Genomic DNA, 107,158 nt, shown 5'->3' with positions numbered 1-107,158 from the left:
TATTATTGTTATAGGAGCGTGGTGAGAATGAGCATTAAGTATTCAAACAAAATCAATAAAATCCGGACCTTTGCATTAAGTTTAGTATTTATCGGCCTCTTCATTGCATACTTAGGAGTCTTTTTCCGTGAGAACATTATTATTATGACAACATTTATGATGGTTGGCTTTTTAGCTGTTATCGCTAGTACAGTCGTTTATTTTTGGATTGGTATGTTATCTACTAAAACTGTACAAATTATTTGTCCAAGCTGCGATAAACCTACAAAAATGCTCGGTCGTGTCGACGCATGTATGCATTGCAACCAACCTTTAACAATGGATCGAAATCTAGAAGGAAAAGAATTTGATGAAAAATATAATAAGAAGAGCTATAAATCATAGGCACATATGAGTACAGTAAGGAAAATGTATCCTTACTGAGCTAAACATTAAAAGGTGATTTCTTGGTTAAGAAATCACCTTTTGTATTTATTCTTAATTAAATTAGATCTCCACTGAACATTTTAACTCCTTCTGAACCTAACGTAATTCCCATATATAATAAAGAAAGAGGTTGACGTAAAGCCGTCAGCCTCTTTCTTTATTATATATTACGCCTTATGACACTCTGGACAAACGCCATAAATTTCTAAGCGATGACTATTAATAACGAAGCCTGTTGTTTTTGCAGCTTCCTCTTCAAGTTGTTCCAAACCTCCATAAGGAAAATCAACAATTTTACCACATTTTTCACAAATCACATGATAATGTTGACTTGTAACATAATCAAATCTACTTGAAGCGTCTCCATAAGTTAATTCCTTTACAAGCCCAACCTCTTTAAATACACGTAAGTTATTATAGACAGTTGCAACACTCATATTTGGAAACTTACCTTCTAATGCTTTATAAATATCATCCGCTGTTGGGTGCGTCATTGATTCCACAAGGTACTCTAAAATAGCATGACGCTGTGGAGTAATGCGTACACCCGTATTTTTCAGCATTTCTAGCGCTTCTTTTAATTCTTCTTTGACCACCGTCATGCACCCCGATTCTATACGGATTATTATTTTATAATTCTTATAAAGAGTGTACTCCTTTTCTTATAAATCGTCAATATTTCTACTATAAGTATGTGGTTTATTTTTGTATATAGCCTTATTCTTATGTATCTTTCCCTATTTTTTATGCATTTACAATAGAAAAAAAGTGCGACATAATCGCACTTGGAATACTATCATCTGAGGAGGTATGCCCTACACTTCACTTTATGTAAGACAATAAAATATGTATAGACACTCGCCTTACTTCTGTATATTTTATCTCCACAATGGATTTACTTTATATAAGAAAGAACATCTTCAATATGTCCCTTCACTTTCACTTTACGCCACTCTTTTACAAGCTCACCGGCTTTATTAATCAGGAATGTAGAGCGCTCAATTCCCATGTACTCTTTCCCAAAGTTCTTTTTCAATTTCCAAACATCGTATAATTCTGCTACTTTATGATCCTCATCTACTAAAAGTGTAAATGGAAGTTCATGCTTCTCAATAAATTTCAAATGTCTATTTGCCGAATCCGGACTCACTCCAAGAATAACCGTGTCCTTCTCTTGAAATAATCCATAAGAATCACGGAAATCACACGCTTCAGTTGTACACCCTGGAGTCATATCTTTCGGATAAAAATATAGAACTACATTTTTACCACGAAAATCAGCTAAGCGAACTTGTTCCCCGTTACTTCCCTCTAATGTAAATTCTGGAGCCATTTCTCCTACTGTGATCATTGTTATCACTCCTACTCTTTTCTTTTACTATAACAAATGCTTCCTTATTTTTCATTGTCTATTACAGACCTCATCACGAAAGCAAACGGTAATGTATATCCAATTAGCGCTTCTCCAATTGCAATCCACCGCCCAATTCCAATTGGAGATATATCACCATATCCAACAGACAATAAAGTAACTGCGCTAAAATATAAACAAATTTCAACGAGTTGAAAAGAGTGAGCGTTTAAGCTTTCTCCATCCTCTTTCAAAACTGCAAAACCCATTTCTTCTAATACAACATAACTTAATCCAAACGCAATTAGTACAGTTGTATAAATCAAAAATAATGTGGCTAGATTATACAGCGAAAAAAAACGCGTTGAATCTGAATAGGAACTCCATAACAATTGGACACTTCTCAAAATAGCAATTGCTACAATTAATAGAATAAATCCCCATAACATGTCCTCCACCTCATTTTATATGTATGAGACAGCCATTGGATTTATCCCTTAGAAACAAACAAGCTTTTATAATTAATTCCCTGCACCACGGTACCTTTTTACCCCTTGATTCCAAAGAGTAATTGCAATCGTAAAACAGATAACACCAACGAGCGGTGTTGCAAATGCATAGCTATTCCACTCTGTTTTTCTTAAAAAGTACGCTGCTGGATACACTCCGACAAACGCAAATGGTAAGACAAACGTTAAAATGAAGCGAATCACACGGTTATAAATATTAACAGGATAGCGGCCATAATTCCCTATGTTATACATTAGCGGCATAATCGAACTTTTCGCGTCCGACCAAAAACCAAGACTTGCAAGCGTAACAAATATTCCTCCGTATACAAGTGCGCCCCCTCCTACCATCAACAAGAATAAGAAGATATCGTACCAGTAAAAAGATAATTGCAACTCCACTGCTGCGTAGCCCATTACAATCATTCCCGTAATTGCTCCAATTAAAGATTCAAGCTCCATTCTTTCTAAAATAATTTGAAATAAACTATGAATCGGTCTCGTTAATATGCGATCCATTTCTCCTTTAATAATGTAACGATCATTAAAGTCCCATATGTTAAAGAAAGCTGAGAAAATGGCAAACGGCACTAAAAAGAAACCATAAATAAAGATGACTTCTTCTCTACTCCAACCTTTTAATGCTTGCGTATGTCCAAACACAACAAGAATAAAGATTAAATTAACAGCCTGTAGTGATAAATCAGAAAGTAATCCAACGATAAAATCGCCCCGATACTCCAATTTTGTTTTTATATATTGACTTGCATATTGCAAAAATAGTTTTATATATATCATCTCATCATCCCCCTTGTACAATTAGACGTTTTCTCGCCGTTCTCCACATGAGTACAATCGGAATAATAAGTACAATGGCCCAAATTACTTGGAATAATAATGCCTCATACAATTTACTTCCTTGTATACCTTCTGAGAAAATCATACTCGGAATATAACTAATAGCCTGAAACGGTAAAAACATCATTGCCTTTTGGGCCCATAACGGATAAAAACTAATTGGTAATAATAGACCTGAAAACAAATCAATAACAACACGTTTTGCATACATAATTCCACTATTATTAAATAAGAAGAATGTGAGCATTCCCGTCATTAAATTAATTTGTGTATTAATAATAAAACTAAATATTAAAGATAAGAAGAAATATAACCACGTTTGAAAGTTCGTTGTAATTTGCAATGAAAATAATAAGGTAACGATGACCATACCCGGAATGGAAAAGAAGGCAAAGCGAAATATTCCTTCACCAAGACCTTGCATCACTTTCATCCCTAAATAGTTATATGGACGTATCAGTTCTACCGCTACACGTCCTTCTTGAATCTCCATCGCAATTTCCCTGTCTATATTATTAAAATAAAAAGCACGTGCCATCCACGCAATTGCGATATACGTAGTCATTTGCGAAATAGATAAACTTTCAATATTCTCTTTTCCGCTATAAATTGCTTGCCATAAAAAATAATACGCACCGATATTAATCGTATAAATTAAAATCCCGCTATAATAATTTGTGCGATACGCAAGCATCATTAAAAAGCGAATTCGAATCATTTCAATGTACTTACCCATGTTTAATACCTTCTTCATAAATGTTACGAATAATTTCCTCTGTAGACACTTCGTTAATTTTTAAATCTTTAATTTGAAAGGCTTGTACCACTTTAGAAATAAGCATTGAAATAATAACTTCTTCATTCGGTATTTTGGCAATCCACGCGTTTTCCTCTTTCGCTTTCGACCAAACGACATGACTATCTGGCATAACCATTGATAAAGCCTGATAGGAAACTGGTGCGACAAACTGAAAATGTATTTCCTTCTCTGCTCCCCACTGCGTACGAAGATTATGTAAAGAACCGTCATACATAATATTTCCTTCATCCAGCATGATAACGCGCTCACATAATGCTTCAATATCAGTAATATCATGGGTTGTTAATAAAATTGTTGTTTTATAACGTTCATTCATTTCTTTTAAAAATTCACGTATTTTCAATTTCACAAGTACATCTAGCCCAATTGTTGGTTCATCTAAAAATAATAACGGTGGATTATGAATTAATGCCGCCGCTAATTCACAACGCATTCTTTGACCTAAAGATAACTTTCGAACTGGCTTGTCTAACAAAGGACCAATATCTAACGTTTCGATTACGTGCTCCATATGTTCCTTATACTGAGCGTCTGATACACCGTACACTTTTTTTAATAAACGAAACGATTCTTGCACGGCAATATCCCACCAAAGCTGCGAGCGTTGACCGAAAACAACACCAATTGTTCTTACAAATTCTTCCCTCTGCTTATGTGGGTTCATCCCATTTACTAAAATGTCTCCTGATGTCGGAGTCAAAATTCCCGTAAGCATTTTAATTGTCGTTGATTTACCGGCACCGTTCTCACCGATATATCCAACCATTTCACCTTGTTTCACAGTAAAAGATACATCATTTACTGCTGGTACTATTTTATAATTACGATTTAATAAATCGCGAAATGCACCCTTTAAACCTGGACGACTTGAATAGGCTGTAAATTCTTTACGTAACCCTTGTACCTCAATTACCGATTTCATAACCGGACCCCCTTCCTAAATGTCACAACGAATAGTTTACCCAACTGCCTTCTCTATCACAAACAATACGTCTTTTCGAAAAACATGTTAGAATAATACATAGATTTTTGTAAGGAGATGAATGGTAGTGAAATTCACAAAATCAGAAGCATTACATAAAGAAGCTTTAGAACATATCGTTGGCGGTGTTAATAGTCCTTCTCGTTCTTTTAAAGCAGTTGGTGGTGGCGCTCCTGTTGCTATGGAACGTGGAAAAGGTGCTTATTTCTGGGATGTAGACGGAAATAAATATATCGATTATTTAGCAGCATACGGTCCTATTATTACTGGACATGCTCACCCGCACATTACAAAAGCAATTACAACAGCTGCTGAAAATGGTGTACTTTACGGAACTCCAACAGCGCTAGAAGTAAAATTTGCAAAAATGTTAAAAGAAGCAATGCCTGCATTAGATAAAGTTCGCTTCGTAAACTCTGGTACTGAAGCTGTAATGACAACAATTCGTGTCGCTCGCGCTTACACAGGCCGCACAAAAATTATGAAATTCGCTGGTTGTTACCACGGTCATTCTGATTTAGTACTTGTAGCAGCTGGATCTGGCCCTTCTACACTAGGAACTCCTGACTCAGCAGGTGTACCACAAAGTATCGCTCAAGAAGTTATTACCGTTCCATTTAATAATGTAGAAACTTTAAAAGAAGCATTAGATAAATGGGGACATGAAGTAGCAGCTATTCTTGTAGAACCAATCGTTGGAAACTTCGGTATTGTAGAGCCAAAACCTGGCTTCCTTGAGAAAGTGAATGAACTTGTTCACGAAGCTGGTGCACTAGTAATTTATGATGAAGTTATTACTGCTTTCCGCTTCATGTACGGTGGTGCTCAAGACTTACTTGGCGTAACACCAGACTTAACAGCGCTTGGTAAAGTTATTGGCGGCGGACTTCCAATCGGTGCTTACGGTGGTAAGAAAGAAATTATGGAACAAGTTGCCCCTCTTGGACCTGCATATCAAGCTGGTACAATGGCAGGAAATCCTGCTTCTATGGCATCTGGTATTGCTTGTCTAGAAGTTCTTCAACAAGAAGGGCTTTATGAAAAATTAGATGAACTTGGTGCAATGCTTGAAAAAGGAATTTTAGAGCAGGCTGAAAAACATAATATCGATATTACATTAAACCGCCTAAAAGGCGCTTTAACTGTATACTTCACAACAAATACAATTGAAGATTACGATGCAGCACAAGATACAGACGGAGAAATGTTCGGTAAATTCTTCAAGCTTATGCTGCAAGAAGGAATTAACTTAGCACCTTCTAAATACGAGGCATGGTTCTTAACGACAGAACATACAAAAGAAGATATTGAATATACAATTGAAGCTGTAGGTAGAGCATTTGCTGCTTTAGCAAACAATAAATAATCCCGCCATTAAAAGGAAAAAAGAAAGCACACCTTTCTTTTTTCCTTTTTTCTATTTCATAAATCCCTCATTAATAGTATAATTATTCATAATTATCTGTTTAATTTTATTTTATATCCTTACTATCTTTGTATACAAGGCTGCTCACGCCTCAAATAGTAAGATTATTCAAACTTTCATAAGAGGGGGGATTGACGGATGCTCAATAAAACAAACACATGGACACCGTCTTTATTTCGAGATTACAAAAATGCGGAACACGATGCGTGTGGAATCGTTTCCGTTATGGAGAAACGAAAAATTCCTACAAAAGAAAATATTGACCTTTGCATACAATCGCTCGTCAAAATGAATCATAGAGCTGGTTTCATTAATGGCGAAGGCGATGGAATCGGTATTCACATTGATGTACCAAAATCACTTTGGAATGAAAAATTAAAAAGTAGCGGATATAATCCAACGATCGTGGATCATCCCCACTTTATCGTTGGACATTTTTTTCTAAACAAAAACGAAAATATAGTTAATTTAAAAAATCATATTCGTACACAACTAAACAACGAAAACTTTGCAATTCTTTTCGAAAGTGATGATGTAATAAACTCCGATGCACTCGGTCCACTTGGTAAACAAGAAGAACCTTTATTTTGGCAAGTTGCTCTTATCGCAGAAAATGAAGTTGCAAATATTGAGCAAACATTATTTACAGTAACGATAAAAATAGAAGAAAATGAAGCGATTCATGTTGCTTCCTTAAGTCGTGATCACGTTGTATATAAAGTTCTCGGTGCTGGGGATACACTTGTTGCCTATTACAATGATTTACAACACCCACTTATTGCCTCAACTATGACACTAGGACATAATCGCTATTCTACTAATACATTATCTAACTTCTTTCGTGTACAACCATTTAGTATCCTCGGACATAATGGTGAAATTAACACAATTGCAAAATTACGCGATCAAGCTGAAATGATTCACGTTCCACTTACTGCTGGGGGCAGTGACTCCCAAGATTTAAACCGCACCTTAGAAACTCTACTTGTTCAATACAACTACAGTTTATTTGAAGCAATGGATATACTATTCCCGCCAATTATTAATGAAATTAAACTTTATGAACCACATTTACAAGATTTATATACGTATATACGTGAAGCATGGGGCCATTTTGCACAAGGTCCAGCTGGCATTATTTCACGTTATAAAGATGAAGCTGTTTTCAGCGTGGATTCCCTCGGGCTACGACCAGTATGGAAAGTAGAGACAGAAAGCTCTTATATTTTCTCTTCTGAACCTGGAGTTGTATCCCCAACTGAATATGTAGCAGAACCAAAACCACTCGCTCCAGGGGAAAAAGTCGGACTAAAGTGGAATGAACAAGATGAGCTTGTTCTTTATGAATATGACAAATACCAAGCTCGAGTATATGACCGTTTTAAAAAACGAGTGGATACTAAAGATTATCATTTAAACTTATCTACCCCTGAAACGAAAGAAATCCAAGGATTATGTGATTCTATGCAAGTTGACACAAAACAATACGTTGCTTTCGGATGGGATCGTGAACATATTCAGCTTCTTGAACAGATGGCAACAAAAGGTGTTGAACCAATTCGCTCACTTGGGCATGACTCACCACTCGCTGCACTTGATACTGATAGACGAAATATCGCTGACTTCATTAAGGAAAGTGTAGCTGTTGTTACAAATCCAGCAATCGATCGCGATCGAGAAGTTGAACACTTCTCCACACGAACGATACTTGGCAAACGTCCAAGTTTATTGGCTGATGCTAAACAGCCATTTGTAGTTGAGATGCTTTCCCCAATCATTTTAGAAGGAAGTGTAGCACAATCTATTGTAGAAGAATTACACACAATTACGTACGAGCAACTTATACAACTATTCAATACTCATAGCTCTATCGCTACAATCTCTGCTACATTCAGTCAGGCAGAAACTTTACAATGTGCCTTAAGTCGAATTAGTTCTGAAGCGATAACAGCCGTGAACGATGGAGCTTCCCTATTATTAATAGACGATGCTGACGCTCACCTAAATGGACGATTATGGATTGATCCGCATTTAGTTACCGCGAAAGTACATCAAGTATTAAGCGAAAATAAGTTACGCCGAAACTGCTCTCTCGTTATACGTTCTGGTGCCCTTCGCTCCTTACACGATATCGTCACACTGTATGGATTAGGAGCAGATAGTATCAATCCATATTTACTATTTGCAACCGTAAATGATGGGACAAAAACACCAATTACGAATTTATATCATGCACTTAATAAAGGACTGGAAAAAGTCATTTCAACAATTGGAATTCATGAATTGCGTGGTTACGGTCGCCTCTATTCTTCTATCGGGTTACATGAAGAAATCGCAAATATATTGCAAATTACAAATTTCTTAGGTTCAAATGATTTAGCTTTTTCTCTTGAATCACTTGCTGAAGATGCACAAATGCGAGCGAACGATTATAACAATCCTAAAGTTAGAATGCGAAAATCTTTTCATATATTCCCGCGAATTTGGAAAGCAATCGGCGATGTTGCAAAGGGAAACTCTTATGATGATTACCGTGAAAAATTAAGTGAATTAGAAGAAAATAACCCAATCGCAATTAGACATCTTGTTCAAACGAAAGAAACAAAACATGTCGTTCCGGCTGAAGAAGTGTCCATCAGTATTCAAAATCATGATTTACCATTTATTATTAGTTCCATGTCATTCGGTTCTCAAAATGAAATTGCCTTTCGTGCATATGCAGAAGCAGCCGATCAACTAAATATGATTAGTTTGAACGGTGAAGGCGGCGAAATTAAAGATATGATTGGAAAATATCCACATACACGTGGACAACAAATCGCGTCCGGACGATTTGGCGTAAACGCCGAACTACTCAATTCATCAAACTTAATTGAAATAAAAATTGGGCAAGGTGCCAAGCCTGGTGAAGGTGGACATTTGCCAGGTTCAAAAGTAACAGCCAAAATCGCTGAAGCGCGTAATGCTACAATTGGCTCTGATTTAATTTCACCTTCTAACAACCATGATATTTATTCGATTGAAGATTTGGCTCAAATGATTACAGAAATTAAAACGGCTAATCAGCTTGCAAAAGTAGCTGTAAAAGTTCCTGTCGTCCCTAACATTGGAACAATTGCTGTCGGTATCGCTAAAGCTGGTGCTGATTTTATTAACATTAGCGGATTTGATGGTGGTACAGGTGCCGCACGTATTCACGCATTGCAACATGTAGGGCTTCCTGTAGAAATTGGTGTGAAAGCCGCTCACAATGCTTTATTAGAAGCAAATATGAGACATAAAGTAGAAATTTGGGCTGATGGTGGTATTCGAAGTGTGAATGATGCCTTGAAAATTATGCTCCTTGGAGCAAACCGCATTGGATTTGGTACATTATCCATGATTGCAATTGGCTGTACAACTTGCCGCGGATGTCATCTAGATACTTGCCACGTTGGAATCGCAACACAGATTGAATCTGAAGCTCAAGCGAAAGAACACGGATTACGCCGCTTCGTCCCGCGTGAATTAGAAAGCGCCGTGGCTGGATTATTACATTTATTCACTACTTTTGGCGAAGAACTAAAACGATTAACAGGAAATCTCGGCTATACAAATTTACAAGAAATTGTCGGGCGTTCCGATTTATTAGAACAAGTTCGAGGCAAAAATTTATTAAACTTATGTAATTTACTACAAACGATAGAACATCCATCTGGTACAAAAACAGAACACGTACTAGAAAAACAATTTGAAACAATTCATTCTCCTCATTCAAAAGAATTAGTAGGCGTTGGCGTAGAGCAACGCGTTATGGGTGGTCTAGAATCTTGTTATCGCGTTCGTAGTAAATTATATGAAGACACGAAGCTTCAACCACTTACATTAAAGTATACGAATGGCTCGATTCCTGGAAATGGATTAGGTGCTTACAATAGTGAGAACTTATTTATACACGTAAACGGCGGCGCACAAGATGGTATTGGTAAAACCTCCTTTGGTGGTGGTATTTATATAACAAAAGCAAAAGGAAAAGACGGTCTATATTATAACGGTTCTGTCGGAAAAGGTTTTGGATACGGTGCACAAAAAGGGGCGCTATACGTTCAAGGTAACGCTGATGCTCGCGCTGGCATTCGCCTCTCTGGAGCAGACATGATAATTGGCGGACGCATGATAAAGCCACTCCGCGAAAAAGAACAAGGGAATATAGGAGCATACTCTAATATTAAAGGTTTCGCTTTTGAATATATGACAAATGGGCGTGCGCTTGTTTTAGGAGATCCTGGTCCATGGATTTGTGCTGGTATGACTGGCGGTGTTGTTTATTTACGCCATGATTCAAGCTTAGGTTTAACAGAACAGGCCTTAAAAAGAAGAATCGCAAAAGGAGCAAATGTTACATTACAACCACTTAGTAAAAATGGTGTGCAAGATGTGACCGAGTTATTACTAGATTATATCCGTGTATTAAATGAACATGAGCAATACGAGGAAGTTGCTTTATTGACACCGTTATTGGATGATATGCAGCAACAGTTTTTTGAAATCATCCCGAAAAAAGAGCAGGCTGATCCATCTATCTCAACAGAGTGATATGCCTAATTTTCATCTTCAAGAAAAAAATTGACGAAGTACACTTCTCATAGTAATCTATAGTAACAATTTGAAACCTGCTGAAATTCAGCAGGTTTTTTTACTAAAAATTGATGTTTAAAAAGAATTAGGAAAAAGTATAAAATGAATCTTAATTTCTTATTAACGTCACTAAAATATCACTTGCTAACATATTGTAATGAATGTATAGTATCATGTTGTACATTCATTATGACAAGAGAAAGGATCTTATTAAGGGTATGAAACTTGGTGCTCGCATTTTAAAAACGGGTATTGCCATCACATTAGCTTTATTTGCTTGTATTTTACTTAACTTACCGAGTCCAGTATTTGCGGGAATCTCAGCTATCTTCGCTGTTCAACCGTCTGTATACCGTTCGTATTTAACTGCACTTGAACAAATTCAAGCAAACGTCATTGGTGCGGTATTCGCTATCGCATTCGCTACTGCTTTTGGACATAATCCTTTTATTATTGGATTAACATGTATATTAGTAATTGCTCTTACATTGCAATTACGATTAGAAAACACAATATCAATTGCTTTAGTAACAGTTATCGCTATTATGGAGTATCAAGGTGAAGATTTCTTTAGTTTTGCCTTACTTCGATTTGCGACGATTATGGTTGGAATTATTGCGGCTTCACTTGTAAATTTAGTGTTTATGCCGCCAAAATACGAAACAAAGTTATATCATCGCATCGTTGATAATACCGAAGAAATTGTAAAATGGATTCGAATGAATAGCAGGCAAGCTTCTGATTTTACAACATTAAAAACTGATATTGATCGTATGAAAGAAAAAATGATCAAACTAAACCATTACTATTTGCTGTATAAAGAAGAAAGAAGCTATACGAAAAAAGTAAAGTTCGCAAAAATTCGTAAGCTTGTTTTATTCAGACAAATGTTAGCGACGACAAGTCGTGCTTTAAGTACGTTAAAATCATTACATCGTACTGAAAACGAACTGCGCTATATGCCAGAAGAATTCCAGGAATCTATTCAGAACGAACTTGATTCATTAACACATTATCATGAACAAGTTTTATTAAAATTTATTGGTAAAGCAAAAAAACAACAATCTGTTGAAATGCTTGATGAAGTTGAAACAGGTAAACAGGAATTAATTGATATCTTTATGGAATATCAAAACAAGGATGATGAAGAGGCATATAAAACATGGCTACATCTCTTCCCTCTTATTTCTGCTATTATTAACTATAGTGAAGAAGTAGAGCATTTAGATTTACTTGTGGATAGCTTCTACACATACCATAAACCAGAAGCAGAACTCAAAATCGATGATAAAAAAGAAGACGAATAAAAAACAGCTCCTTTTACGCTAAAGGAGCTGTTTCTGTTATATGTTGAAGTTGATATAAATTGTGGTAATATCCTCTTTTTTTCATTAATTCTTCATGAGATCCTGTTTCTTTAATTTCACCATCTTCAATGTAAATAATCGTATCCACATGCGTAATCGTCGCCAATCGATGTGCAATTATGATCGTCGTTCGATCAGCAGCTAACGTTTGAAGCGCCTCTTGAATATATCGTTCATTTTCTAGATCCAAAGCGGAAGTCGCTTCATCTAATATAAGTAACGATGGATTCTTTAAAAACACGCGTGCAATCGCTACACGTTGCCTTTGCCCACCAGATAACTTCACACCGCGTTCCCCGACGACAGTATCATAACCATCAGGTAACTCAATAATAAAATCATGAATTTGCGCAGCTTTGGCAGCTGCAATTACTTCTTCCTCTGTAGCTTTCGGATTCCCATATAAAATATTTGCCCCGATTGTATCGCTAAATAACAAATTATCTTGCAGTACAATTCCAATATGACTACGTAAATTTCTCATATCATACTTTCTAACATCTATCCCATCTACATAAACTGTGCCTGAAGAGACATCATAGAAACGCGGGATTAAACTAGCAAGAGATGACTTCCCTCCCCCACTCGCTCCTACAAGTGCTACCTTCTCTCCTGGCAATATAGTTAACGAAAGGTTATGTAATACCTCTTTTTCATCCGAGTTGTAACGAAAAGATATATTATCAAATATCACTTCACCATTTAATTTTTTCGTTTGTACCGCACCTTGTACATTCACAATATCGTATTTTTCGTCTAACAGTTCAAACACCCGATCCATCGATGCGAAAGACTGTGTTAATGTCGTAGAGGAATTGACAAGGCGGCGAAGTGGACTATACAAACTATCCATATATCCAACAAAGGCAACCATAGTTCCTAAGGTTAACTGCCCCTGAATCACTTCATACGCCGCAAAACCGATCACGAGTAACGGCCCTAAATCTGTTAACGTATTTACTGCCGAAAATGTTCTCGCCGTCCAACTCGTATGTGTTAACGCTTTCGTCAAAAATTCATTATTTCTTTTTTCAAATTGCTTCCCTTCATACTCTTCTAATGCAAAGCTACGTGTCACTTGCATCCCTTGAATACGTTCATGTAAATACCCTTGCATCGTTGCTAACGCTTGTGAACGCTCTTTCGTCAATTTTCGAAGACGCCCGAAAAAATATTTCACTGCCACTACATAAATAGGTAAAATTAATAGCGCAACAAATGTCAATTTTATATTCATAGAAAACATAACAATGATAGCGATAGCAATTGTTGCCGTGTCTAACCAAACATTCATCAAACCAGTAATTACAAAATCCTTCGTTTGTTCTACATCATGAATGACACGCGAAATAATCTCCCCTGTTTTTGTATTCGAATAATAACGTAAACTCAACTTTTGTAAATGACCAAAAATATGTTTTCGCAAATCATATAGTATTGTATTTGCGATACGCTGCGCAAAATATTGACGATAATATTCAATCGGTGGTCTTAACACTGCAAAAATAAAAAAGGCAATCCCAATCGCTGTTACTAGTTGGGACGTCTTATCTTGAAGTGACCCTCCGCCCTGAATGACATCATCAATAATATACTTTAATAACCACGGCATAATGAGCGGGATGCCGAATTTAACTAGACCAATCATAATCGTAATAGCAATAAGCCATCGATATGGTTTAACAAATTGCAAATATCTTTTTATACCTTGCACATAATCCCCCCTCTAATAGGACAAACCTGCGGGGAAATCCCCTGCAGGTTTGTTTTAATTTCTGTACATTAAATATCTCTCATACCACATATCTACAAAGTCTGGTGCGAATGGCCCTTTTCTTTGATGAATCCATTGTGTTAGTTGTGCTACATTTCGTTTTAAAATCGTATCAATTACAGGTGGATATTGCATAATTTGACTATGTTTTTCATATTCATCTTCATCTAAAAGTGTATATGTCATATCTGGATACACTTTAATATCTAAATCATAATCAATATACTTTAACGCTTCAGAATCATATGCAAAAGGTGAGCTTAAATTACAATAATAATATACGCCCTCTTCCCTTAACATTCCAATCACATTAAACCAGTAGTTTGCATGAAAATAACAAATTGCTGGTTCACGAGTAATCCATGTTCGGCCATCTGATTCTGTCACTACTGTACGATCATTTGCTCCGATCACAAGACTTTGTGTCCCTTTTAAAATCGTTGTCTCTTCCCACATTCTATGAATGGAGCCATTATGTTTATAACTATGTATTTGTACTTTTTCTCCTTCTTTGGGAAATCCCATATATGCTCCCTTCCTTCAACTGCAAATGCCCTTTGAACTGCATTCACTTTTTTTCTATTATAACTTTTTTGTCGAAATTTTAAAACTAAAGCGATAAGACTCTATATTTTACACTGAATACGATATCCTTAATCCTATTAAGAAACAAAGATCTTCGCTTAACATTTTATAAAGGAAGAAATGAGAATAAAAAAAGTCCTTCCTCATTTCCATGTACAGAAGGACCTTTCACCTAAAGGCAACAATATATCTTATCCTAAATTTGAAATCATTTTTTCAGTTTCAAAAGATTGAATCACACTATTTGTTTGCTCTTCAAATTTCTCATGTAATAGCTTGAGCGCTAATTCTGTTCTATATATTTCTTGGCGGATAAAATGTAATTCCTTTTTATCGCACGTATCCTTTTCGCTCATTTCAATTTGCTGATACTTCTCTAGGTGAGCTTGTAACTTCAACAACTCATCCATCGTTTCCAATTGCTCTCCTACCAACTTATCAAAATCGTTCATTACTTACCCCCTTTTGGACTTATTTATCATTTATTATTCCTCATTACATATTTCTAATCTTTAACTTCCTTCTCCTTTGACTACATTTGTTGACTTATTAGAAGTTATGTCGTTCGTTTTATTTTCATTCCCATGACCAAAGCACAAAGAAAACACTTCTCTCGAATTAGAGAAGTGTTTTTCTTTCATTACTGATTTGAACTAGAAGATTGTGATTGTTTTGCAGCTGATTGTGCATTTTGTTTTTTCACAGCATGCACGTCTGTTTCAGTTGCAAATTCAGTACCATAACTAGCGTTTGCACTTTGTGCACCAGAAGCTTGTGCTTTCTTCGCTTCTGATTGTGCGTTTGCTTGTTTTACTGCTTGCACATCTGTTTCAGTTGAAAACTCTGTACCATAACTAGCATTTGTACTTTGAATGCTAGCACCAGAAGTTGCCTTGTTATAACCTTGTTGTTTTTTACTCATCTTTCTCACCTCCACAATCAATAATGTAACCAATTCAACTAGAAGCTATCCGTAATTTTCTTTTGAAAAAATTCCGCATATATCTCTTGTTACTCATTCAAACTATAGAAAATGGAGGTGGGAATATGTATGTAGGACGCGATATGACTGAACTAACGATGGTTTCAAAAAGTGAGTGGAAAGAAGATGAATTGGCTTATTTTCATCATTCATTACAACAGATTTTGCCGTATTTAAATGCAGAAGGTCAAAGTATCTACAAAGAAATTGTAATAGAAATTGAATCAAGAGGCGGCTTACAAGAAGGTGATGCTAGTTGGACTCATGGGACAAAAATTTCTTACGATTAAAAAAGTGTTCCCAACCTGGGAACACTTTTTTTGTTTATCCCGCTTTAATGGGCAGTAAGACCCCCACCTCAAAATGCAGCGAAAGCAAAGAAGTGAGGTGGGGGTCGGGCTGCCCATAAAAGTCCGATTGGTGAGGGCTGATAATCAGTGGGGGATGAAGAAAACCCCCACTGATTAAAGTTTCACTTTATTGCATTGTAATTTTCTCAACACAATTCTCATAAATCGTACGATGTGATTTAGAGAAAGGTAACTGCTCAAATGCTTCTTTCGATACAAATTTCAATGTATCTGTTTCAACGATATCACCAGTTACTTTTCCGTAAAATACGAATATATCCCATGTGCGATGTGTAAATGTATGTTGTACATTCATTGCGTATTCATCAATAGAAATCGAGAGCTCAAATTTTTCTTTCATATAATCTGTAAGCTGTTCTTTCTGACTTCGAATCCCTTCGCCAAGTTCAATATTCGGAAACTCCCACATGTTAGCTAATAAACCGGTACTTGGACGTTTATTAATGACGTAACGACCATCTTCAGTTTGAAGTACTCCTGCAACGATCGGTACCATCGTAGGGGCTTTCGCTTTACTTTTTACTGGTAATTCCTTTTGAACACCTTCAGCATATCCCCTGCAATGCTCACGTACAGGACAAAGTAAGCATGCTGGATTTTTAGGAATACAAATCAATGCTCCTAATTCCATCAAACCTTGATTAAAATAAGATGGATTTTCAGCCGAAATAATTTCACGCACAATCTCTTCAAACACTTTTCTCGTTTTTGGTTTTGCAATGTCATCCCATACTGATAAAATGCGAGATAATACACGCATAACATTTCCGTCAACTGCCGGCTCTGGTATACCATATGCGATACTTAAAATAGCACCTTTTGTATAGGGACCGACTCCCTTTAATTTCTCAATCTTCTTTACATCACTTGGTACAATCCCGCCATATACTTCTTTTACTTCTTTTACGGCTGCATGTAAATTTCGCGCTCTAGAATAATAGCCTAAACCTTCCCATGCTTTTAACACTTCTTCATCATCAGCATTTGCCAAAGCTTCTAGAGTAGGAAACTTCCCCATGAAATTTGCGTAATATGGTTTTACAGCTTCTACCCTAGTTTGCTGCAACATAATTTCCGAAACCCAAACACGGTATGGATCTTTATTTTTACGCCACGGTAAGTCGCGTTGCTCTTTTTCAAACCAACCAATTAAATCATTTTGAAACTGCTCTATGTTAAAATTATTTAATATTTCAAGTGTCAAACTTGGTCCCCCTCATTTTTTTGCATATAAGTACTATTATAAAGATTTTAGGAAAAAATTTAAGTAAGATGACATAGGAAATAGAAGGCAAAGGACTTGAGGTATCGAATAAAAAGAGTTACATTAATAAAAAACGGAGGTGGATTTCTATGGACACAGCCACTCACCTTGTTATGGGCGTTACTCTAGGCAGTTTGGCCACGTTAGATCCAGCCATAGCACAAAGTGATATTGGGCCACAAGCAGTTATGCTTGCTACAATTGCCGGCTCCAATATTCCTGACATCGATACAGTTTTAAAATTGCGTAATAACGCTAAATATATAAGAAATCATCGTGGGATTACTCATTCCATTCCTGCAGTGATTCTTTGGTCTTTCCTTATAAGTGGCATCTCTTTCGCCTTCTTTTCAGACGCTCCATATTTGCATCTACTACTTTGGTCCTTTATTGCCGTCTTTCTTCATGTCTTTGTAGATATTTTTAATGCCTACGGTACACAAGCATTACGGCCCTTCACAAAAAAATGGGTAGCGCTCGGCATCATTAATACATTTGATACCGTCATTTTCTTTATCCATATACTCGCAATTGCTTGTATGCTCGTAGGTTCCCATAAAGGATATACTGCCTTAGCAGCGTATATATTAATGATTGTTTACTACATCGGACGGATTATGATGCATAGAAATATAAGAAGTGTTGTACAAAAACGTTTCAAAAATGTTGAGAAGATAATCATTTCTCCTTCTTATCGATTTTATCATTATCATTTAGCAGTCGTTACAACCGATTATTACTACGTTGCTAGATGGCATCGTGGTAACATTATGATCTATGATAAGTTCGATCGGGTACCGTTCCCAGATAATGCTATTATGCGCGCAGCTAAACAAGATGAAAACATCTCAGCATTTTTATCTTTCTCCCCTGTATATCGCTGGGACATTTTCGATTATGATCATTATTATGAAGTTCGATTCATTGATTTGCGATATCGTAGTAAAGACTATTATCCATTCGTTGCGATCGTTCAACTCGATCATAATTTAAATATTATTAGTTCCTATACAGGATGGATTTTTAGTGAAGAAAAACTTCGAAAAAAACTGGAGTTACTTCCACATTAAAAAAAGCGACTTCAGTCGCTTTTTTTAATGTTTCAAATGATCTTCTTGATTGATTAGATGGCTATATTTCGGATTATTTGTACGCATTTCATGAAGGCGTCCTCCATGATTATTAATCCATGATCGCACAACTTGTTCAGTCATTTCTTCTCCTTGATAACGACCTGATTTCGCATAAGTCGTTTGAAAATCTTCCCACAGTAATTCAACCCAAGCACGCGCTTGTGCATAAGAAAGCTTGTCATTTTTGTCTAATAGTTCTTTCGTTAATGCTTCATAAATATCATTCATGTTCTAATCTCCTTTACCTAATTATCCCTTCATTTCTAAAGGATAGTTTCTTCTATTTTGCACATTCTATAATTGATACTTCTTCAAGAGGTATCAACTGATGATGAGGAGGGCGTTCGCAATGGGTAAACAAGCCGAATTTTGGTCTGAGTCAAAAAACAACAGCAAAATCGACGGTCAACCGAAAGCGAAATCACGCTTCGCTTCGAAGCGACCTAACGGCACAATTAACACGCACCCACAAGAACGTATGCGTGCTGCAAATCAGCAGGAAGAGTAGTAACAAAGTAACTTAACTTCCTACACGAGGTGATAAAGATGAGCTACCGTGATCGCTTAGATAGTCGTTCTGAATTATTTAACCATACGTGGACTCGTCCGAAACATGCAAAAGCGCAAGTTAACGGACAGACGCAACAAACCCAGTCTCTCATTATCTTGGCGAATGAATGTAAAAAACGCCAATTTTAGAATCTCCTATCTCCTGTAACGCCTACCAAAGATGAAAACCAGAGAGATATTCGCTCTCTGGTTTTTATTTTTCTTGTAATAAAGAAATCGGTATTCCTATCTCTTCATTATCATTTTGCTTATGTCCCCAAGCAAATACCCCATTGAAATACGTAATTTCAAATAATATACCAGGTTCTTCTACTAATTCATACGTTTCACCAATATGGAATTTGTTTATGTCAGTCATATAAGCGCGAGCCATTGCTATCTTTCGCATTAATACATCGAACTCATTTACAATTCCAAGTTGCTCAGCTTTTATTGCTTGCTCTTTCAAAACCCCAATTTCTTCCCTTAGCTCATATGGTGTCATTTCACTGTAGCGTTTTGGCATATTCATTTTATTCCCTCATCCCTCTTCACGTTTCATTTGCAAAAATATCTCTATCTCATCAATAGAGAATCCTTTACGATATAACGCTTGTTTCATCTTATTTTCAAACGTCCATCCATCATACTTCTTATATTTCTCATAGTATTTGTTCCCATGATAGTGTAACGCTTCTTGTTGCTTTTCGTCATCTTTTTCGTCTTTCAATTCTTCTAAACAAATTTGAATCACATCTCTAGAATATCCTTTACGAACAAGCATTTCGTCTAATTTTAGCTTCATTTGTAAAAACGAATGCTTTTGATAAGACTTTTTCTTCTTTTCTATAAGAATTAAAGCATTCTCAATTTGCTTTTCCTTCGGATATTCTTGTAAACTATGCGTAATAATTAGATCCTGAACACCTTTATTTAACAACTCTCTTTTAATAACCGTTGGACCTTTTCGATTCACATTACTTTGCGTTCTCGTATATAAAATAGCATACTCTTTATCATTAATATATCGGTCATGTAATAATTTCGAAACGACTTCAGAGATGATGGCTTGTCCCACTTCTTTTTTTCGTAAAAAATCTTCTATTTCTAGTTTCGTTCTCATTTGATAGGATAAATAGGAGATTGCTTGTAAATATGCTTTCTGTACCTCTTCATTGTACAAAATATTTCCTAACGCTATTTCATCAATTTCTAAGCCCTTTTGTAATCCGTGTTTTATTAAGATTACTTCATTCACACTAAATCCGTATTCTTCACCTTGACCTTTATCGATATAAATATTAAACCGTTCTTTCGATCGTTTTTGTACTTCTATTTTTGTAATGACAGCCATACTCTCACCTCTCTATTATTTTAACATAGTCGAGGAACGTTTTTGCTTTTCAAGAATATATATAATGAGGAGGAAATAATTGTGAAAATCGCAATTTCTGGTGGTACCGGCTTTATAGGTAAATACCTTTCTACCTTTTTTATTCAAAAAGGATATACTGTTTATATTCTCTCACGAAAAAAAACTGCTGAAACTTCCGATCCTAACCTTCAGTATGTACAATGGACACCAGATTTACAAACCTTCCCCCTCTCTTCTATTGATATAGTTATTAATCTAGCTGGAGAGTCTATTAATAGTAGATGGACAAAGAAACAAAAGAAAGTCATTTTAAACAGTAGAATTCAAACAACAAAAGGACTCATTAAACAATTGCAGGCACTCCCTACAAAACCACACACATTTATTAACGCAAGTGCAATTGGATACTATGGAACATCTGAAACCGAGTCTTTTACAGAACAGCATGTGACTCCTGGAAATGACTTTTTAGCAAATACAGTATATTCATGGGAACAAGAAGCATCTAAAGCACGTGCTCTCGGAATACGGACAATCTACGCAAGATTCGGAGTCGTATTAGGTCTAGACGGAGGAGCCCTTCCAAAAATGCTACTTCCCTATCAATTCTATATCGGAGGTACAGTTGGATCTGGAAATCAATGGTTATCATGGATTCATATAGACGATGTTGCTTCCATGATTGATTTCATCATACACAAAGAAGAAATTGATGGACCTCTTAACATTACAGCTCCTGATCCTATAAGAATGAAGGAATTTGGAGAAATCATTGCAACTATAATAAAAAAACCTCATTGGTTACCTGTCCCTTCATTTATGCTTCATGCTTTATTAGGCGAGATGAGCATACTTGTACTAGAAGGGCAACATGTATTACCTAGTAAAGCAATTGAGTATGGGTATCAATACACATTTCCGTCAATAGACCATGCATTACAAAATATACTTTCGCATACAATGTAGTACTTCTAAAACACAGTTTTACAGAGGGCCCTTTCAAAACTTTTATTTTCTAGCATCCGGAGCATTATTACACAAATAATCTTTCAGTTACTTTCCCTTACATTCCATTAACATTATAAAGTAACAGAAATGAGGTACCTATGAAAATATTGCTCAAACAAGCCATTGTCTATCCTATTACATCCCAAAAATTTCAAGGGGATGTACTCGTTATAGGAGAAAAAATTGCTGAGGTCAAGCCTTCCATTCAACCTACTCAAGATATGACAGTTATAGACGCACGTGCTCTTCATCTCTTACCTGGATTTATTGATGTCCATACCCATCTTGGTCTCTATGATGAAGGTACTGGTTGGGCTGGCAATGATGCAAATGAAACGTCTGAAGTTTCAACACCCCATATCCGTTCTTTAGACGGAATCCACCCTTTGGATATTGCATTTAAAGATGCGGTACAAAATGGAATTACAACTGTTCACGTTATGCCAGGAAGTCAAAACATTATCGGTGGTACGACTTGTGTAATAAAAACAGCCGGAACTTGTATTGATCATATGATCATTCAAGAACCTGCTGGCTTAAAGATTGCCTTTGGCGAAAATCCTAAAAAAGTCCATAGTAATGGAACAAAAGAGTCCATTACGCGTATGGGAATTATGGGATTACTTCGGGAATCATTTTATGAAGCACAGCACTACGGGCATGAAGCAGATTTTCGAATGCTTCCTATTTTAAAAGCATTACGCCGTGAAATACCCGTACGTATCCACGCTCACCGAGCAGATGATATTAGTTCCGCTCTACGCTTTGCAACAGAGTTCAATCTTGATTTACGTATTGAACATTGTACAGAAGGACACTTTATTGTTGAAGAACTTTCAAAACACAATTTGAAGGTTTCAGTTGGCCCCACGCTTACACGCCGTTCTAAAATCGAACTAAAAAATAAAACATGGGATACTTACCATATATTATCAAAAAATGGAGTGGAAGTTTCCATCACAACAGATCACCCCTATACACCCATTCAATATTTAAATGTTTGTGCTGCTGTCGCAGTAAGGGAAGGATTAGACGAAAAAACTGCACTAGAAGGAATCACTATATTTCCAGCGCGAAATTTACGTTTAGAGGATAGAATTGGAAGCATTGAGGCTGGAAAAGACGCTGATCTTGTGCTCTGGACCCATCATCCTTTCCATTATTTAGCCAAGCCTGTACTAACTATGATTGATGGAAAAATAATTTACAAAAAAAATAAAAAAAACTAGTTTATTTTTTTGACTAGATAAAGTATTATACGATTATAAACTGAATGAAACCATAATCAATTTGTGTCGTGATTATCATTTTCAAATTGATGAATGGGGAAGGCAAATGGTGCGCCACCAGCGTTAGAAACTGGTTCTAGTGGGTTCGATTCCCACCCCGAAATTTTTTAAAGATTGATATAAAAATTTCGAGGGTGGGGTGTTTTTTCGTCATGCTACCCTCGTGTGAGGAGGAGTTAGTATGTTGAAAAAACGCGACTTACACGACAGCCACGTTCTATACGAGTTAATGGTGGATCCAGCTGTCTTCCCTTTTGTGCGTCAAAAGGCTTATTCTTATGAGGAATATTTATTTTTAACGAAACAAACGATTGAAGCTGAAGAGCGTGGGGAATTAATTTCACGCACAATTTTAGATGAATGGGGTAACCCTATCGGAACAATTACTTTATTTGATGTGCAAGAAAAAGCCGGATTCCTTGGAACATGGCTTGGCAAACCTTATCACGGAAAAGGCTACAATAAATTGGCAAAAGATTCATTTTTTAGCGAACTTTTCTACGAGTTAGATATTGAAACGATCTTTATGCGTATTCGCAAAATAAATATTCGTTCTATTAAAGCTGCAGAAAAATTACAATATGTAAACCTAGCAAACGAAACAAGAAAAGCCGTTTATGATGAAATTAACGCAAATGAAGAAGTATATAACTTATATGAAATTCCAAAAGATCAATATACACTTGCTACAATGCGAGATACAACGTTCCAAGATTCTCATCACTTAAAAGAAGCATAATCTAAATTTTCAGAAATAATAATTAACCATTAACATTTTGATATATACGTATATCACCCCATGTCTTTGGAAACGATAAATAGTGACTTTAGGACACGAGGTGATTTGTAATGGATAAAAAGAAACGTGATAAAGCAAAAAACGCATTATCTAGTACACAAGAAGTTCTCTACCAACGAGAATTTCGTAAAGCAGATCGCGCAGCGGGTTATCGCTCGAAAAGTATTTAAAGTGAGAATGAATAATTAGAAGTTCTCCCCCCCTAATTATTCATTCTCATTACATATTTTTTCTACGTGATAGAGTAGGAAAAAGGTTCCTTATAAATAAGGAACCTTTTTTATGTGGATAACGTTATCCACATAATTTATAGAATTGTGAATAAATTAGGCAAACCTTTCACCAGTTTATATATCGTAACGCACATCAAATGTTAGAATTGTGGATATTTTTCTAAAAATTGTGGATAATGTGGATATAGTTGTTAATATTCCGACTTTACTGTTTAATGAAAGCGCACTCTTTATGTGGATAAGTCTTTATCTTCGAAAATAATAAAGAACCCTCTTTAAACATACAAAAGAGGGTTTCATATTAAGTAAATGATTGTGCAAGAGCAGGTGATTTAATAGGTATATGATTCGGTTCTACATGGTTTTCTGCCAAAATTGTATCCACAATATGATCAGCTGGCTCTGGACGATAAATGCTTTTCATCGCTTCTTTCATTTGAAGAAGCCTCATATCATCTTGTAATAACGCCTCTGTTTTTGCAAAAACCTCACTATCATCACGAATGACAACTGCAGCCCCTTTTCTTTCAAAGTACATCGCATTTTCATTTTCTTGTCCTGGAACAGGCTTATATAAAATGACAGGTACTTGCAATGCTGCCGCTTCACTTAACGTAATACCGCCTGGCTTTGTAATCATACAAGAAGTAACACGGAATAGTTCATCAATATTTTCTACATAACCAAATACTTTTAATGCATCAGGATTTTTTTCCTGTAACCCTAACAAATCCTGTTTTAACGCTTCATTTTTCCCACAAACAACAACTACTTGTAAATCAGGTACTGACATAAATGATTGGCATAGTTCTTTTACACTTCCTAATACTCCATGAGCACCTGCTACAATTAGTAAAATCTTTTTATTCTTACATAACTGATATTTATTATATATAATATCTGAATTGATCTTTAACTCAAAACTACTACGAATCGGAATTCCAGTTTCAACAATTTGCTCCGCAGGCACACCAATATCAACCATAACTTCTTTTACGTGATCAGTTGCTACAAAATAACGATCTACTTCCCGATGAATCCATATTTTGTGTACACAGAAATCCGTTAATACGTTATACACAGGAATTGAAATACCTGTTTGCTTTTTTAATTCTGGTACAGCTATAATCGGAAACGTATTAATAACAATATCCGGTTTCTCCGCTTGTAAAAGTAATTTCAAACGTTTTCTTCCAAAATTAGCATACCAAGATGCTATTTTTTTATCATAAATTTTTTCCACGCCATAATAAAACAAGCGGTACAATTCTTTTCCTATTGTATAACTTTTTAAATATAAATATTTTGTAATATCGGTTATAACCGGATGTGATTCTCCGAACAAATCGCATACAATTACATCTTTAATTCCTTTTTGGCGAAATGTTTGTTCTAATGTTTTCGCTACTTGCACATGACCGTTTCCGTAATGTGCAGTTAATATTAAAACCTTGGGGTTTTTTATCAAACAAATCCACTCCTAGCTTATTGTTTCTCCATATTGCATATACGACAATAGGAAAAACATTTTCCTTAAAAATTACATAAACAGACTCTAATATTTCTCTTTCAGCTATGTACCTGTCGTGGATATGCAAAGCATATAAGATTGACCCCTTAATCCTATCTGTGCTCATATCTTTACATTATACTTTCCTATAAGAGCTTTCGCAATAACTTACAAATGTTCTCTATTCCATGATACTCACTCTTTTACTTCTTAATTCTTTTTACTATTTTGATTTCCCTTTACAATTATGTAAATTTCTCCACTTATTCCTTACAAAAATATGGATATTCTATTTTCAGTATACTCTTTTCTCCATATATACTCTAGGTTTTATTGTAAAGAAAGCAAAAAGCCTAACCCAACATTTGGATTAGACTGCTTGTAAAATATGTCTTGCTTCTTCTACATTTTTTTCAGTAGGCGGTTCTACATTTGCGAGTGGATACTTATGCCCAAGTGCCTCCCATTTATATACACCAAGCTTATGGTATGGTAGCACTTCAACTTTCTGAACATTAGACAGACTTTGAATAAAACTAGATAGTTTTTGTAGATCCTCCTCATTATCAGTAATGCCAGGAACTAATACGTGTCGTACCCAAATCGGTTTATTTTTATCCGATAAATAACGAGCAAATTGTAAAATATGTTCATTTGGTTTTCCTGTTAATTTACGATGTTTCTTTGAATCAATATGTTTCAAATCCAATAAAACTAAATCTGTGTACTCCATTAAAATATCTAGCTTATTTTGGAATTCTGGTTCTTCAGAATAACAACCACCCGAAGAGTCAATTGTTGTATGAATTCCAATTTCCTTACATTTCTTAAATAATTCAATTAAGAAATCTAGTTGTAATAATGGTTCCCCACCACTAACTGTTATACCGCCTCCGGAAGCTTCAATAAAAGGAAGGTAACATGTCACATCCTGCATTACTTCTTCGACTGTTATTTCTTTTCCTTTACCGATCTCCCACGTATCAGCATTATGACAATATTGACAACGTAATAAACACCCTTGTGTAAATATGACATAACGAATTCCTGGGCCATCAACAGTACCACAAGACTCTACAGAATGAATTCTTCCTTTTACCATGTTACTTCCTCCTTTATTGAAACAGCCTCCCTCTGCTATTTATAAAATGCAGAGGGACACTTTTTTCATTTACATGCTTTCATGCATTGTACGGTTAATTACATCGATTTGTTGTTCACGAGTTAATTTAATAAAGTTTACAGCGTAACCAGATACGCGAATTGTTAATTGTGGATATTTCTCAGGATGTTCCATTGCATCCATTAATGTTTCACGGTTAAATACGTTAATATTTAAGTGATGTCCTTCTTTTACTGCATAACCATCAAGCATTGATACTAAGTTACGTACTTGTACTTCATCCTCTTTACCAAGTGCTTTTGGAATAATAGAGAATGTATTAGAAATGCCATCTTGTGCATCTTCATATGGTAATTTAGCTACAGATAATAATGAAGCTAACGCACCTTTTGTATCACGTCCATGCATCGGGTTCGCACCTGGTGCAAATGGTTCTCCAGTACGGCGACCATCTGGAGTGTTACCAGTTTTCTTACCGTATACAACGTTAGATGTGATTGTTAAGATTGACATTGTATGAACAGAGTTTCTATATGTTTTATGTTTACGAAGTTTATTCATAAATGTTTTCACAAGATTTACAGCAATTTCATCTACACGGTCATCATTGTTACCGTATTTAGGGAAATCTCCTTCAATTTCAAAGTCAACTGCAATTCCGTTTTCATCGCGAATTGGTTTTACTTTTGCGTATTTAATTGCACTTAAAGAGTCTGCTACTACAGATAGACCCGCGATACCTGTTGCCATTGTACGAAGAACATTTGTATCGTGAAGTGCCATTTCAATACGTTCATAGCTATATTTATCGTGCATGTAGTGAATAACATTTAATGTGTTTAAATATAGACCCGCTAACCATTCCATTGTCATATCAAACTTATGCATAACTTCTTCATAATCTAATACTTCAGAAGTAATCGGTGCGTACTCAGGACCAACTTGTGCTTTAGATTTTTCATCTTTACCACCGTTAATCGCATATAGCAATGCTTTTGCTAAGTTTGCACGTGCACCGAAGAATTGCATTTGTTTACCGATTCTCATTGCAGATACACAACAAGCAATCCCGTAGTCATCGCCGTAGTCAGCACGCATAATGTCATCATTTTCATATTGAATTGCTGATGTTTTAATAGACATTTTCGCACAGTAGTTTTTAAAGTTCTGTGGTAATTGTTTAGACCAAAGAACTGTTAAGTTTGGTTCTGGAGCTGGTCCTAAATTATCTAGTGTATGCAAGAAACGGAATGAGTTCTTTGTTACTAATGGACGGCCATCTAATGCCATACCGCCGATAGACTCAGTTACCCAAGTTGGGTCACCAGAGAATAATTCATTATAATCAGGTGTTCTTGCAAATTTCACAAGACGTAATTTCATAATGAAGTGATCCACAATTTCTTGTACGTCTTCTTCTGTTAAAGTACCATTTGCTAAATCTCTTTCAATATAAATATCTAAGAATGTAGAAGTACGTCCAAGACTCATTGCAGCTCCGTTTTGCTCTTTAATTGCTGCAAGATATGCGAAGTATAACCATTGGAATGCTTCTTGAGCAGTTGTTGCTGGCTTAGAAATATCAAAGCCATGAGAAGCAGCCATTTGTTTTAACTCTTGAAGTGCACGTATTTGTTCAGATAACTCTTCGCGTAAACGCATTGTATCTTCACTCATTACACCGCCAGTTAAATTTAAATCTGCTTTCTTCGCTTCAATTAAATGATCTACTCCATATAATGCTACGCGGCGGTAGTCACCGATAATACGTCCACGTCCGTATGCATCTGGAAGACCCGTAATAACACCTGATTTACGAGCAGCTCTCATTTCTGGTGTATAAGCATCAAATACACCTTGGTTATGAGTTTTTCTCCAATCTCTAAAAATACGACTAAGCTCTTTATCCATTTCGTATCCATAAGATTCACAAGCTTGTTCCGCCATACGAATACCACCATACGGTTGTAAAGAACGTTTAAATGGTTTATCAGTTTGGAAACCGACTACTTTTTCAGTCTCTTTATTTAAATATCCTGGTTCATGTGATGTAATAGAAGAAACAATTTTTGTATCCATATCAAGAACGCCACCGTTTTCACGTTCTTTCGTTGTTAAATCCATTACTTGATCCCAAAGTTGTTTCGTTGCTTCAGTTGCTCCCGCTAAGAAAGATTCATCTCCCTCGTAAACGTTTACATTATTTAAAATGAAATCGCGAACATCAATCTCTGCTTTCCATTTTTCACCTTTAAAGTTTTCCCATGCATTTTTAACATTTTCTAATACTTGAGTCATCCTAATCTCCTCCATTTTTGATTAGTACAGGACTAAGATTTTTTATATAACAGCTTACACACTTAGAATACTACTTTTTTACGAAAGTGAACGAAATAGTTGTGACATGTTTGTGAAATGTTGAGCAAACTACTATATACATAGTGTTAACTTCATTTTAAAGTCTTTAAAATTAACCCTTTCCTTAATTGTATTTTTTTGGTATTCTTATATGCGAGTCCTATTTTGTAATATAAAAACAATACCCATTGTAGAGCTGTAATACTCTTATCTCCTAATCTGTTATAGTTTTTATAACAGAACAAAAAAGTGTACATATGTTGTACACTTTTTTGTTACCTATAAAATATCTCTTTTTCTATTTCCATCATGGAATCCACCACGACTGCCTGTTAATGCAATTAATTGCTCTAACCCTTCTATATGATCACCAATAATTCGAAGTACAGCTGGTGGATGACCTATTTTAGCAAAATGTTCACTGGGTCGAATACGGTTCATCTTATCGACTTCAACACGACTTACACATGCAACTTCAAATCCTGAAAGAATAGCTTTCACTTGAGCTACACACGGTGCCAGTAAAGAACTATATCCAATTTCTTCCAAACACTTACGACTAAATGCATTCGGTACAGCAATAAGAGAGCCTACGCCTAGATCTTTTCTATCACAAGCTAAATTTAATGCATATTTAAATGCAGTTACAAGATGAAGCGGTACTCTTAAATCTAAATAATGATTTAGATCATTTAATGCAACATCTGTTCCATCTGCAATAGCTTTTGCAAAAGGATATAACTCACTCGCTGGAATAACAAAATCGCCGTCTATAAATAATACAATTTCTCCTTTTGCGAAATACGTTCCAAGTGAGCGCCCCACATCATTTCCGAGTGCTTCTTTATATACGATTGTCGTTGCTCCCTTTTCTTTTGCAATCGTTGCTGTTTTATCAGACGAACCATTTACAACAACGATAATTTCAAAAGGTTCAATTTTGCGAAGTTCTTCTATAACGTTTCCAATTGTTTTCTCTTCATCTTGTACAGGAATAATGACCGATAATTGCTTTCCCTTATACAAATTCGATGTAACGCCCCATCCTTGATAAAAATCTTCAAAATCTAAAGTATGATAGACACTATCTCTTTTCCTATTTCCATCATAATACCCTCCGCGCTCATCGCTACCTACTATTCGCTCCGCTACAGCTTCTATATGGTCACCTATCATCCGTTTTTCAGAATGAGAAAGACCCGTGCCATACGCAGCATGCTCGGTCGGCCGAAATTTATTTGGTGTAATAACGTCAATTGCACAATGTCGACTAATTCTCCATTTGCTTTGAACAAGACGTAAATGAGCGACAATAGGATTAACAAAACATTCATACCCAATGCTTTGAACAACTTCTTTCGTCAACGCATGAGGTACAGATAATAAAGAGTCAATTTTTAACTCCTCACTCTCTAACATTGCATTTAATATTTGGCGCCACACTGTCACTGAGTGCGGTTTTTGTTTCTTTAAAAATAACGCATCCAAATTATTTAAAACGATGTCGGCCTGATCATGTAAAATTGGATTTAGGAATAATTGTAACTTTGAAGTTTGAATAACAAAATCTCCATCTATAAATAGTAATACATCACCTATCGCGTGTTTTGCGCCAACTGCACGGCCCACATCATTCCCCAGTAGCTCTGTATACTTGATTACTTTACACCCTAAATGATCAGCAACCTCTTCTGTACCATCGTTACAACCGTTTGCTACTACAATAATCTCTACTGGATTTAATCCTTTTGCCGATTGAATAACGTCTGAAATCGTATCCACTTCATTACATACAGGTATAATAATCGATAGTGACTTAGCCATTGTTTTCTTCACGAAACCATTTAATAGTTTCTTTCAACCCTTGTTCCCACGTTACTTTCGCTTGAAATTGAACAAGTTCTCTTAATTTCGTTACATCTGGTCTTCTATTTGGAATTTCTTCAAAGCCATGTGGATATACCTCTTCGAAAGGAACTTGAACAATTTTTGAAGAAGAATTCGTTAATTTTTTTATTACTGCTGCTACTTCTTTTATACTCTTTTCATTCTCAGAACCTATATTAATAATCTCACCATTTACCTTCTCATCCATTGCTCGAATCGTTGCCTCTACCGCATCACTTACATACGTAAAACAACGTGTCTGCTTTCCATCTCCATATACGAGAATGTCTTCTCCTCGCAGTGCTGCGCGGATAAATCGTGGGATTACCCCTGCATACGGACCATCTTTCGCTCTTGGACCATAAATATTAAAATAACGAACAATCGTTACAGGTAAACCTTCTAAAGCGTATCCTAAACATAATGTTTCTTCTAACGTTTTACAAATTGCATAACTCCAACGTATTTTAGAGGTTGCACCGTATAATCGATCTCCTTCTTCAGAAAAGGGCGGCTTTGCCTTACCATATACTTCTGAAGTAGACGCAAAAACTACTTTCTTCTTTCCTTTTAGCGCTGCTTGTAAAATGTTTCTCGTTCCATCAAAATTCGTTTCAATAAGCTCTATGCTCTTTTCCATTGTCGTTTTCACACCTAAAATTGCTGCTAAATGAAACACTACATCATGTTGATTTACTAATTCATAAATAGAATTTTTATCTAAAACACTTATTGGAATAACCCGAATTTCTTTCATTAACTCATCATGATATTTATTTTTCCCTTTATAGAAGTTATCAACGATAGTGACATCATAACCTCTTTTCACCAGCTCTTCAGCTAAATGCGATCCAATAAATCCTGCTCCACCTGTGATTAAACATTTCTTACTCATACACTCACCTTCTTTATAATTCCACGTGTATCTACGACTTGCTTTATCCCTTTAAAAACCTTCCAATCGATATTAGAGTGGTCTGTTAAAATTAAAATACAATCCGCTTGTTTAACGACTTGTTCATCCAAAGAAACAGATTGATACACCTTATCTCCAAATTTTGCAGAAGAAATATATGGATCGTGATACGCTATCTCATATCCTGCTTTTATTAACAATTCAATAATTGGCAACGCTGGCGATTCTCTTAAGTCATTTACATCTTTTTTATATGCAATCCCTACAATTAAAACCGTTGCAGGTGATTGCACCACACCTTTTACTTTCCGGACCACTTTCTCTGGCATTTCCTCATTAATTACATGTGCCGCCTCAATTAATTGACTAATTGCTCCATTCTTTTTTATTCTCCACTGGAAATATAAAGGATCTACCGGAATACAGTGTCCCCCTATCCCTGGTCCTGGCCAATACGGCGTAAATCCAAATGGTTTTGTAGATGCCGCTTCAAGTGCCTCATAAAAATCAATTCCTAAACTTTCACATAGTGTATTTAACTCATTTACTAATGAAATATTGACTAAGCGCTGAATATTTTCAAATAGCTTACACATTTCTGCTACTTTTGGGGAGCTAACTGGAACAACTACATCAAATATAGTGCTATACAAAGCCTGTACTTTTTGTTTACACATTTCTGTTTGTCCACTAATGACTTTTGGAATCGTTTGAACTGAATATTGACTATTAGCTGGGTCAATTCTCTCAGGAGAATACCCAATATAGAAATCTTCTCCTACCTTTTTTCCTGTTTGAGAAATAATCGGAATAATAACTTCCTCGAGCGTACCTGGATATGTGGAACTTTCGAAAATGAAGGTTTGTCCTTTTTGAAGGTTTTGTTGTATATAATGCGAAGCTGAAATGAGGGCACTTAAGTCCGGTTCTCTTTGTTCATTAATTGGAGTTGGGACAGTGACAATAACATAATCACTATTTTGAAAATCAGCAATACCTTGATCCGGTGTATTGACTATTAATTTTTTTCTAGTCAATAAACTCTGTAACAATTTAGAAGAAACATCTGGAATATAACTTTCTCCCTGTATAATTGATTCTATTTTTCTAGTATCTTTATCTAATCCAAGCACTGTATGTCCTCTCTCTGCAAAATGAACTGCCAAAGGAAGACCAACATATCCTAATCCGATAATGGCAACTGTACTACTAACATTCATCTGTATTCTCTTCTTCCTTTCTCAATTGTTGAATGATATTTCTATTCCGCTCTCCATCTGTAAAACTCCCGCGCTCGTCTGTGGATTGCAATAAATATGCAATCGCCTCAAGTTGATCACCGAAAATACGATCAAATGCTGGAATACGCCCATTTACAAATCCATGTTGCTCTGGGCGTACTCGATTTGTTTTTATGACATCTACAAAGTCTACCGCTGTAATAGAAAATCCCTCCAAAATAGCTTTCATTTGAGCGAGTGGTGGAATGATAAGAGAATCATATCCGATTTTCTCTATTACTCTTTTATGCATAGCATGTGGTACTGCCGTTAATGAGTTATTCCATAAATCTGGTCGTTTCGCTACCAAATTCACAAAATATTTTCCCATGCTAATTGGGTCTGCCGGATGAAACATATCTAATAAACACTGTAAATCATTCAATGCCACATCATTTCCATCTTCGATAGCATGTAAAAATGGAATTAGTTTTTCCCCTGGAATAACAAAATCACCATCGACAAATAAACAAATATCGGCCGTAGCATGCATAGCTCCTATCGCTCGGGCTACATTATGTCCAAGCGCTTCCTCAAATTCAATAACAATGACATTCTCTAGCTTTGCTTGTTTAACTGTCTCAACGTCCGCTCCATTCGCAACAACTATAATTTCATCTATACCTGCTTTTTTCACTTCTTGTATAACAGATCTTATAGTCGTCTTTTCTTCTGATACTGGGATAATCGCACTATATTTTGCTTTTTCTCTTTGTAATAAAATTGGTTTATACTTTCCTATAAATTCTCTATCCCTCTTTCCTTCCGAAAAGCCGCCACGCTTACCATATATTTCGATTACGTATTGCAAAGCACGTAAATGATCCCCCATAATACGGCTAGTCGCTTTCGGATAAGGAGAACCGGGTGATGTACCAGTATGAACAGGACGCACTTTATTTGTATGAATGACATCGACTGAAGCCATATCGACAATATCTACTCCTCTAGACATCGCCATCGCTTGAAATAGTGCTGGATCCGCTAAATTCCACCAACCAAACTTCTGAATAACTTCCCTACTCATTGCATGCGGAATTGCGATTAAAGATCCAACAACAAGCTCTTTTTTATTCAAATAACGATTCAACATAAATTTTCCAACTGTCGTATAATGCGGTCTCATCTTTAAATAAACGGACCATGTTAAATTATTCACAACAATTTGGTGGCCTTGCTGAATGCCTTTTATAAAACGTTGCAGCTCTCTATGATCAATGACGATATCACCATCTAAAAACAAAACAATGTCGCCTTTCGCTTCTCTTGCACCAATTGCCCGTCCAACATCATTACCAAGAGAATATTTATAATAAATGACATGGCAATGATGTTGTAAGGCTATTTCTTTTGTTCCATCTGTCGACCCATTATCTACTACGATAATTTCATATGGTTTCAATTTCTCCACTTCTACTAAGACTTGTGATAAAGTACTCGCTTCATTATGCGCCGGAATAATAACTGATACCCTCATACTTGTACCACGCTTACCCTTCCAAGCGAACATAAGAAATGATAGGAATACGTACAACTACATCTTCCGGTGGTCCATAAGAAGGAGAAGTACGAACACTTACTGCCCCGTCTGTCACAGATAACAAAATACCCGCAACAATTTCGACCGCTGTCACAACTTGCACTAGCTCACCAACATGGTTACGTAATTCTTCAGTAAATAACATATATAAGTCTCCTTTCTTACGCTTCTTTAATTGATATAATACTTGTAAATGGTAATAAAACTTCTGTTCCTATTCCTTCTTGCAGTGTTAAGAAATCATCACCAACTGCTACAATTACACCTGTTAACTGTCCAACTGTCACCGTAATTTCTACATTTTTACCTAAATACTGCTCTGCAATTTCTTTAAAAGGTGATGTATTACATTCTTTTAAAATGTTACAAATAATAGATTGAAATCTACTTGATTCAATAAATTCTTCCGTAGCTTGCTTGGAGTTTCTTTGAATAAACCTCGCGAAGTTTTGCGAAAACAAAAGTCGTTCCACAGCAGGCAATAACTTATTATCTAAAAAATAATCTAATTGTCTATTAAACAATCTCGATAACTTTTTCCAATACTTACCGAATAAACACATACACTTCTCCTCCTATTATTTTTAAATTATAAAAATATATCCATACATCTTAATGTATACAAAGCAGACTCTTTTTGTGATAGGTAAGACATACATTTTTCAACGAAACAATATGTTCTAACAATAAAAAAGATAGATGGCATTCCATCTATCTTTTTTACCTCTTAATTTTTAATTGTAACTATCGCAGAGACACTGTAATAAACCGCTCGTGGTAATTCTGCCCGTTCACTTATAGAAGCTGTAACAAGTGAACCACCGCTTGCCGAGAAATACTTAACAGCTTCTAACGGAATACCATCTTCTTTCACATCAATATGCGTTCCATCTCGCCATTCTATTTTCTGCATTGTTGCTGAAAAGTCCCCAGTCACTTTACCAAATTCCTTACCATCCGATCCTAGAAAGATCCATTCCCACTTTTTTAAACTTAGTACTTGTTTCAACTCTCCTAATTTCTCTCCATCTACATTAGAAAAAATATAAAAGTTGCGTACTCCCATCTTCTTTTGAACACGCAATAATCTTTCTCCCGATTGATTATATAAATAAAATTGTTGCTTATGTAGTCCCTTAAAAAGAAAAGAGAGTACAGCTTGCCATACACTTTGAATAACAAAATCATACTCTTCTTTTAAAAATCCTACTGTATTTCCATCTAATCCAAAGTATGTAATTACTTGAAATACTCCTACCTCTTTGCGAACGACAAATTTTTGTTGCTCCAATAATTCAGAGGTCTCTATATTATAATGTTCCTGTTTGAGCATTTTTGATCTTCGTTTTTCTATAAAGCTATATATTAATAATCCAAATGCCGGTAGTACAACACCTATTAATTTCAGATTTTCTTTCTCCGAAGTGAATAGCATCCCTTTTTTATATTCCATCACTAATCCAATTGCGACGATAATCCATACAATAACAGATAAAAAAAAGATGCGCTTTGCATTACGTTCATGATGCTTATGTATACTCATACCCCTCCCCCTTTTCCATTTATTTCATTATCTCATTGCACATACACTTCCTCAATAAAAAAAACTACCCAAAAGGATAGTCTCTTACACTTCAATATTTCGTAACATCGTATAAATGTCATTATTCACTTTACCAAAAGATTTAATGTTGTTTTGAATGTTAGATAATAAAACAACATACACACTACCATTTTTACTAAATCCATTTAAACAGTTCCAGCCTGGCATTACACCGTGATTCGAATAACTTCCCGGGTCTACGTACCATCCAAACCCGTAATCTTTTTTTCCACCTGTAAACATTTGATCGTAGCTTTCTTTTGAAATCAACTTTCCAGAGAAGAGCGCTTCATTAAATAAATATAAATCATGGGCACTTGTATATATATCACCACAACCATAAAGTTGTGACATACTTGGAATATTAGGTGTTGTCATATTGTTATTTACTATTTTATAACCTGTCGATGGAAATCTCGTTTGTTCTAGCTCTCTACCAAAACCAGAATGTTTCATACCAGCAGTAGCAAAAATATGTTGTTTAATATACTCTTCTAACGGTTGTCCGCTTACCTTCTCAGCAATATAGGCAAGTATCGAATAGTTAGAATCGGAATACTTCCATTTCTCTCCTGGACTTCCAATACGCTTTTGCTTTCCTATTCGTTTTATCAATTCTTCATGAGAGATATCCTCTGTTCCCTGCTCGTACTCTGGAATTCCTGATGTATGTGTTAGTAAATGTTTTAACTGAATGCCATTACCTTGAGGGAAATCTGGAATATACTTCGCAATCGTATCCTCTACATTTAACTTATTTTGATCTTTTAATTGCATAATAGCAGTCGCTACAAAAGCCTTTGAAATAGAACCAATATAAAAAGTTGTCTCTGAATTATTCGGTACTTGTTTCTCTTTATTCGCCATACCGTATCCTTTATTCAAAAGAACCTTTCCGTTCTTCACAATAACCGCTGTCCCGCTAAATCCTGTTTTTTGCAAATATTGATCTAATTGAGCGTTTTCATTAATTTCTTGAGGTGGTCCCTCAGCAGGCTGTTCTGCAGCTTGTGCTTGCTTCACTTGTTCTTCCTGCTCTATTTGTTTTTTTGCTTCTTGCTTCTTTTTTTCTTCTTTCTTTTTTAGCTCTTCTTGTTTCTTCATTTCTGCTGCTACTTTTAAAGTTTCTTCTTTCTTATTATGCGCAACAATTTTTGTATACATGAAATATACAAGTGAAAATAGTAAGACGAGAATGATTGTTCTTTTTATGTATACAATCGGCCGACGTGATTTCCCATTCGCATTATTTTTTTCGTGATCCATGATTACTTTTTTCCCCTTATTCACCAATAATTTAATCTCTCTACTAAAGATTTATTTTAGTAGATTATGGATAATCCATTCTATGTCATCCCTACTTTATCACGCACTGCACATATTACCAACCTATATGTATAAAAAAGAAAAAGAAAATTTACAAAAGTAAGATTCCCGTTAAATTTTTAACATAAAAAAAGAGGATATCCTCTAAAAACTGATGTTATCAATCTTTTTGGATATCCTCTTATCTAATTATTTATACGTGTTTTTTCATATCATCGGCAACAGATTCAACATTTGTACCTACGATAACTTGGACACTCGTGTTACTTAATTTCATAACACCTTTTGCACCAGCACGTTTTAATGCTGCTTCGTTTACTTGACCAGCATCTTTCACTTGTAAGCGTAGACGTGTTGCACAGTTATCAATAACTGTTAAGTTTTCTTTTCCACCTAAAGCTGCTACGTAAGTTTCACCAATTGAACCTGCAACTGGAGCTTCTTCGCCTTCAGCCATTTCCTCTTCATCTTCACGACCAGGAGTTTTTAAGTCGAACTTCTTAATTAAGAAGTAGAATACTACAAAGTAAATTGCTGCGTAAATTAAACCGATTCCTGCTAGTAACAATGGTTTTGTTGCAATACCGAAGTTTAAGACGTAATCGATTGCCCCGGCACTAAATGAGAAACCATCATGAATGCCAAGTGTTGTTGTAATGAATAGAGACAGACCTGTTAATACAGCATGAATTCCATATAGTACTGGTGATAAGAACATGAATGAGAATTCAATTGGCTCTGTAATACCAGTTAAGAATGAAGTTAATGCTAGACCACCTAACATACCTGTAACCATTTTACGTTTTTCTGGTTTAGCAGCTGCAATCATTGCGAAACATGCTGCTGGTAAACCGAACATCATAACTGGGAAGAAACCAGTCATAAACATACCTGCTGATGGATCTTTTGCAAAGAAACGTGCAATATCACCATGAACGATATCGCCTGCTGCATTTGTAAAGTCACCAAGTACGAACCAGAAGTATGTGTTCATTACGTGGTGTAAACCAATTGGAATTAATAAACGGTTTAATAATCCAAATAAACCAGCACCAATTGAACCTAAGTTCACGATACCATGTGCCACTGCATCAATACCACTTTGAATTGTTGGCCAAATTTGACCGAATACCAATCCTAAAAGTAACATTACGATTGAAGTAATGATTGGTACGAAGCGTTTTCCTGCAAAGAATCCTAACCATTCTGGTAGTTTAATCTTATGGAATTTGTTGTATAATAATCCCGCAACAACCCCTGCAATAATACCACCGAGTATGGCCATGTTTATTTTTGGCGTTAACGCCGCTGCTTTTGAAACCTTTGTCATTGTATCTGCTAATTTAGTTGGATCTACTGAACCGACTAAATCTTGAACACTTTTTAATTTATCATTTAACTCTGCTGCTGAATACGTCTTACTTAGAGCATTCGTTGTATTTTGTAAAACAAGATATCCGATTGCTCCGGCAAGTCCAGCTGCTCCACTACCGTCAACAGACAAACCGATTGCAACACCAATTGCAAAAATAAGTGCTAAATTATCAAAAATTGCTGCACCGGCCTGTGCCATAACAGGAATGTTAAATACGTCTTCTTGTCCTAAACGAAGCAATAATCCTGCTGCTGGTAGTACGGCAATTGGAAGCATTAACGCTTTACCAATACGTTGTAGAAACTGCAACATTTTAATTCCCCCTATCAAATTTATGAAATCGTTATCATTATAAGTACGCCTTAGAAAACGCTTTCTATTTACATAACCATAATAACATATAGTTGTATAGATGTGTAGTTTTTATTTTTGAATTTTTTATGGATAAATCTCCTATTTCCAAACTGTTATATAAAAGGAAATTTCTCCTTTTTCACTACAGAATATTCAAAACGAAAGACCCTCTATAGAACATGCAACTTTCGTTTTATCATTCCACTTTTTCATGTTATTATTTATTTCCGAGCATATCGGGAAAAGTAAACTTAGTTAATTCGAAATAGGAGCGTTGGTACTATGCAGTGCATTGAAACAAACAACTTACAACAGTTGTTAGAACAAGTAAAACCATATACGAAAAAAGGAAAGCTTGCTACTTATATCCCCGAACTAGGAAATGCCAATCCAGATGATTTAGGGATTGCCATTTTTCATAAAGAAACAGAATACATCCATGCTGGCAACTCACAAACACTATTCACTCTTCAAAGTATTTCAAAAGTAATTACACTTGCACTTGCCCTTTTAGATCGTGGTGAAGAATATGTATTTTCTAAAGTTGGAATGGAACCAACCGGTGATCCATTTAATTCTATTATTAAATTAGAAACGACAAGTCCTTCTAAACCACTTAATCCAATGATTAATGCAGGGGCACTAGCCATTACAAGCATGTTAGCAGGAAAAGATAATGAAGAAAAAATGGATCGCATTCTTCATTTCGTACGTGAAATAACAGATAATCCTACTATTAATTATTCTTCTAAAGTTGCCAATTCAGAATTAGAGACAGCTTACTTAAATCGTTCACTTTGTTACTATATGAAACAAAACGGAATTATTGATTGTGATATCGAAGAACTGATGGATTTATACACTCGTCAATGTGCAGTTGAGGTAAACTGTATCGATTTAGCGCGTATCGGTTTAATTTTTGCGATGGATGGATATGATCCATATAAGGAAAAACAAATTATCCCTAAGCATATTACAAAGATTTGTAAAACATTTATGGTTACATGCGGTATGTATAACGAGTCTGGTGAATTTGCGATTCGTGTTGGTATTCCCGCAAAAAGTGGTGTAGCTGGTGGCATTTTCGGCTGTGTAAAAGGAGAAATGGGCATTGGTATTTTCGGACCAGCTTTAGATGCAAACGGAAATAGTATCGCTGGCTTTAAAATTCTTGAACTTCTTTCTGCCCAAGAAGGTTGGAGCATTTTTTAATTGAGAGCTATCCTGCTATACTAGCAGGATTTTTTCATTTCATAAAAACCTTAACTGTATCAACTATCCACGCCCGTACAAAAACCGTGCTGAAAGTTTCTCTATATCATGCATATTTGCTCCCCCCTCCTGAATAATATAGTACAACCTAGCGCTATATGTGGAGGTGTGAAAGATGAAACTAATATTTCAAATGGGAAAACAACCTGTTCTTGAAAAAACAATTCTTCTTTTTATATTGAGTATTGTAGAAAGCTTGAAGTTAAAAGTCGTTTCACTCGATGAAGCTCACCGATACATATTCAATTTAGAAGTACTTGAACTATTAATGGATCGGAACATCGATGATCAAGTACTGGAACTTATTCATTTCGGAATGGGACTTGAAGACATTCATCATGTGCTTCCTGAAGAACTTGAACATACAATTGAAGAATTAAAGTGGCTTTGTATCCAAGTATTAAGTGAGTACAGTATGCATGAAGAATCGGAACAATTAATTGAAGATATACGTTAAAAAAAGCACCTATGTAGGTGCTTTTAATGTTTTTTCAAACTATTTTTATACGCTTCAATATTTACTGGTAGCTCTTCCTCTTCCAAAGTATGTTCATTTACATCTTTATGAATGAACGCACCTTTAGGTGGTTGGTGATCATGCCCTTTTTTCTTATGATCAAATGCTTTCCCGCGTCCCATACAAATCCCCCTTTCTTAAAAGAAATCCGTATTAGTATGGAGAAAAGTACGTCGATATATGCAATCCCTTGCTGTATTTCCAAGGAAATACTCGAACCTTGTTTTCTACTCTCCTTACAACAACTGATCTATCCCGATAAGAATTAATAACACGCCCGCAATAACCGTAGCCCATTTCCCTAAGTATTCTGCTAAATATCGTTTTCCTACATACGCAAAACCACTTATGCAAATAAAACTAAACACCCCAGAAATAGTTGCTGTAAGCCAAAGGTTCAAGTTTGTTACTCCAGCATCAAATCCACCTGCAATATTATTAATAGACAACGCAATCCCTAAAACAATTGCTTCTGAAAAACTAATCGTTTTAGAACCATCAAAATCTGCTTTTTCTGGATCACGTAAAATTCCCATAAGTACATTACCATCTTTAGAGCCTACGGTATTTCTTTGCCCCAAGAAAGGCTGGCACAAAATAAACACACCGATTATCCCTAAAACGATTGCTCCAATCAAGTTTGCTGTAAACTCTGAAATAAATAACGCAATCCAGTTCCCAAAAAATCCAGCTAATAAAGTAAATAAAAAACCAAAAAATGCGATGATAAAATTGTTGAACCACGAAATTCTAATTTTACGAATGCCATATGCAATCCCAACACCTGCATTATCTAAATTAGAAGCAATCCCAATTAAAAAAATTGAAAATAGACCTGCCGTACTCATAAATAGCCACCCCTTTTTCTCACTTTTCAATGCATCTTATGAAAATGTTGAGCAACTGTGCCTGTCTGTTTCATATACATGTAATAAATGCTCAACATTTTTTCAACAATAAAAGGAGTGCCTTCGCTATGCCTAAAGAAAATCCAAATGAGCGGCTTAGTAGATTAATAAAAAAACTTTTAAAAGAACGTGCCTTATCTATGCGCCAACTCGGAATGCTTACAAATATTGATCCCGCAACAATCTCAAGAATTATGAATGGTAAACAACCGCCAAAACAAAAACACCTACAAAAATTCGCAGAATGTCTGCAAGTTCCACCCCAATTGTTATTTGATGAAATGTATCCGGATTCTCCTCACATTAATAAAGAAAAGACGGATATGTACACATCTCTTGATACAATTCAGCAAACGCTGCAATCCTCTAACTTATTCGATTTCGACTACACAACAACCCGCGTAAAACAAGAACTTGAAAACTATGAACGATATGCGCAAACAACAGAAGGTGAAAAACGTATTCATGAAAGTTTTGCAAGCAAGTTAGAACAAATTGATAGTGCTGGTCCTTTCATTGAACAATTAACGGATATGTATCAACAATTTTGCAATGAAACGATTCCAAAAGAAGAGCGTGCAGTCCTTGGCGGCGCATTACTGTATTTCATTTTATCGACAGATATTATTCCCGACTATCTCTTTCCAATTGGTTATTTAGATGATGCAATTGCTGTTGAATTAGCGAAAGAGAAATTAATTGAGCTAAAACGAAAGACATAGAAAAATAAAGAACTATTTCAGTTGTTTCTATCCAACTCTGAAATAGTTCACTAAAAAATCGTACAAGTATACATACCTGTACGATTTCAACATACTAATCTATTTTTTTCGTATGACACCATTCGTATATAAATGCTGTTATTACTTTTGTAAATTCAATTAACTGTTCTATTTCTACTTTCTCATTTATTGAATGAGCTTCCTCTAATGTACCTGGTCCGTAAATAACGGCCGGAATATGAAATTCACTAAACCAACCACCATCCGTTACCGTTGCAGACATATCTAAAATTGCATTTTTAGAAAGAATTGATTCGTGTACTAAGCTAAGCGTTTTTACAGCTGCATGTTCACTATCTATTTCTAAAGAAGGGAAAATTTCGCCACGATCCACAATCATTGATTCTCCGCCCCACTTAAAATGTGGTGGATTTTCAGTTAGCCATGGATCGGCAGCTGCCACTTTCCCAATATACTCTTCAATTTCTTTTATTATTTGTTCATGTGTTTCATTCGGATAAAAGTGTACTGTTATCCATAACCGGCACTCATCCGCAATAAATGCTGCATGTCTTCCGCCTTCAATAACAGCTGGATTAATTGTTGTTGTTCCAAATGGATAGCCTTCATATGTTTTCATAACTGCCCAGTGACGCTCTAATTCTTGTAAACTTTGCACAATTTTCATCATTTTTTCAATCGCGCTCGCTCCGAATAAACGACCCCCTGCATGGATCATTTGCCTACGTGTTGCATCATGAAACGTTTGCGGGCTTTTCACAGTAATCCACCCAGTAATTACGCCGCCCTGTCCTTGCATATGTAAATCACTCGTATCTACTACGACTGCAAAATCAGCATCATACCCTCTTTTGCAGCATTGAAGTGTACCCGCTTCTCCCACTTCTTCCCCAATTACGGATTGAAAGATTAGATCTCCAGGTAATTCAATACCAGCTTCTTGTAATAGCTGAATAGCAAATAGTGCCCCAGCCAGTCCCCCTTTCATATCTGCTGCACCACGTCCAACTAACCAACCATCTTTTATAAATGGCTCAAACGGATTCGTTTCCCACGCCTCACCTGCTGATATTTCCGCTACATCCATATGCCCATTAATAATAAGACTTTTATATGTGTCACTTTCTATCCCTTTTTTCACCCCAACAACGTTCGGATCATTCGGATATACATCCCATTTATCAACACTAAAATTTCGTTTTCTTAAAAACTGTGCAACAAATTCTTGCGCCTCATTTGTGTTTCTCGCCGGCGGTGCTGGTGTTTCAAAACGAATTAAGGTTTTTGTAAGCTCTAGTAACTCATCTTTTCGTAAATCAATCTGTTCTAATAGCTGTGAAACTTCTTCATTCATCGCTAATCCCCCTTTGCATACATAGTATGTTTCCAGCTTTATTTTCACAAAAAAAGAGACTGTTTACAATTTTACAGTCTCCAAATTACTCAATATTATAAACTTTCTACTTCTGTTGTATCTGTCTTTTCAATATGTTCTACTTTATGTGCCTTATTTCTTGTCGCACGGTAAAACAGTAAGCAAACAATCATAAATGGAATTCCACAATACAATGCCATTCTTTGTTCTGGAATAAAGGCCATACCTACAATTACCGTTATATTTAATACTAACGCAAGCAGTGGAACGAATGGATACAGCGGTGTTTTAAATTTCAAGTCTTTCACATCTCCGCCCTGCTTTATATATGACCTTCTAGCTAATAAGTTAGATAGAGCAATAGATGCCCAAACTAATATCGCTCCGAACCCAGCAATAGAAAGTAGCCATAAATAAACTGTATCTTCCGCATAAATACCTGATAGTAATGAAAGGCAACCTACAATTGTACTTACAATCAATGCATAAATAGGAACACCATTTTTAGATAACTTACCAAAAATCGGACTAATCATTCCTTGATTAGACATAGACCATAGCATACGAGAAGTTGCATATAATCCTGAATTCGCAACGGATAGAACCGCTGTAATAATAACGAAATTGATAATATCGGCTGCATAAGGAATACCAATTTTATCAAATACAACTACAAATGGACTTTCTATTACTCCCGCCTGTTGCCAAGGGAATAATCCTGCAAGAATGAAAATAGATAATACAAAGAACACGAGTATACGCCAAACTGTATTATTAATTGCCTTCGGAATTGTTTTCTCTGGATTTTCACTCTCACCTGCTGCAATACCGACTAGTTCTGTTCCTTGGAAGGAAAAGTTAACAGCAATCATCGTAATTAAAATAGCGGATAATCCATTTGGAAACAATCCACCATAATCAGTAAAACTAGAGAACATTGGTGCTGGTTCATTTCCTTTCATATCTAGAAAACCAAACATCGCTGCCCCGCCCAAAATAATAAATGCAATGATTGTAATGACTTTAATACTTGCAAACCAAAATTCAACTTCTGCAAAACTTCTTGAAGATAACGCGTTAATAGCAAAAAGTAGTACCGCAAACACTACGCACCAAACCCAAGACGGTACATCAGGAAACCAGCGTTTCATTAAAATACTAACTGCAATTAGTTCAATACCTATTGTAGCCGACCAGTTTAGCCACGACATCCATCCGACTACATAACCCGCTGCAGGGGAAATATGCTTTGTCGCATACGTTTGATAAGATCCTGCGTCAGGCATCGCAACAGCTAATTCTCCGAGACAGAGCATCGTTAAATACATAACAAATCCTCCAACAAGATAAGCTACAATCGCTCCTCCAGGCCCAGCTTCATGAATTGTATACCCCGATCCTAAAAAAAGTCCGGTACCAATAACTCCTCCAAGTGCAATCATAAATATGTGTCTGCTTTTCAATTCCCTTTTTAATCCTTGGTTTTGATCCATCATACAAATCCCCCCTTTTCCCTTTGGAAACCCATTTCATGTAAGCGTTTTTATTTTTTTTATACGAAAAATAATTATTGAAAAGAGCAAAATACATAGTATTAATCACTACCTGTTATTAAAAGATCATCCCTCACTGTTATTAATAACTTTTTATCAGCGATAGCTTGTCCTTCTACTACTTCTAATGACTCGATATACCCACTGATTCCTACCTTAATTTCTACTTTCTGTTTATCTATTGTTTCAATTAACGCTAATTTCTCCCATTCGTATACGTAAGAACTTTCCGTAACAAATAACTTCTCAACTTTCCCGTAACAAGGACTATACACGCCTTCTATAACCGTCTTCACTTTATACACTCCTCCTTCTTATTAATTGGTACTGAAACGTTGCATATCCCTCCTTTAGAGATTTCAACTATTCTTTATGCAAAATGCGTACCAATCTTAAATTCCTATTTAAAATGAGGGTTCCTCACAAAAAAATCTTCATAACCGCAAATTTTTTCTACCGTGTAAAAAGTTTTAAAAGGAAAATCGCAAAAAAATTTTGCGGTTTTATAAGAATTTTAATAAAATTATAAAAAGTCAGTCTTCATAGGGTGAAATGAGGAGAAGATAATCTATGCGTACAGAAGAAATTAATTTGAAACAGATCATTGAAATGAATATGCTATATGAAACTTTGCTCAATGAACTCGATATCGGGATTCATATTATTAATGAGGAAGGTAAAACGATTATCTATAACCGTAAAATGATGGAAATTGAATCAATGGAGCGCTCAGATGTGCTATATAAAAGTCCTTTAGAAGTATTCGCATTTGAGGAAAATAAAAATAGTACTCTTATAGAAGCATTAAAATTAGGAAAAACAAACAAAAATATAAAACAAACTTATTTTAACAATAAAGGGCAAGAAATTACAACGATTAACAATACTTTCCCTATAATAGAAAATGGAAAAATTAAAGGCGCTATTGAAATTTCAAAAGAGATTAGCAATTCTAAACAAACAATGAAAACAAACCTTTCCCGAAAACAAAATAATAAGTTTACCTTTGATCACATAATTGGTGATTCTGAAGCCATTCAATCAATCATTGCGGAAGGAAAAAGGGTCATTCGTACATCCTCCTCTATACTTCTCGTAGGAGAGACAGGCACTGGGAAAGAACTATTTGCACAAAGTATCCATAATGAAAGCCAGCGTTCAGGCAAACCATTTATTTCACAAAACTGTGCCGCTATACCTGATACGTTAATGGAAAGTTTATTATTTGGTACGAACCGAGGTGCATTTACAGGAGCTATCGATAAAGCCGGTTTATTTGAAGAAGCGAACGGAGGAACTTTGTTATTAGATGAGATCAATTCGTTAAGTCCAGCACTTCAAGCGAAGTTACTGCGGGCTATACAAGAAAAAACAATACGAAGAGTCGGAGGCACACAAGAAAAAGAAATTGATGTTCGCATTATAGCAACTATTAATGAAGACCCTCTTGAAGCTATTACAAACAATCGATTACGGGAAGACTTATATTACCGATTAAGCGTCGTTACTTTATGCCTCCCGCCGTTACGCGAACGAAAAGAAGATATTCCCGCTCTTGTTCAGCACTTTATCGAAAAGTACAACATTCAATTTGAACTTAGCGTAACAGATATAGATGTACATGTAAGAGAATTCTTGTATGCATATGATTGGCCCGGAAATGTACGAGAATTGGAACATATCATTGAAGGTTCAATGAACTTGGTTGAAGATGAAAATATTATTACAGCGTTTCATCTTCCCACTCGCTTTCGCGAACGAATAAAAAAAGAATTCAATACGCAACCTTTCCTAACTAATAACGATACTGATACACCTAAAACATTAAAACACACAATAGAAGCAATGGAAAAGAACTACATCAATCAAATTCTAAAAGAATATCACGGTAATATCTCACAAGCTGCAAAGTTTTTAGGATTAAGTAGACAAAACTTACAATATCGAATTAAAAAACTGCATTTACACATATAAAATAAGACTTTAATCAGTGGCGGTTTTGTCCATCTTCGACTGATGACTAGCCCTCACCAATTAGTCTTTTATTGCCTATTAAAACGGGATCAATCTGTTTCCAAGTACAAATAAAAAATTGGTAAAATATGATATAATTAACATATAACATACTTGAAAGGAATGATATATATGAGTAGTAATACAAAGTTAAAGTTATTACAATACTTAGCCTTTTTCCCTACCATTTTATGTATGATGTTACTCATTGATATAAATGCCTATCCTTATGCAAAGCTACTAGCAACACTTAGCGGCTCTTTTGCAGCTATTATGCTTGCTGCTTTTTGGAATTTGAAGATACGTATGAAGAAAGAAAGATCTTCTTAACGCTAAAGCATAAAAAAATCGAGCCTACACAGCTCGATTTTTTTACTGATTATTAAAACTCAACATTCTCCAAATACAAACCACTTGCCTCAGCAAGGCAATTAATCTGATTACGTTGTTTCGCCTCTAAAATGTGTGGAATCGCCTCTGCATCTAATTGTCCTAATCCAACTTCAATTAATGCTCCAACAATTTTTCGTACCATGTTATGAAGGAATCCGTTACCACTTACTCTAATTTGTACAAATCCTGCCTCTTCCATCACATCAAGTGTATATACTTCTCGCACCATAGACTTTTTCTTTGATTTTGCATTTGAAAAAGCAGTAAAGTCATGTGAACCAACTAAATGTTTCGCAGCTTCTTTCATGCTTTTCACATTTAATTTTTTATTCACATGCATGCTGTATTTACGCATAAATGGGTTCGTATGCTCTTCATTCCAAATTTTATACAGATATGTTTTTGCTTTAGAATTGTAACGAGCATGGAATCGATCATGTACTTCTTCCACATTTGTAATGCTAATATCATTTGGCAAATATTGATTTAAATATTTTTTTACTTTATGTTCCACTAACTTCTCATCACTTTGAAAGTTAGCAACTTGATTCAAAGCATGTACACCAGCGTCTGTTCTACTACAACCGATAATTTCAATTTCTTTTCCGACCATTTCGGAAATGACACTTTCGATTTTTCCTTGAATCGTATTATCGTTATTACCGAGACGTTGCCATCCTTTAAAACGTGCACCATCGTACTGAATCGTTAATTTATAATTGTTCATTTTATTCTCCTTCATAGAAAATATTCCCTCATATCGTGAGGGAATATAAATACACTTTACTTTCTAACAAGCTTCACTACATTTTCTACATGAGCTGTATGCGGGAACATATCAACTGGTTGTACATATTCCACTTCATAGCTCTTCATTAACGCTTGTACATCACGTGCTAATGAAGAAGGGTTACAAGATACGTAAACAACTTGTTTCGGCTTCACTTTTAAAATTGTTTCCAGTAATTTATCATCGCAACCTGTACGAGGTGGATCGACAACAATTACATCTGGACGCCATCCTTCTTTTACCCATTTCGGTAGCCATTGTTCAGCTTTACCTGCTTCATATTTCGTATTTGTAAATCCGTGACGCTTCGCATTTTTTCTTGCGTCTGCAATTGCTTCTGGAATTACATCCATACCACGTACTTCCGCTGCATCATTTGCAAGCCAAAGTCCGATTGTACCAACACCACAATACGCATCTACAATTTTCTCATTGCCAGTTAAAGCAGCGGCTTTTTTCGCTTCATTGTATAAAACAACCGTTTGTTCTGGATTCAACTGGAAGAATGCACGTGCTGATAATTCAAATGATAAATCACCAAGTGTTTCTTGAATTACTTCTTTTCCAGCTAATTTAAATGTTTTATCACCGAAAATAACAGATGTTTTACGCCAGTTTACATTTTGCATAATTGATTTAACAGCTGGCATCTGTTTTTGTACTTCTGCAATAAATTGTTCTTTATTTGGCAACTCTTCTTTTGTTGTAATAAGTGTAACTTGTACTTCCCCTGTTTGAACTGCAGTACGTGTCACAATTGTACGTACTAAACCTTTTTGTTTTTTCTCATTGTAAATAGAAACATTTAATTTTTCTAAAATACGTCTTACAACTTTTGTCGCTTCATTCGTTGCTTTATGTTGAATCATACAATGAGCAATATCAATTAACTGATGTGAATTTTGTTTATACAGTCCTGTAATAACCTTTTCGTCTTTACGCCCCACTTGTAGTTGACTCTTATTACGATAATGCCATGGATTTTCCATGCCAAGCGTCGGACGAATTTTCTCTTCCAAACCGTTGTTCATATACTTCTGGAATGCTTGTACAACGATATCACGCTTTTGATTTAATTGTTCTTTATAGTCTAAATGTTGCAATTGGCAACCGCCACACTCTTCATATACCGGACATGGTGCTTTCACACGATGTGGTGAAGCTTTACGAACTTTTTTCACTTTCGCTTCAGCGAAGCCACGCTGAATTTTCGTTGTTTCTGCAACAACTTCTTCTCCTGGTAATGCCCCTGGAATGAAAACAACTTGTCTCTTAAAATAACCAACGCCTTCTCCGTTAATCCCAAGACGTTTAATTGTCACAGGGAACGTTTGACCAACTTCCAACTTACTCTCATGTTGCTTTTGTATCATTATTACACCTCTACTCTATACTTTTCCATAAATATAACGCTGCATAACTGCAGTATGGTTCACACTCTTGTTTCACTTTTTCTAAAAATGCATCATCAGGCTTATCATCTAATTGAAATACACCTTGTACTGCACGCTGAATCCCAATGTCCGCTTTCGGAAACATGTTTTTCCGTCCAAGCCCAAACATTAAAAAATTTTGCACTGTCCATGTACCAATCCCCCTAATTGGTAACAATTGTGCTGAAATCTCTTCTTCCGCCTTGGTTTCTATACTCGCTAAATTTAATGTACCGCTGGCAATACTTCGACCTAATCCTACTATATATTCAGCCTTTCGCTGACTAAACTTCTGCTCTCTCAATTCCTCTATTGAAATATTTGCTACTATTTCTGGAGTGGGGAAAAAGAATACACCGTTCTTTTCTGTTCCATATCGTTTCACAAACTGTTCTGTTAACACAGTAGCAAATTTATTTGTTGATGAATGATACAGCGAAGAAGACAAGCAAAATAATCAAATTCTAAAATAATTGGAGTATAAGCATATGTTTCAAATAGTGGACGTAATGATGTGTTTAAAAAATGATTTTGTATATCTTGAAACGGTTCATTCCAATGAAAAATGGCCCTCATTCGTTTCATAACTTTCTCTGGATCTCCTGTCTGACTAGAAATCCAAAACTGTGGATTTTGAACAGTACCAATCCCTTGCAGGCGAACAACAATCTGTTCCTCGTCTATACAAAGCGGGACATAAATAACTTTCTCATCTAATTGAATGACGTTAAGAGGATCAAAAGATAAACGTTTTAATACTTCTTCAAAATGATACGGATACTCTAACGTAACATGTTCGCTCCACATACGTTTCCCCATCCTTTTTACACATCATTATAGCATGAGAAAACCGCAAGCATACATGCTTACGGTTGATTGCTTTTTACTAAGTCATCTAGACTTTTAAAATGATACCCTTTCTCGCGCAAATCATCAATGATTTTCGCAAGTGCTTCTGCATTATCTTTTGATATTGCATGAAGTAATAAAATAGATCCTGGATGAATCATCGTCATAACATTATTATGAGCATATTGCCACCCTCTTTGCTCATCCACTTTCCAATCCAAAAATGCAAGTGACCAAAATACATTATAGTAGCCCATTTCTTTCGTAAGAGCTAACGTTCTTTCACTAAATACGCCGCGCGGAGGACGTACATATTTCACTTCTTTTTGCCCGGTTACTTTTTTAATTTCTTCCGTTACACTCGTTAATTCTTGACGAAGTTTCTCATCATTTACCGCTGTGAAATCAGGATGGCTCCACGAATGGTTTCCAATAATGTGTCCTTCATTCTTCATTCTTAACAATAAATCTTTTTGTGTTTTAATATAATGCCCCGTTACAAAGAAAGTTGCTGGTACTTTTTTCTCTTTTAATACGTCTAAGATTTTTCCTGTGTATCCATTCTCATATCCATTATCAAATGTTAAATAAATATCCTTTTTCTTCGTATCCCCTAAATAAAAACCACCATTTTTTTGTAGCAAATCTGTATATAACTTTCCTGCATCTGGTACTGTTTCATTTTTAGGGCGCGGGATTCCCCAGTTATGTGGAGTATTTGTATAAGCTAGTGCCGAAACTGGAACAAGTGCCATCATAATTGAAAAAATGAGACCGATATATAACCATTTATGTTTCATAAATAGTCTCCTTTCCATATATAATCGTACTCGTAGTTTCTGTTGCTACGCATTCTTTCATGCTGAACATGTTTTTCTATATATACCAAAAAAATGCATCTCGAATCGTTCGAGATGCATTTTTGTTTACTTAAATACTGGCTCTTTAAAGCTAGCTAATTTTTCAAGTGATGTTTTATCAACATCTGCATGTAAGCTATTACCGTGAGAATCCATCGTTACAACTGCTTTAAATCCATCGATACGTAAATGCCACATTGCCTCTGGAATACCAAATTGTAAGAAATCAACATCTTTCACTTCTTTAATACATTCAGCATAATATTGCGCTGCACCACCGATTGCGTTTAAATATACACCACCGTGTTCTTCTAAAGCTGCTAATGTTTTCGCACCCATGCCGCCTTTTCCAATGACAGCTCTAATACCGAATTTCTTCATAATATCACCTTGGTACGGTTCTTCACGAATACTTGTCGTTGGACCTGCCGCTTTAATTTGCCAATTGTCATTTTCATCTTTCACAACAACTGGACCACAGTGGTAAATAATTTGTCCATTTAAATCTACTGGACAATCGTTATCCATTAAATGCTTATGAATTGCGTCACGACCTGTATACATCATGCCATTAATTGTTACAACATCACCAACGCGAAGTTCACGAATTTGCTCTTCTGTAATTGGCGCTTGTAATACAATTTCACGCTGCTCCGTTTTTTCTTGTACTTCTTGCTCCAGTGTATCTTCACCTTCTTGATATAACCAATCCATAATTTCACCTGTTTCAGGATGGATTGTTACACCAAGGCGACGGTATGCCCAGCAATTATACGCCACAGATACGTAGAAACTAGCTGGCAGACGGTTATACACGCCAATTTTACAGCCAAGTAAAGTTGTTTCTCCGCCAAATCCCATCGTACCAATGCCAAGCTTATTCGCATTTTCTAATACATATTCTTCAAGTTGTTGTAATTCTGGGATTGGATTGACATCATCTAATGTACGGAATAATTGATTTTTTGCTAATTCGTAACCTGATGTGCGGTCTCCCCCGATACCAACACCAATTACACCTGCACTACATCCTTGACCTTGTGCTTGATATACCGCATGAAGAAGGCATTTACGAATCCCTTCTAAATCGCGGCCAGCTCGTCCAAGTCCTTCTAGTTCACACGGTAAGCTATACTGAATATTTTTATTCTCACAGCCACCCCCCTTTAGGATTAAACGTGCATCAATATAATCTTTTTCCCATTGTTCAAACTTAATAACCGGTGTACCTGGTCCTAAATTATTTCCACTATTGTCTCCAAAAAGAGAATCAACAGAATTTGGACGAAGTTTACCATCTTTTGTCGCCCGCTCAAGCGCATTATAGATAGCTTCCTTCAACTTTAATTGATTCACACCAACTGGTGTATAAATTTTAAACGTTGGCATCCCTGTATCTTGGCAAATTGGCGAGATGTTATCATCAGCCATTTTAATATTATTTGTAATTGTGCCAAGTGCCATCGCAGAACGAGTCCCTGCATTTTCTCGCTCTTTCGCTTGTTGAATCGCACGACGAACATCTTTCGGTAAGTTCGTTGACGTTTCAACAATTAGTTGATACATGCTTTCTTGAAGCTTTTCCATTGTTACTTCCCCCTCAATTGTGAACGCTACCAAAACGTTATGAGCTGAAATTTCCACTATTATGCTCTGCAGCTTTTTATTTGTTTCACGCTATTCAAGCATACATGAAATTTTTCACAACTTGATTATACCTCTTTTTCTATCGTCCTTCTATTATCCGCACAGAAAAAGGCTACCAAATTGGAATTGGCAGCCTTTTTAATATATTATTCGTCTTTTTTAAATTGCTCACATTTTAATTCTAATTCATCTAGCATTGCAAGAAGACGATCTACATCTTCTAATTCTACTTCTTCAGGTTCAATTGTATCAATTACTTCAATGAACATATTTAAACGTTCTTTTAAATATACTAATTGTGTATCTTTATCTTGAATTGCTTTTCCCATGAAGGCACTCTCCTTTTAATTCGAGTTGCTTTTATTATACCGCAAAAATGATTACAATGGGTATGTAATTTCATCAATTTTGTCACGGTTATTCACTATAATGTAAGCCCTCTCTCTTTTTCCTCTAAAAAGTTTCGCTTTATAAAAAGCACATATTCTTCTATTATAGAGGATGGACAAATTGTTATTTCAATAGTCAAAGGAGTATTTCATATGACGATATCACAAAAAATGAAGCCGATTACTCCTTCTTACGATCCATGGGAAGCGTATATGGACCTTGAAGAGTACGGCAAACTACTATTAACAAATGTTGAGTTTACAACAACGACGTTATGCAATATGCGCTGTGAGCATTGCGCTGTTGGTTACACGTTACAGCCGAAAGACCCGAATCCGCTTCCGATGGATCTTTTATTAAAACGATTAGATGAGATTCCTCATTTACGTTCTTTAAGTATTACTGGCGGAGAACCTATGCTTTCAAAAAAATCCGTCGACAACTATGTAACACCACTCTTAAAATACGCCCACGAACGAGGTGTTCGCACTCAAATCAACTCAAACTTAACTATAGATTTAGCACGTTACGAACAAATTATTCCCTATTTAGACGTATTGCATATATCTCATAACTGGGGAACAATTGACGACTTCGTTGAAGGCGGATTTGCAATGATGGAGCGTAAACCTACGTATGAACAGCGTGCAAAATTATTTGAACGTATGATCACAAATAGTAAAGCTCTATCAGATGCAGGTGTACTCGTATCAGCCGAAACGATGTTGAATAAACGAACTCTACCACACATTGAGCATATTCATCGTCAAATCGTTGATGAAATGGGATGTAAACGTCATGAGGTTCACCCAATGTATCCAAGTGACTTCGCGAGTAATCTAGAGATTTTAACAAAAGCTGAAATTCGTGATGCAATTGAGCATTTACTAGAAATTCGCGATGAAAATGTATGGATGTTATTTGGAACTTTACCTTTCTACGCTTGTAGCGATGATGAGCGAGACATTGCCACATTTAAAAAATTACAAAAGAGCAAAAATGTAACTGTTCGTAACGATCCAGATGGCCGTTCTCGTTTAAATGTAAATATTTTTGATGGAAATATTATTGTAACGGACTTTGGTGATGTTCCACTTCTAGGTAACATTCAAACAAATACGTTACAAGAAGCGTATGAAAAATGGAGCGCTTCAAAAACAGCAAAATCATTAAGCTGTCACTGTCCAGCAGTAAAATGTCTTGGACCGAATGTTCTTGTAAAAAACAGCTACTATCCAACCGAAGATTTCTTATCAAAAACAGCAAATATTACATTATAAAAAAACGTCAGCTTATAAGCTGACGTTTTTTATCTTATTGCGAATGAGAAGAAGAAATGAATTTAAAATATAAATGATCATGAATTGGGATAGCGGCTCCAATTCCTTGAGAAGTAATATTTTTTACAACAAGCCTTTTTTGATTTCCTTTTAATACGAGATATACTTCTCCAAATGTTACTTTTCCTTTTTCATTTACTGCTGGTGTATAAGCATATAAATATCCAAGTTGACTCGGACTAATATTATACACACGCTCATGCCCTGTACCATAACCAATAGTCGTTTTAAATGAAAGTGGCAATTGTACTTTTTCAAGTGCTTTGAGAAGCATCATTTTTTTCACATCTGCAGCATCTTTCATATCTGCTGTTAAATCACCTTCAACCGTCTTTTGTGTTTCTTGCTTATAGCGTAGTGGATATAGGCGATCTCCTCCGCGATTATCGTACACATTGCGATTTACTTGTTTATATTCCCAATTAACCGATGTATCAATCGATTCATAATGTAAAGCCCATTGCCCTAAATAAATCTTTGCTCGGTACCCTACCGCAAGCGGCGCATTCGAAATTGTTGTTTCATTAAACATTCGAATTAAGTCCGGATTTTCAATTTTAATATTTGCTGTTTTTAATAATTCTTGAGCAAACTTACTCGGCTGTAAACGCGGTAAATCTTGCGCATCATTTGGAAACGTATTGTCTTTAGAAATATTTAAAACAGATGAAGGCATTTTTGTTTCTACTGTTGTCTTTGCAAAGCCACTGTTAGGAAATAATAAAATAAACGAGACCATAGTTGAAAGACATATGCTGTATACTCGTTTCACCTGTCTGGCTCCTTCCTACATAAAGGTATATATACTACTTCGTTTATTGTTTTCTCTGAGCACAATTGTTATGCCTATTTTTCATAATAAATAAAAACCAATTCCCATAATGACATACGCAGCTAATAAAGTACCGCCTTCAAACCAGTTTGTATCTCCATCATTTGAAATCGCAATCGTTAAGAAAACAGCTGTAATCATAGAAACAAGTTCTGGTATTGTAAATACTAAAGGCATCCTTTGCGTGAAAAACATAGAAAGCAGTACTAATACAGGAGCAACAAACATGGCAATTTGTAATGTAGAACCTATCGCAATCTCAACTGCAATATTTACTTTATTTTTATACGCCATAATAATTGCAGATGCATGTTCTGCTGCATTTCCAACAATCGCAACGATAATAACACCTATAAACAATTCTGACCAACCAAATGATTTTGCAACTGTCTCAAATGTATGCACGAGCGCCTCTGACACATAAGCTACCGCAATTGTTGCTATCGCTAAAATGAGTAATGCTTTCCCTTTCGACCACTCTGGTTCTTCCTCATGAGCGACTTCATCACTTTTATGCTGATATACACCACGGTGCGTAACTAACTTAAATAGCAATGCAGCAAGGTACATAATAATCATAATAATCGAGACACCTATACTTAACTGATACGTCTTTCCAGCGTCCATCTTCATTGAAAAAATCTCTGGAATAACAAATGCTACTACTACAGCAAAGATTAATAAAGCCGAATTATGCCTTGCATCATATACATTAAAACTTTGTCTTTTATATTTAAGCCCTCCCACAAAGAAGGATAGCCCTCCTACTAATAATAAATTTCCAAGTACAGAACCTGTTAAAGAAGCTAACACAACTTCAATCAATCCTGCCTGAAGTGCAAAAATCGAAATGATTAGTTCAACAGCGTTACCGAAAGTAGCATTTAATAATCCACCTATTCTAGGACCAGATACAATTGCCAAACTTTCTGTCGCTCTCCCCATAAAACCCGCTAATGCGATAATCGTAATACAATACACAGCAAACATAATTGTTTGAGGCCAATGAAGTGTTTTCCCAAGTACAGACAGTGGTACACCTATAAGAGCCACTATAAGAAATATTTTATTAAACATGCTTTTCATCCTTCCATCGTATGTATTTCTCCTCGATATTATTATTATTATTCTTCTCCTAACTTGTCCGATTTCATCACAATTGCGTTTAAAAAATTGAATTGAAGAAAACAGTATGAAAGATGTTTAAATCATCTTGTTTAAATAAAGAAAATGTAAATTAAGAAAAGAGGTAAAAAATATGCACTTAAAAGAAAAAATCGCAACTATTATTCAAGGTCAACGTACCGGTGTATTATCTACAGTACGAAATGAGAAACCTCATAGCGCCTTTATGATGTTTTTCCACGAAGATTTTGTACTGTATGTTGCAACAGATCGACAATCAAAAAAGATAACAGATATTAAAAACAATCCAAATGTACATGTACTACTTGGTCGTGAAGGAAAAAAATTAGATGAAGATTATATCGAAGTGGAAGGCTTAGCCTCCATCGAGGAAGACTCCACATTAAAAAACAAGTTTTGGAGTAATAGCTTAAAGCGTTGGTTACTCGGTCCTGAAGACCCTAATTATGTACTAATTAAAATCAACCCCGATACAATTTATTACATCGATGGTGCGGGTACGACGGAGCCCGAGTTTTTACGACTATAAAGTGAAACAAGCCCACCTTTAGGTGGGCTTGTTTTGTCGAAAAGTTCTTCTGAAAAAAACAATAAAATAGGTGGAACTTTCTAAAGATTCTGTTATATAATAGCAGTAACTTAAATAAACTGTATTAAAACAGATTGAGAGGAGAAATAAAATTGATGAAAAGAGAAGAACGTAAAAACATGATTGAGTTTATCGAAAAGAAAAAAGGGATTGAGCGTGACGAATTATTGTTTATGACAGATGATGAAGTAGAACATATTTATAATGTAACGTACTTTTTATATGAAGAAATTGCAGAGTAGTATAATACTCCCCACCTTATGAAAAATATAAGGTGGGGATTATTTCGTTATCTATCCAGCTCTTTGCGAGGCGGTAAAATCCCATTCACTTTATACGTGAGAATGATTTTCATGTATAATAATGTACGATTGGAGGAATTTTACTATGAGTTCATGGCTCTTATTCGCACTATTATCAGCAATTACTGCTGCCCTTGTATCTATTTTCGGTAAGATTGGTTTAGATGGAATCGATGCCAATGTTGCTACGACGGTTCGTTCTATTATTATGGTATTATTTATGATAGGCGTTATTATTATACAAGGTAAATTTCAAAATATCGGCGACGTACTGCTAAATAAAAAAGCACTGCTCTTTATCACATTAAGTGGAGTTGCAGGTGCTTCGTCATGGCTATTTTATTTTCTTGCCCTTAAAACAGGAAAGGTTTCACAAGTAGCTCCTGTCGATAAATTAAGTGTCGTATTTTCTATCATTCTCGCTATGATTATACTCGGCGAAAAGTTAAACTTTATGACTGGTATTGGTGTTGTCTTTATTACAGCTGGTGTACTATTTATCGCTTTCAGCTAAAAAACCGCTACTCGCGGTTTTTCTTTTTCTTTATGTAAAACCATACGACACATGTAACAACTACTGAAATGGATAAAATCCATATTCCATAATGATGCAAACTATACTCAACGAAACGCCACTTCTCTCCTAACTTCCAGCCAAGTCCAATAAAAACACTTATCCAAATAAGTGCACCACCGTAAGCGTACAAACAAAAACGCCAAAGTGTTAAATTCGACATCCCAGCAAAATACGCTGTTAAATGACGTACTCCTGGGATAAAATAACCAACTATTAAAAGAAATGGGCCATATTTTTCAAATAAAATATGTGTTTTTTCAATGTGATGTTCTTTAATTCTAATTTTCGGTCCATATTTTTTTAAAACAGGGAGTCCAAGTTTTAAACCTAATATGTAGCTTAATGTAATGCCTAACATCGCACCAGCCATCCCACTTAAAAACGCAGCTGTTCCTGACATAACGCCTTTTGAAACGTTATAACCAACGAAGGTCAATAAAAACTCGTCTGGTATCGGTAATCCAACAATCCCGCCAGCTAAAGCTATAATAATTCCAAAATACCCATAATGTGCGATTAACTCGCCAATATGTTGTTCCATTCGGAAGACACATCCTATACACGATCGTTATTCCACATTGTGCCCTTTCTATCTTTCAGACAAACATGGTATACATATTCACTATACATTGTTTTTATAATGAACTCTACTTCTATCCATTCCTTTAGCAGGCTGAAATTGAACTATTAATCAGTGACCTCGCTCATTCTTAGTACACATCAATCACGTGCTAGACTCCCGCCTTCTTTCCTTATATCCATCTCCTCTTGAAGGACTAATCTTACTATCCACAAATACCATGATTAAAAAATAAAAATTCATATGCTTGTTTTTTTGTTACAATAAAGGAAAGTTACTTTTCGCAACGGTTTAACTCTCAGGAAAAATGATATACCTAGCAAAAACATAGTTTGGTCGATATAATGCAACTTCTACCTATTAAAAGAACATGCACCCTTTACATACAACATCATTTTTCTAAATTATACAGGGGGAACGAACATGACCATTGAAAATCAATTTATCCAAAAGGTTTACTATAAAACATTTTTAACAGAAAAAACTTCTACTCCAGTATCAGAAGTACTCGGTGAAGCATATATAAATGAATCTACAAATGAATTCTCCAATATTTCTAATATTCGCTTTGCTCAAGGTGAATTGTATTACCAAAATAAAGACTTTGAAGCAGCAATATTTAAATGGGAGAAAGTAAATAATGAGCTTGCACTTTGGGCAACCAAGAATATTGCAGATGCTTATTTTGAACTAGGATTCTTACCAAAGGCAGAAGAAATGTATCAATCTATCCAAACGGAAGATACAACTCTTACAATGGAAGTTTCCTTACAACTTCTTTCTCTTTATATCGAACAAGATCGTTTAGGTCTAGCATTTAAGACGATTAGTGAGGCTGTTGCATTTCAACCTGACTATCCAAATATTACTTCAATTGCTCGTTCATTCTATGAAAAACAAGAAGATTGGAATAACGCCATCGAACTTGCCGTTCAAGAAGGAATTCGAACAAAATCATTACACTGGTTCGATACTTTAATCAATTATGTGAATCAAGGATTTACGAAACAAATCAAACCAGAATATTTCTATGAATCTTTAAAAGCTTTATATGCAATTGATCAAGTCCAATTTAAGGAACTTGTTATTGCTCTTTGGAACAGCTATCAAAATGAAAAATCACATCTACCTTGGATTCAAACAATCAATCATTTATTCTTACATATTGAAACAGACAACAATGACGATTGGCATGAAATTGTTGAACGCTATCAAGATACGTACTTTGAATTAATTACTGGTGAACATTTCATGCATGAAATGCAAGGACTTGTACCTGACTTATTAACAAATTGGTTTAGTTTAACGAGAGCAAAAGACGCCCTATTCGTCTCTGCTGCAGTGTTAGCGTGGAATGAAGTTTCACCTACAACTTTAGAGTCATTACTCGTAAAAAGTGCGGGAGCCCTACTCTCTAATTCAACAGCTGAAACAAATGTGAAAATGGAAACTGTTTCTCATTTATTCGAAACAATTGCTGTATGGGCTGAAAAAAATGATGTAGATTTAAGTCATCAATTTACGTTACTCGTTCATGAACTATGTGATTTAAATGTTACAAAATTACTAATTTCGGGAACTAGTGACTATGATAAATTATCATTCGTCAATTCAATATTAGGAGAGAACATCTTAACTGAAACTATAACAACTCCTATTCTATTTAAAGATGATAGCCAAACTGAAATAACAGAATTCACTGCGTTAGATGTGCACAATATACCGAACTTTGATGAATTCCATCAAATAATGGCTACACCTGAACAATCAGAACTTGAGAACAAATGTATAGAAATTAAATTACCAAGTAGATTTTTGAGAAAGAATAAATTTGCATTTCTTGTTACACCATCTGTTCGAGGACAAGTGGAAAAAAACAGCTCATATTTTGAATACTTACAAGCCGCAGATAGCCTTATTTACGTATTAAATTCTGCTTCATCGTTACATGGTGAAGAACTTGATACATTACTTTATTTACGTGAACAAGTACCAAACTTACAAATTCATTTCGTATTACATACAAATAGTGCGGATACGAATGAAAAACTAATGAGTAAGATGAAAGTCCATTTCCCAAATGCGCAGTTCTTCCCATACTCTCCTTCACAAGAGGGGAGCCAACAACTTGGGGACGTGACAGAGTCTATTCTTTCTAATCTAGCAGAACGCGATATAGAACAAGAACGTATCGAAAAACTAATATGGTTTACTCAAAAGACAATCGCATACCTTGTAAATGAACGTGTGGAATTAGAAAATACATTAGTCAAATCAGTACGCTGGAATAAACATATCTCAGTAAAACTAAACGGATTTATTAACAATCTTACTGCTCTTGAAAAAGATAAAATTCGTTCTATTACAGAATCTTATCTTTTAACGAAAGAAGAAATCACAAGAGATATCCATTCTCAAATTCCTGAATTATTACAGAGCTGCTCTGACCTTGTTCAAGAAGATAGTGATTTCAAATTAGTTCATGAAGAATTAAATACTGCGATGAACGAACGAATTCAAAAACATGTACAGCAAGTGCTTCTCCCTAAATTTACTGGGTTTATTCAAGAGTGGATTGAAACAGCACATAATGAATTTATTCAAGCTCAATCTTATTTAGATGAAATGAGTGAAACGTTTAATAAATTATATAAAGAAGAACGAATGAAACTTCCTTGCGATTTCAAATTACTAGATGATTGGCATCGAGATGTTGTACGCATGACCAATAGAATTACAGTATCGAATATCAATATTTTATTACGTTTTACACCGACACAATTTTTCTTAAAGAGTGCAGGAAAACTATTTGGTAACATGCAAAAAAATCAATCTATGCTTGCAAACAAATATAAACAATATATTGAAACGGAAGACTATACGGAAATTGCTCAAACGATTTCAAAACAATTCTTCCTTCAATTTGAAGTATTTGAAGGCGCATTAGAACGAGATATCATGATGTTCTTTAAAGATCCACTTAGCATACTGAAACAAAATGTAGAAGCCGCTCAACTTGAAATACAGGAAGACGAGCAAACATTAGCAACGTTAAGAAGCAACCCAGAAACTTATCACGATCCGTTAGCATTCTTTAAACTGCAACTATTGCAACACAAATTCGTTTTAAGTACGCACAAAAACAATGAAGACGTCTATGAATTTAATGAGTCTCCTACGATTTAACATAAAGTGAAACTTTAATCAGTGGGGGGTCTTCATCCCCCACCTAACTTCCTTGCTTTCGCTGAATTTTGAGGTGGGGGTCTTACTGCCCATTAAAGCGGGATAAAAAACCAAGCAAACTGAAATTTGCTTGGTTTTTTACTTTAATTCATTATTTTCATATGTTCAAATGGATAATAAATTGCCGCTAATTCTCCTAATACATCAGCTTTATCAATGAGTCCTAAACCATTTCTACTATCTCTGCTTATTAAGCGATTATCTCCCATAACAAAAATCTTGTTTTTAGGAACTGTAATTGGTCCAAAGTCCTCCGTTAAATTCATAAGTTTTTTTTCAGCTTGTTTTTTATTACTATACAAATACGCTTCCTCTATCACTTCATGATTCACATATAATTGATCATTTCTCACCTCAATAACATCGCCAGGCAAACCAATAACCCTTTTCACATAAAAATTATCTGTCTTTACAACAATAATATCTTCTCTCCCATAACTTTCAAATTTCTTTGCCAACTTATTCACAATCACCTTATCCCCATCTTGTAACGTTGGCTTCATAGACGCCCCTTTTACAGTCGTAGGAAAAAATACGAAAATTTTCGCCAAAAACACGAGCAAACAAGCAATTGCAATTGTTCCAAAGAATTCACGCAACCGTTTTTTCTTTTGCATCATTCCACCATCTCATCATGTTTTTACTTTTATTATAAAGACTTCAACTACTTAATTTCTATAAAATTCTGAATTGTAAAATTAGAATATTAAAAACTTTAAAATAACATCCTCATAAAATCCTTATTTTTATATACCATATTTTATATGTACCTCACTATTTATAGACAGTAAAATTTGGCTGAAGCAAAATAGTAAAAAAGATACTCTCCAAATAGTCTATCTACTATTTGGAGAGTATCCTTTTATATTCCCACATATACAATACACATTTGAGCCGCTACATATGTAAACCAAATCCAAAGTGGTTCATACTTTAATTTGCGCCCTCCAATATCTGTCACGCCAATAATAAAATCAGAAATCACAAATAGTAAACCACCAAAAGCTGGTATCCACCATATTCCTGTATTCTCATAGTATAAGGCGAATGCAAAGCAAGCCATTCCTCCAACCCACAATCCGTAAATTAGCGCTCCTATCGTAAACAATTTATCTTGTTTCTCATTTCGAATAAAAAAGAACCATCCTATAATGAGAAAGAGTCCGTATGCGAGTAAACCAATCCAAAAACCATTCCATGAAATGCCTGTTTGCAAAAATGCTTTTACATAAAAACAATGCGCAAGCGCGAAAGTAATCATCCCTCCAATTAGCCTGTGACCAATTGGAATTAAACCTGCCATAAATAAATCCCCTACAGTTGATAACGTCATACCTAGTGCAACCCACGTACTATAATCTACTGATGGATCTTGTAACCATATCCAAATTGCACTTGCTGTTAAAGAAAAACTAAGAATAAGACGCACCGCTAAAGGTAACGGCATATTATTTCTTTTCTTTTTTGTCTGTCCTATTGCATAAATTACACCAATTAAAAAAAGAATGATTTGTGCAATTAACACCATGTAAAGTAGATTCATAATATGTTCTCCCCAATAAAATGCTTTTTGTATCTTTTTTCGTTACACCTAGTCTATTATCCTTTTTCTACATAAAAAAAGAAGAACAGTACTGTTCTTCTTTTTTTATCGTTTTCCTGTTATTTATGCTACTTGTTTTTCTTGCTCCATTTTCTGCTTAGCTGGCGTACGATTCACCACGATAATTCCCGCGGCTACACATGCTAAACCAAATAATACAAATGAATGAATTGCTTCTCCTAAAATCATGCTCGATAATAACACACCAAATACGGGTATGAAGAACATGTACATTGATACTTTTCCAACCTTGTTGTACTTCATAATTGTATTCCAAATGCAAAATCCTGCTGCGGATAAGAAAGATAAGTAAATCAGCATAAGTATTGCATGTACACTGAATGTAAATGGCATGACTCCAACTTGCAAAGCCCCTATACATAATAGCCCGATAGAACCAAAAATCATTTGGTATGCTGTCATATAGCCAACATCTAATGTTTTACTACCTTCTTTCGCCAATATATTCCCATACGAGTACAACATTGCTGCAATCAGAAGTAATAAACTACCAATTCCGAAATGGAATGACAAACTACCATCACTCGGTACATTTACTAAAATGACACCACAGAAGCCGATAGAAACTCCAATTACTTTTCTCACATTAAGAGCATCATCTTTATATAAAAAATGTGCGAGTAAAATTTGAAAGAATGATGAGGTTCCTGAAATGATAGCTCCTTCAATACCAGAACTATAGCTCATTCCAATATAAAAGCATATATATTGAAGAAATGTTTGAAATAAACCAATTTGTACTAACTGCTTCCCCGTTCCTTTTTTGAAATTCATATCTTTTCCTAACGCTTTAAAGAAGAATAAAAGCATAACCCCAGATAAGAAGAAACGATAACCAGCAAATAATATTTGCTCCCCAACTTCTTGTGGCTGAATTCCAAGTTCAGCATAACTTAATTTAATAAAAGGGAATGCGCTCCCCCATAAAAAAGTCGCTACTATTGCAGCAATAAACACGCCAATCGGATGGGTAAAAAATTTCTCTGTCTTCACTTGTTGTCTTCCTTTCCGATCTTTTTACGAACAATATTCATATATACCAAAGGAACTGTGAAAACACAAGTTTTCAGTTTATACGCAAACAAAAACATATCATCTAACGAAAACATATGCTATACTATAGAATAATTACAACATAATAACTGTTAAAAACAGATTCAACAGAAATGCTGCTATCCATTATGGATGGCAGCTTTCGTCGTTTTATAGGGGTTTCGATTTTGATTATTTTTCTCAATAAGAATTTGGAAGGAGCGAGTAGTAATGAACTCAGAAGTAAAAACATTACAAGTACAAAAGTCTATTTCTCATCCCTCTTTATGGGATACATTAAAGAAACATTATGAACTTATATTTGCAATCGCATCTGGTATTTTCATTTTAGCTGGTTGGTTATTCACAAAGAACGATGTAATGAATGTAGGCATTACTTGCTATATCCTTGCTTATATAGTTGGTGGATATGCAAAAGCAAAAGAAGGTATTGAAGATACAATTGAGGAGAAAGAGCTAAATGTCGAAATGCTTATGCTCTTTGCTGCTATCGGTGCTGCAATTATTGGCTACTGGGCAGAAGGCGCGATTTTAATCTTTATTTTCGCACTAAGCGGTGCAATGGAATCTTATACATTAAGTAAAAGCCAAAAAGAAATTTCAGCGCTTCTTGATCTACAACCTGAAGAAGCATTACGTATTTCAAATGGAACCGAGGAACGTGTTCCTGTTGGACGATTACAAATTAACGACATTATTTTAATTAAGCCAGGTGAGCGCGTTCCTGCTGACGGTACGATTCATAGCGGTGAAACAAATATCGATGAGGCAGCGATTACTGGTGAACCTATTCCAAATGAAAAAAAACATGGTGATGAAGTATTTGCTGGTACTGTAAACTTACGCGGTGCTATCGAAGTTAAAATTACAAAGCCGAGCGATCAAACATTATTCCAAAGGATTATCCGTCTCGTTCAAAGTGCACAAAGTGAAAAATCACCATCACAACTATTCATCGAAAAGTTTGAAGGAACATATGTAAAAGGTGTACTACTCGTTGTTGCGCTTATGATGTTCGTCCCTCATTTCTTACTAGATTGGAGCTGGAATGAAACGTTTTATCGCGCTATGATCTTACTTGTAGTCGCATCTCCTTGTGCACTCGTTGCTGCCATTACACCAGCAACGTTATCTGCTATTTCTAACGGAGCAAGAAATGGAATTCTCTTTAAAGGTGGCATACATTTAGAACGCCTCGCTTCAGTAAAAGCAATTGCTTTTGATAAAACAGGGACATTAACAGAAGGAAAACCTACCGTAACAGATGTATATGTTCGAGAAAATATGACAGAAAAAGAAGTACTTTCAATTACAGCAGCAATTGAAAGTCACTCTACACATCCTTTAGCTGAATCTATTGTGAAGTATGCACAACATGCGTATGACATTACATTAAAAAAACCAGAAAACGTTGAAGATGTAACTGGTTTTGGGCTAAAAGGAACATTCGAAAACAAAGCTTATAAAATAGGTAAAGCTGATTTTATCGGTGAAGAAACAAAGACATTTCATAATGGTATTTCTGCTTCCCTTGAAAAAGAAGGTAAAACTGTCGTTTATATTAGTGACGAAGATGGCATCCTTGGGCTTATCGCTTTAAAAGATACACTTCGCCAAGAAACGATAGCTGCTATTCGCGAATTACAAAGCATCGGTGTCGAAGCAATTATGATTACTGGTGATAATGAAGAAACAGCAAAAGCAATTGCCTCTGAAAGTAATATAAAGGAATATTACGCATCATGCTTACCAGAAACAAAAGTGGAAACGATTAAAAAGCTAAAAGAAAAATACGGGACAGTAGCAATGGTCGGAGATGGTATAAATGATGCCCCTGCACTCGCTACTGCTAGCATTGGTGTAGCGATGGGAGAAGGAACAGACGTAGCTTTAGAAACGGCAGACGTTGTACTTATGAAGAACGAGTTATCTCGACTTTCACAAGCAATTCGTTTATCAAAACGAATGAACCGTATTGTAAAGCAAAACGTAATCTTTTCACTAGCTGTAATTGCAATGCTGATTTGTTCAAACTTCATGCAATTTTTAGCTCTTCCATTCGGTGTTATCGGGCATGAGGGAAGTACGATTCTTGTTATTTTAAATGGCTTACGATTATTAAAAGGAAACAATTAAAACGGGTCCCTCATAAAGGACCCGTTTTTTCTAATGGTAGCTATTATGCCCGTTTGCACTACCGCTCGTTTTATGCTTTGGATGCGAACTACTCTTTTGTTTATTGTTATTTTTATTGTTGTGATTCTTTTTATTATTACTCATGAAATATCCCCCCTGTTCCCTATTATTATGGAACAAGAGCTCACTTTTCATTACGGGAATTATTGTCACCCGTCCTATAATGATGGAGTAAACCATTAATTTCACCGCCAAGTAAAATTACCCATCCAGTTAAGTAAAACCATAACATTAAAATAATAATACCACCGAGACCACCATATGTATTGGCGTAATTCGCAAACTTATCTACATAATAAGCAAATGAGTACGATACCACAATCCATCCTACAGTAGCAAATGTTGCTCCTGAAATGACTTCTCTTCTTTTTAATTTTCGATCTGGTGCAAATGTATATAAAAAACTAAACAATGCAAATAACACGAAGAAACTCGCTACTAAACGCGTAATACTCCACACGTAAGAAAAACTATCCGATAAACCAATTGCTTTAAATACAGCTGCCCCAATGACTTGTCCAAACACTGGAACAATTAGTGCAAACACAATCATAAAAATAATCGCTAATGTAAATACAATTGATAACGCCCTCGTTTTAATAAAAGAACGTGTTTCTGTTACATCATACGCACGGTTAAAAGCATTCATCACCGCATTTACACCATTTGAAGCAAACCATAGCATTGATAATAAACCAAATGATAATAAACCACCATTTTGCTCATTTACAACTTTATCCACGTTTACTTCAATCAAAGACATTGCATCTTCAGGTACGTACGGTTCTAATAAGTTGAGCACACTTTCTGTTTGAAGGTCAATGAATCCAAGAAGCGTAATTAAGAAAACAAGCCCAGGAAAAATCGCAAGCAAGAAGAAATAAGCGAGCTGTGCTGCCAAGCCCGCTACATCATCGCGCATCGTTCGGTCATATAAATCTTTACCAAACGAATAAGTACGATTTCTTCTCACCTTTTCTAAAATTTTTCTCATATATGGTTAAACGCTTTTCTTCTCTTCTTTATCTTGCTTCAACTCAATGTACGCTTCAGTTTTTTTTCCCTCTACATTGGAGTCTTTCATAAATAGTTCACGCGCTTCTTTCATACCGCCATCTTCAGCAACTACCGGCTCTTCTTCTTCTGCTTTCAGTTCATCTACTTTTGGAGAAACAGCTTGAATTTCAATCGTTTCTGGCTTCTCTGCTGGCTCAACCTTTTTCTTACTAAAAATTTCTTTCGTTTCTTTTAACGTCTCTACAACAGACGGCGTCAATTTTTTAATTTCTGCTACTTTTGCTTTCACTACATTTAAATCAGCAAGTTCGCGTCCTTTATCTGTAACAGTTTGCACTTTTTCTTTGATTTTTGCATTTTCACCAATTTCAATCATCTTTGTTTTTGCTTTTTCTGCAGTATTTTTTACTTTTTCACGGTTTTCTTTCTTCAACATAGATACAGCTACACCTGCAGCTACACCAATCGCAATGTTTCGAGCAATATTATTTTTCTTTGCCATATTCCTTCACCCTTTCATTTCTTATGTTAGAAAGTATTTCTTTCTAAGCTTCCTCATATTCCTTGTTCTTTTCGAATGAAAGCTAATAGCTTTGCACACCCTTCTGTTACAAGGTCATATACTTCTTGGAAATTCCCTGTATAGTAAGGGTCGGGAACGTCTGTCCAGCCACCGTCTGGAACAAAATCGGACAGCCTACCAATATAGCCTCCAGTTTTACCTAAACTTTTTAAATCTGCTATATTCTTGTTGTCCATGGCAATAATATAATCAAACTTTGTTAAGTCTTCTTTTTCTACTTGCCTTGCTTTAATTCCTTCAAAAGTAACTGCATTTTCTTTTAAAATTTTTTGTGTTCCTTTATGTGGCGGATGGCCAACATGCCAATCTCCAGTTCCTGCAGAATCAATGACAATTTTCTCTTCGAGTCCCTCTTTTACGACAAGATCTCGAAAAATCGCTTCTGCCATCGGAGAACGGCAAATGTTCCCAAGACAAACAAACAATACTTGAACCATATTTTTGTTTCTTCCTTTCTTGGTGCATTTCTTTATATATACTTATAGTATAAACAACCAATTAGTGAATATAAAGGAAATCCCTACTAATTTAATAGGATTGAAAAGATTCATTAACGAAAATGATAAAAAATGTTAAGATAGCCTTATGTTATTTTAAAGGGGGACACTTCGGTGGATTTATCCGTAAAGTCAGAAGAAAACGTTGAATATATGGTTGAAGCTATTAAAGAAAAATTACGTATGGTTAATGCTGGAGCGATGAGAGCTGCTAGCTTTAATGAAGAAATGTACGAAGACTTACGTGACATTTATGAGCATGTTATGAAACGTGAAACATTCAGCATTAGTGAAATGCAAGCTATTACAGAAGAATTAGGTACATTAATTAAAAAGTAAAGGAGCCTCGTTTATGAGGCTCTTTTTTACTTCCAACAAATTCATGACAACTCTTCTCTTTCCCTCAATCAACTGTAAAATATTGTACAATAGAAGTAGAACCTCACCTTAGATTTTTTCTCCATACATACTACTCACAAATAATAGCAACACTACCATTGCTAACTGTTTTTACTGGAGGTGCTTACTTATGAGCAATTGGTACAGTAAGACGAAAGATCAAACATTAATCGACCTAGAAACAAACGAACAACACGGTTTAACAGAAGAAATTGTAAATGGACGTTTAAAGCAATACGGTTCTAATGAATTAGCTACAAAACAAAAACGCACTTTATGGCAGCGTATTTTCGCCCAAATTAATGACGTCCTCGTATATGTCCTTATTATTGCTGCCCTTATTTCAGCCTTTGTAGGTGAATGGGCTGATGCAAGTATTATTGCGCTCGTTGTAGTTTTAAATGCTGTTATCGGTGTCGTCCAAGAATCGAAAGCAGAACAAGCTTTAGAGGCATTGAAAAAGATGGCGACACCTAAAGCTATCGTCAAGCGAGATGGTGAACTAAAAGAAATTCCATCTGAGCACGTCGTTCCAGGTGATATCGTTATGCTCGACGCCGGACGATATATCCCATGCGATTTACGCCTGATCGAAACCGCAAATTTAAAAGTTGAAGAATCTGCTCTAACTGGTGAATCTGTCCCTGTTGATAAAGATGCAATCTACCACCCTTCCATGCAAAGTGATGAACAAGTACCACTCGGTGATCAAAAGAATATGGCCTTTATGTCTACTCTTGTTACATATGGACGAGGCGTTGGTGTTGCTGTTGAAACTGGAATGAACTCACAAATTGGTAAGATTGCTACCTTGTTACATGAAGCAGACGATGATATGACACCACTTCAAAAAAGCTTAGCACAAGTCGGAAAGTATTTAGGCTTTGTTGCTGTAGCTATTTGTATCGTGATGTTTCTCATCGGCTTTTTACAAGGACGAGATACACTAGAAATGTTTATGACTGCAATTAGTTTAGCCGTTGCAGCTATTCCAGAAGGTTTGCCAGCTATCGTTTCCATCGTTCTTGCAATTGGTGTGCAGCGTATGATTAAACAAAATGTTATCATTCGGAAACTACCAGCTGTTGAAGCTCTCGGTTCTGTCACAATTATTTGTTCAGATAAAACAGGTACGTTAACACAAAATAAAATGACCGTTACTCACTTTTATAGTGATAACACATACGATCAATTAGAAAATTTAAACGTAAATAATGATGTGCAACGTCTATTGTTAGAAAATATGGTGCTATGTAATGATGCATCTTACAATAATGACTCACAAACGGGAGACCCAACTGAAATTGCTCTTCTCGTTGCCGGAACCACCTTTAATATGCAAAAAGATCATTTAGAAAAAATACATGAACGTGTAAATGAGCTACCTTTCGATTCAGATCGTAAAATGATGTCAACCGTGCATACATATGATGAAAGCTACTATAGCATGACGAAAGGTGCTATCGATAAACTCTTACCTCGATGTACCCACATATTTAAAAACGGTAAAATCGAGGTTCTAACAGATGCTGATAAAGATCAAATATTAGAAGCCGCTGGGTCAATGTCTCAAGAAGCTTTAAGAGTACTTTCATTCGCATTTAAACAATACAATTCAAACGATGTGGATATAGATCATCTCGAAGAAAATCTCATCTTTATTGGTCTTGTCGGTATGATTGATCCACCGCGAACTGAAGTAAAAGATTCAATTACAGAATGTAAAAAAGCCGGTATTCGCACAGTTATGATTACTGGTGACCATAAAGATACCGCCTTTGCAATTGCTAAAGAACTTGGCATCGCTGAAGAAATATCTGAAATTATGATTGGAACTGAATTAGACAACATTTCAGATACAGAACTAGCAAACAAAATTGATCGCTTACATGTATTCGCTAGAGTCTCTCCAGAACATAAAGTAAAGATCGTAAAAGCATTACGTGCAAAAGGCAATATCGTTTCTATGACTGGTGATGGCGTCAATGACGCTCCATCTTTAAAACAAGCAGATGTTGGCGTAGCGATGGGCATTACAGGAACAGATGTTGCAAAAGGGGCAGCGGATGTCGTATTAACAGATGATAATTTCTCATCTATCGTGAAAGCTGTTGAGGAAGGTAGAAACATTTATCGTAACATAAAAAAATCAATTCTCTTCCTACTCTCTTGTAACTTCGGAGAAATTATCACTTTATTTTTAGCCATTTTACTCGGCTGGGCAACACCACTACGACCTATTCACATTTTGTGGGTGAATTTAATTACAGATACGCTGCCTGCATTATCACTTGGGGTTGATCCTGAAGATCCTGATGTGATGAAGGAAAAACCACGACATGCGAAAGAAAGCTTATTTAGTGGTAGCGTTCCTTTCCTTATTTTCAATGGGGTTGTCATTGGCCTTTTGACGCTAATAGCCTTTATCGCCGGAGCAAAGTTCTATACTGGAGATACACATCTATTCCCTCTTTTCCCAGAGCAAATTGATGAGGATGCTTTATTACACGCTCAAACGATGGCATTTGTCGTTCTTAGTTTTTCTCAGCTCGTTCATTCATTTAACTTGCGTTCAAGAACGAAATCGATCTTTTCAATTGGGATTTTTACAAATAAATATTTAGTCTTCTCCCTTCTTATCGGTGTTCTTATGCAAGTTTGTATCATCTCCATTCCGCCCCTTGCAAATATATTCGGTGTGCATGCATTAACGATGCGAGATTGGGGATTTGTTCTCTTATTAAGTATCATTCCGCTTGTTGTGAATGAAATCATTAAATTAGTGAAGAAAAACTAAAAGGCAATGAGGACTATTTCTCATTGCCTTTTCGTTTACCCCACTGATTAAAGTTTCACTTTATCCTTGTAATTCTTTTTTAATGTTCTCTGTTAATGTAGCCATACGTTTGCGGCTTTCTTCACGCTCACGTTTATTTTGTTCTTCAATTTGTTGTGTTTCTTGCATACCTCTTGAAATAATGTTCCAAGTTTCCTCAAGTGTTTCCATCTTAATACTAGAAGAACCTGATAACCTCGCTACTTCCACACTTTGCGTCGCGATATTTTGTGCATTTTTCTTAAGTAATTCATTTGTACGGCGATCCAGTTCAGCCATAGAATCTGCAACAAGCTTTTGACGCTTCGCATTTACCGCTTGAATGATACCATTTTTAAAGATAGGGATCGTTGTAATAAATGCTGTATTGATTTTACCAATTAATTTATTATTACCACGTTGAATCATACGAATTTGTGGTGCTGTAAGTAACGCAACCATACGTGCTTTTTCTAAATCATCAATACGCTGTTCTAAAATTTCAACAGAGTTTTTAAGCGACTCTAATTCAATACCTGCTAATTGATCATTATTACGTACACGCTCTTCATACATCGGAACTAACTCTGTATTTAAACGCTCTAATAACATTTCTCCTGCTACTACGTATTTTTCTAAGTCTAAATAATATTTTAAGTTTTGCTCATATAAACCATCTAACGTACCAATTGATTTTTTCATTTCATCTTGATACTTTGTAATTTCCACATACACTTTATCAATTTCACGGCCCATCGTTTGATATTTGCTAAAGATTTGTTCAATCATTTTATCCGCTTTTTTGAACATACGTGAGAAGAAACCGCTTTTCTCTTCCGCAAAGTCTTTGCTATCGAATCGGTCCATAATTTTACCAAGCTGTTTTAATAATTCACCAGAATCTTCTATCTTTGATAATGACATTGTATGTAAAATTTGATCAGCAAAACGTGAAATTTCCATAGAAGGTTCTTTTCCAAGTTCAATTAATTCTAATTGATCTTTAATATCTACCGCATTATAAATACGTTGTACATCCGCATCTTGTCTAAGTTGCAAGCGAACATCTTGTGCTGTTTGCTCATTTAATTCTGTTTTCGAATCTAGTACGACTGGGTTATTCATATGGTATTCTCCCTTTCCTTATAAAAATGGACGAAATAGTCCTTTTATTGTTTGTGATAAATTTTTATAGGCTGATGAACCATGAAACTCAAGATCGAAATTAACTTCTTCAAGCCAATGTGAATCAAATGCCCCCGCTTCAATATATGGTTCAATATCGTTTCTTCCCGTTGGATTGAAATGGAATACATCTACTCCAATTTGATTTAAAAATAGTAATAAAACAGCATCAGAACGAGTTAACTCTCCACTCTTCTCATTATTAAATATAACAATTTTCGGTACATCTTGTGAATAATCAAATTTCTCAAGCTGTTCTAAAATATTCGGTGGTATTTGAGAAAGTTGCGCGAAAACATATAGCGCTACATCTTGTTTCGTCTCTTTTGCAATTGGTTTACACATTTCGCTTTCACACGTATGGATAATCGCTTCTGCAATACCATGTTGTAATCCTTCTGGCAATCGTTTATGTGGCCACCAATGACTGTTCATAATTAAATCTGGATGCAATTTTCCCCCGCGGTCTAATGCATCTCGATAATGGTATTGGAAATTTGCTTTTTGTTCTTTCGTAAACGGAAATGTATTAATTAATAAACTGTTATCAAATGATGTAACAGCCTTTAATCGTTGAAAATACTCTTTATCATTCTTTGAAACACCTGATATTTTCGCAAATAAAGAAGGGATATAAATGTGTTTATTTTCAACAAAGAATGTCGGGCGTACAAACGCCTTTTCTTTCGTAATTAAAAAGAGTTCATCATATGTTGTTTTTAATGTACGAGCTACAGGCGTATAGGAACGGAATTGCCACGGCTTGTACAGCAGTGAATTATCGTGGTGAAGTACTTGCTCAATTTCTTTTGAAGCTTGATACGCTACTGTTGCAACACGCTCACGGCGGCGATCTGGAAATGGTTCAAGAGCAATACGGCCTGGATGAGACATAATAAATGTCCTTCCCTCTTCATCGACATTCTCAAATCCATCTTTTCCTTCTGGGTGATAATAAAGTACATCGCAGCCGAGCATAATAAGAAAGTATAAGAAATATATACGGCTTTCCTGTGCATCACCGTACCAAACAATACGCGGCATTTGTTTCTTATAGTTAATCGTAGAGAACCACTTCGCTACGTAATTTTCGCTTAATTTAATCATGTCGATTAAGAAACGACGGAAGCCTTCTGTCTTTAAAGATTGATTATGTTGTTTCTCATATAATTTCAATACAGAAATAAATGTCGTATGTATATAATGTTGTAAATCAGGATTATCTACTTTCGGCAAAAGTTGTTTCCCAGATAAGTGTGCCACTAGCCTATTTACTGTTAGACCATTTGGTGCTTCTTGATGTAATCCGAACACTTCTTGAATATGACGAAGTTTTTCCGAATCGATTACTTTATTTAAATTTTGTTCATGTAAAACTTCAATTCCTTTCGCTTCACTATAATCAAATAGTTCATTGAAATATTCATCTACATCATTAGGAACGCCAAGGATTCGACATGCTATATAACTAAATTTCATCTCATTCTCTGTCAGCTCATATTGTGGACGTTTTTCTAAAAGCGTTTCAAATTGCTTTAAATCTGATTCATCTTTTAATGCATATGGTTGAAGTGTAAAACGTGAAAACACAACAGTTCACCTCCAAAAACATTTACTTTTTCTAAGTCTTTCTTCTATTATAAACTATTTCTGTCTATAAAAAATGGGCGCTCGTAAAACGAGCAAACCCATTTCAATTATTTATTGTCTTCTTTAGTAGCTGCAACTTCTTCTTTAGCTTGTCCAGAATTCTTCATGTAGTGAAGTATAAATGTTGCTCCAAATGCTACAACTAAAATAATGAAGAACACTGTATGGCTTATTTCAATATGAATGACAGACAATAACATTTTTGCTGCGATAATTAAGATTAAAATATATGCTGTCGTTTCAAGTTCTGGAATACGCTCTAACAATTTTAAGAATACACCAGCGATACCGCGCATCATTAAAATACCGAGCATTCCACCTAATAATAGAATCCAAACTTCATTTGATACACCAAATGCAGCAAGTACGCTATCTACAGAGAATGCGATATCCATTAATTCAACCATCGCAACTGTTCCCCAGAAGACACCAAACATTCTGAAGAGAACACTGTTTTGGTTCATACCATGAGCTTCCTCTTCTTCTGCATTACCTTTTCGTTTATCAATAAAGTATTTAACTGAAAGCCATGCTAAGTAAAGTGCACCTAACACTTTTACCCATGCTAATTTAATTAAGAACATTCCAATTCCAATTGCGATAAATCGAAATACATAAGCTCCAATAAGTCCATAGAATAATGCTTTTTTACGTTTTTCTTCCGGAAGGTGTTTTACCATTACCGCTAATACAAGTGCGTTATCAGCAGATAACAATCCTTCAAGTACAACAAGTGTACCTATTAATCCCCAAGATACTGGATCCTGCAACACTTTAATCCACATGTCCAAGTCGAAAAATTGAGCATACGTATCAAGGATTCCTTGCAAAATACTCATCTTACCTATATCCCCTATTCTTTGCTAGATTTATAGAAAGGTCAAAAAAAGGAAACGAATATCGTTTCCTTCCTATGCATCCAAGCCATACGCTCTTACAAGCGCACCTAAGCCACCTTGGAATCCACTTCCTACTGCATTAAACTTCCACTGTCCATTATGACGGTATAATTCACAAAAGACAACTGCTGTTTCGATGGAGAAATCTTCCCCTAAATCAAAACGAAGAACTTCTTCATTCGTTTCTTCATTTGCTAAACGAACGAAAGCATTTCCTACTTGTCCAAAGTTTTGACTACGGCCTTCCGCATCATAAATCGTAACTGTAATAGCAATTTTGTGCACATCTGCTGGAACTTTCTTTAAGTCCACAACAAGTTGTTCATCATCGCCTTCACCTTCACCTGTACGGTTATCACCTGTATGTAGAACAGATCCACAAGGAGACTGTAAATTATTATAGAAGATAAAATCAGTTTCCTTCGTACATTTTCCGTTCGCGTCTAATAGAAAGGCAGATGCATCTAAATCGAAATCTGATCCACCATCATAAGATTTAATATCCCAACCAAGACCAATTACTGCTTTTGTTAAGCCAGGGCTTGTTTTACCTAAATCGATTTTCTGTCCTTTTTGTAACTGAATGGCCATGTATATTCACCTCTATATTTTAATCTTTAAAAACATATCCATTAGTAAATATATACTTACTAATGGATAGTTAAATCTATTACTCTACATCTAAACCGAAATTGTTACATAGAGACGCTAATCCACCTTGGAATCCACTTCCGATTGCATTGAACTTCCAGTCACCTGCATGGCGGTATAGTTCACCTACTACAACAGCTGTTTCAATAGAGAAATCTTCTCCTAAATCGTAACGAATTAACTCTGCATTCTTTTCTTCATCTAAAATACGTACGAAAGAGTTAGAAACTTGACCAAAGTTTTGGCTACGACCTTCTCCATCGTAAATTGTAATTGTGAAACAAATACGTTCGATATGTGCAGGTACATTTTTCAAATCTACTTTGATAGATTCATCATCGCCTTCACCTTCGCCAGTTCGGTTATCTCCTAAATGTTCTACAGCACCATTCGCACCTTTTGGGTTATTATAGAAAACAAAATCTTCTGCTCCTGAAACTTTACCGTTAGCACCTACTAAAAAGATACTAACATCTAAATCAAAATCAGCTTGTCCATCATAACGATTTGTATCCCAACCAAGTCCTACAAGAACTTTTGAAAGACCTGGATTCGTTTTTGTTAAGTCTACCTTTTGTCCTTTTTTCAATGAAATTGATGCCATATACAATTCCTCCTCGGTTTATATTATTGATAACGTGATACAATCTCACTTAAGTTTTTATCTTGTGTTCCTTCTCCAACAGCTGAAAACTTCCATTCACTTCCGTGGCGATACATTTCACCTGCAATTAGAGTCGTTTTGCCAGCATAATTATCCGATAAATTATAGCGTGCGAATTCTTCGCCAGTTTGCGGGTTTTGAATACGAATATATGCATTACGAATCATCCCGAAATCTTGACGACGATTTACACAGTCATAAATATTTACAACGAATACTAAACGATTAATACGGCTCGGAACTTTATGTAATTCTACGAAAATTGTTTCGTCATCACCAGCGCCTTCGCCTGTTAAATTATCTCCTGAATGAATAATACTACCACAAGTAGAAAGCTTGTTTCCGAAGTAAACTAAATCGTTTTTGTTTAAAAAACGATCTTCTTCTAACATAACAACTGATGCATCACAATCTACATTTGGTTTACTTCCAAATAATGAAGACAGAAACCCACCTGATTGCCCAATTGGATCCCAGCCTAAGCCAACCTGTAGTTTTGCTACTTTGGGTTGTCCTTTCGTTAAATCGATCTTTTGACCTTTTTCTAAAATAATAGGCATGCAGTTTCTTCCTTTCTACAAAGCATTTTCCAATACGGAAAATATTGTATTCTCCTCTTATATTGTAGCATTATTTACCTAGTGATAAAAAGGATAAATTCTCAGTTATATGAAAACATTCATATAATTTACTTATGATGATGTAAGAAGTGGTAAATAGCACCAACCATTCCTGCACAATTACCGTTTTGTGCAAGTTCAATCTCACAATTACTATAAATCTCTTTATCTAAATATTTTTCTACCTCTTCTTTTACTTCTTTTAAGAACTGATTTCCCCTAGCAGTAATTCCGCCACCTATAACAATCACTTCTGGATTAAAAATATAAGCAAGGTTACTAATTCCAATCGCTAAATGTTTGAAGAAAACCTCAACTGCTTGGGTAACTTCCCTATCACCTTTATCATACAGTTCGAAAATCTTTTTTCCATTCCAATCGCTTTCACCTTTATATTCTCGCACAAGACGAATTAACCCTGAAACGGAAGCGACCTCTTCAAACGCTTTTCCTTCTATTAACATATTTCCCCATTCACCAGCACTAAACGAATGCCCTCTATATAACTCTCCATCTATAAAAATTGCTCCTCCAATACCAGTTCCAAGGGTGAACATAATAAAATTTCCTTTCTCTCTTCCACTACCATTCCACTTTTCTCCAAACGCTGCACAATTCACATCATTATCAATGGATACAGGAACTTTTAATACCTCTTGCAATCTATTCATAATAGGAATCATACTATAGCCCGGAATATGATCCACACCTCCCGTCACCACCCCTTTATTAACGTCAACAATTCCCGCCGTACTAATACCAATTCCCCAAACCTTATGTTCCCCCATTAATTTTTTTGATAAAAGAATGAGTTTTTGAATGATTTGTTCTCCGCCCAAATGAATTTCTGTTGGAACTGTTTTATGCTTTAGTACTGTTCCTGTTTCTGAAACAATTCCATATTTAATGTGTGTACCACCAATATCAAATGCAATATACTCTTTCATCTGCTGTCACTTCCTCTACTGTAATGTGTGTGAAATTCCCACTACTCTACTATTATAAAGAATTTACACTAACTCTTTTCTCTCTTTAGAAATACACCACCTTTTTCTATATATAGATTTTTTTGTATAAAACTCTTTTTCCTATGAAATATTACAAAGGGATGTATTTTAGATGGAATATTAATTTTTCAGGAGGAAATCAATGACGAAAATTTTTATTTTAGCATCAACTCTTTCTTTATCTTTTTTTAGTGGTTTAAATATTGGTAATGCAGCAACAGAAAACTTCTCTCCAGTAACAAATGCGATTGTACAAAATAACGATCATTTCGCAGAAGGTAACTCAAAAGATAATAATAAACCACCAGGAAACGGTGGTTCTCAGGACGATAGTGGTTCTGGTGGCAATGGTTCCGGCGGTAGCGGTTCTGATGGCAGTGGTTCTGATGGCAACGGCTCTGATGGCAATGGTTCTGGTGGCAACGGTTCTGGTGGCAATGGTTCTGGTGGCAATGGTTCTGATGGCAACGGCTCTGATGGCAATGGTTCTGGTGGCAATGGCTCTAGCGGTAGCGGTTCTGATGGCAGTGGTTCTGGTGGCAATGGTTCCGGCGGTAGCGGTTCTGATGGCAGTGGTTCTGGTGGCAACGGTTCTGGCGGCAATAGCTCTGGTGGCAATGGCTCTAGCGGTAGCGGTTCTGATGGCAGTGGTTCTGGTGGCAACGGCTCTGGTGGCAATGGTTCCGGTGGCAATGGCTCTGGTGGCAATCGTGGTAAAGGCGATAGCAGTTCTCAAGGGGGAAATGACTCTCATGGAGGTAACCGTGGTAAAGGCGATAGCAGTTCTCAAGGAGGAAATGGCCCTCAAGGTGGCAATAGTTCCAAAGGTGGTAACGTAAAAGATAACGCGAAAAAACAAGGCGATAAGTTACCGAATACTGCAACACATTATCCTGCATCTATTTTAATGGGACTTTCAACATTCCTAATTGGTATGTTACTATTCATTCGCCGTAAAAACGCAAAATAAAAACATATCCTTCCATCTTAAAAATACATGAAACAAATTGTAAAACTAAAAAGGACTTTGGATTGCATTTTATTATGCAGCCTAAAGTCCTTTTCATCCTTCCTATCCAAAAGAGCATTAATACGCTTTTCCCCAATACACCATTTGTTTCGCTTCTTTACCACAACAAATACATTCGTCAGCTAAATGCTCTTGCTCAAAAGGCATACAGCGAGAAGATACTCCGACTTCTTCTTTTAATTTCTCTTCACAAGCTAGTTCCCCGCACCACATCGCCTTAATAAATCCTTGCTTTTCATCAGCTAATTTTTTCATCTCTTCAAACTTCGTCACACTATACGTATTTTCATCACGAAATACTTTTGCTTTATTAAATAAAGAGTTATGAATTTCCTCAAGTAGTGCTGGAATGCGTTCTTCTAATTGATCCATTGATATAAACTCTTTTTCTTTCGTATCTCTTCTTACGAGTACAACTTGATTCTTTTCAATATCTTTAGGACCAACTTCTAATCGAATTGGAATACCTTTCATTTCATACTCATTAAATTTCCAACCTGGTGTTTTATTACTAGCATCTATTTTTACTCGTGCAACCTTTTGAATATGTCCTTGTAACTCTAGCGCTTTCGCCAAAACTCCTTCTTTATGCTGAGCAATCGGTACAATAACAACTTGCACTGGTGCAACTTTAGGAGGCATTACAAGCCCATTATTATCACTATGAACCATAATCAGTCCACCTATCATTCTTGTTGATACACCCCAAGATGTTTGGTGTACATATTGCCACTTACCGGTACGATCTAAAAATTTAATATCAAATGCTTCAGAGAAATTCGTTCCAAAGTTATGGGATGTTCCTGTTTGAAGTGCTTTCCCATCATGCATTAAGCTTTCAATCGTATAAGTTGCCTTTGCTCCCGCAAATTTTTCTTTTTCTGTTTTTTGTCCTTTAATTACCGGTATCGCTAAATAGTCTTCACAGAAAGAAGCATATAGATTTAAAATATTTAATGTTTCAGCTTGAGATTCTTCTGCTGTTTCATGAATTGTATGACCCTCTTGCCATAAGAATTCCGTTGTGCGAAGAAATGGCCTCGTTGTCTTTTCCCAACGAACTACTGAACACCACTGATTATATAACTTTGGCAAATCATTATAGGATTGCACAATTTTTGAAAAGTGCTCACAGAATAAAGTTTCAGATGTAGGGCGTATACAAAGTCTTTCTGCTAACTTTTCATTCCCGCCATGTGTCACCCATGCTACTTCAGGAGCAAATCCTTCTACATGATCCTTCTCTTTTTGTAATAAGCTCTCTGGGATAAACATTGGCATATACACATTTTCATGACCGGTTGCTTTTAACTTCTCATCCATAACTTTCTGCATATTTTCCCATAAGGCATAGCCGTACGGGCGTAGAATCATACATCCTTTTACACTTGAATAATCAACAAGTTCTGCTTTTTTTACAATATCTGTGTACCACTGTGCAAAGTCCTCTTCCATCTTCGTAATCGCTTGTACTTGTTCTTTTGCCATAGTCAGTCTTCCTCCTTCTAGAAAATACAAAAAAGCCCGCGTCCCTAAATAGGGACCGAGCTTTGCCGGCGTTACCACCCTGATTCATGCACAAAATTGTGCATGCTCTCTTTTTGATAACGGGAAATTCCCGCTGCATATGCAGAACGCAAAGGTAGGTTCCATGTTGTCTTTTTAAGAATCTTTCAGCCTGACGGATTCTCTCTCTGCTAAAAAGGTTGAACATATACTAGTCCTTTTTCATCGTTATAACAAAATAAATTTGTTGAATATCATAATATAAATTTCACTTCAAAACAAGAGTGAATTTTCTTATTTTTATATATTCTTTTCATTTTTTACAGTTTTATACGTAGCTTTTTCGTGATATTTTTAAAAGTTGATGTGCAATCATACCAATAAGTGTACCAAGTAGGACGAAGAAACCAATAAACCCATACCCCATTCCTTCCCATCCACCAATAACCATCATTGTAACAGGAAAGGATGCTAAACAAAGAAGTATTAGACTAAGTGCAAATATAATATCGAACTGCTTGTCTGGAAACCGTTTCTTTAGTAAATACGAAATAGCAAATACAAGGATAATCGTGATTCCGCCAATGATGTAAAATATACCAAATCCATCTAACCAGTCCATACCATTCCCTCCTTCCATAGATTCCCTTATACTTATTATATGTTCAACTTTTCTGAAAATAAATAATAAATTTTATTTAAAAACATATTTTTATTACTAGGTATTAATAGTAGTATATAGTAATAGGTTTTATATAATTAGGAGGATTACTTTATGGATAAAGCATTAACGAATCGTGTCATCATTTTATCATTCGACTGTTTATCAGCTTTAGATTTTCCTATACTACAAAAATTACCTCACTTCCAATCTCTAATCAAAAAGGGTACGGTTGTCGAAAAAGTAGAACCAATTTATCCTTCTGTAACATACCCAAGTCACTCAACAATCGTAACTGGTAATTACCCTAATAAACATGGTGTTGTTAGCAATACGTTACTTCAACCTGGACGTGAATCACCCGATTGGCATTGGTACCGAAAATCAATACAAGGAACAACGTTATATGATGAAGCACATAAAGCAAATTTAATGACAGCTGCCCTTCTATGGCCTGTTACCGGCAGAGCAAATATTGATTACAATTTACCAGAAATCTTTCCAAATAGACCGTGGCAAAATCAAGTTTTAGTTTCATTATTTAGCGGTAGCCCGCTATATCAATTAGATTTAAATCGTCGTTTCGGCCATATACGAAATGGAGTGTCACAACCTGAACTCGATGATTTCGTACTTGCTTCTGCTGTGCATACAATCCAGACGAAAAAGCCTAATGTCATGTTTGTACATTTCACCGATTTAGACACCCAAAGACACTATCACGGCTTTGAATCAAAAGAAACAATAGCCGCAATTCATAGACATGATGAGCGACTAGGGAAAATTATTCAAGCTTTAAAAGACAGTGGACTATACGAAGAGAGCACTATTATCGCTCTTGGTGATCATAGCGCTTTAAGTGAAAACAAAGCCATTCAATTAAATGTACTATTTCATCAAAAAGGGCTTATCTCTATAAATTCAAAAGGAAAATTAGTAGACTGGAATGCTTATTGCCAAAGTTGCGATGGGTCCGCCTATGTATATGTGAAAGACAAAAACGATACCGATACAATTCGAGAAGTACAACTACTCCTTGAAGAACTGCTTCAAAATAAACAAAACGGTATTGAATTTATACTTCATGATGAGGATGCGAAGGAATGCGGTGCAGATGGCAATTGTTTATTTATGTTGGAAGCACGAGAAGGGTATTATTTCACTGAAAACTATACAGGAGATTTTATAAAAGAAATTACTGAAAAAGATGTTACGCCTAGTAAAAAATATACATTTGGTACGCATGGATACTCTCCAACAAAACCTAACTATGAAACAATTTTTATAGCTGCTGGGAAAGGAATAAAAAGCGGCATTACCATACCGTATATGAGACTTATTGATGAAGGCCCAACTATCGCTAGACTACTCGGTTTACACTTAGGTGAAACAGACGGATCAATTGTAGAGGATTTACTCCAATTGTAAAGAACTGTGTATATATGTAAAAGTTATGTAAAATTCATCATTGTTTCTCTTTTTATAATTTTTATTTTTGTACACTGTTAGTAGAACAAATTTGAGGGGGAACATTATATGAAAAAAATGTCCAGACAAGAAAAAAGCTGGATATTATACGATTGGGCGAACTCCGTATATTCGCTCGTCATTACAACCGCATTATTCCCAATTTACTTTAAAGCAGCTGCAAAAGAAGCTGGGTTATCTGGTGCAACTTCAACAGCATATTGGGGATATGCAAACTCGTTCGCAACACTTTTAATTTCTATACTTGCTCCTATTCTCGGCACAGTTGCTGATTATAAAGGATTTAAAAAACGATTTTTCACATTCTTCTTTGGACTCGGTATCGTATTTACAAGTATGCTAGCAGTCGTTCCAACATCTCAGTGGTACTTATTACTAGGATGCTATATGCTCGCATTAGTCGGTTTTGCTGGAGCAAACATTTTTTATGATGCATTTTTAGTAGATGTCACTTCTGAAGATAGAATGGATCGAATTTCTACAAGAGGTTTCGCTTTAGGCTATATTGGGAGTACTATTCCATTTATCGGTTGTATTGCTCTTATCATTCTTGCTCAAAAAGGAACTATCCCTTTATCAGTCGGCATTGCTAGTCAAATTTCATTTGCGATCACAGCTCTTTGGTGGGGATTATTTACAATTCCAATGCTAAAAAACGTAGAACAAACGCACTATATTGAACGTCACCCAAGACCAATTACAATGAGCTTCAAACGCCTTGCTGATACTTTTAAAAATATTAAAGAATATAAAACGGTCTTTATGTTCTTAATTGCTTACTTTTTCTATATTGATGGGGTCGATACAATTATTACTATGTCCACCGCTTACGGAACAGACCTCGGTATTAGTGCAACAAATCTATTAATCATATTATTCGTCACACAAATTGTAGCTTGTCCATTCGCTTTATTGTACGGAAAACTATCGGAGACATTTACCGGTAAAAAAATGCTATATGTCGGTATTATTATTTACATCATTATCTGCATATATGCTTATTTCTTAAAAACGACACTCGATTTCTGGATTTTAGCAATGTTAGTTGCTACTTCTCAGGGCGGGATTCAAGCACTTAGTCGTTCCTATTTTGCAAAACTAGTACCTAAAGAATCTGCAAATGAATTTTTTGGATTTTATAATATATTTGGCAAATTTGCCGCGATTATGGGTCCAGTATTAGTCGGTGTTACAACGCAATTAACAGGAAAAACAAATGCTGGTGTTCTTAGTATTATTGTGTTGTTTATTATCGGTGGATTTTTATTAACTAAGGTCCCTGAAAATAATACATCTGTTACACCACCTAATCCGAAAACTAAAACGCTATAAGAAAAAGATCCTCTTCTTGCAAGAAGAGGATCTTTTTTATCTATAACGTCTTACAATTAAAAACTCAACAGCCGGCTTTACAACTATCGCAGCACATAACGCAAACAATAACGGTATGTTATGAAAATCAATCCATCTATTAAACCCTACCGATGCGAAAAACAAGCCAAAAATTAATACAACGAGTACATAATATGTAACATTGGCACTTGTTTTTAATACATGTTTTTCTAAATCATCTTTCTCCTCAGTATCCCCTTCGACGCTATGTGATGCCAAACTTTTAAATAGATAATGTAACGCGATGCTACAAATAAATAGTGCATACCAGTTTACTTGAAGTTCAGTTAACCAATAGTAAAGTGCATACACTAACGTACCTATAGCAACTAATATAGTAACGAAAAGGCTTATCTTTTCTTTCCCCAACAACTACTCCCCCTACTGCTTGTACAAAAATAGTTTATCAACAGTTGTTCCTAATACTTCCGCTAAACGAAAAGCTAACGCTAAGCTTGGATCATATTTATTATTCTCAATTGCATTTATCGTTTGTCTAGAAACCTTACATTTATCAGCTAATGCGCCTTGTGAAATATTATTTTCAGTGCGTAATTCATAGATTTGATTTTTCACACCATTTCTCCTAACCTGTAAAATCGTTTTTACATCATCAGTATATAATTGGCTCATATAGTTGTCAAAAGTTCGCCAAAGAAAAAGGGAGCACTTCTGCTCCCTTACAATAGTTATTTCGACGCTAACGAATTTGTTAGTTCCTCTTTATTAGTGACATCTTCTTTCTTTATTTGCATGCGTAGAACTGGCCCTATTGCTAATAAAATAAGTGCCATTGCTATACAAAACACAATAACTAGTGATGTCATTTCCTTTAATCCTCCAGCTAAAGCAGTACCAATTAGCATAGCTCCCATAAACAGCGGTAAAATCGTCCCATTTACTCTTCCAACCATATTTTCTGATACAAGTTGAATCATAAGCGTACCGACAACGATATTAACACAGGCTAAACAAATACCTGTTCCAAATCTCATGAAACTAGTAATCCAAAATGATGTAGATAGCCCTTCTACTAAAAATGACATCGCTAATATGCCCATACCGAATACGAACATTTTTTTCGGGTTCACTTTTGAAGCGAAAATCGCAGCAACAATACCACCAATTAACATACCTATTCCATCAGCTGCAGCTAAATATTGAACTGCTTCCTTTTCCATTCCAAGGCGTTCTATTACAAGAAACACTTCTAATGGCGTTGTTAATCCAACAGCTAAGCCTATAATGGTGAAAGTAATTGTAATCATACGTAAATTTTTCGTATGAAGAACGTATTTCCACCCTTCTTTTATATCATTTTTTAATGAATCTCTCGCCACTTGCTCTTGTTCAACCCATTTCGGTAAAAATGAAAGAGCGATAGCAGATAACAAAAATAAAATGATTAAGCTATATAGTGACGTAAATAAACCAAGTTGTGTATACACAAGTGATCCTACCACTGGTCCAAAAATCATAAATAATGACTGTAATGTTTGGTTAAATGCAATCGCATTCGCTACCTGTTCTTCCTTTACGTAGCGCTTAAATATACGCGAAGATGATGGCTGAGAGAACTGGCCTACAATCGCGGAAATGAGTGTTGCAAAAAATATAGCCTGCCAATAATCCAGTTTTAACAACAGGACAATTCCTATAATAGACATTACACTTAATACATCTCCAGCGACCATTGTTCTTTTCGGATTCCAGCGATCAGCTAGCGCACCACCGATAAATGAGAAAATAAAAATAGGTGCATATTCCATAACCGATAACAATGAAACGGAAACTGGATCATTATTCGTTCGCTCCATTATGAAATATAGAAGGGCCATATTTCTGATCCAAATTGCAAATTGTTGTAAAATATCAGACGCCATAACGAGCATAAATGCTCGGTTTTTAAATAAAGCGTTCATTTTCATTCCCCTTTCATAAACCGACCGTTCGGTCTAATTTATTTTATAGAAAAGCAACTGACTTATTATTCAGCTGCCATTCCTTTTAACAATACATCTATTGCCTTTTTATAAATACGTTTCAACTCTTTATAATCTAACTCGTAGTAAAGTACTCCAAGCCCTGATAATAATCCATGCACAATATACATAAGATCGCGCGTATTATCTTCACGAAACTCTCCAGACTGTATGCCTGCTTCAATTAGTTTCTCAAACATAACATATGATTCTCTAGTTAAAGTTAATAGTTCATCCAAAATCTCTTTACTTACAACTTGGCTCATAGAGAATTCCTCTATTGCATTTGAAATTGGTTGCTGTATGTCCTCTACATGATATTCCGCGAGACCATATAATTTTTCAGTATTCGTACTATACGACTTCTCTTTTTCATTCCATTTTTCAAGCCAATCATACGTATGCTGTTTTACCACAAATAAAAATAATTCTTCTTTACTTTTAAAGTGATAATAAATACTTCCTTTACTTCGTTCTGTAATTTCACAAATCTCTTCCATAGATGTAGCTGCATAGCCCTTCTGTGAAAACAGACTTTCTGCTTTATATGCAATTTCTTTCTTTATCTCTTCTGCACTTCTTCTCATATTCACACCTCTTTAAACCGACCGTTCAGTCTAATAATAACAAATTAAAAACCTCTATTACAAGAGGCTATATTCCTTATTTAAGAAAACATACTCTCAAACCACGTTCGAATCATGTGTATAATTCCAATTTTAACTCCTAATTTAACAAGAAATACGCCTCCCGCAGCTAATAAAAATAACATTACTTTCCCCTTGTTTTTCACTTTCGGCTCCCTTTTCATTTCCATTCCCCTTAGTATATTAAAAATATTTAAACAAACGTTTGTTTAACTGTTTTTATGCATATGTAAGCCAACTAATTAAACGTTTGTTTAAAAAGAAATACGCCTATATAAGGCGCATTTTCATCAATCACCGCCACCTCCGCCACCATCGCAGCTGCCTCCGCTATCTCCACCAGAAGACCCTCCACAATCATGTGAACCTCCATGCGAGCTATCATTATCAGATCCCGCAAAGAAAAACAATGGTGATGAGTTGTTAGATGAGTTATGAATGTTATTTTGTTTTGTAAGATTTACCTTCTTTTTGTTTGATCGAACTGCTGTTAAGATTGTTACAACTACAACAAATAATAGTATGAAAATAATAAATTCCATATAAAAGCCTCCCTTATTCCTCGAATAATTGAATGGTTCTCTCTAGATTTTCAAGCGAAATGAAGCGCGATTCACGAAGAATCTCTTTTCCATTATGAAATAATAAAATTGTCGGTCCAGTAAATACTGCATATCGCCCTGCAACCTCTTGCATGTCTTGCAGTAATATCTCTATTTTCTCTACGTAATCATAATTCTCTAATACGTAATTTACTTTCCTTAACATGACATCACAAACACCACAATTTTCCGTTTTAATAAACAGAAGTACTAATTGTTGTTCTTCAATATATGTTACTAATTCTTCTATTGTTTCAAAGTTTTTCATCTTATCCCTCTTAACGTAGTTTATGAAATACTTTATCTTGATACATACGAAATGCTGAACTATCTTTAATCTTTCTTTTTTCCATTACTTGCTGAAAACGTAGCGTTTTTGCCGTTAACTCTTCTTTTAATTTTTTTCTCTCTTCTTCATCATAACAGCAAGCAATTAAATCCTCTATTTTTAATATATCTTTTTGCAGTTCCATTTCTGGTGGAATCATGCCCGCGTTTTTTAAAATTTTATAACTCATTCTAAGTTCTGGAGGTACCATTGAAAGGTCTTCTAATTGTAGTGGTTTTCCTTTTCCCGGAATATGATCAAGGTCTCCATTCCGTATTGCTTGTCGAATTTTTTCTTCGGCAATATTCAAAAACACATCCACATTACTCCCTCCCTTACATATTTTTACTATTATTTTACATGAAATTTCATTATCTTGCTACGCTATTACAAATTGACCTCATACAATTCTTTCTCAAATTTAACTCCAAGAAGCCCTTTCCTCTCTAATCGATATTTTATTTTCATGTGTAATCTGTATTAGAGCCATTTCATATTGAGAAAGTCTTTTCGAATTCAATAAAGCGTTTACACCAAATCTTACATTTGCTACGATTTAATCAGCTTCAGCTCCTTGTATAGACTTCGTGATGTCTGATCATTTTTATCTAGATTCATTTTGATTTATTGGCGCATGCCTTTAAATATATCTTTTATTTTGAAAGGAGAAATGGCTATGAAATCAAAAAAATTCACACTGCTATTACTATCCCTACTACTCTTCTTACCTCTTTTTCTCACAAACTTTATTACTCCCAATGTCGCATTAGCAGATTCACAAAAGCAAGGTCAAAAAATTGTTGGGTATTTTCCTTCATGGGGCATTTACGGACGTAATTATCAAGTTGCAGATATTGATGCATCAAAGCTAACTCATTTAAACTATGCTTTCGCTGATATTTGCTGGAATGGAAAACATGGAAACCCTTCTACTCACCCCGATAATCCAAATAAACAAACGTGGAACTGTAAAGAATCTGGTGTACCACTGCAAAATAAAGAGGTCCCTAATGGTACTCTCGTACTCGGTGAACCATGGGCCGATGTCACAAAATCTTATCCTGGCTCAGGTACAACTTGGGAAGATTGTGATAAATACGCACGCTGCGGAAATTTCGGCGAACTAAAACGATTAAAAGCTAAGTATCCTCACTTAAAAACAATTATTTCTGTTGGTGGCTGGACTTGGTCTAACCGCTTTTCTGACATGGCCGCTGATGAAAAAACAAGAAAAGTATTCGCTGAATCTACAGTCGATTTCCTTCGCGAATATGGATTTGACGGCGTTGATTTAGACTGGGAATATCCGGGCGTAGAAACGATTCCTGGTGGTAGTTATCGTCCTGAAGATAAGCAAAACTTCACCCTACTCCTTCAAGAAGTTCGAAATGCATTAACGAAAGCTGGTGCAGAAGATGGTAAACAATATTTACTAACAATCGCGTCAGGTGCAAGCCAACGTTATGCTGATCATACAGAGCTAAAGAAAATCTCTCAAATACTTGATTGGATTAATATTATGACATATGACTTCCACGGTGGATGGGAAGCTACTTCTAACCATAATGCAGCTCTATACAAAGATCCAAATGACCCAGCAGCGGATACGAATTTTTACGTAGATGGTGCGATAAACATTTATACAAATGAAGGGGTTCCAGCAGATAAACTCGTATTAGGTGTACCATTTTACGGACGCGGGTGGAAAAGTTGTGGAAAAGAAAATAACGGACAATACCAACCTTGTAAACCAGGTAGTGATGGAAAGCTCGCTTCTAAAGGTACTTGGGATGACTATTCTACCGGCGATACAGGTGTGTACGATTATGGTGATTTAGCAGCTAATTATGTTAATAAAAATGGCTTTGTTCGCGGATGGAACGATGTGGCGAAAGTACCTTATTTATATAATGCAACTACAGGTACATTTATTAGCTATGATGACAACGAATCTATGAAATATAAAACAGACTATATAAAGACAAAAGGTTTAAGTGGTGCAATGTTTTGGGAGCTTAGTGGTGACTGTCGCACAAGTCCAAAATATAGTTGTAGTGGCCCAAAATTACTTGATACGTTAGTAAAAGAATTACTAGGTGGACCTATTACTCAAAAAGATATTGAGCCACCAACAAACGTAAAAAATATTGCTGTAACAAATAAAAATTCAAACTCAGTTCAATTAAACTGGACGGCATCTACTGATAACGTAGGAGTTACGGAATATGAAATTACTGCTGGAGAAGAGAAGTGGAGTACAACAACAAATAGCATTACAATTAAAAACTTAAAATCTAATACAGAATACACATTTTCAGTAATTGCCAAAGATGCTGCCGGAAATAAGTCACAGCCTACCGCTATTACAGTTAAAACAGATGATGCTAATACGACACCTCCTGGTGGAAATGGCAATGCTACCTTTTCAGTCACTTCAAATTGGGGAAGTGGTTACAATTTCTCGATTGTAATAAAAAATACCGGGACGATCCCTATTAAAAAGTGGAAATTAGAATTTGATTATAACGGCAATTTAACGCAAGTTTGGGATTCTAAAATTAGTAGTAAAATAAATAGTCATTACGTAATTACGAATGCAGGATGGAATGGTGAAATTCCTCCCGGTGGATCGGTTACAATCGGAGGGGCAGGAACAGGTAATCCCGCCGAACTTGTAAATGCATCCATTAGCGAAAACTAAAGGTAACTTCCAATAATTATTTCACTAAAGTTTGAATTTAGGTTTGATTCCTCTCTCCTAAATTCAAACTTTTAATTTTATGAAAAATCACAAATTAACATTATAATAACCTATTATAACTATATTTAGTTTACAATATGAAGTTCGTGTGAAGTTCACCTGAATTTTACATGAATTTCCTTTAAGCTCTATTGTCTTCCTATACTAATCACATTATCCTTTACATATAGGAATTATTTTCATTCCATTTCAAACTATCTATATATACATAAAGAAGGATAGTCGCCTATTAGGGAAAGGCATCTAGTATTATTATAAATATAAACATAACAAAAGAAAAAGCACGCTTATAAGCGCACCATAAGAGTGCTTCTTCATACAATTCTCATGTAAGAGTTCTCGAAAATCATGTTAATCACAAAGAAAAGGCATTAGCTTATACAAGCTAATGCCTTTTCTTTATTCATATTGTTCAGCGTTCCATTCTTCTATATTCCACACTTTTGTTATCCATGCTTCATAGAAAGAAGGCTCATGTGATACAAGTAAAACGGTTCCTTTATATCGTTGTAGCGCTTCCTGCAATGCCTTCTTTGTTTCTATATCCAAATGATTAGTTGGTTCATCTAAAATTAAAACATTACTTTTCGTTACGATCAGTTCACATAAACGTACTTTCGTTTGTTCTCCGCCGCTTAATAAACGAATAGGTTTTAATACATGTTCTTCTCGCAATCCACACTTTGCTAATGCTTGGCGCACTTCTTTCTTTGTCATATCTGGTCGCTCTGCCCAAACTTTCTCTAAGGGTGTTGTTTCTGAAGCAAACTCTTCCTGAGCAAAATACGCAGGATTTACTCGTTCTCCAACAGAAATTGAACCGCTTAGCGGCTTAATTTGACCTAATAATGTTTTTAACATCGTCGTTTTTCCAATTCCATTATGACCAATAATCGCTATCTTTTCTCCTTTTTTCACTTGTAAATTCAACTCTGGACATAAAGGATCACTATAACCTATCCTTAGTTTCTCAGCTTGCAATATACGACTCACCGGCTCCTCATAAACACTGAAATCAAAACGGGATCGAGTTACAGAATGAATCTTTTCAATCCTTTGCATTTTCTCTAATACTTTCTCTCGACTTTTAGCCTGTTTCGCTTTTCGAATTTTATTTTTTTGAATAAATATTTCTAACTGAGAGATTTCTTTTTGTTGTTTCGCATACGCCGATTGTAATTGTTTCTTTTGCACTTGGTAACTTTGCACAAACTTTTCATAGTTTCCTACGTATCGCTTCACTTTTCCTCCTTCTAGATGAAAAATAACATTTGTAATACTGTTCAAAAATAATTCGTCATGCGAAATGATTACATAAGCTTTTTCATATAGTCTCAAATATGATTGCAACCATTCTATATGAGCTGTATCTAAATAATTTGTTGGCTCATCTAGTAATAAAACATCAGCTTTTTCTAAAAGAAGCTTCCCAAGTAATAACTTTGTTCGCTGTCCCCCACTTAACTTCGATACATCCTTTTTCAAACCTATTTCAAATAAACCTAAACCGATTGCTACTTCTTCAACTTCTGTATGAATGTGATAGAAATTAGAGCTTTCCAATATAGTTTGTAATTCTCCATACTTTACTAACAGTTTTTCTACTTCTCCTGCTCCATTCATTTCTTCAGCAATTTTTAACATTTCGTATTCAATCGCATACAAATCAGCAAATGCACTTTGCAAGTATCCCTCAATTGTCATCCCTTCTTGTAAATCCATATGCTGCTGCAAGAAACCTACCTTCACATGTGGAAACCATTCAATGTTCCCATCATCATGTATAAGTTCTCCTGTTAAAATCCTTAACAATGTTGATTTTCCAATTCCATTTTGCCCTACTACCCCAACATGCTCACCCTTCAATATTCGAAAACATGCATTATATAAAATGGTTTTCTCACCATACGAATGACTTAAATTTTCTACCGTTAATATACTCATTATTTTCTCTCCTTTACTTATGATTCATAAGCTAAATAGAGAGAGCAACAGTATAAAGCCTTATTTAATTGTGCATATAAAAAATGGGTAAGGTGAATACACCTTACCCATTACATATTATCGTAAGAAAGGATTAAGGTTCTTTACCTGCTGTCTTCAATTTAGCTTAATCGATAAAAATGGGCAGACTTCTCCCATATCAAGCTAAAACCATTTGAAGAACAGTTGATAAAGTCATTTTATCCTTTCACTCCTTTAACATTTGTTATATTAAGAGTATAAACTACTCTGTTATATTCTATTCTCTACTTTTCTTTTTGTTCCTTCCCCATGTTATCGTTTTCTACATAAATTTCTTTATACATCTTTTCTAATGCATATGGACTTGTAAAGATGAGCGTTAACGATTTCCACATATAAATTCTTCTCTGTAATTCTATTCCGTATCCTTTACTCACCATACTTTTCACTTCTGAAATATGGTCTTCAGCTTGAAATTGTTGTACAGACTTCAATTCACCCGTTTTAAAATCTGTTAAAAGACCTATCACAACTCGTCCGTGTTCCTGTGATCTTTCTTCTAAATCAAACTGTATTGAATGAACAAAACCTAAAACGTGAAAAATTTGAGCATGTAAACCAACAACAGCACGCTGTTCCATTAAATTGTAGCACTCTCGTTTTAGCACCTCTACCATTTCCAAAGAATTTCTATCAACTTTCATTTTGCCGACAAACATAATTTTTACAATATGAGCGACTGCCCCCATACTTTTTAATACACTCTCTAGAATTTCTACCGCGTCTTCTACATAACCATTTGAAACTATGGAATGAATAAATTCATCTAATACCGCTTGAAACTTTTTAATTAAATGTAAATCACGTAACTCCGGAACATCTTTTCTCAATTGATCTCGACCTTGAACCCACTTTAAAATTTCTGTCATTTCTTCTTCTTTTAATTCATGATGTTCCATACCATACTTCATTAATAAAATATGATTTTTTAATACAGCTTTTCTTTCTTCAAGATTATCTGCCGTTAATTCATCCACTATTTTCTCTATAGTTTTCATCTTTCTCCCCCTATATAAAAAAAGCCTCTTAACAGTAATTATACAAAAAACTGTTAAAAGGCTTTTTCTATTTTTTCATATAAGGAGCTAATACTCTCAAAATTTCTTCCTTATCTTTCTTTAACTCAAGTGATGTTAACATATCCATCGTTCTCGGCCTAGGTAATTTCACTTGTACCTCACCAACTATTGATGCTGGTCTTTGAGATAAAATAAATACGCGATCCGAAAGCAAGATTGCCTCATCTAAGTCGTGTGTAACCATAACGATTGTTTGCTTCTCTTGGTGCCAAGAGTTTAAAAGCCAGCTATGTACTTCCATTTTTGTAAAAGCATCTAATTTACCAAAAGGCTCATCAAGTAGCATAATTGGCTTTTCACATAAATATGTGCGCAGAAAACTAATTCTTTGACGCATCCCTCCAGACAATTCATCTGGATAATGGTCTGCATATTCATCTAGTTCAAACTGCTTTAATGCTTCCATTCCTTCTGTCAGCCTTTGTTTTTTCGGCTTCCCTTCAATTTCTAACGGAAGAACGATATTTTGCAAAGCTGACCGCCACGGTAGTAATAAATCCTGTTGCGGCATATAACTTACAATATCTTGCTCTTGCATTTGCTTATCGTTATACGTTACACTTCCACTTGTTGGATTTTCAATATTTGCGATCATATTTAATAGTGTACTTTTCCCACAACCACTCGGTCCTACAAAAGAAACAAATTCTCCCTCTCGTATAGAAGCACTAATATTTGCTAATACATTCTTGCCATCGAAAGATTTCACAATATCTTTTATTTGTAATCCACTCATTTTTCACTTGGAAGGAACTCATTTGTAAAGGCATCTTTCACATCAATTTTCTTCTTAATAACTTTGTTATCATATAAGAAATTCATGTAATTCGTCCAAACTTCTTCCTTCTGTACTCCCCACGCTTTTGCATCATCTTGATACTTCGTACTTAACCATTTTTGACTTTCTTGTACTAAATCTTTATTTACATCTGGAACAGCTTTAATTAAAATATCAGCAGCTTCTTTCGGCTCTTTAATTGCAAAATTATAACCCTCTGTCGTTGCACTCATAAACTTTTTCACAAAGTCTTTATCTTGCTTCGTATGTTTTTCACTCGTAATCATAACAGGACTATAGAAATCAAGCGCTGGATCTAAGTCTTTCACCATAATCGTATTTAACTCTTTTCCTTGGCGCTTCGCTTCAATTCCATCCCAACCGTAATAAATCCATTCAAAGTCTGCATCACGACCAATTGATTTAAAGAAATCTGTTTGTCCTAAAATGATTTTTTCAACTTTATTAAAATCGGCTTGGTGCTTATCCATAATTGTCTTTAATGTCGCTTCTTCCGCTGGTCCTCCCCAGCCACCGTAACGTTTCCCTTCAAAATCTTTCGGTGACGTCATATTATCTTTCTTAAGCGATGCAAAAGCTGAAGTGTTATGCTGAATAATCGCACCTACAGATACAACAGGAATACCTTCCACACGAGCCAACGTTACATTTTCTTGTGCGCTTATTGCGAAGTCAGCTTTTCCTGAAGCTATCATTTGCTCCGCCGTCACATTATCACCAGGCTGAATGATTTCTACATCTAAGCCTTGTTTTTTATAATAATCTTTCGCTTGTGCTACATATAAGCCAGTATGATTCGTATTCGGAAACCAATCTAATACGACTTTTACTTTTTGATCTTTACTTGCACTTTCTTCTTTCTTCGCCGGATTACATCCAGCTACACCTACTGCTAATAAGGCAGCCAACATAACTTTTAAACCTTTTTTCATTTTCTGCCGTCCTTTCTATATATCCATGGTGCTGTTATTCTTGCCATAAACTCCACGATAAAATACAGACATAATGTCACCATTACAATAATTGCTGCAACACCAAAGACTCGGGCTGTTAAAAAGGATTTCGTAGCCCTTGTAAGCATAACTCCTAATCCTTCACTGGCACCGAGCCATTCTCCAATAATCGCTCCCATTACGCTATATGTAACTGCAATTTTTAAACCGGAGAAAAAGTATGGAAGCACTGCTGGAAACTTTACTTTCTGGTAAACTTGCCATTTCGTTGCCTTCATCGTTTGCAACAACTTCAACATATTTTTATCTACCGTTTGAAAACCTTCTAAAATGCTAAGCGCAATCGGGAAGAAACAAACGAGTATGACTACCATTACTTTCGGTAGCATTCCATATCCAAACCAAATAATAAATAACGGTGCAAGTACAACGATTGGAATCGTTTGCGAAATAACAAGCAACGGATTTATTAAAATACGAAATAAAGGGATAACGTCCATAAGAATTGCAATGCTTGTCCCAATTAAAATCGCAAAGAACAGTCCCATTATAACCTCTTGCAGCGTCTGCATCGTATTCGGTAATAGTAAATCTTTCATTCCAATTAATTCTTGAACAATGGCAGAAGGCTTCGGTAAAATCCACGGTTCAATTTTAAATAATGAAACAGATCCTTCCCATATCGCAATGAGAAGGATAAGCCAAATTGCTGTAATTATTTTAGATTGCTTCTGGTTTTGCATATTCATCACGGTACTTCCAAACTTTTTCATCTATCGTTACACCAGTGCTTGGACGATAATGGATTTTAATAGAAGTAATCACTTCTTCTGCTCCAGCGTCCACACAAGCTTGTTGTGCACGTTTAATGATATCAAGAAGTACATCTAATTCTCCTTCCAGCGTCGTTTCCATTGCCCCTACTTCATAACGAACTCCCGATTGTTGTACAACCTCAATCGCTTTATCAACAACAGAATACACATCTTTGTTCTTTGCTTGTGGTACTACTGAAAACGAAATTGTAACTTGTTGTGACATAATAAAATCCCCCTTATGAAATTAAATTTTAAAACAAGAAAAGGCTTTCCTACTGCGTAGGAAAGCCTTGTATGCAAGTTATTATAGAATAACATATGCTACATCACTTTAAGTAACTCCCTACGCTGGCATTATCCAGATCAGGTTGAGGGTCGATGTTTGCTCACATCCTCTCAGCCAATTGGCTCCCCGGTCCTTAATTCGTTTTCATTGTAGCATGATTTATTTTATTGAACAAACAAAAGCATGTATAATCATTTCATTTAACTTTTGAATTCCCCAATTAACTCTTGTAACTCCTGTGAGAGCCAGCTTAAAGAACTGGCTAATTCAGCAATATCCTGTACAGACATTTCCTGTTCTTTCATGATTTCTTCAACATTACTACTACTATTCGCATACTTATTTGCAATAAGTGATAGTTCATTTACAACACGAACAATATTTTGGCTATTTTGCAATATATTATTTGAATTGCTAGAAACAACTCCAACTTGATTGGTAACAGTTTGTGCTGATTTCGAAATTTTTTCAAAGAAAGCACCACTACTTTCAACAAGTTTCATTCCAGACTCTACTTCTTTTGAGGTTTTTTGCATTGAAACAACAGCTTCTTCCGTTCCTGCTTGTGTTTCCCCTATTAATTTTGCTATATCTTTTGCTGATGCTTCCGTCTGCTCTGCTAATTTACGCACTTCATCAGCAACAACGGCAAATCCCTCTCCTGTTTCCTCAGCACGTGAAGCTTCAATAGTAGCATGTAAAGCCAGCGAATTCGCTTGATTTGAAATACTTGTAATTACAGTTACAATATCACTAATTTCTTTTGATCTTACTTCCAAAGAATAAATGATAGAAGATAAATCTTGTACTGCATTTTGTATTATGTTCATTTGATTCATCGTCTGTTCAATAATACCATTTCCTTTTTCTGAATGATGCTTCGTACCTTCAGACTCTTTCGTCATTTGTTTTGCAATATTAGTTATCTCTTCCATCCTATCTTCCATTTCATATACAATATCTAAATACTTTGGTACTGACGTTTCTTGCAATTGAACGCCAGCCCTTAACTCAACTATAGAACTTACGATTCCTTGGACCGCCATGCTATTTTCTTTCGTACTCACTGACAATTCTTGTGAAGATGAGGAAACCTGTTCTGCTGTCTGCTTCACTTTATCTATAATTCCTTTAAACTTCTCGATGGTATTGTTAAAATACGCATTAATAATACCAATATCATCTGGTCTTTCCTCTAATTTAATACTTAAATCACCTTCACCAACTCTGCGTAATCCTTCACGTAAATCCCGCAATGGAGCAAGTGCGTTACGTACGATTAAGAATTGAATAACAGTTGCAATTAAAACAGAAATACAAATAAACATTAAACCTTGTATAATGAATTTTTCCTTTGTAATAGGAACAATAGAAGCATCTACATCGGCTGCAACAATTGCCACAATATTTCCGTCTCCATCTTTAATTGGCTCTAATATCGTTACCCATGATCCTAATAGATCTTCATATACTACTGTCATGTTTGCTTTTTTCGTGCTCATTACCTTATCGTATGCTTTCATCCAAAGATCTGGTTGTTTATAATATTCTCCCGGCCTTACTTCAACAACATTTGCTAAGTCTGTAGACAAGTCGACGATTAGTAACTCACCTTTTTCATTTTTTTTTGCTCCAACAATATACGTTTGTCCAACACTATTCAATTCTTCCGTTGCTTCATCTAATTTCTCTGTTAACTTCTCTCTCTTTTCTCTTTGTGCCACTGGGTCTTTTGTAACATCTCTCACTATTTCTTCGTCTAATTTATGTAATACCGTATCTCCTGTTTCAAAAGAATGCCTTTCAAATATAGACATCATGCTATTTTGAAACATGTTAAAACTTAACGCACCCATAGTACCAACAAGCGTCAAAATAACTAACACAGTTAACAATACATTCTTTTGAAGAAATGATAGCTTGTGCCAATATTTTTTCATTCACATCACCTTTCTTAATTAACTTAATATAAAGGAAAACTATTAAAATAGAAACCTTATCAACAACTGATAAGGTTTCTCATTTGTTTGCAAATAAAAAAAGACCAATGAAAAAGCATTGGTCAAGACCAACCCTATCCGTCCGGTAACTGGCTAGCGTAGCCTTTCGGCCTTAGCTCCTGTAGTTTTGCGTCCTAATGTTTCCATCAGTTTGCCTTTCTCGCTGAACGAGTTGAACGATATGGGAGTTCTATGAGAATTACATTATTCTCTATCAAAGATTACAACATAAAAATTAAAATGTCCACCTATTTAGAGATACAAATGTAAAATTTGGCTGTATTATTTTTTCAAAATAATTTAACAAAGTACGTGAATGTTACATTTCTTGTGTTATATAATAAAAAATGTATATAATACAAGGATTGTTTTGAATATTTATTTTAATTTTCTTTTAAATTAAATTATTCGAATATATCTTAACTAATGAATTTCGGAGGTAGTTTATCATGTTTTGGCTACAATTTCTTACGTTACTACTCTGCATTTTTATTGGCGCACGTCTAGGCGGAGTTGGTCTAGGAGTAATGGGTGGCGTTGGTATGGCAATACTTGTTTTCGTCTTCCACTTACAACCTACAGCTCCTCCTATTGATGTCATGCTTATGATTTTAGCAGTAATTACAGCTGCTGGTGCACTCCAAGCCGCTGGAGGAATGGACTACCTTGTTCATCTGGCCGAGAAAGCATTACGAAAAAATCCAAAACGCATTACATTCTTTGCTCCAATTGTTACTTATCTATTTACACTTTGTGCAGGAACTGGTCACGTTGCTTATTCTGTACTTCCTGTTATCGCAGAAGTCTCTCGCGAATCTGGAATTAGACCGGAACGACCAATGTCAATTGCCGTAATTGCTTCCCAACAAGCAATTACAGCTAGTCCTATATCAGCTGCAACAGTTGCACTTTTAGCAATGTTAGCTGACTATAAAATCACTTTATTAGATATTTTAAAAGTAAGTATCCCTTCTACTTTTATCGCTTGTATGGTAGCTGCATTTGTTGCTAGCAAAATGGGGAAAGAATTAAATGAAGACCCTGAATACTTAAAACGATTAAAAGAAGGAATGATTCCTAAGATTGAAGAGAAAAAAGAATTTGTTGGTGTAAAAGGCGCTAAATTATCAGTTATCCTTTTCCTAGTAGGAACTTTTCTTGTCGTACTTCTCGGTTCATTTGAAGTACTTCGTCCAGGATGGATAGTTGATGGGAAGTTAGCCCGTCTTTCCATGCCAAACACAATTGAAATGGTTATGTTAACGATTGCAGCTCTTATTATTATTTTCTGTAAACCAAATGTAGAAAGCATCGTGTCTGGTAACGTCTTTAAAGCGGGGGCAACAGCAGTTGTTGCTATTTTCGGTATCGCTTGGATGGGAGATACTTTCTTTAACGGAAACTTAAATATGATTCAAGGATCAATTCAGCATCTAGTAACAAGTGCGCCATGGCTATTTGCCATCGCATTATTCATTCTATCTATTTTACTATATAGCCAAGCCGCAACAGTACGTGCTTTAATGCCTCTTGGATTATCACTCGGTATTCCACCAGCACTACTGATCGCGATGTTCCCTGCAGTAAATGGATATTTCTTCATTCCAAACTACGGAACAATCGTTGCTGCCATTAACTTTGATCGTACTGGTACAACTGGCATTGGTAAATATGTTTTAAATCATAGCTTTATGATTCCAGGCCTAATCGCAACATTCACTTCTATAGGAATTGGAATGCTCTTAATATCAATTATGTTTTAAAGAAAAAGCACAAACCTACAAATTTACAGGGTTTGTGCTTTTTTAATCAAACGTTTGTTTAAATATTTTTAGCTGTCCATTCTTCCATTATGTTCTTTAATATTTGTGTAAAATCCGCTGGGAAAAGATGCCCCAAACCTTCTCTCACAATTAATTTACAGTCCACATTATATTCCTCAAACATAGACATTAATTGAAGTGTGTTTTCATAAAATGGATCTTTGTCTCCCGTAACAATATATCCTTCTACATTCGTTATATCATTTGATACAACTATACTTTCAATTTCCTTAACATCTCGAATAGCAGGTATAACTGCAATAAATTTTTGAGTCGCTGACATATTCTTTAACGCTAACTCTATCGCTATATTTCCCCCTTGAGAAGCTCCCGCGATGATGATGTCCTCCAAGTTATATTTATTTACAAAATCATTAAAAGTTTTCATAACGTCTTTTATAGCTATTTCATGATTATCCCAGCTATACGACTTCATTCCATGTATTTGTGAGGACCGGGGAAAACCTAATATATACTCATTTAGTATTTCTTCTTCACACCAATATGGTGCAAAATCATTTATATTTGATCCTCTCCAATGCAAAGAAAATAACCCTATCTTCGCCTCTTTATTTCCATAAGTAAATAATTTCGGTTCGGCTGTTAGCTGCTGTTTCTTAAAGATTTCTTCACACTTTTTCACTATCATTTTAAAAGCTGCATTCTCTCGTAATCCCTTTAAATCTTCATCCCCCATAAGTGTATGTGGATTCCACCAAATCCCCTTTTCTAAAGCTTCGTTTAAACTAACAATCGCTTCCTCATACTTACCTTCTGCCGAAAGTGCACACACTTCCCAGAAACTAGTTTTTTCTATTCTTTCAGGAAACTCCCTTTTTGCTTTATCTATGCATCTATAAATCGCTTCGAATTCTCTTTTTTCGAATAAACGAAACAACTCATTTTGCAACTCTATAAACTGTTTCCTTTTCAAACAACCCTCCCCCTTTTTCTAACTATCGATATCAAAACATAAAAAGCTATGTAGCGTTTTAATACTACATAGCCTTCTTCTACAAACTGTTACTCACTTCCTCTACTAGCCTCTTCGTACTTTCATACGCAGATTCAGCTAAACTAATCGCTGAAATAACTGAAACACCGTCCGCACCTGCTTCTATAACCGAAGCGGTATTTTCAATTGAAATGCCTCCAATTCCGACAATCGGTATTGTAATTCCTTGTTCTCTAAAATGAGCTAAACCTTTCGTTCCTTGCACTGCTTTCGTATCTTTTTTCGTACTCGTTGGAAAAATAGGTCCTACACCTAAATAGTCAGCCCCATTTTCAATTGCCCAGCGTGCTTCTTCAATTGTATGTGTAGATACACCAACAATCTTATCACCCATTTTTTCACGAACAGAGGTAATTCCTTCATCATCTTGCCCAACATGCACGCCATCTGCATCTAACTCGAGAGCTAGTTCCACATCATCATTTACAATGAACGGTACACCGTACTCCTTACAAATTGCTTGTAGTTCTTTTGCAAAACAAATGCGTTTCTCTTCCGTTAAAGCGCCTTCCCCCTTTTCACGAAATTGAAAAATTGTTATACCACCTTCAAGTGCATCTCTCAATACTTGCAGTGGATCCTTCGTACAATTATTACTTCCCATAATAAAATATACTGATAACAACCTAGACATTTCTGACTTTGAAATACGTGACATTTATTTTCCCTCCTTACTATATAACCTCAATTTTCCCATACTTCTCTATATCACCTGAAGTCGTATTCGCTAACTGATTCAAAAATTCAATTTGAAAACTACCAGGTCCTTTTTCCACCGTCTTGGCAGCTGCCAGTTCCGCAGCTACCCCATAAAACGTTAATGCCGCTACCGCTGCCTTTACATAATCCTTTTCTACCGCTACAAATGCTCCTATTACAGAAGTTAGTAAACAACCTGTTCCCGTAACTTTCGTTAAAATAGGATGACCGTTTCGAATGAGAACAGTTCGCTCTCCATCTGTAACAACATCTTCTTTTCCAGTAATCACCGCAACTGTATTCAATTCATCCGCTGCCTGTTTTGCAATACTTACGACATTACCATTTCCAGCACCAGCGTCTACCCCTTTAATTTCCCATCTCTCATTAATAACGTTCGCTATTTCAGCTGCATTTCCGCGAATAATCGCTAATTCAATTTCAGCCGGAATATGTCTCGCAACTTCTGTTCGATACGATGTTGCTCCTGCACCAACTGGATCAAACAGTACTGGTACATTGTTCACATTTGCTGATTTACCGGCAAGTAACATCGCTTCTACTTCTTCCGGACGAAGTGTTCCCATATTTAATACTAACGCTCCAGCAATGCTAGCCATTTCTGCCACTTCTTCTTTTGCATACGCCATTACAGGCGATGCCCCTAACGCTAACAAACCGTTAGCTGTAAAATTTGTTACAACAACATTTGTAATATTATGAACGAGCGGATTAGATTCTCTCACCAAATCCACTACTTTACTAATTTCTTTCCTATTCATCCTTCTCATCTCCTAACTATAGTTATGGGAGATACACAAAAAGGCACTTTGCGCGTACGCAAAGTGCCTGAACATGTGCTTTTACACTCTCCCTACGCTGGCATTATCCAACAGGTTCAAATGGTCAATGACGGACTAGTCATACTCTCAGTTTGTATCCACAAACTCCCATGTGTTTAGTATTCTTCTACTTCAAAGTCTACTCTTATTCTAGTAAAATAACAAGTTCTTTACTTTTCTATTTAATATAGAAGCAACTAATAAAACAATACGCATAATAACTATCTATTTCTCACAGTCTCATCATGGTGCATATTATGTTCTGTCACGATCATTCACTTTCAAACAGATGTTATCCCATTAAAAAACGTTCAAATCTGGAGCGAAACTGAATCTCAAGAAGATGTATGCTATAGTTAACGTATGGAAATTTGAAAGGATGTTTTAAATATGTCAAAAAGCGTTGTAATCGCTGAAAAGCCTTCCGTTGCACGAGATATTGCACGTGTACTGAAGTGCGATAAAAAGGGAAACGGCTACCTTGAAGGTAGTAAATATATTGTGACTTGGGCTTTAGGTCATCTCGTTACATTAGCAGATCCAGAAAGCTACGATGTGAAATATAAAAAGTGGAATTTAGAAGATTTACCGATGCTACCTGAGCGTTTGAAATTAACTGTTATTAAACAAACAGGGAAACAATTTAATGCTGTAAAAAGTCAGCTTCTTAGAAAAGATGTAAATGAAATCATTGTAGCAACAGACGCTGGACGCGAAGGAGAATTAGTCGCTCGTTGGATTATTGATAAGGTTCGAATTAACAAACCAATCAAACGTTTATGGATTTCATCTGTTACTGATAAAGCAATTAAAGATGGTTTTGCAAATTTAAAACCAGGTAAGGCATATGACAATTTATATGCTTCAGCAGTTGCACGTTCAGAAGCTGACTGGTATATCGGTCTTAACGCGACTCGAGCTTTAACGACTCGCTTTAATGCCCAGCTTAACTGTGGCCGTGTGCAAACACCTACTGTTGCTATGATCGCTAATCGTGAAGATGAAATAAAGAACTTCAAAGCTCAAACTTACTACGGCATCGAGGCTCAAACGACAAATCAGTTAAAACTAACTTGGCAAGATGCAAACGGCAATAGCCGCAGCTTCAATAAAGAAAAAATTGATGGTATTGTAAAAGGTTTAGATAAGCATAATGCTACTGTTTTAGAAATTGATAAAAAACAAAAGAAGTCATTCTCTCCTGGTCTTTACGATTTAACTGAATTGCAACGTGATGCCAATAAAAAGTTCGGTTACTCTGCGAAAGAAACATTGAATATTATGCAGAAATTGTATGAGCAGCATAAAGTGCTAACATACCCTCGTACAGATTCGCGTTACATTTCATCTGATATCGTTGGAACACTTCCAGAACGTCTAAAGGCGTGCGGCGTTGGGGAATATCGTCCTTTAGCACATAAAGTATTACAAAAGCCTATCAAGGCTAATAAATCATTTGTTGATGATAGTAAAGTAAGTGATCATCACGCAATTATTCCGACAGAAGGATACGTTAACTTCTCCGCCTTCACAGATAAAGAACGTAAAATTTATGATTTAGTTGTAAAACGTTTCTTAGCTGTTTTATTCCCAGCATTCGAATACGAACAACTAACGTTACGCACAAAAGTCGGTAATGAAACGTTCATTGCACGCGGAAAAACAATTTTACATGCAGGTTGGAAGGAAGTATATGAAAATCGCTTTGAAGATGATGATGTAACCGATGACGTAAAAGAGCAACTTTTACCTCGCATCGAAAAAGGCGATACATTAACTGTAAAGTTAATTATGCAAACATCAGGTCAAACGAAAGCACCTGCACGTTTTAATGAAGCGACTTTACTTTCAGCAATGGAAAATCCTACAAAATATATGGATACGCAAAATAAACAACTTGCTGATACGCTAAAATCAACTGGTGGATTAGGTACTGTAGCAACGCGTGCTGATATTATTGACAAGCTATTCAATTCGTTCTTAATTGAAAAACGTGGTAAAGATATTCACATTACTTCAAAAGGCCGTCAGTTACTTGATTTAGTACCAGAAGAGTTAAAATCACCTACACTAACTGGTGAGTGGGAACAAAAGCTAGAGGCGATCGCAAAGGGTAAACTGAAAAAAGAAGTATTCATTTCCGAAATGAAGAACTATACGAAAGAAATTGTTTCTGAAATTAAATCGAGTGATAAAAAATATAAACATGACAACATTTCAACGAAGTCTTGTCCAGATTGCGGTAAACCAATGCTAGAGGTAAACGGCAAAAAAGGAAAGATGCTCGTTTGCCAAGACCGTGAATGTGGTCATCGTAAAAATGTCTCTCGTACAACAAACGCTCGTTGCCCTCAGTGTAAGAAGAAGTTAGAATTACGTGGTGAAGGTGCAGGGCAAATCTTTGCATGTAAATGTGGCTATCGCGAAAAATTATCCACATTCCAAGAAAGACGTAAAAAAGAATCTGGAAACAAAGCTGATAAGCGTGACGTTCAAAAATATATGAAACAACAGAAAAAAGAAGAAGAACCATTAAATAACCCATTTGCAGAAGCATTAAAGAAATTAAAATTTGATTAAACAAAAAGGTTCCTACCTCTATCGGTAGGAACCTTTTATGTTAGTGAATGATTTTACTTCCTTTTGCGTTCTCAACGAATTTTTCGCTCGATTTGTTAATTGGTGTTTTCAATAATAACGCAGCTACAATCATAACTACTACGAAAGCACTTAATACAAGTAAATCTCGCGTTACAATATCCCACAGCATTCCGCCTACTGTTTCACGAATTGCACTAATTGCATATGTGAACGGTAAGAACGGATAAATTGCTTGGAAGAATTTCGGTGTCATTTGAATTGGGAATGTTCCGCCCGACCCTGCTACTTGCAGTACAAGTAAAATGATCGCCATCGATTTCCCAACGTTTCCAAAAATAGAAACGAGTGAGTATACGATACAAACGAAGACTCCACCAATAAATAAACTAAATAATACAAACCAGAATTTATCGACTACGTACGTACCGAGTAAGAATATATCTCCCATTGATACGATAAACGCTTGTGAAAGACCTATCGTTAAGAATGTTAATAAACGTCCGAAGTAAATTTCATGGCTCTTATAATTCGCGCCCTCTTCATGTACTTCTACTGTTAATAATGAAACCATTAATAATGCGCCTACCCATAATGCAAGCACTGTATAGAATGGTGA

General features: G+C 35.6%; 104 protein-coding genes, 1 pseudogene, 3 riboswitches and 1 other annotated feature (1 of these 109 only partly in view). Of the genes and pseudogenes, 31 read left to right on the top strand and 74 right to left on the bottom strand.

Translation table 11 applies throughout. The annotated features are described in order from the left end of the window. Positions 1–27 precede the first annotated feature (27 nt). Positions 28–384: a YgzB family protein gene (locus tag NST14_RS02770; protein ID WP_000025063.1), complete on the top strand. Its 357-nt coding sequence runs from the start codon at positions 28–30 to the stop codon at positions 382–384. A gap of 209 nt (positions 385–593) precedes the next feature. On the opposite strand, the gene perR is transcribed toward NST14_RS02770, so the two are convergent. The 6 genes from perR to NST14_RS02740 form a co-directional block, all read right to left on the bottom strand. Continuing rightward, a complete protein-coding gene (perR, locus tag NST14_RS02765; RefSeq protein WP_000237831.1) occupies positions 594–1,022 on the bottom strand; it encodes a peroxide-responsive transcriptional repressor PerR in 429 nt (142 codons plus the stop codon). Positions 1,023–1,321: 299 nt separating this feature from the next. Then, on the bottom strand, positions 1,322–1,777 hold the full coding sequence (gene bcp / locus NST14_RS02760; protein ID WP_000633725.1) for a thioredoxin-dependent thiol peroxidase: 456 nt from the start codon (positions 1,775–1,777) through the stop codon (positions 1,322–1,324). 44 nt (positions 1,778–1,821) lie between these two features. Further along, a complete protein-coding gene (locus tag NST14_RS02755; protein ID WP_000964357.1) occupies positions 1,822–2,226 on the bottom strand; it encodes a potassium channel family protein in 405 nt (134 codons plus the stop codon). Between the two features lie 72 nt (positions 2,227–2,298). Beyond that, positions 2,299–3,084: an ABC transporter permease gene (locus NST14_RS02750; RefSeq protein ID WP_000639354.1), complete on the bottom strand. Its 786-nt coding sequence runs from the start codon at positions 3,082–3,084 to the stop codon at positions 2,299–2,301. 4 nt (positions 3,085–3,088) lie between these two features. Then, positions 3,089–3,880 (bottom strand): ABC transporter permease, encoded by a 792-nt coding sequence (locus NST14_RS02745; RefSeq protein ID WP_000521517.1) that lies wholly within the window; start codon positions 3,878–3,880, stop codon positions 3,089–3,091. Beyond that, positions 3,873–4,886 carry an ABC transporter ATP-binding protein gene (locus tag NST14_RS02740; protein ID WP_000843642.1) on the bottom strand — a complete coding sequence of 338 codons (1,014 nt, stop codon included), beginning with the start codon at positions 4,884–4,886 and terminating at the stop codon, positions 3,873–3,875. Before NST14_RS02740 ends, NST14_RS02745 begins: the two co-directional genes overlap by 8 nt. Before the next feature lie 121 nt (positions 4,887–5,007). Between NST14_RS02740 and hemL the strand changes: the two genes are divergently transcribed. From hemL to NST14_RS02725, 3 genes are all read left to right on the top strand, one after another. Next, on the top strand, positions 5,008–6,312 hold the full coding sequence (gene hemL, locus NST14_RS02735; RefSeq protein ID WP_000260535.1) for a glutamate-1-semialdehyde-2,1-aminomutase: 1,305 nt from the start codon (positions 5,008–5,010) through the stop codon (positions 6,310–6,312). A 198-nt stretch (positions 6,313–6,510) separates the two neighbouring features. After that, on the top strand, positions 6,511–10,947 hold the full coding sequence (locus NST14_RS02730; protein WP_229143100.1) for a glutamate synthase-related protein: 4,437 nt from the start codon (positions 6,511–6,513) through the stop codon (positions 10,945–10,947). A 260-nt stretch (positions 10,948–11,207) separates the two neighbouring features. Then, entirely contained in the window at positions 11,208–12,296 is a 1,089-nt protein-coding gene (locus NST14_RS02725; protein WP_000765784.1) for an aromatic acid exporter family protein, read from the top strand. 13 nt (positions 12,297–12,309) lie between these two features. On the opposite strand, the gene NST14_RS02720 is transcribed toward NST14_RS02725, so the two are convergent. The 4 genes from NST14_RS02720 to NST14_RS02705 form a co-directional block, all read right to left on the bottom strand. After that, positions 12,310–14,070, bottom strand: a complete 1,761-nt coding sequence (locus NST14_RS02720; protein ID WP_016716390.1) for an ABC transporter ATP-binding protein — start codon at positions 14,068–14,070, stop codon at positions 12,310–12,312. Between the two features lie 54 nt (positions 14,071–14,124). Then, on the bottom strand, positions 14,125–14,655 hold the full coding sequence (gene ntdP, locus NST14_RS02715) for a nucleoside tri-diphosphate phosphatase (protein ID WP_000506628.1): 531 nt from the start codon (positions 14,653–14,655) through the stop codon (positions 14,125–14,127). Positions 14,656–14,906: 251 nt separating this feature from the next. Further along, positions 14,907–15,167: a YgaB family protein gene (locus NST14_RS02710; protein WP_000997582.1), complete on the bottom strand. Its 261-nt coding sequence runs from the start codon at positions 15,165–15,167 to the stop codon at positions 14,907–14,909. A gap of 188 nt (positions 15,168–15,355) precedes the next feature. Next, the gene (locus tag NST14_RS02705) at positions 15,356–15,637 is read right to left on the bottom strand and encodes a gamma-type small acid-soluble spore protein (protein ID WP_000039045.1); all 282 of its coding nucleotides are present in this window, start codon (positions 15,635–15,637) and stop codon (positions 15,356–15,358) included. Between the two features lie 125 nt (positions 15,638–15,762). On the opposite strand from NST14_RS02705, the gene NST14_RS02700 reads away from it, so the two are divergent. Beyond that, positions 15,763–15,987, top strand: coding sequence for a hypothetical protein (locus NST14_RS02700; protein WP_000289263.1), 225 nt, complete (start codon positions 15,763–15,765; stop codon positions 15,985–15,987). 187 nt (positions 15,988–16,174) lie between these two features. Here the strand turns inward: NST14_RS02700 and mutY are convergent, their stop codons facing one another. Continuing rightward, positions 16,175–17,272 (bottom strand): A/G-specific adenine glycosylase, encoded by a 1,098-nt coding sequence (mutY, locus tag NST14_RS02695; RefSeq protein ID WP_000171405.1) that lies wholly within the window; start codon positions 17,270–17,272, stop codon positions 16,175–16,177. Positions 17,273–17,421: 149 nt separating this feature from the next. Here mutY and NST14_RS02690 point away from each other — a divergent pair, with 149 nt between their 5' ends. Next, the gene (locus NST14_RS02690; RefSeq protein ID WP_000379131.1) at positions 17,422–18,402 is read left to right on the top strand and encodes a metal-dependent hydrolase; all 981 of its coding nucleotides are present in this window, start codon (positions 17,422–17,424) and stop codon (positions 18,400–18,402) included. A 24-nt stretch (positions 18,403–18,426) separates the two neighbouring features. On the opposite strand, the gene NST14_RS02685 is transcribed toward NST14_RS02690, so the two are convergent. Then, positions 18,427–18,693 (bottom strand): YfhJ family protein, encoded by a 267-nt coding sequence (locus tag NST14_RS02685; protein WP_000998157.1) that lies wholly within the window; start codon positions 18,691–18,693, stop codon positions 18,427–18,429. A 121-nt stretch (positions 18,694–18,814) separates the two neighbouring features. Between NST14_RS02685 and NST14_RS02680 the strand changes: the two genes are divergently transcribed. Together NST14_RS02680 and NST14_RS02675 are read left to right on the top strand one after the other, a co-directional pair. Next, positions 18,815–18,973, top strand: coding sequence for a small, acid-soluble spore protein K (locus NST14_RS02680; protein WP_000517891.1), 159 nt, complete (start codon positions 18,815–18,817; stop codon positions 18,971–18,973). 38 nt (positions 18,974–19,011) lie between these two features. Then, positions 19,012–19,164, top strand: coding sequence for a YpzG family protein (locus NST14_RS02675; protein WP_000122093.1), 153 nt, complete (start codon positions 19,012–19,014; stop codon positions 19,162–19,164). 64 nt (positions 19,165–19,228) lie between these two features. Here NST14_RS02675 and NST14_RS02670 read toward each other — a convergent pair whose 3' ends face one another. Beyond that, positions 19,229–19,546, bottom strand: a complete 318-nt coding sequence (locus NST14_RS02670) for a YfhH family protein (RefSeq protein WP_001057035.1) — start codon at positions 19,544–19,546, stop codon at positions 19,229–19,231. Between the two features lie 9 nt (positions 19,547–19,555). After that, entirely contained in the window at positions 19,556–20,368 is an 813-nt protein-coding gene (recX, locus tag NST14_RS02665) for a recombination regulator RecX (protein ID WP_000268520.1), read from the bottom strand. A gap of 81 nt (positions 20,369–20,449) precedes the next feature. Here recX and NST14_RS02660 point away from each other — a divergent pair, with 81 nt between their 5' ends. From NST14_RS02660 to NST14_RS02645, 4 genes are all read left to right on the top strand, one after another. Further along, entirely contained in the window at positions 20,450–21,355 is a 906-nt protein-coding gene (locus NST14_RS02660; RefSeq protein WP_229143099.1) for a TIGR01777 family oxidoreductase, read from the top strand. A 140-nt stretch (positions 21,356–21,495) separates the two neighbouring features. Next, entirely contained in the window at positions 21,496–22,626 is a 1,131-nt protein-coding gene (locus tag NST14_RS02655; RefSeq protein ID WP_000698301.1) for an amidohydrolase, read from the top strand. 241 nt (positions 22,627–22,867) lie between these two features. Next, on the top strand, positions 22,868–23,425 hold the full coding sequence (locus NST14_RS02650; RefSeq protein ID WP_000914738.1) for a GNAT family N-acetyltransferase: 558 nt from the start codon (positions 22,868–22,870) through the stop codon (positions 23,423–23,425). 110 nt (positions 23,426–23,535) lie between these two features. Continuing rightward, positions 23,536–23,655, top strand: coding sequence for a YfhE family protein (locus tag NST14_RS02645; RefSeq protein WP_000358480.1), 120 nt, complete (start codon positions 23,536–23,538; stop codon positions 23,653–23,655). A 364-nt stretch (positions 23,656–24,019) separates the two neighbouring features. Here NST14_RS02645 and NST14_RS02640 read toward each other — a convergent pair whose 3' ends face one another. The 12 genes from NST14_RS02640 to nagE all read right to left on the bottom strand — a co-directional run bounded on the left by NST14_RS02640 (position 24,020) and on the right by nagE (position 38,948). Continuing rightward, the gene (locus NST14_RS02640) at positions 24,020–25,186 is read right to left on the bottom strand and encodes a diglucosyl diacylglycerol synthase (protein ID WP_000594702.1); all 1,167 of its coding nucleotides are present in this window, start codon (positions 25,184–25,186) and stop codon (positions 24,020–24,022) included. A 412-nt stretch (positions 25,187–25,598) separates the two neighbouring features. Further along, positions 25,599–26,330 (bottom strand): pyruvate formate-lyase-activating protein, encoded by a 732-nt coding sequence (gene pflA, locus NST14_RS02635; RefSeq protein WP_000238472.1) that lies wholly within the window; start codon positions 26,328–26,330, stop codon positions 25,599–25,601. A gap of 69 nt (positions 26,331–26,399) precedes the next feature. Then, positions 26,400–28,649, bottom strand: a complete 2,250-nt coding sequence (pflB, locus tag NST14_RS02630) for a formate C-acetyltransferase (protein ID WP_000195487.1) — start codon at positions 28,647–28,649, stop codon at positions 26,400–26,402. Positions 28,650–28,988: 339 nt separating this feature from the next. Then, positions 28,989–30,533: a glycosyltransferase family 2 protein gene (locus tag NST14_RS02625; RefSeq protein ID WP_229143098.1), complete on the bottom strand. Its 1,545-nt coding sequence runs from the start codon at positions 30,531–30,533 to the stop codon at positions 28,989–28,991. Further along, positions 30,526–31,491: an NAD-dependent epimerase/dehydratase family protein gene (locus tag NST14_RS02620; RefSeq protein WP_000037033.1), complete on the bottom strand. Its 966-nt coding sequence runs from the start codon at positions 31,489–31,491 to the stop codon at positions 30,526–30,528. The genes NST14_RS02625 and NST14_RS02620 overlap by 8 nt, the downstream gene beginning before the upstream one ends. Further along, a complete protein-coding gene (locus NST14_RS02615) occupies positions 31,488–32,732 on the bottom strand; it encodes a nucleotide sugar dehydrogenase (protein ID WP_001103215.1) in 1,245 nt (414 codons plus the stop codon). The genes NST14_RS02620 and NST14_RS02615 overlap by 4 nt, the downstream gene beginning before the upstream one ends. Beyond that, the gene (locus tag NST14_RS02610) at positions 32,722–34,302 is read right to left on the bottom strand and encodes a glycosyltransferase family 2 protein (RefSeq protein ID WP_000458457.1); all 1,581 of its coding nucleotides are present in this window, start codon (positions 34,300–34,302) and stop codon (positions 32,722–32,724) included. Before NST14_RS02610 ends, NST14_RS02615 begins: the two co-directional genes overlap by 11 nt. After that, positions 34,283–34,477 (bottom strand): hypothetical protein, encoded by a 195-nt coding sequence (locus NST14_RS02605; RefSeq protein ID WP_000899481.1) that lies wholly within the window; start codon positions 34,475–34,477, stop codon positions 34,283–34,285. Before NST14_RS02605 ends, NST14_RS02610 begins: the two co-directional genes overlap by 20 nt. A gap of 16 nt (positions 34,478–34,493) precedes the next feature. Then, positions 34,494–34,895: a hypothetical protein gene (locus tag NST14_RS02600; protein ID WP_000335520.1), complete on the bottom strand. Its 402-nt coding sequence runs from the start codon at positions 34,893–34,895 to the stop codon at positions 34,494–34,496. A 164-nt stretch (positions 34,896–35,059) separates the two neighbouring features. Beyond that, complete coding sequence (locus NST14_RS02595) at positions 35,060–35,875, bottom strand: sugar ABC transporter ATP-binding protein (RefSeq protein ID WP_074542686.1); 816 nt, start codon at positions 35,873–35,875, stop codon at positions 35,060–35,062. Between the two features lie 84 nt (positions 35,876–35,959). Further along, on the bottom strand, positions 35,960–37,201 hold the full coding sequence (locus NST14_RS02590) for a serine hydrolase domain-containing protein (protein WP_000349478.1): 1,242 nt from the start codon (positions 37,199–37,201) through the stop codon (positions 35,960–35,962). A gap of 253 nt (positions 37,202–37,454) precedes the next feature. Then, the gene (gene nagE, locus NST14_RS02585; RefSeq protein ID WP_000938883.1) at positions 37,455–38,948 is read right to left on the bottom strand and encodes an N-acetylglucosamine-specific PTS transporter subunit IIBC; all 1,494 of its coding nucleotides are present in this window, start codon (positions 38,946–38,948) and stop codon (positions 37,455–37,457) included. A 324-nt stretch (positions 38,949–39,272) separates the two neighbouring features. On the opposite strand from nagE, the gene glsA reads away from it, so the two are divergent. Both glsA and NST14_RS02575 read left to right on the top strand, forming a co-directional pair. Next, on the top strand, positions 39,273–40,202 hold the full coding sequence (gene glsA, locus NST14_RS02580) for a glutaminase A (protein WP_001149849.1): 930 nt from the start codon (positions 39,273–39,275) through the stop codon (positions 40,200–40,202). 175 nt (positions 40,203–40,377) lie between these two features. Further along, complete coding sequence (locus tag NST14_RS02575) at positions 40,378–40,719, top strand: DUF3969 family protein (RefSeq protein ID WP_000766603.1); 342 nt, start codon at positions 40,378–40,380, stop codon at positions 40,717–40,719. A 23-nt stretch (positions 40,720–40,742) separates the two neighbouring features. Here the strand turns inward: NST14_RS02575 and NST14_RS02570 are convergent, their stop codons facing one another. Together NST14_RS02570 and NST14_RS02565 are read right to left on the bottom strand one after the other, a co-directional pair. Further along, complete coding sequence (locus tag NST14_RS02570; RefSeq protein WP_000532409.1) at positions 40,743–40,901, bottom strand: hypothetical protein; 159 nt, start codon at positions 40,899–40,901, stop codon at positions 40,743–40,745. Positions 40,902–41,015: 114 nt separating this feature from the next. Then, positions 41,016–41,627, bottom strand: a complete 612-nt coding sequence (locus NST14_RS02565; protein ID WP_000100725.1) for a manganese efflux pump — start codon at positions 41,625–41,627, stop codon at positions 41,016–41,018. Positions 41,628–41,755: 128 nt separating this feature from the next. Here NST14_RS02565 and NST14_RS02560 point away from each other — a divergent pair, with 128 nt between their 5' ends. Then, positions 41,756–42,409 carry a helix-turn-helix domain-containing protein gene (locus NST14_RS02560; RefSeq protein WP_001123717.1) on the top strand — a complete coding sequence of 218 codons (654 nt, stop codon included), beginning with the start codon at positions 41,756–41,758 and terminating at the stop codon, positions 42,407–42,409. Positions 42,410–42,503: 94 nt separating this feature from the next. On the opposite strand, the gene NST14_RS02555 is transcribed toward NST14_RS02560, so the two are convergent. The 3 genes from NST14_RS02555 to NST14_RS02545 form a co-directional block, all read right to left on the bottom strand. After that, positions 42,504–43,784, bottom strand: coding sequence for an acetylornithine deacetylase (locus NST14_RS02555; RefSeq protein WP_001001582.1), 1,281 nt, complete (start codon positions 43,782–43,784; stop codon positions 42,504–42,506). 95 nt (positions 43,785–43,879) lie between these two features. Beyond that, positions 43,880–45,301, bottom strand: coding sequence for an amino acid permease (locus NST14_RS02550; protein ID WP_000969259.1), 1,422 nt, complete (start codon positions 45,299–45,301; stop codon positions 43,880–43,882). Positions 45,302–45,399: 98 nt separating this feature from the next. Further along, on the bottom strand, positions 45,400–45,654 hold the full coding sequence (locus NST14_RS02545; RefSeq protein WP_000859492.1) for a biotin/lipoyl-containing protein: 255 nt from the start codon (positions 45,652–45,654) through the stop codon (positions 45,400–45,402). 274 nt (positions 45,655–45,928) lie between these two features. Here NST14_RS02545 and NST14_RS02540 point away from each other — a divergent pair, with 274 nt between their 5' ends. Together NST14_RS02540 and NST14_RS02535 are read left to right on the top strand one after the other, a co-directional pair. After that, entirely contained in the window at positions 45,929–47,332 is a 1,404-nt protein-coding gene (locus NST14_RS02540) for a sigma-54 interaction domain-containing protein (RefSeq protein ID WP_001258439.1), read from the top strand. A gap of 171 nt (positions 47,333–47,503) precedes the next feature. After that, complete coding sequence (locus NST14_RS02535) at positions 47,504–47,701, top strand: hypothetical protein (protein WP_061185485.1); 198 nt, start codon at positions 47,504–47,506, stop codon at positions 47,699–47,701. 52 nt (positions 47,702–47,753) lie between these two features. On the opposite strand, the gene truA is transcribed toward NST14_RS02535, so the two are convergent. From truA to NST14_RS02505, 6 genes and pseudogenes are all read right to left on the bottom strand, one after another. Further along, positions 47,754–48,491, bottom strand: a complete 738-nt coding sequence (gene truA / locus NST14_RS02530; protein ID WP_001067307.1) for a tRNA pseudouridine(38-40) synthase TruA — start codon at positions 48,489–48,491, stop codon at positions 47,754–47,756. A gap of 56 nt (positions 48,492–48,547) precedes the next feature. Beyond that, on the bottom strand, positions 48,548–49,927 hold the full coding sequence (rlmD, locus tag NST14_RS02525; protein ID WP_000615223.1) for a 23S rRNA (uracil(1939)-C(5))-methyltransferase RlmD: 1,380 nt from the start codon (positions 49,925–49,927) through the stop codon (positions 48,548–48,550). A 10-nt stretch (positions 49,928–49,937) separates the two neighbouring features. After that, positions 49,938–50,794: pseudogene (locus NST14_RS02520) on the bottom strand (DNA-3-methyladenine glycosylase family protein). Positions 50,795–50,853: 59 nt separating this feature from the next. Then, complete coding sequence (pdaA, locus tag NST14_RS02515; RefSeq protein WP_000681213.1) at positions 50,854–51,636, bottom strand: delta-lactam-biosynthetic de-N-acetylase; 783 nt, start codon at positions 51,634–51,636, stop codon at positions 50,854–50,856. 126 nt (positions 51,637–51,762) lie between these two features. Then, positions 51,763–53,283 (bottom strand): class I fumarate hydratase, encoded by a 1,521-nt coding sequence (gene fumA / locus NST14_RS02510; RefSeq protein WP_000413517.1) that lies wholly within the window; start codon positions 53,281–53,283, stop codon positions 51,763–51,765. A 206-nt stretch (positions 53,284–53,489) separates the two neighbouring features. Further along, a complete protein-coding gene (locus NST14_RS02505) occupies positions 53,490–53,672 on the bottom strand; it encodes an SE1561 family protein (RefSeq protein ID WP_000513558.1) in 183 nt (60 codons plus the stop codon). Positions 53,673–53,885: 213 nt separating this feature from the next. On the opposite strand from NST14_RS02505, the gene yfkAB reads away from it, so the two are divergent. Further along, positions 53,886–55,013 carry a radical SAM/CxCxxxxC motif protein YfkAB gene (gene yfkAB / locus NST14_RS02500; protein WP_000156010.1) on the top strand — a complete coding sequence of 376 codons (1,128 nt, stop codon included), beginning with the start codon at positions 53,886–53,888 and terminating at the stop codon, positions 55,011–55,013. 34 nt (positions 55,014–55,047) lie between these two features. Here yfkAB and NST14_RS02495 read toward each other — a convergent pair whose 3' ends face one another. Continuing rightward, entirely contained in the window at positions 55,048–55,845 is a 798-nt protein-coding gene (locus NST14_RS02495; protein ID WP_001992424.1) for a YfkD famly protein, read from the bottom strand. A gap of 81 nt (positions 55,846–55,926) precedes the next feature. Beyond that, a complete protein-coding gene (cax, locus tag NST14_RS02490) occupies positions 55,927–56,982 on the bottom strand; it encodes a calcium/proton exchanger (RefSeq protein ID WP_000482144.1) in 1,056 nt (351 codons plus the stop codon). Between the two features lie 181 nt (positions 56,983–57,163). Here cax and NST14_RS02485 point away from each other — a divergent pair, with 181 nt between their 5' ends. From NST14_RS02485 to NST14_RS02475, 3 genes are all read left to right on the top strand, one after another. Further along, complete coding sequence (locus NST14_RS02485) at positions 57,164–57,580, top strand: pyridoxamine 5'-phosphate oxidase family protein (RefSeq protein WP_000550222.1); 417 nt, start codon at positions 57,164–57,166, stop codon at positions 57,578–57,580. A 155-nt stretch (positions 57,581–57,735) separates the two neighbouring features. Beyond that, complete coding sequence (locus tag NST14_RS02480; protein WP_000817786.1) at positions 57,736–57,882, top strand: BH0509 family protein; 147 nt, start codon at positions 57,736–57,738, stop codon at positions 57,880–57,882. A gap of 145 nt (positions 57,883–58,027) precedes the next feature. Next, positions 58,028–58,456 carry an EamA family transporter gene (locus tag NST14_RS02475; RefSeq protein ID WP_229143097.1) on the top strand — a complete coding sequence of 143 codons (429 nt, stop codon included), beginning with the start codon at positions 58,028–58,030 and terminating at the stop codon, positions 58,454–58,456. 7 nt (positions 58,457–58,463) lie between these two features. On the opposite strand, the gene NST14_RS02470 is transcribed toward NST14_RS02475, so the two are convergent. Beyond that, complete coding sequence (locus tag NST14_RS02470; RefSeq protein ID WP_000434856.1) at positions 58,464–59,060, bottom strand: DedA family protein; 597 nt, start codon at positions 59,058–59,060, stop codon at positions 58,464–58,466. A 462-nt stretch (positions 59,061–59,522) separates the two neighbouring features. On the opposite strand from NST14_RS02470, the gene NST14_RS02465 reads away from it, so the two are divergent. Beyond that, on the top strand, positions 59,523–62,285 hold the full coding sequence (locus tag NST14_RS02465) for a tetratricopeptide repeat protein (RefSeq protein ID WP_000151452.1): 2,763 nt from the start codon (positions 59,523–59,525) through the stop codon (positions 62,283–62,285). A gap of 143 nt (positions 62,286–62,428) precedes the next feature. Here NST14_RS02465 and lepB read toward each other — a convergent pair whose 3' ends face one another. From lepB to NST14_RS02450, 3 genes are all read right to left on the bottom strand, one after another. After that, positions 62,429–62,965 carry a signal peptidase I gene (gene lepB, locus NST14_RS02460; protein WP_000983293.1) on the bottom strand — a complete coding sequence of 179 codons (537 nt, stop codon included), beginning with the start codon at positions 62,963–62,965 and terminating at the stop codon, positions 62,429–62,431. Positions 62,966–63,207: 242 nt separating this feature from the next. After that, positions 63,208–63,888: a lysoplasmalogenase gene (locus NST14_RS02455; RefSeq protein ID WP_001051050.1), complete on the bottom strand. Its 681-nt coding sequence runs from the start codon at positions 63,886–63,888 to the stop codon at positions 63,208–63,210. Positions 63,889–64,011: 123 nt separating this feature from the next. Then, positions 64,012–64,962: a DMT family transporter gene (locus NST14_RS02450; RefSeq protein ID WP_000845687.1), complete on the bottom strand. Its 951-nt coding sequence runs from the start codon at positions 64,960–64,962 to the stop codon at positions 64,012–64,014. Positions 64,963–65,232: 270 nt separating this feature from the next. Between NST14_RS02450 and NST14_RS02445 the strand changes: the two genes are divergently transcribed. After that, positions 65,233–67,158, top strand: coding sequence for a heavy metal translocating P-type ATPase (locus NST14_RS02445; RefSeq protein ID WP_001083783.1), 1,926 nt, complete (start codon positions 65,233–65,235; stop codon positions 67,156–67,158). A 184-nt stretch (positions 67,159–67,342) separates the two neighbouring features. On the opposite strand, the gene NST14_RS02440 is transcribed toward NST14_RS02445, so the two are convergent. From NST14_RS02440 to NST14_RS02430, 3 genes are read right to left on the bottom strand one after another with little or no spacing between them, the layout of a single operon-like run. Further along, positions 67,343–68,212, bottom strand: a complete 870-nt coding sequence (locus NST14_RS02440) for a YihY/virulence factor BrkB family protein (RefSeq protein WP_001226530.1) — start codon at positions 68,210–68,212, stop codon at positions 67,343–67,345. A gap of 6 nt (positions 68,213–68,218) precedes the next feature. Next, positions 68,219–68,737 (bottom strand): DUF4075 domain-containing protein, encoded by a 519-nt coding sequence (locus tag NST14_RS02435; RefSeq protein WP_229143096.1) that lies wholly within the window; start codon positions 68,735–68,737, stop codon positions 68,219–68,221. 53 nt (positions 68,738–68,790) lie between these two features. Continuing rightward, a complete protein-coding gene (locus NST14_RS02430) occupies positions 68,791–69,255 on the bottom strand; it encodes a low molecular weight protein-tyrosine-phosphatase (protein ID WP_000250909.1) in 465 nt (154 codons plus the stop codon). 174 nt (positions 69,256–69,429) lie between these two features. Here NST14_RS02430 and NST14_RS02425 point away from each other — a divergent pair, with 174 nt between their 5' ends. Both NST14_RS02425 and NST14_RS02420 read left to right on the top strand, forming a co-directional pair. Next, positions 69,430–69,654 (top strand): DUF1128 domain-containing protein, encoded by a 225-nt coding sequence (locus NST14_RS02425; protein WP_000366197.1) that lies wholly within the window; start codon positions 69,430–69,432, stop codon positions 69,652–69,654. Positions 69,655–69,844: 190 nt separating this feature from the next. Further along, a complete protein-coding gene (locus NST14_RS02420; protein ID WP_229143095.1) occupies positions 69,845–72,511 on the top strand; it encodes a cation-translocating P-type ATPase in 2,667 nt (888 codons plus the stop codon). A 60-nt stretch (positions 72,512–72,571) separates the two neighbouring features. Here the strand turns inward: NST14_RS02420 and NST14_RS02415 are convergent, their stop codons facing one another. From NST14_RS02415 to NST14_RS02385, 7 genes are all read right to left on the bottom strand, one after another. Continuing rightward, on the bottom strand, positions 72,572–73,654 hold the full coding sequence (locus NST14_RS02415; RefSeq protein WP_001064413.1) for a toxic anion resistance protein: 1,083 nt from the start codon (positions 73,652–73,654) through the stop codon (positions 72,572–72,574). Positions 73,655–73,672: 18 nt separating this feature from the next. Further along, positions 73,673–75,304 (bottom strand): YceG family protein, encoded by a 1,632-nt coding sequence (locus NST14_RS02410; RefSeq protein WP_000492873.1) that lies wholly within the window; start codon positions 75,302–75,304, stop codon positions 73,673–73,675. Positions 75,305–75,411: 107 nt separating this feature from the next. Continuing rightward, a complete protein-coding gene (locus tag NST14_RS02405; protein ID WP_000025699.1) occupies positions 75,412–76,203 on the bottom strand; it encodes a TerC family protein in 792 nt (263 codons plus the stop codon). 72 nt (positions 76,204–76,275) lie between these two features. After that, positions 76,276–76,854, bottom strand: coding sequence for a TerD family protein (locus NST14_RS02400; protein ID WP_001007533.1), 579 nt, complete (start codon positions 76,852–76,854; stop codon positions 76,276–76,278). A 79-nt stretch (positions 76,855–76,933) separates the two neighbouring features. Further along, positions 76,934–77,518 (bottom strand): TerD family protein, encoded by a 585-nt coding sequence (locus NST14_RS02395; protein ID WP_000146722.1) that lies wholly within the window; start codon positions 77,516–77,518, stop codon positions 76,934–76,936. 23 nt (positions 77,519–77,541) lie between these two features. Continuing rightward, a complete protein-coding gene (locus NST14_RS02390; protein WP_001121580.1) occupies positions 77,542–78,138 on the bottom strand; it encodes a TerD family protein in 597 nt (198 codons plus the stop codon). A gap of 128 nt (positions 78,139–78,266) precedes the next feature. Further along, positions 78,267–79,145: an ROK family protein gene (locus tag NST14_RS02385; protein ID WP_229136794.1), complete on the bottom strand. Its 879-nt coding sequence runs from the start codon at positions 79,143–79,145 to the stop codon at positions 78,267–78,269. A 202-nt stretch (positions 79,146–79,347) separates the two neighbouring features. Here NST14_RS02385 and NST14_RS02380 point away from each other — a divergent pair, with 202 nt between their 5' ends. Continuing rightward, positions 79,348–80,175, top strand: coding sequence for an LPXTG cell wall anchor domain-containing protein (locus NST14_RS02380; RefSeq protein ID WP_341118154.1), 828 nt, complete (start codon positions 79,348–79,350; stop codon positions 80,173–80,175). Between the two features lie 117 nt (positions 80,176–80,292). On the opposite strand, the gene proS is transcribed toward NST14_RS02380, so the two are convergent. Continuing rightward, a complete protein-coding gene (gene proS, locus NST14_RS02375) occupies positions 80,293–81,723 on the bottom strand; it encodes a proline--tRNA ligase (RefSeq protein ID WP_001040964.1) in 1,431 nt (476 codons plus the stop codon). Between the two features lie 47 nt (positions 81,724–81,770). Then, positions 81,771–81,976, bottom strand: a binding site (T-box leader). Between the two features lie 93 nt (positions 81,977–82,069). After that, positions 82,070–82,363 carry a YesK-like family protein gene (locus NST14_RS02370; protein WP_000383851.1) on the bottom strand — a complete coding sequence of 98 codons (294 nt, stop codon included), beginning with the start codon at positions 82,361–82,363 and terminating at the stop codon, positions 82,070–82,072. Positions 82,364–82,516: 153 nt separating this feature from the next. Here NST14_RS02370 and NST14_RS02365 point away from each other — a divergent pair, with 153 nt between their 5' ends. Continuing rightward, positions 82,517–83,830: an alkaline phosphatase family protein gene (locus NST14_RS02365; protein ID WP_098487537.1), complete on the top strand. Its 1,314-nt coding sequence runs from the start codon at positions 82,517–82,519 to the stop codon at positions 83,828–83,830. Positions 83,831–83,938: 108 nt separating this feature from the next. Continuing rightward, positions 83,939–85,222: an MFS transporter gene (locus NST14_RS02360; protein ID WP_000738822.1), complete on the top strand. Its 1,284-nt coding sequence runs from the start codon at positions 83,939–83,941 to the stop codon at positions 85,220–85,222. A 36-nt stretch (positions 85,223–85,258) separates the two neighbouring features. Here the strand turns inward: NST14_RS02360 and NST14_RS02355 are convergent, their stop codons facing one another. From NST14_RS02355 to NST14_RS02320, 8 genes are all read right to left on the bottom strand, one after another. Then, entirely contained in the window at positions 85,259–85,651 is a 393-nt protein-coding gene (locus NST14_RS02355; protein WP_000514010.1) for a hypothetical protein, read from the bottom strand. A 12-nt stretch (positions 85,652–85,663) separates the two neighbouring features. Then, a complete protein-coding gene (locus NST14_RS02350) occupies positions 85,664–85,915 on the bottom strand; it encodes a helix-turn-helix transcriptional regulator (protein WP_001996603.1) in 252 nt (83 codons plus the stop codon). A gap of 56 nt (positions 85,916–85,971) precedes the next feature. Beyond that, positions 85,972–87,204 (bottom strand): MFS transporter, encoded by a 1,233-nt coding sequence (locus NST14_RS02345; RefSeq protein WP_046199038.1) that lies wholly within the window; start codon positions 87,202–87,204, stop codon positions 85,972–85,974. Between the two features lie 65 nt (positions 87,205–87,269). Further along, the gene (locus NST14_RS02340; protein ID WP_098487535.1) at positions 87,270–87,851 is read right to left on the bottom strand and encodes a TetR/AcrR family transcriptional regulator; all 582 of its coding nucleotides are present in this window, start codon (positions 87,849–87,851) and stop codon (positions 87,270–87,272) included. 80 nt (positions 87,852–87,931) lie between these two features. Continuing rightward, positions 87,932–88,075 carry a hypothetical protein gene (locus NST14_RS02335; protein WP_000817978.1) on the bottom strand — a complete coding sequence of 48 codons (144 nt, stop codon included), beginning with the start codon at positions 88,073–88,075 and terminating at the stop codon, positions 87,932–87,934. A 126-nt stretch (positions 88,076–88,201) separates the two neighbouring features. Further along, positions 88,202–88,453 (bottom strand): hypothetical protein, encoded by a 252-nt coding sequence (locus tag NST14_RS02330; RefSeq protein ID WP_000394355.1) that lies wholly within the window; start codon positions 88,451–88,453, stop codon positions 88,202–88,204. 13 nt (positions 88,454–88,466) lie between these two features. After that, positions 88,467–88,781: a thioredoxin family protein gene (locus tag NST14_RS02325; RefSeq protein WP_000787596.1), complete on the bottom strand. Its 315-nt coding sequence runs from the start codon at positions 88,779–88,781 to the stop codon at positions 88,467–88,469. A 10-nt stretch (positions 88,782–88,791) separates the two neighbouring features. After that, positions 88,792–89,163 carry a DnaJ family domain-containing protein gene (locus NST14_RS02320; RefSeq protein ID WP_000382354.1) on the bottom strand — a complete coding sequence of 124 codons (372 nt, stop codon included), beginning with the start codon at positions 89,161–89,163 and terminating at the stop codon, positions 88,792–88,794. A 354-nt stretch (positions 89,164–89,517) separates the two neighbouring features. On the opposite strand from NST14_RS02320, the gene NST14_RS02315 reads away from it, so the two are divergent. Further along, on the top strand, positions 89,518–91,542 hold the full coding sequence (locus tag NST14_RS02315; protein WP_073541589.1) for a glycosyl hydrolase family 18 protein: 2,025 nt from the start codon (positions 89,518–89,520) through the stop codon (positions 91,540–91,542). Between the two features lie 459 nt (positions 91,543–92,001). Here the strand turns inward: NST14_RS02315 and NST14_RS02310 are convergent, their stop codons facing one another. The 7 genes from NST14_RS02310 to NST14_RS02280 all read right to left on the bottom strand — a co-directional run bounded on the left by NST14_RS02310 (position 92,002) and on the right by NST14_RS02280 (position 99,502). Further along, positions 92,002–93,546, bottom strand: coding sequence for an ABC-F family ATP-binding cassette domain-containing protein (locus tag NST14_RS02310; protein WP_000025937.1), 1,545 nt, complete (start codon positions 93,544–93,546; stop codon positions 92,002–92,004). A 305-nt stretch (positions 93,547–93,851) separates the two neighbouring features. Continuing rightward, positions 93,852–94,625 carry a hypothetical protein gene (locus NST14_RS02305; RefSeq protein ID WP_000848344.1) on the bottom strand — a complete coding sequence of 258 codons (774 nt, stop codon included), beginning with the start codon at positions 94,623–94,625 and terminating at the stop codon, positions 93,852–93,854. A 67-nt stretch (positions 94,626–94,692) separates the two neighbouring features. Continuing rightward, complete coding sequence (locus NST14_RS02300) at positions 94,693–95,442, bottom strand: ABC transporter ATP-binding protein (protein ID WP_000016057.1); 750 nt, start codon at positions 95,440–95,442, stop codon at positions 94,693–94,695. Continuing rightward, positions 95,439–96,437 (bottom strand): ABC transporter substrate-binding protein, encoded by a 999-nt coding sequence (locus tag NST14_RS02295; RefSeq protein ID WP_000715551.1) that lies wholly within the window; start codon positions 96,435–96,437, stop codon positions 95,439–95,441. The genes NST14_RS02300 and NST14_RS02295 overlap by 4 nt, the downstream gene beginning before the upstream one ends. Next, positions 96,434–97,207 carry an ABC transporter permease gene (locus NST14_RS02290; RefSeq protein ID WP_001057151.1) on the bottom strand — a complete coding sequence of 258 codons (774 nt, stop codon included), beginning with the start codon at positions 97,205–97,207 and terminating at the stop codon, positions 96,434–96,436. The genes NST14_RS02295 and NST14_RS02290 overlap by 4 nt, the downstream gene beginning before the upstream one ends. After that, entirely contained in the window at positions 97,179–97,499 is a 321-nt protein-coding gene (locus tag NST14_RS02285; protein WP_000082897.1) for an MTH1187 family thiamine-binding protein, read from the bottom strand. The genes NST14_RS02290 and NST14_RS02285 overlap by 29 nt, the downstream gene beginning before the upstream one ends. 100 nt (positions 97,500–97,599) lie before the next feature. Then, a riboswitch (TPP riboswitch) is annotated at positions 97,600–97,701 on the bottom strand. 61 nt (positions 97,702–97,762) lie between these two features. Beyond that, the gene (locus tag NST14_RS02280; RefSeq protein WP_000761105.1) at positions 97,763–99,502 is read right to left on the bottom strand and encodes a methyl-accepting chemotaxis protein; all 1,740 of its coding nucleotides are present in this window, start codon (positions 99,500–99,502) and stop codon (positions 97,763–97,765) included. A 141-nt stretch (positions 99,503–99,643) separates the two neighbouring features. Next, positions 99,644–99,728: riboswitch (cyclic di-GMP riboswitch) on the bottom strand. Between the two features lie 283 nt (positions 99,729–100,011). Here NST14_RS02280 and NST14_RS02275 point away from each other — a divergent pair. Next, positions 100,012–101,325 carry an anaerobic C4-dicarboxylate transporter family protein gene (locus tag NST14_RS02275; protein ID WP_061131257.1) on the top strand — a complete coding sequence of 438 codons (1,314 nt, stop codon included), beginning with the start codon at positions 100,012–100,014 and terminating at the stop codon, positions 101,323–101,325. A 58-nt stretch (positions 101,326–101,383) separates the two neighbouring features. On the opposite strand, the gene NST14_RS02270 is transcribed toward NST14_RS02275, so the two are convergent. The 3 genes from NST14_RS02270 to thiM all read right to left on the bottom strand — a co-directional run bounded on the left by NST14_RS02270 (position 101,384) and on the right by thiM (position 103,881). Then, positions 101,384–102,319 carry an alpha/beta hydrolase gene (locus NST14_RS02270; RefSeq protein WP_073541583.1) on the bottom strand — a complete coding sequence of 312 codons (936 nt, stop codon included), beginning with the start codon at positions 102,317–102,319 and terminating at the stop codon, positions 101,384–101,386. Between the two features lie 79 nt (positions 102,320–102,398). Then, positions 102,399–103,058 (bottom strand): thiamine phosphate synthase, encoded by a 660-nt coding sequence (thiE, locus tag NST14_RS02265; RefSeq protein WP_061185491.1) that lies wholly within the window; start codon positions 103,056–103,058, stop codon positions 102,399–102,401. 16 nt (positions 103,059–103,074) lie between these two features. Continuing rightward, positions 103,075–103,881 carry a hydroxyethylthiazole kinase gene (gene thiM / locus NST14_RS02260; protein WP_001080177.1) on the bottom strand — a complete coding sequence of 269 codons (807 nt, stop codon included), beginning with the start codon at positions 103,879–103,881 and terminating at the stop codon, positions 103,075–103,077. A gap of 72 nt (positions 103,882–103,953) precedes the next feature. Continuing rightward, positions 103,954–104,063, bottom strand: a riboswitch (TPP riboswitch). A 268-nt stretch (positions 104,064–104,331) separates the two neighbouring features. On the opposite strand from thiM, the gene topB reads away from it, so the two are divergent. Then, the gene (gene topB, locus NST14_RS02255) at positions 104,332–106,521 is read left to right on the top strand and encodes a DNA topoisomerase III (RefSeq protein WP_000047311.1); all 2,190 of its coding nucleotides are present in this window, start codon (positions 104,332–104,334) and stop codon (positions 106,519–106,521) included. 40 nt (positions 106,522–106,561) lie between these two features. Here topB and NST14_RS02250 read toward each other — a convergent pair whose 3' ends face one another. Then, positions 106,562–107,158: the 3' portion of a YhgE/Pip domain-containing protein gene (locus NST14_RS02250; RefSeq protein WP_000810114.1), read on the bottom strand. The gene runs 2,409 nt beyond the window's last position; 597 of the gene's 3,006 nt are visible here — the last part of the coding sequence; the start codon falls outside the window, past its right edge; its stop codon occupies positions 106,562–106,564.

The sequence above is a fragment of the Bacillus sp. FSL W8-0519 genome, from assembly GCF_038005585.1.
Lineage (GTDB): Bacteria > Bacillota > Bacilli > Bacillales > Bacillaceae_G > Bacillus_A > Bacillus_A paranthracis.
This window is presented reverse-complemented; position numbering and strand designations above follow the sequence as displayed.

Bases quoted from the DNA above. Each gene is read 5' to 3' on its own strand.
- NST14_RS02445 (WP_001083783.1), top strand. From the start codon at position 65,233: ATGAACTCAGAAGTAAAAACATTACAAGTACAAAAGTCTATTTCTCAT.
- glsA (WP_001149849.1), top strand. From the start codon at position 39,273: ATGCAGTGCATTGAAACAAACAACTTACAACAGTTGTTAGAACAAGTA.
- NST14_RS02390 (WP_001121580.1), bottom strand. From the start codon at position 78,138: ATGCCTATTATTTTAGAAAAAGGTCAAAAGATCGATTTAACGAAAGGA.
- NST14_RS02335 (WP_000817978.1), bottom strand. From the start codon at position 88,075: ATGAAAAGGGAGCCGAAAGTGAAAAACAAGGGGAAAGTAATGTTATTT.
- NST14_RS02285 (WP_000082897.1), bottom strand. From the start codon at position 97,499: ATGTCACAACAAGTTACAATTTCGTTTTCAGTAGTACCACAAGCAAAG.
- NST14_RS02290 (WP_001057151.1), bottom strand. From the start codon at position 97,207: ATGAATATGCAAAACCAGAAGCAATCTAAAATAATTACAGCAATTTGG.
- NST14_RS02465 (WP_000151452.1), top strand. From the start codon at position 59,523: ATGACCATTGAAAATCAATTTATCCAAAAGGTTTACTATAAAACATTT.
- NST14_RS02590 (WP_000349478.1), bottom strand. From the start codon at position 37,201: ATGGATCACGAAAAAAATAATGCGAATGGGAAATCACGTCGGCCGATT.
- NST14_RS02570 (WP_000532409.1), bottom strand. From the start codon at position 40,901: ATGGGACGCGGGAAAGCATTTGATCATAAGAAAAAAGGGCATGATCAC.
- NST14_RS02535 (WP_061185485.1), top strand. From the start codon at position 47,504: ATGAGTAGTAATACAAAGTTAAAGTTATTACAATACTTAGCCTTTTTC.
- NST14_RS02435 (WP_229143096.1), bottom strand. From the start codon at position 68,737: ATGGCAAAGAAAAATAATATTGCTCGAAACATTGCGATTGGTGTAGCT.
- NST14_RS02345 (WP_046199038.1), bottom strand. From the start codon at position 87,204: ATGAACGCTTTATTTAAAAACCGAGCATTTATGCTCGTTATGGCGTCT.
- NST14_RS02615 (WP_001103215.1), bottom strand. From the start codon at position 32,732: ATGAATGTTAGTAGTACAGTTGCCATTATCGGATTAGGATATGTTGGT.
- NST14_RS02275 (WP_061131257.1), top strand. From the start codon at position 100,012: ATGTTTTGGCTACAATTTCTTACGTTACTACTCTGCATTTTTATTGGC.
- NST14_RS02365 (WP_098487537.1), top strand. From the start codon at position 82,517: ATGGATAAAGCATTAACGAATCGTGTCATCATTTTATCATTCGACTGT.
- topB (WP_000047311.1), top strand. From the start codon at position 104,332: ATGTCAAAAAGCGTTGTAATCGCTGAAAAGCCTTCCGTTGCACGAGAT.
- NST14_RS02575 (WP_000766603.1), top strand. From the start codon at position 40,378: ATGAAACTAATATTTCAAATGGGAAAACAACCTGTTCTTGAAAAAACA.
- NST14_RS02330 (WP_000394355.1), bottom strand. From the start codon at position 88,453: ATGGAATTTATTATTTTCATACTATTATTTGTTGTAGTTGTAACAATC.
- NST14_RS02750 (WP_000639354.1), bottom strand. From the start codon at position 3,084: ATGATATATATAAAACTATTTTTGCAATATGCAAGTCAATATATAAAA.
- NST14_RS02645 (WP_000358480.1), top strand. From the start codon at position 23,536: ATGGATAAAAAGAAACGTGATAAAGCAAAAAACGCATTATCTAGTACA.
- NST14_RS02280 (WP_000761105.1), bottom strand. From the start codon at position 99,502: ATGAAAAAATATTGGCACAAGCTATCATTTCTTCAAAAGAATGTATTG.
- NST14_RS02745 (WP_000521517.1), bottom strand. From the start codon at position 3,880: ATGGGTAAGTACATTGAAATGATTCGAATTCGCTTTTTAATGATGCTT.
- NST14_RS02400 (WP_001007533.1), bottom strand. From the start codon at position 76,854: ATGGCCATTCAGTTACAAAAAGGACAGAAAATCGATTTAGGTAAAACA.
- NST14_RS02305 (WP_000848344.1), bottom strand. From the start codon at position 94,625: ATGAAAACTATAGAGAAAATAGTGGATGAATTAACGGCAGATAATCTT.
- yfkAB (WP_000156010.1), top strand. From the start codon at position 53,886: ATGACGATATCACAAAAAATGAAGCCGATTACTCCTTCTTACGATCCA.
- recX (WP_000268520.1), bottom strand. From the start codon at position 20,368: ATGGCTGTCATTACAAAAATAGAAGTACAAAAACGATCGAAAGAACGG.
- NST14_RS02480 (WP_000817786.1), top strand. From the start codon at position 57,736: ATGAAAAGAGAAGAACGTAAAAACATGATTGAGTTTATCGAAAAGAAA.
- lepB (WP_000983293.1), bottom strand. From the start codon at position 62,965: ATGATGCAAAAGAAAAAACGGTTGCGTGAATTCTTTGGAACAATTGCA.
- NST14_RS02610 (WP_000458457.1), bottom strand. From the start codon at position 34,302: ATGTTCGCTTGGAAGGGTAAGCGTGGTACAAGTATGAGGGTATCAGTT.
- pdaA (WP_000681213.1), bottom strand. From the start codon at position 51,636: ATGAAACATAAATGGTTATATATCGGTCTCATTTTTTCAATTATGATG.
- NST14_RS02730 (WP_229143100.1), top strand. From the start codon at position 6,511: ATGCTCAATAAAACAAACACATGGACACCGTCTTTATTTCGAGATTAC.
- ntdP (WP_000506628.1), bottom strand. From the start codon at position 14,655: ATGGGATTTCCCAAAGAAGGAGAAAAAGTACAAATACATAGTTATAAA.
- NST14_RS02360 (WP_000738822.1), top strand. From the start codon at position 83,939: ATGAAAAAAATGTCCAGACAAGAAAAAAGCTGGATATTATACGATTGG.
- NST14_RS02595 (WP_074542686.1), bottom strand. From the start codon at position 35,875: ATGAGTATACATAAGCATCATGAACGTAATGCAAAGCGCATCTTTTTT.
- NST14_RS02455 (WP_001051050.1), bottom strand. From the start codon at position 63,888: ATGAATCTACTTTACATGGTGTTAATTGCACAAATCATTCTTTTTTTA.
- pflA (WP_000238472.1), bottom strand. From the start codon at position 26,330: ATGGTAAAAGGAAGAATTCATTCTGTAGAGTCTTGTGGTACTGTTGAT.
- cax (WP_000482144.1), bottom strand. From the start codon at position 56,982: ATGTTTAATAAAATATTTCTTATAGTGGCTCTTATAGGTGTACCACTG.
- NST14_RS02340 (WP_098487535.1), bottom strand. From the start codon at position 87,851: ATGAGAAGAAGTGCAGAAGAGATAAAGAAAGAAATTGCATATAAAGCA.
- NST14_RS02385 (WP_229136794.1), bottom strand. From the start codon at position 79,145: ATGAAAGAGTATATTGCATTTGATATTGGTGGTACACACATTAAATAT.
- NST14_RS02690 (WP_000379131.1), top strand. From the start codon at position 17,422: ATGGACACAGCCACTCACCTTGTTATGGGCGTTACTCTAGGCAGTTTG.
- NST14_RS02415 (WP_001064413.1), bottom strand. From the start codon at position 73,654: ATGAATAACCCAGTCGTACTAGATTCGAAAACAGAATTAAATGAGCAA.
- NST14_RS02420 (WP_229143095.1), top strand. From the start codon at position 69,845: ATGAGCAATTGGTACAGTAAGACGAAAGATCAAACATTAATCGACCTA.
- NST14_RS02295 (WP_000715551.1), bottom strand. From the start codon at position 96,437: ATGAAAAAAGGTTTAAAAGTTATGTTGGCTGCCTTATTAGCAGTAGGT.
- NST14_RS02405 (WP_000025699.1), bottom strand. From the start codon at position 76,203: ATGAGTATTTTGCAAGGAATCCTTGATACGTATGCTCAATTTTTCGAC.
- NST14_RS02370 (WP_000383851.1), bottom strand. From the start codon at position 82,363: ATGGACTGGTTAGATGGATTTGGTATATTTTACATCATTGGCGGAATC.
- NST14_RS02470 (WP_000434856.1), bottom strand. From the start codon at position 59,060: ATGGAACAACATATTGGCGAGTTAATCGCACATTATGGGTATTTTGGA.
- NST14_RS02685 (WP_000998157.1), bottom strand. From the start codon at position 18,693: ATGAATGATATTTATGAAGCATTAACGAAAGAACTATTAGACAAAAAT.
- NST14_RS02620 (WP_000037033.1), bottom strand. From the start codon at position 31,491: ATGAGTAAGAAATGTTTAATCACAGGTGGAGCAGGATTTATTGGATCG.
- NST14_RS02725 (WP_000765784.1), top strand. From the start codon at position 11,208: ATGAAACTTGGTGCTCGCATTTTAAAAACGGGTATTGCCATCACATTA.
- NST14_RS02440 (WP_001226530.1), bottom strand. From the start codon at position 68,212: ATGAGAAAAATTTTAGAAAAGGTGAGAAGAAATCGTACTTATTCGTTT.
- NST14_RS02740 (WP_000843642.1), bottom strand. From the start codon at position 4,886: ATGAAATCGGTAATTGAGGTACAAGGGTTACGTAAAGAATTTACAGCC.
- thiM (WP_001080177.1), bottom strand. From the start codon at position 103,881: ATGAATAGGAAAGAAATTAGTAAAGTAGTGGATTTGGTGAGAGAATCT.
- NST14_RS02755 (WP_000964357.1), bottom strand. From the start codon at position 2,226: ATGTTATGGGGATTTATTCTATTAATTGTAGCAATTGCTATTTTGAGA.
- NST14_RS02325 (WP_000787596.1), bottom strand. From the start codon at position 88,781: ATGAAAAACTTTGAAACAATAGAAGAATTAGTAACATATATTGAAGAA.
- NST14_RS02430 (WP_000250909.1), bottom strand. From the start codon at position 69,255: ATGGTTCAAGTATTGTTTGTTTGTCTTGGGAACATTTGCCGTTCTCCG.
- NST14_RS02300 (WP_000016057.1), bottom strand. From the start codon at position 95,442: ATGAGTGGATTACAAATAAAAGATATTGTGAAATCTTTCGATGGCAAG.
- bcp (WP_000633725.1), bottom strand. From the start codon at position 1,777: ATGATCACAGTAGGAGAAATGGCTCCAGAATTTACATTAGAGGGAAGT.
- NST14_RS02350 (WP_001996603.1), bottom strand. From the start codon at position 85,915: ATGAGCCAATTATATACTGATGATGTAAAAACGATTTTACAGGTTAGG.
- NST14_RS02625 (WP_229143098.1), bottom strand. From the start codon at position 30,533: ATGGCTAAGTCACTATCGATTATTATACCTGTATGTAATGAAGTGGAT.
- NST14_RS02650 (WP_000914738.1), top strand. From the start codon at position 22,868: ATGTTGAAAAAACGCGACTTACACGACAGCCACGTTCTATACGAGTTA.
- rlmD (WP_000615223.1), bottom strand. From the start codon at position 49,927: ATGATACAAAAGCAACATGAGAGTAAGTTGGAAGTTGGTCAAACGTTC.
- hemL (WP_000260535.1), top strand. From the start codon at position 5,008: ATGGTAGTGAAATTCACAAAATCAGAAGCATTACATAAAGAAGCTTTA.
- NST14_RS02395 (WP_000146722.1), bottom strand. From the start codon at position 77,518: ATGGCATCAATTTCATTGAAAAAAGGACAAAAGGTAGACTTAACAAAA.
- NST14_RS02680 (WP_000517891.1), top strand. From the start codon at position 18,815: ATGGGTAAACAAGCCGAATTTTGGTCTGAGTCAAAAAACAACAGCAAA.
- NST14_RS02560 (WP_001123717.1), top strand. From the start codon at position 41,756: ATGCCTAAAGAAAATCCAAATGAGCGGCTTAGTAGATTAATAAAAAAA.
- NST14_RS02380 (WP_341118154.1), top strand. From the start codon at position 79,348: ATGACGAAAATTTTTATTTTAGCATCAACTCTTTCTTTATCTTTTTTT.
- proS (WP_001040964.1), bottom strand. From the start codon at position 81,723: ATGGCAAAAGAACAAGTACAAGCGATTACGAAGATGGAAGAGGACTTT.
- NST14_RS02605 (WP_000899481.1), bottom strand. From the start codon at position 34,477: ATGTTATTTACTGAAGAATTACGTAACCATGTTGGTGAGCTAGTGCAA.
- NST14_RS02710 (WP_000997582.1), bottom strand. From the start codon at position 15,167: ATGAACGATTTTGATAAGTTGGTAGGAGAGCAATTGGAAACGATGGAT.
- NST14_RS02550 (WP_000969259.1), bottom strand. From the start codon at position 45,301: ATGATGGATCAAAACCAAGGATTAAAAAGGGAATTGAAAAGCAGACAC.
- NST14_RS02475 (WP_229143097.1), top strand. From the start codon at position 58,028: ATGAGTTCATGGCTCTTATTCGCACTATTATCAGCAATTACTGCTGCC.
- NST14_RS02675 (WP_000122093.1), top strand. From the start codon at position 19,012: ATGAGCTACCGTGATCGCTTAGATAGTCGTTCTGAATTATTTAACCAT.
- NST14_RS02565 (WP_000100725.1), bottom strand. From the start codon at position 41,627: ATGAGTACGGCAGGTCTATTTTCAATTTTTTTAATTGGGATTGCTTCT.
- NST14_RS02540 (WP_001258439.1), top strand. From the start codon at position 45,929: ATGCGTACAGAAGAAATTAATTTGAAACAGATCATTGAAATGAATATG.
- nagE (WP_000938883.1), bottom strand. From the start codon at position 38,948: ATGTTGCAGTTTCTACAACGTATTGGTAAAGCGTTAATGCTTCCAATT.
- NST14_RS02505 (WP_000513558.1), bottom strand. From the start codon at position 53,672: ATGGGAAAAGCAATTCAAGATAAAGATACACAATTAGTATATTTAAAA.
- NST14_RS02700 (WP_000289263.1), top strand. From the start codon at position 15,763: ATGTATGTAGGACGCGATATGACTGAACTAACGATGGTTTCAAAAAGT.
- NST14_RS02555 (WP_001001582.1), bottom strand. From the start codon at position 43,784: ATGAATGAAGAAGTTTCACAGCTATTAGAACAGATTGATTTACGAAAA.
- NST14_RS02600 (WP_000335520.1), bottom strand. From the start codon at position 34,895: ATGTGTTTATTCGGTAAGTATTGGAAAAAGTTATCGAGATTGTTTAAT.
- NST14_RS02315 (WP_073541589.1), top strand. From the start codon at position 89,518: ATGAAATCAAAAAAATTCACACTGCTATTACTATCCCTACTACTCTTC.
- NST14_RS02310 (WP_000025937.1), bottom strand. From the start codon at position 93,546: ATGAGTATATTAACGGTAGAAAATTTAAGTCATTCGTATGGTGAGAAA.
- thiE (WP_061185491.1), bottom strand. From the start codon at position 103,058: ATGTCACGTATTTCAAAGTCAGAAATGTCTAGGTTGTTATCAGTATAT.
- NST14_RS02770 (WP_000025063.1), top strand. From the start codon at position 28: ATGAGCATTAAGTATTCAAACAAAATCAATAAAATCCGGACCTTTGCA.
- NST14_RS02705 (WP_000039045.1), bottom strand. From the start codon at position 15,637: ATGAGTAAAAAACAACAAGGTTATAACAAGGCAACTTCTGGTGCTAGC.
- truA (WP_001067307.1), bottom strand. From the start codon at position 48,491: ATGAACAATTATAAATTAACGATTCAGTACGATGGTGCACGTTTTAAA.
- NST14_RS02485 (WP_000550222.1), top strand. From the start codon at position 57,164: ATGCACTTAAAAGAAAAAATCGCAACTATTATTCAAGGTCAACGTACC.
- NST14_RS02655 (WP_000698301.1), top strand. From the start codon at position 21,496: ATGAAAATATTGCTCAAACAAGCCATTGTCTATCCTATTACATCCCAA.
- fumA (WP_000413517.1), bottom strand. From the start codon at position 53,283: ATGGAAAAGCTTCAAGAAAGCATGTATCAACTAATTGTTGAAACGTCA.
- pflB (WP_000195487.1), bottom strand. From the start codon at position 28,649: ATGACTCAAGTATTAGAAAATGTTAAAAATGCATGGGAAAACTTTAAA.
- NST14_RS02670 (WP_001057035.1), bottom strand. From the start codon at position 19,546: ATGAATATGCCAAAACGCTACAGTGAAATGACACCATATGAGCTAAGG.